Annotated in this window: 95 protein-coding genes, 1 tRNA gene, 1 pseudogene and 1 riboswitch (1 of these 98 only partly in view); of the genes and pseudogenes, 54 read left to right on the top strand and 43 right to left on the bottom strand. The window is 67.5% G+C overall.

Features of this window, described 5'->3' with window-relative positions:
* Positions 1-47 precede the first annotated feature (47 nt).
* The 5 genes from ABUE11_RS12925 to dnaG all read right to left on the bottom strand — a co-directional run bounded on the left by ABUE11_RS12925 (position 48) and on the right by dnaG (position 6,284).
* Positions 48-419 carry an MliC family protein gene (locus ABUE11_RS12925; RefSeq protein WP_367065652.1) on the bottom strand — a complete coding sequence of 124 codons (372 nt, stop codon included), beginning with the start codon at positions 417-419 and terminating at the stop codon, positions 48-50.
* A gap of 119 nt (positions 420-538) precedes the next feature.
* Positions 539-913: a hypothetical protein gene (locus ABUE11_RS12920; RefSeq protein WP_367065651.1), complete on the bottom strand. Its 375-nt coding sequence runs from the start codon at positions 911-913 to the stop codon at positions 539-541.
* A gap of 6 nt (positions 914-919) precedes the next feature.
* Complete coding sequence (locus tag ABUE11_RS12915; RefSeq protein WP_367065650.1) at positions 920-1,399, bottom strand: hypothetical protein; 480 nt, start codon at positions 1,397-1,399, stop codon at positions 920-922.
* 200 nt (positions 1,400-1,599) lie between these two features.
* Positions 1,600-3,996 (bottom strand): RNA polymerase sigma factor RpoD, encoded by a 2,397-nt coding sequence (rpoD, locus tag ABUE11_RS12910; protein WP_367065649.1) that lies wholly within the window; start codon positions 3,994-3,996, stop codon positions 1,600-1,602.
* A gap of 320 nt (positions 3,997-4,316) precedes the next feature.
* Positions 4,317-6,284: a DNA primase gene (gene dnaG / locus ABUE11_RS12905; protein WP_367065648.1), complete on the bottom strand. Its 1,968-nt coding sequence runs from the start codon at positions 6,282-6,284 to the stop codon at positions 4,317-4,319.
* 104 nt (positions 6,285-6,388) lie between these two features.
* Between dnaG and ABUE11_RS12900 the strand changes: the two genes are divergently transcribed.
* Entirely contained in the window at positions 6,389-8,035 is a 1,647-nt protein-coding gene (locus ABUE11_RS12900) for an acyl-CoA synthetase (RefSeq protein ID WP_367065647.1), read from the top strand.
* Positions 8,036-8,091: 56 nt separating this feature from the next.
* On the opposite strand, the gene ABUE11_RS12895 is transcribed toward ABUE11_RS12900, so the two are convergent.
* The 4 genes from ABUE11_RS12895 to modA all read right to left on the bottom strand — a co-directional run bounded on the left by ABUE11_RS12895 (position 8,092) and on the right by modA (position 12,370).
* Positions 8,092-9,642: a phospholipase D family protein gene (locus ABUE11_RS12895; RefSeq protein WP_367065646.1), complete on the bottom strand. Its 1,551-nt coding sequence runs from the start codon at positions 9,640-9,642 to the stop codon at positions 8,092-8,094.
* A gap of 115 nt (positions 9,643-9,757) precedes the next feature.
* The gene (gene modC, locus ABUE11_RS12890) at positions 9,758-10,843 is read right to left on the bottom strand and encodes a molybdenum ABC transporter ATP-binding protein (RefSeq protein ID WP_367065645.1); all 1,086 of its coding nucleotides are present in this window, start codon (positions 10,841-10,843) and stop codon (positions 9,758-9,760) included.
* Positions 10,840-11,523, bottom strand: a complete 684-nt coding sequence (gene modB, locus ABUE11_RS12885; RefSeq protein WP_367065644.1) for a molybdate ABC transporter permease subunit — start codon at positions 11,521-11,523, stop codon at positions 10,840-10,842. The genes modC and modB overlap by 4 nt, the downstream gene beginning before the upstream one ends.
* A 91-nt stretch (positions 11,524-11,614) precedes the next feature.
* Positions 11,615-12,370 (bottom strand): molybdate ABC transporter substrate-binding protein, encoded by a 756-nt coding sequence (gene modA / locus ABUE11_RS12880; protein WP_367065643.1) that lies wholly within the window; start codon positions 12,368-12,370, stop codon positions 11,615-11,617.
* A 333-nt stretch (positions 12,371-12,703) separates the two neighbouring features.
* Here modA and ABUE11_RS12875 point away from each other — a divergent pair, with 333 nt between their 5' ends.
* From ABUE11_RS12875 to ABUE11_RS12850, 6 genes are all read left to right on the top strand, one after another.
* Complete coding sequence (locus ABUE11_RS12875) at positions 12,704-13,474, top strand: ABC transporter ATP-binding protein (protein WP_367065642.1); 771 nt, start codon at positions 12,704-12,706, stop codon at positions 13,472-13,474.
* A 168-nt stretch (positions 13,475-13,642) separates the two neighbouring features.
* Positions 13,643-14,356, top strand: a complete 714-nt coding sequence (locus ABUE11_RS12870; protein WP_367065641.1) for an ABC transporter ATP-binding protein — start codon at positions 13,643-13,645, stop codon at positions 14,354-14,356.
* A gap of 55 nt (positions 14,357-14,411) precedes the next feature.
* Positions 14,412-15,614 carry an ABC transporter substrate-binding protein gene (locus tag ABUE11_RS12865; RefSeq protein WP_367065639.1) on the top strand — a complete coding sequence of 401 codons (1,203 nt, stop codon included), beginning with the start codon at positions 14,412-14,414 and terminating at the stop codon, positions 15,612-15,614.
* 80 nt (positions 15,615-15,694) lie between these two features.
* Positions 15,695-16,891, top strand: a complete 1,197-nt coding sequence (locus tag ABUE11_RS12860) for an ABC transporter substrate-binding protein (RefSeq protein ID WP_367065638.1) — start codon at positions 15,695-15,697, stop codon at positions 16,889-16,891.
* Between the two features lie 48 nt (positions 16,892-16,939).
* Positions 16,940-17,824: a branched-chain amino acid ABC transporter permease gene (locus tag ABUE11_RS12855; RefSeq protein ID WP_367065637.1), complete on the top strand. Its 885-nt coding sequence runs from the start codon at positions 16,940-16,942 to the stop codon at positions 17,822-17,824.
* 18 nt (positions 17,825-17,842) lie between these two features.
* A complete protein-coding gene (locus ABUE11_RS12850; RefSeq protein WP_367065636.1) occupies positions 17,843-18,844 on the top strand; it encodes a branched-chain amino acid ABC transporter permease in 1,002 nt (333 codons plus the stop codon).
* Positions 18,845-19,062: 218 nt separating this feature from the next.
* Here ABUE11_RS12850 and ABUE11_RS12845 read toward each other — a convergent pair whose 3' ends face one another.
* Genes ABUE11_RS12845 through ABUE11_RS12835 form a run of 3 tightly spaced genes read right to left on the bottom strand, consistent with a single transcriptional unit; the run spans position 19,063 to position 23,873 of the window.
* Positions 19,063-20,169, bottom strand: coding sequence for a carotenoid 1,2-hydratase (locus ABUE11_RS12845; protein WP_367065635.1), 1,107 nt, complete (start codon positions 20,167-20,169; stop codon positions 19,063-19,065).
* Positions 20,166-21,245: a PLP-dependent cysteine synthase family protein gene (locus tag ABUE11_RS12840; RefSeq protein WP_367065634.1), complete on the bottom strand. Its 1,080-nt coding sequence runs from the start codon at positions 21,243-21,245 to the stop codon at positions 20,166-20,168. The genes ABUE11_RS12845 and ABUE11_RS12840 overlap by 4 nt, the downstream gene beginning before the upstream one ends.
* Before the next feature lie 18 nt (positions 21,246-21,263).
* Positions 21,264-23,873: an FtsX-like permease family protein gene (locus tag ABUE11_RS12835; RefSeq protein WP_367065633.1), complete on the bottom strand. Its 2,610-nt coding sequence runs from the start codon at positions 23,871-23,873 to the stop codon at positions 21,264-21,266.
* A 170-nt stretch (positions 23,874-24,043) separates the two neighbouring features.
* Between ABUE11_RS12835 and ABUE11_RS12830 the strand changes: the two genes are divergently transcribed.
* A complete protein-coding gene (locus tag ABUE11_RS12830) occupies positions 24,044-24,472 on the top strand; it encodes an Hsp20/alpha crystallin family protein (protein WP_367065632.1) in 429 nt (142 codons plus the stop codon).
* A gap of 71 nt (positions 24,473-24,543) precedes the next feature.
* Here the strand turns inward: ABUE11_RS12830 and ABUE11_RS12825 are convergent, their stop codons facing one another.
* Complete coding sequence (locus tag ABUE11_RS12825) at positions 24,544-25,830, bottom strand: MFS transporter (RefSeq protein WP_367065631.1); 1,287 nt, start codon at positions 25,828-25,830, stop codon at positions 24,544-24,546.
* Positions 25,831-25,915: 85 nt separating this feature from the next.
* Here ABUE11_RS12825 and ABUE11_RS12820 point away from each other — a divergent pair, with 85 nt between their 5' ends.
* Positions 25,916-26,740, top strand: coding sequence for an undecaprenyl-diphosphate phosphatase (locus ABUE11_RS12820; protein WP_367065629.1), 825 nt, complete (start codon positions 25,916-25,918; stop codon positions 26,738-26,740).
* Between the two features lie 6 nt (positions 26,741-26,746).
* On the opposite strand, the gene ABUE11_RS12815 is transcribed toward ABUE11_RS12820, so the two are convergent.
* On the bottom strand, positions 26,747-27,559 hold the full coding sequence (locus tag ABUE11_RS12815) for an alpha/beta hydrolase (RefSeq protein WP_367065628.1): 813 nt from the start codon (positions 27,557-27,559) through the stop codon (positions 26,747-26,749).
* A 148-nt stretch (positions 27,560-27,707) separates the two neighbouring features.
* On the opposite strand from ABUE11_RS12815, the pseudogene ABUE11_RS12810 reads away from it, so the two are divergent.
* From ABUE11_RS12810 to ABUE11_RS12795, 4 genes and pseudogenes are all read left to right on the top strand, one after another.
* A pseudogene (locus ABUE11_RS12810) lies at positions 27,708-28,823 on the top strand (efflux RND transporter periplasmic adaptor subunit); the annotation flags it as partial.
* A gap of 84 nt (positions 28,824-28,907) precedes the next feature.
* Positions 28,908-32,030: a multidrug efflux RND transporter permease subunit gene (locus tag ABUE11_RS12805; RefSeq protein WP_367065627.1), complete on the top strand. Its 3,123-nt coding sequence runs from the start codon at positions 28,908-28,910 to the stop codon at positions 32,028-32,030.
* A gap of 732 nt (positions 32,031-32,762) precedes the next feature.
* Positions 32,763-35,891, top strand: coding sequence for an efflux RND transporter permease subunit (locus ABUE11_RS12800; RefSeq protein ID WP_367065626.1), 3,129 nt, complete (start codon positions 32,763-32,765; stop codon positions 35,889-35,891).
* Complete coding sequence (locus tag ABUE11_RS12795) at positions 35,888-37,327, top strand: efflux transporter outer membrane subunit (protein ID WP_367065625.1); 1,440 nt, start codon at positions 35,888-35,890, stop codon at positions 37,325-37,327. The genes ABUE11_RS12800 and ABUE11_RS12795 overlap by 4 nt, the downstream gene beginning before the upstream one ends.
* 295 nt (positions 37,328-37,622) lie before the next feature.
* On the opposite strand, the gene mutS is transcribed toward ABUE11_RS12795, so the two are convergent.
* Positions 37,623-40,238 (bottom strand): DNA mismatch repair protein MutS, encoded by a 2,616-nt coding sequence (gene mutS / locus ABUE11_RS12790; protein WP_367065624.1) that lies wholly within the window; start codon positions 40,236-40,238, stop codon positions 37,623-37,625.
* A gap of 197 nt (positions 40,239-40,435) precedes the next feature.
* On the opposite strand from mutS, the gene ABUE11_RS12785 reads away from it, so the two are divergent.
* Positions 40,436-40,511 (top strand) — tRNA-Thr (locus ABUE11_RS12785).
* Positions 40,512-40,682: 171 nt separating this feature from the next.
* Here ABUE11_RS12785 and ABUE11_RS12780 read toward each other — a convergent pair.
* The 4 genes from ABUE11_RS12780 to ABUE11_RS12765 all read right to left on the bottom strand — a co-directional run bounded on the left by ABUE11_RS12780 (position 40,683) and on the right by ABUE11_RS12765 (position 46,566).
* A complete protein-coding gene (locus ABUE11_RS12780) occupies positions 40,683-41,690 on the bottom strand; it encodes a class 1 fructose-bisphosphatase (protein WP_367065622.1) in 1,008 nt (335 codons plus the stop codon).
* Positions 41,691-41,707: 17 nt separating this feature from the next.
* The gene (pepN, locus tag ABUE11_RS12775) at positions 41,708-44,419 is read right to left on the bottom strand and encodes an aminopeptidase N (protein ID WP_367065621.1); all 2,712 of its coding nucleotides are present in this window, start codon (positions 44,417-44,419) and stop codon (positions 41,708-41,710) included.
* Between the two features lie 23 nt (positions 44,420-44,442).
* A protein-coding gene (prfB, locus tag ABUE11_RS12770) for a peptide chain release factor 2 (RefSeq protein WP_367065620.1) occupies positions 44,443-45,547 on the bottom strand; the annotation gives its coding sequence in 2 pieces (ribosomal slippage) (positions 44,443-45,465 and positions 45,467-45,547; 1,104 coding nt in all).
* Between the two features lie 92 nt (positions 45,548-45,639).
* Complete coding sequence (locus tag ABUE11_RS12765; protein WP_367065618.1) at positions 45,640-46,566, bottom strand: alpha/beta hydrolase; 927 nt, start codon at positions 46,564-46,566, stop codon at positions 45,640-45,642.
* Positions 46,567-46,681: 115 nt separating this feature from the next.
* Between ABUE11_RS12765 and ABUE11_RS12760 the strand changes: the two genes are divergently transcribed.
* The 5 genes from ABUE11_RS12760 (at position 46,682) to ybaK (ending at position 52,701) form a co-directional block, all read left to right on the top strand.
* Complete coding sequence (locus ABUE11_RS12760; RefSeq protein ID WP_367065617.1) at positions 46,682-48,007, top strand: extracellular solute-binding protein; 1,326 nt, start codon at positions 46,682-46,684, stop codon at positions 48,005-48,007.
* A 186-nt stretch (positions 48,008-48,193) separates the two neighbouring features.
* The gene (locus tag ABUE11_RS12755) at positions 48,194-49,918 is read left to right on the top strand and encodes an iron ABC transporter permease (RefSeq protein ID WP_367065616.1); all 1,725 of its coding nucleotides are present in this window, start codon (positions 48,194-48,196) and stop codon (positions 49,916-49,918) included.
* 3 nt (positions 49,919-49,921) lie between these two features.
* Positions 49,922-51,007: an ABC transporter ATP-binding protein gene (locus ABUE11_RS12750; RefSeq protein WP_367065615.1), complete on the top strand. Its 1,086-nt coding sequence runs from the start codon at positions 49,922-49,924 to the stop codon at positions 51,005-51,007.
* Between the two features lie 66 nt (positions 51,008-51,073).
* Positions 51,074-52,135 carry an aldo/keto reductase gene (locus ABUE11_RS12745; protein WP_367065614.1) on the top strand — a complete coding sequence of 354 codons (1,062 nt, stop codon included), beginning with the start codon at positions 51,074-51,076 and terminating at the stop codon, positions 52,133-52,135.
* A gap of 65 nt (positions 52,136-52,200) precedes the next feature.
* On the top strand, positions 52,201-52,701 hold the full coding sequence (gene ybaK, locus ABUE11_RS12740; protein ID WP_367065612.1) for a Cys-tRNA(Pro) deacylase: 501 nt from the start codon (positions 52,201-52,203) through the stop codon (positions 52,699-52,701).
* Between the two features lie 48 nt (positions 52,702-52,749).
* Here ybaK and ABUE11_RS12735 read toward each other — a convergent pair whose 3' ends face one another.
* From ABUE11_RS12735 to ABUE11_RS12715, 5 genes are all read right to left on the bottom strand, one after another.
* A complete protein-coding gene (locus ABUE11_RS12735) occupies positions 52,750-53,571 on the bottom strand; it encodes a type IV pili methyl-accepting chemotaxis transducer N-terminal domain-containing protein (RefSeq protein WP_367065611.1) in 822 nt (273 codons plus the stop codon).
* A 115-nt stretch (positions 53,572-53,686) separates the two neighbouring features.
* Positions 53,687-55,390 (bottom strand): long-chain fatty acid--CoA ligase, encoded by a 1,704-nt coding sequence (locus ABUE11_RS12730; RefSeq protein WP_367065610.1) that lies wholly within the window; start codon positions 55,388-55,390, stop codon positions 53,687-53,689.
* A gap of 3 nt (positions 55,391-55,393) precedes the next feature.
* Complete coding sequence (locus ABUE11_RS12725) at positions 55,394-56,626, bottom strand: acyl-CoA dehydrogenase family protein (RefSeq protein ID WP_367065609.1); 1,233 nt, start codon at positions 56,624-56,626, stop codon at positions 55,394-55,396.
* Positions 56,627-56,660: 34 nt separating this feature from the next.
* Positions 56,661-57,839, bottom strand: a complete 1,179-nt coding sequence (locus ABUE11_RS12720) for an acetyl-CoA C-acyltransferase (RefSeq protein WP_367065607.1) — start codon at positions 57,837-57,839, stop codon at positions 56,661-56,663.
* Positions 57,840-57,883: 44 nt separating this feature from the next.
* Positions 57,884-59,980, bottom strand: a complete 2,097-nt coding sequence (locus ABUE11_RS12715; RefSeq protein ID WP_367065606.1) for a 3-hydroxyacyl-CoA dehydrogenase NAD-binding domain-containing protein — start codon at positions 59,978-59,980, stop codon at positions 57,884-57,886.
* A gap of 544 nt (positions 59,981-60,524) precedes the next feature.
* Here ABUE11_RS12715 and ABUE11_RS12710 point away from each other — a divergent pair.
* The 5 genes from ABUE11_RS12710 to ABUE11_RS12690 all read left to right on the top strand — a co-directional run bounded on the left by ABUE11_RS12710 (position 60,525) and on the right by ABUE11_RS12690 (position 66,169).
* Positions 60,525-61,193, top strand: a complete 669-nt coding sequence (locus ABUE11_RS12710) for a GntR family transcriptional regulator (RefSeq protein WP_367065605.1) — start codon at positions 60,525-60,527, stop codon at positions 61,191-61,193.
* Positions 61,190-62,635, top strand: coding sequence for a malonyl-CoA decarboxylase (locus tag ABUE11_RS12705; RefSeq protein WP_367065604.1), 1,446 nt, complete (start codon positions 61,190-61,192; stop codon positions 62,633-62,635). Before ABUE11_RS12710 ends, ABUE11_RS12705 begins: the two co-directional genes overlap by 4 nt.
* Before the next feature lie 52 nt (positions 62,636-62,687).
* Positions 62,688-63,710 (top strand): tripartite tricarboxylate transporter substrate binding protein, encoded by a 1,023-nt coding sequence (locus ABUE11_RS12700; RefSeq protein WP_367065603.1) that lies wholly within the window; start codon positions 62,688-62,690, stop codon positions 63,708-63,710.
* Between the two features lie 63 nt (positions 63,711-63,773).
* On the top strand, positions 63,774-64,589 hold the full coding sequence (locus ABUE11_RS12695) for an enoyl-CoA hydratase/isomerase family protein (RefSeq protein ID WP_367065602.1): 816 nt from the start codon (positions 63,774-63,776) through the stop codon (positions 64,587-64,589).
* Positions 64,590-64,609: 20 nt separating this feature from the next.
* Complete coding sequence (locus ABUE11_RS12690) at positions 64,610-66,169, top strand: malonyl-CoA synthase (protein WP_367065601.1); 1,560 nt, start codon at positions 64,610-64,612, stop codon at positions 66,167-66,169.
* A 99-nt stretch (positions 66,170-66,268) separates the two neighbouring features.
* Here the strand turns inward: ABUE11_RS12690 and ABUE11_RS12685 are convergent, their stop codons facing one another.
* Complete coding sequence (locus tag ABUE11_RS12685; protein WP_367065600.1) at positions 66,269-66,712, bottom strand: universal stress protein; 444 nt, start codon at positions 66,710-66,712, stop codon at positions 66,269-66,271.
* 111 nt (positions 66,713-66,823) lie between these two features.
* On the opposite strand from ABUE11_RS12685, the gene ABUE11_RS12680 reads away from it, so the two are divergent.
* The 9 genes from ABUE11_RS12680 (at position 66,824) to ABUE11_RS12640 (ending at position 74,851) form a co-directional block, all read left to right on the top strand.
* Positions 66,824-69,214, top strand: a complete 2,391-nt coding sequence (locus tag ABUE11_RS12680) for a cation-translocating P-type ATPase (RefSeq protein ID WP_367065598.1) — start codon at positions 66,824-66,826, stop codon at positions 69,212-69,214.
* A gap of 2 nt (positions 69,215-69,216) precedes the next feature.
* On the top strand, positions 69,217-69,354 hold the full coding sequence (gene ccoS / locus ABUE11_RS12675; protein WP_367068815.1) for a cbb3-type cytochrome oxidase assembly protein CcoS: 138 nt from the start codon (positions 69,217-69,219) through the stop codon (positions 69,352-69,354).
* Positions 69,355-69,418: 64 nt separating this feature from the next.
* Complete coding sequence (ccoN, locus tag ABUE11_RS12670; protein WP_367065596.1) at positions 69,419-70,858, top strand: cytochrome-c oxidase, cbb3-type subunit I; 1,440 nt, start codon at positions 69,419-69,421, stop codon at positions 70,856-70,858.
* Positions 70,859-70,876: 18 nt separating this feature from the next.
* The gene (ccoO, locus tag ABUE11_RS12665; protein WP_367065595.1) at positions 70,877-71,509 is read left to right on the top strand and encodes a cytochrome-c oxidase, cbb3-type subunit II; all 633 of its coding nucleotides are present in this window, start codon (positions 70,877-70,879) and stop codon (positions 71,507-71,509) included.
* Between the two features lie 12 nt (positions 71,510-71,521).
* The gene (locus ABUE11_RS12660) at positions 71,522-71,662 is read left to right on the top strand and encodes a cbb3-type cytochrome c oxidase subunit 3 (protein WP_367065593.1); all 141 of its coding nucleotides are present in this window, start codon (positions 71,522-71,524) and stop codon (positions 71,660-71,662) included.
* 29 nt (positions 71,663-71,691) lie between these two features.
* On the top strand, positions 71,692-72,606 hold the full coding sequence (ccoP, locus tag ABUE11_RS12655; RefSeq protein ID WP_367065592.1) for a cytochrome-c oxidase, cbb3-type subunit III: 915 nt from the start codon (positions 71,692-71,694) through the stop codon (positions 72,604-72,606).
* A gap of 83 nt (positions 72,607-72,689) precedes the next feature.
* Positions 72,690-74,132 carry a cytochrome c oxidase accessory protein CcoG gene (ccoG, locus tag ABUE11_RS12650; protein ID WP_367065591.1) on the top strand — a complete coding sequence of 481 codons (1,443 nt, stop codon included), beginning with the start codon at positions 72,690-72,692 and terminating at the stop codon, positions 74,130-74,132.
* A 61-nt stretch (positions 74,133-74,193) separates the two neighbouring features.
* Positions 74,194-74,472, top strand: coding sequence for a FixH family protein (locus ABUE11_RS12645; protein ID WP_367065589.1), 279 nt, complete (start codon positions 74,194-74,196; stop codon positions 74,470-74,472).
* A 91-nt stretch (positions 74,473-74,563) separates the two neighbouring features.
* Complete coding sequence (locus tag ABUE11_RS12640) at positions 74,564-74,851, top strand: hypothetical protein (protein ID WP_367065588.1); 288 nt, start codon at positions 74,564-74,566, stop codon at positions 74,849-74,851.
* Positions 74,852-74,899: 48 nt separating this feature from the next.
* On the opposite strand, the gene fnr is transcribed toward ABUE11_RS12640, so the two are convergent.
* The gene (gene fnr, locus ABUE11_RS12635) at positions 74,900-75,640 is read right to left on the bottom strand and encodes a fumarate/nitrate reduction transcriptional regulator Fnr (RefSeq protein ID WP_367068814.1); all 741 of its coding nucleotides are present in this window, start codon (positions 75,638-75,640) and stop codon (positions 74,900-74,902) included.
* 171 nt (positions 75,641-75,811) lie between these two features.
* On the opposite strand from fnr, the gene hemN reads away from it, so the two are divergent.
* From hemN to ABUE11_RS12615, 4 genes are all read left to right on the top strand, one after another.
* Positions 75,812-77,194: an oxygen-independent coproporphyrinogen III oxidase gene (hemN, locus tag ABUE11_RS12630; RefSeq protein WP_367065586.1), complete on the top strand. Its 1,383-nt coding sequence runs from the start codon at positions 75,812-75,814 to the stop codon at positions 77,192-77,194.
* A 3-nt stretch (positions 77,195-77,197) separates the two neighbouring features.
* Positions 77,198-77,923 (top strand): sulfite exporter TauE/SafE family protein, encoded by a 726-nt coding sequence (locus tag ABUE11_RS12625; protein ID WP_367065585.1) that lies wholly within the window; start codon positions 77,198-77,200, stop codon positions 77,921-77,923.
* A 96-nt stretch (positions 77,924-78,019) separates the two neighbouring features.
* Positions 78,020-79,348 carry an HD domain-containing phosphohydrolase gene (locus tag ABUE11_RS12620; protein ID WP_367065584.1) on the top strand — a complete coding sequence of 443 codons (1,329 nt, stop codon included), beginning with the start codon at positions 78,020-78,022 and terminating at the stop codon, positions 79,346-79,348.
* Positions 79,341-81,833, top strand: coding sequence for an EAL domain-containing protein (locus ABUE11_RS12615; protein WP_367065583.1), 2,493 nt, complete (start codon positions 79,341-79,343; stop codon positions 81,831-81,833). Before ABUE11_RS12620 ends, ABUE11_RS12615 begins: the two co-directional genes overlap by 8 nt.
* A gap of 266 nt (positions 81,834-82,099) precedes the next feature.
* Here ABUE11_RS12615 and ABUE11_RS12610 read toward each other — a convergent pair whose 3' ends face one another.
* Positions 82,100-82,462, bottom strand: a complete 363-nt coding sequence (locus ABUE11_RS12610) for a cell division protein ZapA (protein WP_367065582.1) — start codon at positions 82,460-82,462, stop codon at positions 82,100-82,102.
* Positions 82,459-82,680 carry a DUF904 domain-containing protein gene (locus ABUE11_RS12605; RefSeq protein ID WP_367065580.1) on the bottom strand — a complete coding sequence of 74 codons (222 nt, stop codon included), beginning with the start codon at positions 82,678-82,680 and terminating at the stop codon, positions 82,459-82,461. The genes ABUE11_RS12610 and ABUE11_RS12605 overlap by 4 nt, the downstream gene beginning before the upstream one ends.
* Before the next feature lie 35 nt (positions 82,681-82,715).
* Positions 82,716-82,966, top strand: a riboswitch (cobalamin riboswitch).
* Between the two features lie 82 nt (positions 82,967-83,048).
* Between ABUE11_RS12605 and ABUE11_RS12600 the strand changes: the two genes are divergently transcribed.
* From ABUE11_RS12600 to plsY, 9 genes are all read left to right on the top strand, one after another.
* Positions 83,049-84,929 carry a TonB-dependent receptor gene (locus ABUE11_RS12600; protein ID WP_367065578.1) on the top strand — a complete coding sequence of 627 codons (1,881 nt, stop codon included), beginning with the start codon at positions 83,049-83,051 and terminating at the stop codon, positions 84,927-84,929.
* Positions 84,930-84,937: 8 nt separating this feature from the next.
* On the top strand, positions 84,938-86,260 hold the full coding sequence (locus tag ABUE11_RS12595) for a cobyrinate a,c-diamide synthase (RefSeq protein WP_367065577.1): 1,323 nt from the start codon (positions 84,938-84,940) through the stop codon (positions 86,258-86,260).
* Positions 86,257-86,904 (top strand): bifunctional adenosylcobinamide kinase/adenosylcobinamide-phosphate guanylyltransferase, encoded by a 648-nt coding sequence (locus tag ABUE11_RS12590; protein WP_367065575.1) that lies wholly within the window; start codon positions 86,257-86,259, stop codon positions 86,902-86,904. The genes ABUE11_RS12595 and ABUE11_RS12590 overlap by 4 nt, the downstream gene beginning before the upstream one ends.
* Positions 86,901-87,803, top strand: a complete 903-nt coding sequence (locus ABUE11_RS12585) for a helical backbone metal receptor (protein ID WP_367065574.1) — start codon at positions 86,901-86,903, stop codon at positions 87,801-87,803. Before ABUE11_RS12590 ends, ABUE11_RS12585 begins: the two co-directional genes overlap by 4 nt.
* The gene (locus ABUE11_RS12580; RefSeq protein ID WP_367065573.1) at positions 87,800-88,939 is read left to right on the top strand and encodes an iron ABC transporter permease; all 1,140 of its coding nucleotides are present in this window, start codon (positions 87,800-87,802) and stop codon (positions 88,937-88,939) included. Before ABUE11_RS12585 ends, ABUE11_RS12580 begins: the two co-directional genes overlap by 4 nt.
* Positions 88,940-89,013: 74 nt before the next feature.
* Positions 89,014-89,721, top strand: coding sequence for an ABC transporter ATP-binding protein (locus ABUE11_RS12575; protein ID WP_367065572.1), 708 nt, complete (start codon positions 89,014-89,016; stop codon positions 89,719-89,721).
* Between the two features lie 13 nt (positions 89,722-89,734).
* Positions 89,735-90,304, top strand: a complete 570-nt coding sequence (gene cobO, locus ABUE11_RS12570; protein ID WP_367065571.1) for a cob(I)yrinic acid a,c-diamide adenosyltransferase — start codon at positions 89,735-89,737, stop codon at positions 90,302-90,304.
* Positions 90,305-90,634: 330 nt separating this feature from the next.
* A complete protein-coding gene (locus ABUE11_RS12565) occupies positions 90,635-91,147 on the top strand; it encodes a methylated-DNA--[protein]-cysteine S-methyltransferase (RefSeq protein WP_367065570.1) in 513 nt (170 codons plus the stop codon).
* Between the two features lie 153 nt (positions 91,148-91,300).
* The gene (plsY, locus tag ABUE11_RS12560; RefSeq protein WP_367065569.1) at positions 91,301-91,933 is read left to right on the top strand and encodes a glycerol-3-phosphate 1-O-acyltransferase PlsY; all 633 of its coding nucleotides are present in this window, start codon (positions 91,301-91,303) and stop codon (positions 91,931-91,933) included.
* A gap of 12 nt (positions 91,934-91,945) precedes the next feature.
* Here the strand turns inward: plsY and ABUE11_RS12555 are convergent, their stop codons facing one another.
* From ABUE11_RS12555 to ABUE11_RS12545, 3 genes are read right to left on the bottom strand one after another with little or no spacing between them, the layout of a single operon-like run.
* Positions 91,946-92,938 (bottom strand): HD domain-containing phosphohydrolase, encoded by a 993-nt coding sequence (locus ABUE11_RS12555; protein WP_367065567.1) that lies wholly within the window; start codon positions 92,936-92,938, stop codon positions 91,946-91,948.
* A gap of 25 nt (positions 92,939-92,963) precedes the next feature.
* Positions 92,964-93,638 carry a retropepsin-like aspartic protease gene (locus ABUE11_RS12550; protein WP_367065566.1) on the bottom strand — a complete coding sequence of 225 codons (675 nt, stop codon included), beginning with the start codon at positions 93,636-93,638 and terminating at the stop codon, positions 92,964-92,966.
* Positions 93,638-94,123 (bottom strand): YajQ family cyclic di-GMP-binding protein, encoded by a 486-nt coding sequence (locus ABUE11_RS12545; RefSeq protein ID WP_367065565.1) that lies wholly within the window; start codon positions 94,121-94,123, stop codon positions 93,638-93,640. Before ABUE11_RS12545 ends, ABUE11_RS12550 begins: the two co-directional genes overlap by 1 nt.
* Before the next feature lie 67 nt (positions 94,124-94,190).
* On the opposite strand from ABUE11_RS12545, the gene murB reads away from it, so the two are divergent.
* Entirely contained in the window at positions 94,191-95,279 is a 1,089-nt protein-coding gene (gene murB, locus ABUE11_RS12540; protein WP_367065564.1) for a UDP-N-acetylmuramate dehydrogenase, read from the top strand.
* A 15-nt stretch (positions 95,280-95,294) separates the two neighbouring features.
* On the opposite strand, the gene ABUE11_RS12535 is transcribed toward murB, so the two are convergent.
* The 3 genes from ABUE11_RS12535 to ABUE11_RS12525 form a co-directional block, all read right to left on the bottom strand.
* A complete protein-coding gene (locus ABUE11_RS12535) occupies positions 95,295-96,098 on the bottom strand; it encodes an META and DUF4377 domain-containing protein (RefSeq protein WP_367065563.1) in 804 nt (267 codons plus the stop codon).
* 61 nt (positions 96,099-96,159) lie between these two features.
* A complete protein-coding gene (locus ABUE11_RS12530; RefSeq protein WP_367065562.1) occupies positions 96,160-96,699 on the bottom strand; it encodes a DUF924 family protein in 540 nt (179 codons plus the stop codon).
* A 22-nt stretch (positions 96,700-96,721) separates the two neighbouring features.
* The gene (locus tag ABUE11_RS12525; protein WP_367065560.1) at positions 96,722-98,521 is read right to left on the bottom strand and encodes a glutamine--tRNA ligase/YqeY domain fusion protein; all 1,800 of its coding nucleotides are present in this window, start codon (positions 98,519-98,521) and stop codon (positions 96,722-96,724) included.
* 195 nt (positions 98,522-98,716) lie between these two features.
* Between ABUE11_RS12525 and ABUE11_RS12520 the strand changes: the two genes are divergently transcribed.
* The 4 genes from ABUE11_RS12520 (at position 98,717) to arfB (ending at position 100,967) form a co-directional block, all read left to right on the top strand.
* Positions 98,717-99,061 carry a hypothetical protein gene (locus ABUE11_RS12520; RefSeq protein ID WP_367065559.1) on the top strand — a complete coding sequence of 115 codons (345 nt, stop codon included), beginning with the start codon at positions 98,717-98,719 and terminating at the stop codon, positions 99,059-99,061.
* Positions 99,062-99,202: 141 nt separating this feature from the next.
* Positions 99,203-99,649 carry a type II 3-dehydroquinate dehydratase gene (gene aroQ / locus ABUE11_RS12515; protein WP_367065558.1) on the top strand — a complete coding sequence of 149 codons (447 nt, stop codon included), beginning with the start codon at positions 99,203-99,205 and terminating at the stop codon, positions 99,647-99,649.
* A complete protein-coding gene (locus ABUE11_RS12510; protein ID WP_367065557.1) occupies positions 99,643-100,539 on the top strand; it encodes an alpha/beta hydrolase in 897 nt (298 codons plus the stop codon). The genes aroQ and ABUE11_RS12510 overlap by 7 nt, the downstream gene beginning before the upstream one ends.
* A gap of 5 nt (positions 100,540-100,544) precedes the next feature.
* Positions 100,545-100,967 carry an alternative ribosome rescue aminoacyl-tRNA hydrolase ArfB gene (gene arfB / locus ABUE11_RS12505; RefSeq protein WP_367065556.1) on the top strand — a complete coding sequence of 141 codons (423 nt, stop codon included), beginning with the start codon at positions 100,545-100,547 and terminating at the stop codon, positions 100,965-100,967.
* A 404-nt stretch (positions 100,968-101,371) separates the two neighbouring features.
* Here the strand turns inward: arfB and ABUE11_RS12500 are convergent, their stop codons facing one another.
* The gene (locus ABUE11_RS12500; protein WP_367065555.1) at positions 101,372-101,839 is read right to left on the bottom strand and encodes an Lrp/AsnC family transcriptional regulator; all 468 of its coding nucleotides are present in this window, start codon (positions 101,837-101,839) and stop codon (positions 101,372-101,374) included.
* Between the two features lie 102 nt (positions 101,840-101,941).
* On the opposite strand from ABUE11_RS12500, the gene mdeB reads away from it, so the two are divergent.
* Both mdeB and ABUE11_RS12490 read left to right on the top strand, forming a co-directional pair.
* Positions 101,942-104,569 (top strand): alpha-ketoglutarate dehydrogenase, encoded by a 2,628-nt coding sequence (gene mdeB / locus ABUE11_RS12495; RefSeq protein WP_367065554.1) that lies wholly within the window; start codon positions 101,942-101,944, stop codon positions 104,567-104,569.
* Between the two features lie 138 nt (positions 104,570-104,707).
* The gene (locus tag ABUE11_RS12490) at positions 104,708-105,856 is read left to right on the top strand and encodes an acyltransferase family protein (RefSeq protein WP_367065553.1); all 1,149 of its coding nucleotides are present in this window, start codon (positions 104,708-104,710) and stop codon (positions 105,854-105,856) included.
* A 72-nt stretch (positions 105,857-105,928) separates the two neighbouring features.
* Here ABUE11_RS12490 and rnk read toward each other — a convergent pair whose 3' ends face one another.
* A complete protein-coding gene (gene rnk, locus ABUE11_RS12485; protein ID WP_367065552.1) occupies positions 105,929-106,342 on the bottom strand; it encodes a nucleoside diphosphate kinase regulator in 414 nt (137 codons plus the stop codon).
* A gap of 268 nt (positions 106,343-106,610) precedes the next feature.
* Here rnk and ABUE11_RS12480 point away from each other — a divergent pair, with 268 nt between their 5' ends.
* Complete coding sequence (locus ABUE11_RS12480; RefSeq protein ID WP_367065550.1) at positions 106,611-107,747, top strand: PA0069 family radical SAM protein; 1,137 nt, start codon at positions 106,611-106,613, stop codon at positions 107,745-107,747.
* Here the strand turns inward: ABUE11_RS12480 and fghA are convergent.
* The 7 genes from fghA to gltA form a co-directional block, all read right to left on the bottom strand.
* A complete protein-coding gene (gene fghA / locus ABUE11_RS12475; RefSeq protein WP_367065549.1) occupies positions 107,744-108,610 on the bottom strand; it encodes an S-formylglutathione hydrolase in 867 nt (288 codons plus the stop codon). The genes ABUE11_RS12480 and fghA overlap by 4 nt on opposite strands.
* Before the next feature lie 188 nt (positions 108,611-108,798).
* Entirely contained in the window at positions 108,799-109,914 is a 1,116-nt protein-coding gene (locus ABUE11_RS12470) for an S-(hydroxymethyl)glutathione dehydrogenase/class III alcohol dehydrogenase (RefSeq protein ID WP_367065548.1), read from the bottom strand.
* 44 nt (positions 109,915-109,958) lie between these two features.
* On the bottom strand, positions 109,959-110,705 hold the full coding sequence (locus ABUE11_RS12465; protein ID WP_367065547.1) for an amino acid ABC transporter ATP-binding protein: 747 nt from the start codon (positions 110,703-110,705) through the stop codon (positions 109,959-109,961).
* The gene (locus tag ABUE11_RS12460) at positions 110,702-111,415 is read right to left on the bottom strand and encodes an amino acid ABC transporter permease (RefSeq protein WP_367065546.1); all 714 of its coding nucleotides are present in this window, start codon (positions 111,413-111,415) and stop codon (positions 110,702-110,704) included. Before ABUE11_RS12460 ends, ABUE11_RS12465 begins: the two co-directional genes overlap by 4 nt.
* Positions 111,416-111,424: 9 nt before the next feature.
* Positions 111,425-112,120: an amino acid ABC transporter permease gene (locus ABUE11_RS12455; RefSeq protein WP_367065545.1), complete on the bottom strand. Its 696-nt coding sequence runs from the start codon at positions 112,118-112,120 to the stop codon at positions 111,425-111,427.
* Positions 112,121-112,345: 225 nt separating this feature from the next.
* Positions 112,346-113,173: a transporter substrate-binding domain-containing protein gene (locus ABUE11_RS12450; protein WP_367065544.1), complete on the bottom strand. Its 828-nt coding sequence runs from the start codon at positions 113,171-113,173 to the stop codon at positions 112,346-112,348.
* A 234-nt stretch (positions 113,174-113,407) separates the two neighbouring features.
* On the bottom strand, positions 113,408-113,919 hold the final stretch of the coding sequence (gene gltA, locus ABUE11_RS12445) for a citrate synthase (protein WP_367065543.1). 784 nt of this gene lie beyond the right edge of the window; 512 of the gene's 1,296 nt are visible here — the last part of the coding sequence; its start codon lies off the right edge, out of view; the stop codon is at positions 113,408-113,410.

The following is a 113,919-nucleotide window of genomic DNA, read 5'->3' as shown; positions in this document are numbered from 1 at the left end:
AAAGACTCAAAACACTCACCGGCAGCGCCAGCGCAGGGCGCCGCCCGTCACAGGCCCGTGCACAGCTCCAGAGAATCGCCCGATGTGCCATCCGCGTTGTGGCGCAACAGCGTTCCCTGCGCGCCCGCGCCGGCGCCCTTGGTCCACCATTCCAGGCCACCCCCCACGTAGCGCGAACCGCTGCCCGACACCGCGATCCGCATCGCGTATGTCGTGCCGCGGTAGCGCACGACCGCCCGGTCGGTGTCGGGATAGGTCACGTCAATGGCTTGCCCGCTGTCGCACCGGAAGGAGTACGCCGTGGGCGCGGTGGCTGCGGCCACGGGTGGTTGCTGAGCCCCCGTGCCCGGGGTCGATGAGGCGCAGGCCGCCAGCAGCATCGCCGGGGCCAGGAGGGTGGAAAGTGCGGTCAGTCGCATGCTTCGATTGCCTTGAATGGGGCCACCATCACTGATGGCGGCGTGGTGAATGAAATGGGCTTGGCGGCATGGGCCTGGCGGTGGTTCTGTGGCTGTGCCCAGGGCGGTCGGGTGGGGCATCAGCAGTCGATCCCCACATCCCTGGCCCGGCGGTAGGCAAAGCCGGCGATCAGGAAGGATGCAAGGCCAAACAGCAGCAGAAACCACTCGGGCTTGCCCGTGCGCAGCCAGACATAGGCGCCAAAGGCGCTGAACAGGGTACCAAACAGCAGCCAAGCCGCCGCGCCCGCAGGAAATCTTCTGCGGGCCACGCCGATGCCATAGATTTTCTTGCCGCGCTGGTTCATCTCGTGCACATCGGCGGCTTCCCTCGCGCATGCGGGGGAGCAGGCGATGGCGAACCCTGCATCCACCGCGCAGTCGCGGCACACGGCCCTGCCGCAGGTCTTGCAGACGCCGACCGAACAGGCGCCGGGATGGGTGAAGCATTCCATGGCACGTCACTCCTGCCGGGGCGGCGCCGGGCGGCGCTTGAGCACCACGACGCCCGATGCCGTTGCCGGCCAAAGCTGCACATGGTAGCTGTCGTCGCCCTCCAGCCCGTCGCAAGACAGCGAGTCCAGCCCCGCATAGCCGACGCGAACGCGATAGGTGCCGGGCGCTACCGCGATGCGCGGCGCATCAGGCAGATAGTCGGTGCAGCCCGCGACCACGATGTGGCCCGAGTCGGCAGCGAGCGAGCAGTCCACCACCTGGTCAAAGCCCGCGAGGTCGGGCAGGGGGGCGCTGTCCAGCACCTCCACCGTCACGCGCACGTCCATGTTGCGGGCCGTGCCCACGCCCACCACGCCGGGCGCCACGGCAAGCATGCGGTCGGAGGCCTCGTCGGTCCAGGCCGTGGCGAGGTCGCCCTGTGCGGCCTCGTCCCGCAGGTGGAACTGGTGGTAGTCGGCAAACAGCGTGAACTCGTGGCATGGCATACGGTGCAGCTCCTCGACGGGCGGTATCTTGAGTTGATACCCGTCGACCTGTTGAGTGTGATCGAAGTTCCGCCGGTGTGCAGGCTCACCGCCTCAACGCTTCAACGCCTTGCGGTCTCCGACAGCCCGCGGCGCACAAAAAAGCCCGCCCTTGCCGCGCGAGCAGGGGCGGGCCGGTGCGCGGTGACGCGCTGCGCCGCTTACAGCGAGTCGATGAAGCTGCGCAGCTTGTCGCTGCGACTCGGGTGCTTGAGCTTGCGCAGGGCCTTGGCCTCGATCTGACGGATGCGTTCGCGCGTGACGTCGAACTGCTTGCCGACTTCTTCGAGCGTGTGGTCGCTGGTCATCTCGATGCCGAAGCGCATGCGCAGCACCTTGGCCTCGCGCGGGGTCAGGCCGTCGAGGATGTCCTTGACCACGTCGCGCAGGCCGGCCTGCATGGCGGCGTCAACGGGCGCGGTGTTGTTCTGGTCCTCGATGAAGTCGCCCAGGTGGCTGTCGTCGTCGTCGCCGATGGGGGTTTCCATCGAGATCGGTTCCTTGGCGATCTTCATGATCTTGCGGATCTTGTCCTCGGGGATCTCCATCTTCTCGGCCAGGATGGACGCATCGGGCTCGAAGCCGAACTCCTGCAGGTGCTGGCGCGAGATGCGGTTCATCTTGTTGATGGTCTCGATCATGTGCACCGGGATGCGGATGGTGCGCGCCTGGTCGGCGATCGAGCGCGTGATGGCCTGACGGATCCACCAGGTGGCATAGGTCGAGAACTTGTAGCCGCGGCGGTATTCGAACTTGTCCACGGCCTTCATGAGGCCGATGTTGCCCTCCTGGATCAGGTCCAGGAACTGCAGGCCGCGGTTGGTGTACTTCTTGGCGATGGAAATCACCAGGCGCAGGTTGGCCTCGATCATTTCCTTCTTGGCGTCACGCGAACTGGCCTCTCCCTCGTTCATGCGCTTGTTGATGGCCTTGAGCTCCGACAGCGGCACGACCACGCGCGACTGCAGGTCGATCAGATGCTGCTGCAGTTCCTGGATGGGCGGGATGTTGCGCTGCATCACGCCGCTCCAGGGCTTGCCGGCGGCGACCTGCTTCTCGACCCAGCTGCGGTCGAGCAGGTGGGGCGGGAACTCCTTGATGAAGGTTTCCTGCGGCATGCCGCACTTGTCCACGATGATGCGGCGCAGCTCGCGCTCCTTCTTGCGCACGTCGTCCACCTGGGCGCGCACCATGTCGCAGAGCTTTTCGATGGTCTTGGCCGTGAAGCGGATGGTCATCAGCTTGGCCGAGATCTCGTGCTGCACCTTCATGTACGAGGGGCTGCCATAGCCTTCCCTGTCGTAGATCTTGTGCATCTTCTCGAACAGGGCGCGCAGCTCATCAAAGCGCTCCAGCGCCTCGGTCTTGAGCTTTTCCAGCAGGCGCGTCATGGCCTTGGAGCCGCCCTTGCCGTCGTCGTCGTCCTCTTCGTCGTATTCGTCAAAGTCTTCCTCGGCCACGTAGTCATCGGCCTCGTCGGGGTCGGCAAAGCCGTCCACCACGGTGTTGATGACGACCTTGCCCTCGCGGATCTCCTCGCCCATGTTGAGGATCTCGGCAATCGTCGCGGGCGATGCGCTGATGGCTTCCATCATGTCCATCAGACCGCCCTCGATGCGCTTGGCGATCTCGATCTCGCCCTCGCGCGTGAGCAGCTCCACTGTGCCCATCTCGCGCATGTACATGCGCACGGGGTCGGTCGTGCGGCCGAATTCGCTGTCCACGGTGGACAGGGCCGCCTCGGCCTCTTCCTCGGCCTCCTCGACGGTGGTGGCCGTGGGCGTGACGTTGTTCTGGAACAGCGTCTCGGCGTCGGGCGTGGTCTCGTACACCGCCACGCCCATGTCGCTGAGCATGGAGACGACGACTTCCAGCGTCTCGGCGTCCACCAGCTTGTCGGGCAGGTGGTCGGAGATCTCGACCTGCGTGAGGTAGCCGCGCGTCTTGCCCAGGGTGATCAGCTTCTTGAGCTGTGCACGGCGCTTGGCCATGTCCTCTTCGGAGAGCACGGTCTCGTCGAGGCCGAACTCCTTCATCAAGGCCCGCTCCTTGGCCTTGCTGATCTTCATGCGCAGGGGCTTGGCCTTTTCGACGGGGGCGTCGGCGCTGGCCTCGGCCTCCGGCTCGGGTTCGCCCTCGAGGTCGGCTTCGATGTCGGACAGGTCGGCGTCGTCGTCCAGGCCCTCTTCCTTGGCCTTGGGCTTGCGGCCGCGCTTGGCGGCAGCCTTCTTGGCGGGCGCCTTGGCGCTGGCGGACTCACCGTCGGCGGCCTTGGGCTTGCGGCCGGGCTTTTTCTTGGGCGCTTCGGCCGAGGCTTCGGCGTCGGCTGCCGCCGCGGCCTTGCTGGCACGCGCGGGCTTTTTCTTCAACAGTTCGTCGGCGGCTTTTTCAAGCTCGGCAGAGGTCTTGGGTGTGGGCACGGTCTTGACTTTCGCTGCGGCCTCGGCGGTCTTGGCGGGCGCCTTGGCTGCTTTCACGGTGGTGGTGGCTGCGGTCGCGGCCTTTGCGGCGCTGCCAGGGGCGGACTTGGGCGACTTCGCGGACTTTTGATCGGGCATGGGCAACCTCAATGTCAAAAACGGACACACAAAGAAAACTCAAGCGCCGTGGGCAGCGCGCACTGGCATGGCGATGGCCGGAGCCTTCGCGATGTGAGGGGCAGACCCTCGGGGCAAGATGTCTGGGCGATCATTTGGTGTGCAGTCCTTGCGGTGAGGGGAGGCGGTTGTGCGCTGTTGTCACGGTTGCCTGGGTCCGGAGGTGCTGCTGTCGCTCTTGCCGACAAACCGCATATTATAACGATTTGTCAAATTTCAAGAGCTGGCTTCCCTGACGCTGCCCATGGTCCGGGCCAGGGTTGGCCAGGGGTGGCCCGGGGTCAGACGGCCGATGCGCCGCCACCCTGGCCGGCTTCCAGGGCGCGGCGACGTTCCTGCAGCAGGCGGTACTGCTCCAGTGCCGCGGGGTCGTGGGCCGCGGCCGCGATGAGGACGTTCTGCTGCTGCTTGATGGCGTCGACCAGCATGCGGTTGAGCAGGCCGCGCAGCTCTGCGCGCAACTCGGCCTCGTCGCCCTCGGTCTGGGCGTGCGATCCGGTCATGACGCGCTCGGCCAGCGGCTGGCAGTCGTGGCCGGTCAGGGCCTCGCGCAGCACGGCCCAGGGTTGGGGGCCATGCTCGTGCAGCTGGCCCTCCAGCCATGTGAACAGCGGGCCATGCGGGGCGGGCTGGGCGCTCAGGGCAGCGTGATCCTCGTGCGACAGGTCTTCCATGAATGCCATGTGCGACAGCAGCAGGCGCGCCGCATGGTCGCTGCGGCCGGCCACGGGCATGCGCGGCAGCGGCGGCTGGGGCGGTCTTGCGTCCTCGCGGCGCCAGCGTCCACCGCGGCCCTTGCGGTCGCCCTTCCAGTCACTGCCCTTGCGCCAGGCGCGCGCGGCAGGGGCCGGGTCCGCGCCGGGCGGCCAGGCGTCGGGCGGCTCCATGGGCCAGGGCGGTTCGTCGCCCGTGGCGGGTGGCGCGGCCCGCGCCGCCTGGCCATGCGCCGCACCGGCCTGCGCCCACAGTGCGGCAAGGTCGGGTGTGGACAGCTGACCCAGCTCGGCCAGCTCGGTGAGCAACTGGCGCGCGAGGGCACCGTCGGGCAGCGCGGCCCACAGCGGCTGGGCGTTGGCCAGCATGTGGGCGCGGCCTTCGGCCGTCCCGAGGTCGCAGCCCTCGCGCGCGGCCTCCAGCAGAAAGCGCGACAGCGGCATGGCGTCGCCCACATGGCGCGCGAACGCATCGGGGCCGTAGGCGCGGATGAAGCTGTCGGGGTCATGCTCGGGCGGCAGAAACAGAAACTTCACGCTGCGCGTGTCGCTCGCGTAGGGCAGGGCGCCCTCGAGCGCCTTGCGCGCCGCGCGCCGGCCGGCCGCGTCGCCGTCGAAGCCGAACACCACCTGGTCGGTGAAGCGAAACAGCTTGTGCACATGCTCGCTCGTGCAGGCCGTACCCAGCGTGGCCACGGCGTTCGGAAAGCCGAGCTGGGCGAGGGCGACCACGTCCATATAGCCCTCGGTGACGAGCACATAGCCCTGCTCGCGGATGGCGCCGCGCGCCTCGAACAGGCCGTAGAGCTCGCGCCCCTTGTGGAATACGGGCGTCTCGGGCGAGTTGAGGTACTTGGGCTTGTCGTCACCGAGCACGCGTCCGCCAAAGCCTATGCATTCGCCCTTGACGTTGCGGATCGGGAACATCACGCGATCGCGGAAGCGGTCGTAACGCTTGCCGTCCTCGGCGTTGACGATGACCAGGCCGCTTTCCTCGAGCAGCGGGCTGTCGTACTCGGGAAACACGCTGGCCAGGCCGCGCCAGCCCTCGGGCGCGTAGCCCAGGCCGTAGCGCGCGGCCACCTGGCCCGACACGCCCCGGCCCTTGAAATACTGGATGGCGCGCGGCGATTCGCGCAGGTGGCGGCGCCAGGCCTCGCCGGCCTTCTCGAGCACCTCGGTCAGCGTGGCCTGCTTCTGGCGCTGGGCCGCGGCGCGCTCGCGCTCCTGGGGCGAGACATCGTCCTGCGGCACCTGCAGACCTGCCTGCTGGGCGAGGTCTTGCACGGCCTCGACAAAGCCCATGCCCGCATGGTCCATGAGAAAGCCGATGGCGTTGCCGTTCTTGCCGCAGCCAAAGCAGTGGAAGAACTGCTTGGACGGGCTGACGCTGAACGAGGGGGATTTTTCGCCGTGAAACGGGCACAGCCCCATGAAGTTGGCGCCGCTCTTCTTGAGCTGCACGTAGCGCCCGACCACATCGACGACATCGACGCGCGCGAGCAGCTCCTGGATGAACGACTGGGGAATGGACACGGGGGCGATTTTCTCTCAGCGCGATCAGCCTGGCGTCAGCCCGGTTTGCTGTAATAGCGTGTTTTCGTCATTTCTTGAACCGACCCAGAAGCAAGGAATCAGCCGTGACCAGCATCTACGACCAGAACCTTCCCAAGAACGAAGCCAACCATGCCCCCCTGTCGCCGCTGTCCTTCATCGAGCGCACGGCCGAGGTCTATCCCGAGCGTCTGGCCATCGTGCATGGTGACCTGCGTCAGACCTGGAGCCAGACCTACGAGCGCTGCCGCCGCCTGGCCAGCAGCCTGCGCCGCGCTGGCATTGGCAAGAACGACACCGTGGCCGTGATGCTGCCCAACACCCCGCCCATGGTGGAGGCGCATTTCGGCGTGCCCATGGCCGGCGCCGTGCTCAACACGCTGAACACGCGGCTGGACCCGGAGACCGTCGCCTTCATGCTCGACCACGGCGAGGCCAAGGCCGCCATCGTCGACCCCGAGTTCGCCCCCGTGATGGCCAAGGCGCTGGCGCTGCGCAAGTCCAAGACACCTATCTTGCTCATCGATGTGGAAGACGCGCTCTACGGCGCGGCCGCCGAGCGCCTGGGCGCGCAGACCTACGAGGAGTTCCTGGCCGCGGGCGACCCGCAGTTCGCCTGGGAGCTGCCCGGCGACGAGTGGGATGCCATCGCCCTCAACTACACGAGCGGCACCACGGGCAACCCCAAGGGCGTCGTCTACCACCACCGCGGTGCGGCCATCAACGCCATCAGCAACGTGCTCGAGTGGGACATGCCCAAGCACAGCGTCTACCTGTGGACGCTGCCCATGTTCCATTGCAACGGCTGGTGCTTCCCCTGGACGGTGGCGGCGCGCGCGGGCGTCAACGTCTGCCTGCGCCGCGTGGAGGCGCAGGCCATCTTCGACGCCATCCGCACGCATGGCGTCACGCATTACTGCAGCGCGCCCATCGTCCATGGCCTGCTGGTGAACGCGCCGGCCGCCATGAAGGAGGGCGTGCCCGCCGGCGTCAAGGCCATGGTTGCCGGCGCCGCGCCACCGGCCTCGATGATCGAGGGCATGGAAAAGCTCGGCTTTGACCTGACCCATGTCTACGGCCTGACCGAGGTCTACGGCCCGGCCACGGTGTGCGCCAAGCATGACGCCTGGAACGACGTGGACATCGGCGAGCGCGCGCGCCTGAACGCACGCCAGGGCGTGCGCTACCACCTGCAGCGCGCGGCCATGGTGCTGGACCCCGAAACCATGCAGCCCGTGCCGCACGACGGCGAGACCATGGGCGAGATCATGTTCCGCGGCAACATCGCCATGAAGGGCTATCTGAAGAACCCGCAGGCCACCGAGGAGGCCTTCCGCGGCGGCTGGTTCCACAGCGGCGACCTGGCCGTGCAGTACCCCGACGGCTACATCAAGATCAAGGACCGCAGCAAGGACATCATCATCTCGGGCGGCGAGAACATTTCCTCGATCGAGGTTGAGGACGTGCTCTACCGCCACCCGGACGTGCTGGCCGCCGCCGTCGTGGCCCGCCCTGACCCCAAGTGGGGCGAGACGCCCTGCGCCTTCGTTGAGCTCAAGGCCGGCGCGCAGACCACGGTGGAGGACATCGTCGCGCACTGCAAGAAGCATCTGGCCGGCTTCAAGGTGCCGCGCGCCGTGGTGTTCGGCGAGCTGCCCAAGACCAGCACGGGCAAGATCCAGAAGTTCGAGCTGCGCCGCCAGGCCGGGTCGGCCGCTGCGATCGATGTCTGATTACTACTGAAAACATAGCTGCCAGCGCTTGATGGACAAGCACTGGAGGCTGTTTTCTATAGCAGCCACTCGATGGGCAGCAGCATCAAGAGCCACACCAGGGTGCGGCTCCACCAGCTCGTGTGGGGCTCGGTGTCGTAGACCGGCGCCGCGCCGCCCACGCCGCCCTGCCACTGCAGTGCGCCCTGGCTGTCCAGGCGCACGCGGTAGGACCGTTGCGGAATCTGCGTGTCGAACGCCTGCGCCGCCTGCTGCGCCAGCGCCGGGCTGTCGATCAGAAAGCCGAGCTCGGTGTTGAACAGCGCCGAGCGCGGATCGAAATTGAGCGAGCCGATGAATACCCGTTCGCCATCGACGGCGAAGGTCTTGGCATGCAGGCTCGAGCCCGAGCTGCCCAGGCGCTGTGACAGCGGCAGGCTCTTGTCCTCGGGGACCAGGCTGCGCATCTCGTAGAGCGTGACGCCCTCGGCCAGCAGCTGTTTGCGGTATTTGGCGTAGCCCGCGTGCACGGCGGGCACGTCGGTCGCCTCGAAGGCATTGGTCAGCACGCGCACGCGCACGCCGGCGCGGCTCAGCCGTGCAAAGGCCTCCACGCCGGCCGGCATGGGCACGAAATAGGGCGAGACCAGATCCACGCTCTGCCGGGGCTGGCCCAGCGCGGTATCGAGCCGTGGCAGCAGCAGATCGGCGCGCTGCGCCCGGCCCAGGGCCTTGGCCGGGTCGTCGCTGAGCAGTCGCACCCGCGCCCAGAGCAGCGGCAGCGTCTGGTCGAGCAGTTGGCGGGCAAACTCGCTGTGCGCGATGGCGCGCGCGTAGTCCTGGGCGCCGGCCGATTGCAGCAGGGCCAGGGCCTGCGCGGCCAGTTCCGCTCGGGCGCCTGCGTCGACCGCGGGCAGGATGCGCTCGGCCGGGTAGGCGCTGGCGCTGGCCCAGTAGCGGTCGAAGTCCGCGGACATGTCCTGCACCACGGGGCCGACGGCCAGCACGTCGAGGTCGGCAAACAGCACGCCCGCCGTGGCGCCGAAGTACTCGTCGCCCACGTTGCGCCCGCCGACGATGCTGGCCTGGTTGTCCGCCGTGAAGGACTTGTTGTGCATGCGCCGGTTGGCGCGGCGCAGGTCCGCCAGGTAGCCCAGCATCTTGGGGCGGCGCAGCGTGAAGGGGTTGAACAGCCGCACCTCGATGCGCGGGTGGCTGTTGACGGCCGCCAACGGCCCGTCGAGCCCCGCCGTGCCCAGATCATCGAGCAGCAGGCGCACGCGCACGCCGCGATCGGCGGCGGCCACGAGCTCGCCGAGCAACAGGGTGCCAGTGATGTCGCCGCGCCAGATGTAGTACTGCACGTCCAGCGTGCGCTCGGCCGCGCGCGCCAGCAGCACGCGGGCGGCGAAGGCGTCGTGCGGATGACCCAGGGTATGGATGCCGCTCTCGCCCGGATGGTCCGCCTGCATCGGGCCGATCGCGCGCCCCAGCTGCGTGGCCTGGGCCGTGGGCAGATCCAGCGCCGCGGACGCGCTGCGCCCGGCCAGCGGCGGCAGGCTGCAGCCCGCCAGCAGTCCCGCGGCGAGCAGCAGCGGCAGGTGGCGGCAAATGGCGAGGGTCTTCATCGGTGCAAGGGCGGATGGGTTGCAGCAGGGGCCGGGAGGGCGGAGGAGGGGGCATACGATAGCCGAAACCCGGCATGTTCCCGGGCTCGGATAGTCGGTGCGCTGGGGCGCAATGTCAGTCGACCAGCGCCACGCCCTTGACCTGGGCGTACACGCTGTCGCCCACGGCCAGCGCCAGTGCCTGGCAGGAGCGGCGCGTGATGCGCGCGAGCAGCCGCGTGCCGGCCACGTCCAGGGCCACGAGCATCTGGCCGGGGCCGTCGTCCGTCAGCTCGGTGATGCGTGCGGGCAGCAGGTTCAGGATGCTGCTGTCGGGCGCGCGCGTGCGCGCCAGGCTCACGTCGCGCGCGGGCACGCGCAGGCGCACGGGCTCGCCCACCGCGCGGGCCGTGCCCGTGGCCAGCTGGATCTGCCCGCCCGCTATGCCGACGGTGAGCAGCGCATCGGCCGCGTCATAGGCCAGGACGCGGCCCTGGACCAGCGCGGCGGCCGCGTCCTGGTGCGCCAGCGGCAGATCCAGCCGCGCCATGAGCTCGGCCGTCGGGCCCTGGGCCGTGACGCGCCCGCCCTGCAGCAGCACCAGGTGCGTGGCCAGGCGCGCAACCTCGTCGCTCGAATGCGTCACGTAGAGGATGGGTATGGCGAGCTCGCGCTGCAGCCGCTCCAGGTAGGGCAGTACCTCGGACTTGCGCGCGGCGTCCAGCGCGGCCAGGGGCTCGTCCATGAGCAGCACGCGCGGGCTGGTGGCCAGCGCCCGTGCGATCGCCACGCGTTGGCGCTCGCCGCCCGAGAGCGTGTGGGGCTGGCGCTGCAGCAGTGCGCCCAGGCCCAGCAGCTCCACGGCGTGGTCCAGCGGCACCTGGCGGCTGGCCGACGGCAGGCGGCGCAGGCCGTATTCCATGTTGCGCCGCACGTTCAGGTGGGCGAACAGGCTGGCCTCCTGGAACACGTAGCCGAGCCGGCGCCGGTGCGTGGGCAGCCAGTGGCCGCCGGCGTCGTCCTGCCAGAGATCGCCGTTGACGCGCACGCTGCCCTGGGCGCGTTCGAGCCCCGCGAGCGCGCGCAGGCAGCTCGTCTTGCCGCAGCCCGAGGGACCGAACAGCGCGGTCACGCCGCTGCCGGGCAGTTGCAGGTCGACGTCCAGCGTGAAGTCGGGCCGCTCGAGGCGCAGTCGTGCGTCGATGCCCGGGGTGTCGCTCATCGCGCCCCCTTGGGCTGCAGCCAGTGCAGCAGCATGAGCACGATGAAGGCGAACAGCACCATGCCGCCGGCGAGCCAGTGGGCCTGGGCGTACTCCATGGCCTCGACATGGTCGTAGATCTGCACCGACACCACGCGCGTCGCGCCGGGGATGTTGCCGCCGAGCATGAGCACCACGCCGAACTCGCCCACGGTGTGGGCGAAGCTCAGGATGGCGGCGGTGATGAAGCCCGGGCGCGCGAGCGGCAGGGCCACGGTGAAGAAGCGGTCGAGCGGGCCCGCGCCCAGCGTGGCCGCCACCTCCAGCGGGCGCCGGCCCAGGGCCTCGAAGGCGCGCTGCAGCGGCTGCACGGCAAAGGGCAGCGAATACACGACCGAGCCCACGACCAGGCCGGCAAAGGTGAACGGCAGACGCGCCAGGCCCAGCGCCTCGGTCAGATGACCGATGGGGCCATGGGGCCCCATGAGCACCAGCAGGTAAAAGCCGATCACCGTGGGCGGCAGCACCAGCGGCAGCGCCACCACCGCGCCCACGGGGCCGCGCCAGCGCGAACGCGTGTGCGCGAGCCACCAGGCCAGCGGCGTGCACAGGGCCAGCAGCAGCACGGTGGTGATGCCGGCGAGCTCGAGCGTCAGCCTGATCGCGGCCCAGTCTTCGGGGTTCAGCAGCGGAGGGTTCAATGCTATTGAAAAAAGAGCTTTTCGCGCTTGTTGGTCGGCATTTGCGCCGTCAAATCATGCCAGACTGACCGCCATTCAAGCGCGAGGCACTTCAAAAAGCATAGCCGTAGGAGCGGATGATGGCGCGCGCCTTGTCGCCGCGCAGGTATTGCATGAGGGCGGCCGCGGCGGCATTGTCCTGTGCGGGCTTGAGCACGATGGCGTCCTGGCGAATCGCCTCATGCATGGTGGAGGGCACCATCCAGGCCGAGCCCTCGCGCAGCTTGCCGTCCTCCATCACCTGCGACAGCGCCACAAAGCCCAGCGGCGCATTGCCCGAGGCGACGAACTGATAGGTCTGGGCGATGTTCTCGCCCTGTACCACGCGCGGCTGCACCTGGGCCGTCAGGCCCAGCTTTTCCAGGGTCTGCATGGCGGCCACGCCATAGGGGGCGAGCTTGGGATTGGCGATGGCGATGTGCTTCCAGTCGCTCTTGTTCAGCACCTTGCCTTCGGCGTCCACATAGCCGGCCTGCTTGCTCCACAGCACCAGCTGGCCGATGGCGTAGGTAAAGCGCGTGGCGCCATCGCCCAGGCCTTCCCGGGCGATCTTTTCGGGCGTGCTGTCGTCGGCGGCCAGCAGCACGCCAAACGGTGCGCCGTTGGCAATCTGCGCATAGAACTTGCCCGTGGCGCCGAACGAAAGCGTGGCCTTGTGGCCCGTGTCCTGCTCGAAGGCCGCGGCTATCTTTTGCATGGGCGCGGTGAAGTTGGCCGCCACAGCCACCGAGACCTCGGCGCCCTGGGCCGCGGAGGCGGCCAGCAGCGTCAGCGCCAGAATGTTCCTGCCAGAAAGAAAGCCTCGCATGGGGTGCAACCTCGCTATTCAAAAATGGAATAGCGGTGAGTATAGCCAGCGATTGCCGCTGGGCAGGCCGGTGGGCCGTCATGGCGCCGAGGGCTTCATGCAATGGCCGGGCAGGGCCGTGTGCGTGCTGTCGGCGGGCGGTGAATCGGCCGTCGTGCTCGCCATCGCATAGCACGAAATGGCGGTGCTTCGGGCTTGCACGCGTTCGTTAGGCGTTTGTACGTAGGCATTTGTCCCGTTCATGCGAGGAATTTCCGCCACATATGATGCGCCGCAACATGTAATAGGAGCAAAGTCGCGTCGTGCATTCAGCGTGCGGCGCGGCTGGTGGCAATGAGCGACGTGATACTGAAAACATCCCACCTCACGAAAGAGTTCAAGGGCTTTACCGCCGTGAGCGACGTGAATCTGAGTGTGCAGCGCGGCTCCATCCACGCGCTCATTGGACCCAATGGCGCCGGCAAGACGACCTGCTTCAATCTGCTCACCAAGTTTCTCGTGCCGACCTCGGGCACGATCCATTTCAACGGGCACGACATCACCAACGAACAGCCCGCGCAGATCGCGCGCCGTGGCGTGATCCGCTCGTTCCAGATCTCGGCCGTGTTCCCGCATCTCACGCTGCTGGAGAACGTGCGCCTGGGCCTGCAGCGCAGGCTCGGCACCTCGTTTCACTTCTGGCGCAGCAAGAGCTCTCTCAACCAGCTCAACGACCGCGCACGCGCGCTGCTGGCCGAGGTGGGGCTCGAGGAGCTGGCCGACGAGGTGACGGTGAACCTGCCCTACGGCCGCAAGCGTGCTCTGGAGATCGCCACCACGCTGGCCATGGAGCCCGAGCTCATGCTGCTCGACGAGCCCACGCAGGGCATGGGCCACGAGGACGTGGACCGCGTCACGCAGCTCATCAAGAAGGTGTCGGCAGGCCGCACCATTCTGATGGTCGAGCACAACATGAAGGTCATCTCCACGATCGCCGACCGCATCACGGTGCTGCAACGCGGCGCCGTGCTCGCCGAAGGCAGCTACGAAGAAGTCTCGAACAACCCGCAAGTGATGGAAGCCTATATGGGCACGACCGACGGCGAACTGCAGGGGGCGCATTAAATGAACAACCCCCTGAGCGGCTGCGCCGCTTCCCCCTTCTCTCGCGCTGCGCGCGGGAAGGGGGACGACGCCAGCGCGGCGGGGCGGCCCTTGCGCGGCGTCTGCTGGCCAGGGCGGCGCCGGTTTTTGGCGGCGTGGACGTCGCAAAGTGGTATGGAGAAGTATTGAATGGCGAATACGCCCGCATTGGAAATCAAGGGCCTGCAGGCCTGGTATGGCGAGTCGCATGTGCTGCATGGCGTGGACATGGTGGTGCAGCCCGGTGAGGTGGTGACGCTCTTGGGCCGCAATGGCGCGGGCCGCACCTCGACGCTGCGCGCCATCATGGGGCTGACGGGCGCGCGCAAGGGCTCGATCAAGGTCTATGGCACCGAGACCATTGACCTGCCCACGCACCGCATCGCCCACCTGGGCCTGGGTTACTGCCCCGAGGAGCGCGGCATTTTTTCGAGCCTGTCGTGCGAAGAGAACCTGATGTTGCCGCCCACGCTCAAGACGGGGCAGGCGGGCATGTCGGTCGAAGAGATCTACGCCATGTTCCCCAATCTGGCCGAGCGCAAGAACAGCCAGGGTACGCGCCTGTCGGGCGGCGAGCAGCAGATGCTGGCCGTGGCGCGCATCCTGCGCACGGGCGCCAAGCTGCTGCTGCTCGACGAGATTTCCGAGGGTCTGGCGCCGGTCATCGTGCAGGCGCTCGCGCGCATGATCACCACGCTGCGCGCCAAGGGCTACACCGTGGTCATGGTCGAGCAGAACTTCCGCTTTGCCGCGCCACTGGCCGACCGCTTCTACGTCATGGAACACGGCCGCATCGCCCTGCGCTTCGAGGCCGCCGAGCTCCAGGCCAAGATGCCCGTGCTCAACCAACTGCTGGGCGTGTGAGTCTGCACAGACCAGCGCTTTGTCGATTTCTGACCACCGAGAGAAGGAGAGATACATGAACCGAAAACTCAAGACCCTGGTTGCCGTGCTCGGTGCCGCAGGCATGTCCCTGGCCGCCATGCAGGCCCAGGCGCAGGACAAGGTCAAGATCGGCTTTCTGACCGACATGTCCAGCCTCTATGCGGACGTGGATGGCAAGAATGGCGCGCTTGCCATTCAGATGGCCATCGATGACTTCGGCGGCAAGGTGCTGGGCAAGCCCGTGGAACTGCTCTCGGCCGACCACCAGAACAAGGCCGACATCGCCGCGAGCAAGGCACGCGAGTGGATCGACACCCAGGGCCTGACCATGCTGTTCGGCGGCACCAACTCCGGCACGGCCCTGGCCATGGCCAAGATTGCCGACGAGAAGAAGCGCGTCTTCATGGTCAACGGCGCTGGCTCCTCGGCGCTGACGAACGAGCAGTGCACGCCCTACACCGTGCACTACGCCTACGACACCACGGCGCTGGCCAAGGGCACGGGCGGCGCGGTCGTCAAGCAGGGCGGCAAGACTTGGTTCTTCCTGACGGCCGACTACGCCTTCGGGATGGCCCTGGAGGCCGACACCGCCAAGGTGGTCAAGGAAAACGGTGGTCAGGTGCTGGGCAGCGTGAGACACCCGCTCAACGCCTCGGACTTCTCGTCCTTCCTGTTGCAGGCGCAGAACTCCAAGGCGCAGATCCTCGGCCTGGCCAATGCCGGTGGCGACACCATCAACGCCATCAAGGCCGCCAAGGAATTCGGCATCAACAAGACCATGAAGATGGCCGGCCTGCTGGTGTTCATCACCGACGTCCACAGCCTGGGCCTGAAGAACACCGAGGGCCTGCTGCTGACCACCAGCTGGGACTGGAACCTGAACGACAAATCGCGCGAGTTCGGCAAGAAGTTCTTTGCCAAGACCAAGCGCATGCCCACCGACATCCATGCCGCCAACTACTCGGCGACCATGAACTACCTCAAGGCCGTGCAGGCCGCGGGCACCACCGATGCCGACAAGGTCATGGCCAAGCTCAAGTCCACGCCCATCGACGATTTCTACGCCAAGGGCGTGATCCGTCCCGATGGCCGCTTCGCGCACGACATGTACCTGATGCAGGTGAAGTCGCCCAAGGAGTCGCAGCAGCCCTGGGACTACTACAAGGTCGTGGCCCAGCTGCCGGCCGACCAGGTGTGGACCACCAAGACCGAGAGCAAGTGCGCCCTGTGGAAGTAAGCTGATCCGTTGGGCCCGGCGCATGTCCGGGCCCGTATGGACTGCATCGACAAACCAAGCCCACAAACAGGAGACAACAGATGAACGGAAAACTCGTGACATTGGCCATGGCGCTGGGCGCCGCCGGATTCATGGCAACGCCTGTGCACGCGCAGGACAAGGTCAAGATCGGCTACATCTCGGACATGTCCAGCCTGTACGCCGACCTCGAAGGCAAGGGCGGCGCCACGGCCATTCAGATGGCCATTGACGACTTTGGCGGCAAGGTGCTGGGCAAGCCCATCGAGCTGCTCACCGTGGACCACCAGAACAAGGCCGACATCGCCGCGAGCAAGGCGCGCGAGTGGATAGACACCGAGAACCTGACCATGATCTTCAGCGGTACCAACTCGGGTACCGCGCTGGCGCTGGCCAAGGTGGCGAACGAGAAGAAGCGCGTCATGATCAACAACGGCGCGGCGTCCTCGGCCCTCACCAACGACCAGTGCACGCCCTACACCGTGCACTATGCGTATGACACGGTTGCCCTGTCCAAGGGCCTGGCAGCGGCCATGGTCGAGGGCGGTGACAAGACCTGGTTCTTTCTGACGGCCGACTATGCCTTCGGCCACGCCATGGAGGCCGACGCATCCAAGGTCGTCAAGGACAAGGGCGGCACCGTCGTGAATGCGGTGCGTCACCCGCTCAACGCGTCGGACTTCTCGTCCTTCCTGCTGCAGGCGCAGAACTCCAAGGCTCAGGTGCTGGCGCTCGCCAACGCCGGTGGCGACACCATCAACTCCATCAAGGCGGCCAAGGAGTTCGGTATCGGCAAGACCATGAAGGTCGCGCCCATGCTGGTGTTCTACAGCGATGTGCACAGCCTGGGCCTGAAGAACACCGAAGGCATGCAGTTCGTGACCAGCTGGTACTGGGACATGGATGACGCGTCGCGCAAGTTTGCCGACAAGTACATGGCCAAGACCAAGCGCAGGCCCACCGAGATCCAGGCGGCCGACTACTCTGCCACCATGAACTACCTCAAGGCCGTGCAGGCCGCGGGCACCACCGATGCCGACAAGGTGATGGAGACCTGGCGCGGCATGAAGATGGACGACTTCTTCGCCAAGGGTCAGATCCGCCCCGACGGCCGTTACGTGCATGACATGTACCTGGTCCAGGTCAAGGCGCCCAAGGAGTCCAAGGGCACCTGGGACTATTACAAGATCGTCAAGAAGCTGCCAGGCGACGAGGTGTTCACCACCAAGGCCGAGAGCAAGTGCGCGCTGTGGAAGTAATGGCGCGCTGACTGCTGACAACCCCACCACCCGTAGCGTTCAGTTCAAATGGAAATCTTTGGTGTCTCAATGCCGGCCATGCTGAGCCAGCTCCTGCTGGGGCTGGTCAATGGCTCGTTCTACGCGATCCTCAGTCTGGGTCTGGCCGTGATCTTCGGCCTGCTCAACGTGATCAATTTCGCGCATGGCGCTTTGTTCATGCTGGGGGCGCTGATCACCTGGATGGCCATGAACTACTTCGAGGTCAACTACTGGGTGATGCTGATCGCATCGCCGCTGGTGGTGGGTGTCGTGGGGGTGGTCATAGAACGGCTCTTCCTGCGCTGGATCTACAAGCTTGACCACCTCTATGGCCTGCTGCTCACGCTGGGCCTGACGATGATCATCGAGGGCGTGTTCCGCTCCATCTACGGCGTATCGGGCCTGGGCTATGACACGCCCGAACTCCTCGAGGGCGCGACCAACCTGGGCTTCATGATCCTGCCCAACTACCGTGCGTGGGTGGTGGTCGCATCCATCGTGGTGTGCATTGCCACCTGGTATGTGATCGAGCGGACCAAGCTCGGGGCCTACCTGCGCGCGGGCACCGAGAACCCGCGCCTGGTCGAGGCCTTTGGCGTCAACGTGCCGGTCATGATCACGCTGACCTATGCCTTCGGCGCCGCGCTGGCGGCCTTTGCCGGCGTGCTGGCGGCGCCCGTGTACCAGGTGACGCCGCTCATGGGCCAGAACCTCATCATCGTGGTGTTCGCCGTGGTGGTGATCGGCGGCATGGGCTCCATCATGGGGTCCATCCTCACCGGCCTGGGCCTGGGCGTGATCGAAGGCTTCACCAAGGTCTTCTACCCCGAGGCGTCTTCCACCGTGGTGTTCGTCATCATGGCCATTGTTTTGCTCATCCGCCCCGCCGGCCTGTTCGGCAAGGAAAAGTAAGCCGCAGGGGTGATACACATGAACGTCAAGAAATTCGCACCCATCGGTTACGGCCTGCTGCTGCTGGGCTTGATCATTGCGCCCTTTGCGGGCGCCTATCCGGTGTTCGTGATGAAGCTGCTGTGCTTCGCGCTGTTCGCCTCCGCCTTCAACCTGCTGCTGGGTTATACGGGGCTGCTGTCCTTCGGCCACGCGGCCTTTCTGGGTGGCGCGGCCTATGTGACGGGCCATGCGGTCAAGGTCTGGGGGGCCACGCCCGAGCTGGGTCTGCTGATCGGCACGTTGTCGGGCGCGGTGCTGGGGCTGGTGATGGGCTGGTTCACCATCCGCCGCCAGGGCATCTACGCCACCATGATCACGCTGGCACTGGCGCAGATGCTGTTCTTTGCCGCATTGCAAATGCCCTTCACGGGTGGCGAGGATGGCCTGCAGGGCGTGCCGCGCGGCAAGCTGTTCGGTGTTCTCGATCTGCAAAGCGACATGACCATGTACTACGTGACGCTGGTCATCGTGGTCGCGGCATTCCTGCTCATCGTGCGCACCATCCATTCGCCCTTTGGCCAGGTGCTGCGCGGCATCAAGGAAAACGAGCCGCGCGCCACCTCGCTGGGCTACGACACCAACCGCTTCAAGCTGCTGGCCTTCGTGATCTCGGCGGCCATCGCGGGCCTGGCGGGTTCGCTCAAGACCCTGGTGCTGGGCTTTGCCACGCTGAGCGACGTGCACTGGAGCGCTTCGGGTCACGTGGTGCTGATGACGCTGGTCGGCGGCATGGGCACCTTGAGCGGCCCGCTGGTCGGTGCCGCCGTGGTGGTGGCGCTGGAGAACAAGATCGGTGACCTGGGCACCTTCCTCGCCGGGCTCACGTCCGTCGACTGGTTCAACACCCTGGGCGAGTCGGTGACCATCGTCACGGGCCTGATCTTCGTGATCTGTGTGCTGGCCTTCCGGCGCGGCATCATGGGCGAGATCATTGCGTGGCTGGAGCGCCGTGGCGCGGGAAGCGGCGGATCGCATTGACCTCGCATTGACCTTGCTTCGATCCACGGGTGCATGGGCAGACCATGCACCGCCCAACGGCCATGCCCTGCATGGCCGTTTGGTTTTGTAGCGCACGAGAGCAGAAACGGCACGTCATTTCCGTGAGGCCGGGAATCCAGACGGCGTCACGGGGCAGTCCATGACAACAGGTCACGGGGCTGTATCCCGGCCTTCCCGGGGATGGCGCCCGTGCGGCATCACCCCAGCCGCAGACGCTGTGCGTAGCCCGTCATCTCCAGATAGCCGCGCCCGACCTCGCGCCCCGCCGCATCGCGCAGCAGGCTCAGGCCCTCCCAGTAGATCGCGCCCGTGGAGCCGCGGCTGTCGAGCTCCTGCGCGTCGAGCAGCGCCTGCACGCCAAAACTGCCCGCGGGCGTGTCCACGCGCCATTGCACGGGGTAGAGCGTGCCACTCGTCGGGCTTTGCCAGTGGCGCTGCGGCGTGAAGCGCACCCGCCCTGGCTCGAACGACTGGGCCCTGGCCTCGCCCGCGCGCCGCCATGAGCCGCCTGCCCACAGCGCGCTGCCATCGGCGCGGCGCAGTTGAAAGGCGGTGAGCGCGCTGCCATCGGCGAGGTTCATGCCTATCCAGTCCCAGCCCACGGCGTCGGGCGCCATCAGGGCCTCGCTCCATTCGTGGTCCATCCAGGCGCGACTGGCCGGCCCCGCGGTCACGCGCATGGTGCGGCCGCCCAGCGCGATGCTGCCGCTCACGGCCAGCTGCGGCTGGCTGTAGTAGTAGCTGGCCTGGCCTGGATCGGGCCCCTTGCGCGACAGGCCGTCGGCGCCCTGCAGCAGCACGGGCTGGGTGCTGGCGCAGTCCAGTTTCAGCGCAAAGCCGTCGGCCTGGGCGCGGATCTGGTAACGGCTCGCACCCGGGGCCGGGGCGTCCTGGCGCCGCAGCGACCAGCCGCGCAGGCCAATGTCGCAATCGCCCTCCAGCGCCTGGGCAATGCCGAAGCCCGCGCGCGCGATGCGCTGGTCGTGCAGCTGGCGCGCGCCGTCCACATCGGTCAGCGCCGCATGGGCAAAGATGAGCTGGCGCGCCGCGAACGCCGACCTCAGGCCCTGGGCGGCGTCGACGCGCGAGCGGAAAAACGTGATCTGAAAGCCAAAGCTGCGCCCCTCGGCCAGCGCCTGGCCGGTGATGTACCACCACTCGGTGCGCAGCCCGGGGTGGCTGCCATGGTCCTGCGGAAAGACCAGGGTGCGCGCCGGCAGGGCCAATGCGCGGCCGGGCAGGGCGCCCAGCGCGCCGACCGTGCCCGTGGCGCCCAGGGCCAGCAGCGCGCGCCGGGCAATCACGCCAGCAGCGCCTGCAGCCGCTGCTCTGCCGCACCGCAGTCGCCCATGGTGCGCTCCACCCAGGCCGCATCGTGGTAGGTGGGCAGGTAGCGCTCGCCCGCGTCGCACAGCAGCGAGAGGATGGAGCCCTGCTCGCCGCGCGCACGCATCTCCTGCGCAAGCGTCAGCATGGCGACGAAGTTCGTGCCCGTGGACGGGCCCACGCGCCGGCCCAGCAGCGCAGACAGCAGCCGCATGGCGGCGATGGAGTCCTGATCCTGAATTTCTTCCATGCGATCGACCAGGCTGCGGATGAAGCTCGGCTCCACACGCGGCCGACCAATGCCCTCGATGCGCGAGCCCGGCGCCGTGAGCGTCGCGTCGCCCGTGCGGTGGTAGGCACCGAACACCGAGCCGGCCGGGTCGGCCACGCAGACCCCGGTGGCGTGGCGCTGGTAGCGCACATAGCGGCCTATGGTGGCACTGGTGCCGCCCGTCCCGGCGCCGACCACGATCCAGCGCGGGATAGGGTGGCGCTCGCGCCGCATCTGCGTGAACATGCTCTCGGCGATGTTGTTGTTGCCGCGCCAGTCCGTCGCACGCTCGGCGTAGGTGAACTGGTCCATGTAATGGCCGCCCGTGTCCTGCGCGATGGCGCGCGCCGCGTCGTAGACCTCGCCCGCGCTGTCCACGAAGTGGCAGCGCCCGCCGTAGAACTCGATGAGTGCGATCTTCTCGGCCGAGGTGCTGCGCGGCATCACGGCCACGAAGGGCAGGCACAGCAGGCGCGCGAAATAGGCCTCGCTCACGGCCGTGGAGCCGCTCGAGGCCTCGACGATGGTCGAGCCCTCGCGCACCCAGCCGTTGCACAGCGCGTACAGAAACAGCGAGCGCGCGAGGCGATGCTTGAGGCTGCCCGTGGGGTGGGTGGATTCGTCCTTGAGGTAGAGGTCTATGCCGGCCGCCTGGAAGGCCGGCAGCGGCAGCGGAATCAAATGCGTGTCGGCGCTGCGCTGGTAGTCGGCCTCGATGCGGTCTATGGCCTGGTGCAGCCAGGCGCTGCTGTTGTGTGGAGTGAGGTGGTTGCGGGTCGGCATGGGGCGCATTGTGCCCCTCTACCAGTCTTCCTTGACGGCCAGAATGGCGTCCTGCGCCGCTGCCATGCGGCCCGCGATCCAGGCCGTTGCCGTGCCCACGGCCACCACCGCCGTGGCCAGCGCGGCCAGGCGCGGCCAGGGCAGGGACATGTCCATGGTCCAGTGAAAGCTCTGCGGGTTGACCACATGCACCAGCACAGTGGCCACGGCCAGGCCCAGCAGCAGGCCGGCGAGCGCGCCCACGGCCGTCCAGGCTGCGCCCTCGGCCGCGACCACGGTCAATATTTGGCGCCGCGTCAGGCCCAGATGGGCGAGCAGGCCGAACTCCTTGCGCCGCGCCAGCACCTGGGCGCTGAAGCTCGCCGCCACGCCGAACAGGCCGATGGCAATGGCCACGGCCTGCAGCCAGTAGGTGACGGCAAAGCTGCGGTCGAAGATGGCGAGCGACCGGGCGCGTATGGCCTCGGCCGAGGTGAGTTCGAGCGTGGCGGCCGCCGCATCGCCCAGGCTCGCGCGTGCCTGGGCCAGCAGCGGCTCGCGCAGCTGGGCGGCGGTTGCGCCCGCCGCGGGCCACAGCGCGATGTCGCTGGCGCGTGCGTCGCCCGTCAACCGCGCGAAGTCCTCACTGTCCATGGTGACCGCGCCATGCTGGCGCACATAGTCGCGCCACACGCCTGCTACGAAAAACGTAGCTGACAGCGCCCGTCCGCCGGGCGCTGGAGCCCCAAAAGCCTTTGAAAACTCCGACCAGTCCCCACCCGGGGCCACGCCATAGAGCTGCACCACGGCCTCGCTCACGTACAGGCCCACGCGCCCCGGCGGCACGGGCAGGGCGGGCGCCGTCAGTGGCAATGCCTGGGCCGGGTCGGCGCCCAGGGGGCGCGCCAGCAGCGTGAGCGCCGGCCGATCGGGCGCGAGCTGCAGGCTGCTGGTGCGCATGGCCTGCACGCGGGCTATGCCCGGCAGCTGCGCGAGCCGGGCGGCAAAGTCGGGCGGAAAGACGGCGGCCTCGTCCCCGCTGATGCCGCCGGCGCCGCCCGCTGCGCGCAGGTACAGCGGCGCGGGCAGCACGCTGTCGAGCCACTGGACCAGCGAGTCGCGAAAGCTGCTCACCATCACCGTGAGCGCCACGGCCAGGCTGAGCGCGGCAACCACGCCGCCCACGGCCACGGCGGCGCTCTGGCGCATGCGGCGCGCGCGCTCCAGCGCCAGCAGGGCCAGGGCGTTGCCCGCCGCCAGCGGCAGCACGCGCGTGACCAGCGCCTGCACCAGCGGTGGCAGCAGCGCCATGCCGCCCACGAGCAGCAGGCCCACCGCCACATAGGCGGCAACAGGAATGCCGTTTACGGGTGGAACGCCCGCCAGTAAAGCGGCAGCAGCTATCAAAACAATACCAATCCAGGCGTGACTGGCGGCTCCGCCCTGGCTGCCCAGCCCCTTGAGGGTTTGTGCCGGCGGCAGCCGCTGCGCATGGCGTGCGGGCCACCAGCCACCGGCGAGCGCCGCGGCCAGACCGAGCAGCGCGTAGAGCAGGGCGGCGCCCGGGCTCCATTGCAGCGTGGGCTGCACGCCCGCAAAGTAGCCCCCGCCCAGGTCGCCGCCCAGCAGCTGCAGTGCCAGCGCGGCCAGGGCCGTGCCCAGCGCCACCCCTACCACGCTGCCCACGAGGCCCAGCGCGCAGGATTCGAGCAGCACCAGCGCCAGCCGCTCGCGCGGCGTGGCGCCCAGCACGGCCAGCAGCGCCAGCTGCGGCGCGCGCTGCGCGACGCTGAGCGCCAGCACCGAATACACGAGGAAGGCACCCGTGAACAGCGCCACGAGCGCCAGGACCGTGAGGTTGACGCGGTAGGCGCGCGACAGGCTGTCCACGCGCTGCAGGGCATCCTGCGGCTCGGCAAACTGCACGCCCTCGGGCCAGTCGGGCAGGGCGGTCAGCGCGGCCTGCAGCTGTTCGCGCGTGTGGCCCGGGCGCAGGCGCAGGTCCAGACGCGTGAGCTGGCCCGCGCGGCCCCAGAGGTCCTGCGCCGCGCCGATGTCCATGACCGCCAGCGGCGGGCCATTGGCGGCCACCGTGCCGGCCACGCGCACGCTGTGCGTCGCCAGGCCCGCGCGCAGCGTGAGCGGCGGTGTGTCGGCGGTGATGGTCAGCAGCCCGAGCGCCTGCTGCGCGGCCGGGTTCAGGAACACCGTGGCCGGTGCCAGCATGTCCAGGCGTTCGGCGCCCTCGCGCAGGCGCGGGGCCAGGTCCGGCGCCATGTCGGGCAGCAGCAGCATGTCCGCGCCCAGCAGGCGCAGGGCCACGCCCGGCTGCGAGGCGTCGGAGGTCTTTGTGGTGGCGCGCACAGACAGCTCGAGCCAGGGGCTCGCGAGCTCCACTTGCGGCTGGGCCGCGACCAGGCCGTAGAGCGATTCGGGCAGCGCGCCGCGTGCCGCGCGCAGCTCCAGGTCGGGCCGGCCCTGCACCGATCGCACGGCCTGGCTGAACTCGGCCAGCGCCGAGGCATTGATCACATGCACGGCAAAGCCCAGCGCCACGCCCAGCATCACGGCGGCCACGGCGGCCGTGCTGCGCCAGGGATGGCGGCGCAGCGCGGTCCAGGAGAAAGTGCGGAGCAGGGCGGGCAGCATGCGCCGATTGTGCTGCGGCATGCCGCCATGCGCCGGGTTTGCGCCATGTCAATCCCTGGGCTGCGATGGCTCTTGAACCACGGGGGCATGGGCCTATATAGGTTGCAACAGGCAAGCTTGACCTGCCTGGCCCCCCTGAAAACGGTTCACATCAACGAAGGAGTTTGACCATGAGTTCACTGATCACGCGCGGTAGCCTGTTCGACGATTTCTTCAAGGATTTCGCGCCCGGTTTCTACGTGCGCCCGCTGCATGGCGACGCGCTGCCCGAGGCATCGCAGATCAAGATCGACGTGAAGGAGGATGACGCCGCCTACACCGTGCATGCCGAGGTGCCGGGCGTGCCCAAGGAGGACATCAACGTCTCCATCGACGGCAATGTGGTCAGCCTGCGCGCCGAGGTGCGCCAGCACGACCAGAAGAAAGAGGGCGAGAAGGTGCTGCGCAGCGAGCGCTACTACGGCTCCGTGGCGCGCAGCTTCCAGCTGCCCGTGGAGGTCGATGCCGCCCAGGCCAAGGCTCGCTATGACAACGGCGTGCTGGTGCTCTCGCTGCCCAAGAAGCAGGGCAACAAGACGCAGCGACTGGCGATCGAGTAAGGGCGCACCAGCATCGCCTTGGGGATGCGGCCACGGCCCGCATCCCCTTCACGGCGCAGCCGTGGCCGGCGTCATGACATGGACGCTTCGCATCGGGCCATGTCGCGCGGCGGCTGCGGCAGCAGGCCAAACCCCAGGGCCGCGAGCGCGAGCAGCGCCGCAATGCCCGCCATCACGGCCGCGAACGGATCGCTCAGGGCAGCGTCCATGGCCAGCAGCGCGATCAGTCCCGTGACCCACTGCATGGCGGCCACGCCGAGAAACATGGCCATGGTGAACACCGCCATGGCACGGCCCGTGAGGGCCGCCGGATAGGCGGCGCGCACATCCGCATACTGCAGCACGATGAAGCCCGACAGCAGGCCGATGAGCAGCATGCAGACCACGTCCAGCCATGCCGAGTTCCACAGGGCCATGGCGCCGAAGTGCAAGGCCAGCAGCAGGGTGCAGGCGACGATCCAGCGCCGCCGCGTCACCGGCCCCGGGTCCAGGCGGCCGAACACCATGGGCCCGACCAGGGCCACCACCGACAGCGCCAGCGCCACGTTGCCGCTTTGCACCAGCGAAAAGCCATGGCGCTCGATCAGCATGGGACCGAGCCACAGCCCGCGCAGCGAGATCAGAGCCGCATAGCTGACCGCGCCGAGCACGACGATGCCCCAGGTGTGCGGCAGCAGGAACAGCGCGGCAAAGCGCTGCACGGCCTCGCGCACCGATTCGCGCGGTGCATCGCTCGCGGCGGTGGTGGCCGGCTCATGCACGCTGCGCCATATCCAAAGCCATGCCAGCAGGGCCAGCAGCGCGAGCACGGCAAAGCCCATGCGCCATGACGACTGCTCGACCACCCAGGCCAGCGGCGTGCCCGTGAACAGCATGCCCAGCGTGCCCAGCGCCATGGCCATGCCCGACATGGCGGCAAAGCGCTGGGCCGGGAAATGTCGCGCGATGAACACCGTGCACACCAGAAAGGCCGGCGCGCAGCCCACGCCGATCAGCGCCTGCCCCAGCACCAAGAGGCCAAAGCCCGGCGCCATGGCCGACAGCAGCGCGCCCGCGATGCACAGCGGAAACGCCACCAGGATGGTGCGACGCACGCCGTACAGGTCTATGCCTATGCCCATGAACAACTGCATGGCGCCAAAGGTGAAGTGAAAAGTGGCAGCAAACAGCCCCAGCGCCTGGGGCGAGAGCCCGAAGTCCGCCTGCAGCGGCGCGGCCAGGATGGCAGCGACGGTGCGAAAGGCCGAACTCAGCGCAAACCCCGAGGTCAGCGCCACCAGCATCAGCAGGGCCAGGCGGGGCGACATGGGGTCATGGGTGGCGGGGGGAGAGAACGGGCTGTGGCTGGTGTTGGGCATGGGTGGCAAGCCTACACCGGGCGCGGCACTCGCGTGCCACCGCGCAAACGATAATGCGCGGTTTGTTTGTTGTCAGGACTATTGCGTGGACACTCTCTTGCTGCTCAAGGCCGCCATCATGGGCGTGGTCGAAGGGCTGACCGAATTTCTTCCCATCTCCTCCACGGGCCACCTGATCCTGGCGGGGTCACTGCTGGGTTTTGACGACGCCAAGGCCAAGGTGTTCGACATCGCGATCCAGACGGGCGCGATCTTCGCGGTGATCCTGGTGTACTGGCAGAAGATCCGCGCCACGCTGGTTGCTCTGCCCAGCCAGCGCCAGGCGCAGCGCTTTGCGCTCAATGTGCTGATCGGCTTCTTCCCGGCCGTGCTGCTGGGCCTGCTGCTGGGCAAGGCCATCAAGGCGCATCTGTTCACGCCCACGGTGGTGGCGTCCACCTTCATCATCGGCGGCTTCATCATCCTGTGGGCGGAGCGGCGCCAGCAGGGCACGGTGCGCATCCAGTCGGTTGACGACATGGGCCCAGTCGATGCCTTGAAGGTCGGTCTCGTGCAATGCCTGGCCATGATCCCGGGCACGAGCCGAAGCGGCGCCACCATCATCGGCGGCATGCTGTTGGGCCTGTCGCGCAAGGCGGCGACGGACTATTCCTTCTTCCTGGCCATTCCCACGCTGATCGGCGCGGGCGCCTACAGCCTGTACAAGGAGCGCGCTCTGCTGTCTGCAGATGATGTGCCCCTGTTCGCCGTGGGCCTGGTGTTCTCGTTCATCAGCGCCTGGCTGTGCGTGCGCTGGCTGCTGCGCTACATCAGCACACACAGCTTCACGCCGTTTGCCTATTACCGCATCGTGTTCGGGCTGGTGGTGCTGGCCACGGCCTGGACGGGCATGGTGACCTGGGCCGAGTGACGGGCATCAGGCGGTGAGCCGCTCCAGGTTGAGCAGCGCCGCCTCGATCGCCGCGGCCGTCGCCAGGGGCTGCTCCATGGGAAACAAATGGCTGCCGTCGAGCATCATCACGCGCCCCTGGGTGATGCGCCGCGTCATGGCCATGCCCACATGGCGCATCTCCACCGAGTCGCGCCCGCCGATGAAGGCCGCCGGGCAGCGCAGCGGGTGTGCCTGCAGCAGCCGCCCCAGGTTGTGCGGCAGGGTGTTGTAGATCTGGGTCTCGACGGCGCGGTCAAAGCGCAGCACGCGCCTGCCGTCCTGATCCTCCAGGCCATGGGTCACATAGTCGCGCAACACGCGCGCGTCCCAGCGCGCAAACGCCTTCTTGCGCCGGAAATGCTCCAGCGCCTCCTCCGTGCTGTCCCAGCTGTTTCTGCGCGCGCGGCTGATGCGCCCGGGCGACACCGCGCCCACCACCTGTGCCTGCTTGGCCATGCTCAGGGCGCCGGCGCGCCAGCCGCCGATCAGCGGTGAGTCGATGAGCAGCACGCCGCGCGCGAGCTCGGGGTGGCGCGCGGCCGCCATCACGCTCAGGAATCCGCCGAGTGAATGGCCCACGAGGAAGGCCTGCTCGCCCGTGCGCTGCTGCTCCTCGGCGGCGAAGTCCGCCAGTTGCTGCACCAGATGCGGCCAGTTGTTGGAGACGGGGTAGCGCGCGTCGTGGCCGAAGCGCTCCACGGCGCCAAGCGTGAAGCCGCGCTCGCGCAGCGCGTCGAACAGCACGCGGTAGGTGCCGGCGGGAAAGCTGTTGGCGTGGGAAAAGATGATGCGTGCCATGGCGTCGATCTTCTCATGGGCCCGAACCCTTTCGCGCCCGCCATGGCGGCGCGGGCCGCTATCATCTTTGGTCTCTGAACTGGAGAAGCCCCCCGTGTCTACCCCCAAGCGTTTCCCAGCCCCTCATGGATTGTCCTGCGCGGGGCGCATGCGTGTGGGGGCGGCGCTGGCCGTTGTGGCCGTGGCCCTGCTGGCGCTGGGTGGCGCATGGTGGTTTCAGGCACGCGAGAAGGCCGGGCAAGAGCTGGGCCAGGGCGCGCAAGGGCCGTCCGCGCAGCCCGTGTCGGTGGGGCGCGTGGAGCGGCGCGACATGCGCGTGCTCGTCGGCGCCATAGGCACGCTGCAATCGCGCGCCACGGCCGTGGTGCGTGCCAAGGTCAGCGGCGAGCTCAAGGCCCTGCATTTCAAGGAGGGCGACGAGGTGCGCGCCGGCCAGCTGCTGGCCGAGATCGACCCGCGCGGCTACCAGGCCACGTTCGACCAGACGCGCGGCACGCTGCTGCGCGACCAGGCCCTGCTCAGAAACGCGCGGCTCGACCTGCAGCGCTATCAAGAGCTGCTGGCGCAGGACTCGATCGCGAGCCAGCAGGTGGACACCCAGGCGGCCCTGGTGCGCCAGTACGAGGGCACGGTGGCGGCCGACCAGGCGCAGGTGGACGCCGCGCGCCTGCAGCTGTCCTACACGCGCATCGTCGCGCCCATCGCCGGGCGCCTGGGCCTGCGCCAGGCCGACCTGGGCAATGTGGTCAACCCCGGCGACGCCAACGGCATCGTCACCATCACCCAGCTGCGCCCCATCGACGCCGTGTTTGCCGTGCCCCAGGCGCAGCTGGCCCGCATCCGCGAGCGCCAGGCACGGGGCACGGAGCTGCCCGTGGAGCTCTGGGACCGCGAGCAGACCCGCATCCTGGCGCGCGGGCGCCTGGGCGCGCTGGATAACGCAATCGACCCCACGACCGACACGCTCAAGGTCAAGGCCGCGTTTGCCAATGCCGATGGCCAGCTGTTTCCCAACCAGTTCGTCAACGTGCGGCTGCAGGTGGATCTGCTGCCCGCCGTGCTCACCGTGCCCACGGCGGCCGTGCAGAACGGCTATGTCTACCTGGTGCAGGACGACGACACGGTGACGCAGCGGCGCCTGCGCGTGGGCGTGGTCGATGGCGAGCGCGTGAGCGTGGAGGGCGACCTGCCCGAGGGCGCGCGCGTCGTCACCGACGGGCTGGACCGCCTGCGCGAGGGCGCCAAGGTGCTGGTCATAGACGCGCAGGCGACGCCGGCCCCCGCGGCCGCAAGGCCCGCCGGCGCGCGCTGAGGGCGACGGCGCGCCGACATCGAACGCCGCGAAGCCATGAACCTGTCGCGCCTCTTCATCCTGCGCCCGGTCGCCACCTCGCTCTTGATGGTGGCGATTCTGATCGCGGGCCTGCTGGCCTGGCGGCTGCTGCCGGTCTCGGCCCTGCCCGAGGTGGACTACCCCACGATCCAGGTGACCACGCTCTACCCCGGCGCCAGCCCCGATGTGATGACCTCCAGCGTCACCGCGCCGCTCGAGCGCCAGCTCGGCCAGATGCCGGGGCTGGCGCAGATGTCCTCGACGAGCTCGGGCGGGGCCTCGGTGATCACGCTGCGCTTTGCGCTCGACATGCCGCTCGACGTGGCCGAGCAGCAGGTGCAGGCGGCCATCAACGCCGGGGCCAACCTGCTGCCGTCCGACCTGCCCATGCCGCCGCTCTACAGCAAGGTGAACCCGGCGGACGCGCCCATTCTCACGCTGGCCATCACCTCGCCCAGCCTGCCGGTGATACGCGTCAACGACCTGGTGGAGAACCGCCTCGCGCCCAGGCTCTCGCAGGTCCAGGGCGTGGGCCTGGTGGCGATCGCCGGCGGGCGCCGGCCGGCCGTGCGCATACAGGCCAATCCGCAGGCGCTGGCCTCGGTGGGGTTGGCGCTGGAGGATCTGCGCGGCGCCATCGCCGCGGCCAACGTCAGGCAGCCCAAGGGCGGCTTCGACGGGCCGCTGCGCGCCACCACCATCGATGCCAACGACCAGCTGCAGTCGGCGCAGGAATACCGCGACCTGATCGTCGCCTATCGCGCCGGCCGCCCGGTGCGCCTGGCGGACGTGGCCGACACCGTGGACGACGCCGAGAACACGCGCCTCGCTGCCTGGGCCGGCATGCCCGGCCAGGGCGCCAAGGCCGGCGTGATCCTCAACATCAAGCGCCAGCCCGGCGCCAACGTGATCGCCACCGTGGACCGCGTCAAGGCGCTGCTGCCCCAGCTGCAGGAGACCCTGCCCGCGGGGCTGGACGTGCAGGTGCTCACGGACCGCACGGTCACCATACGCGCCTCGGTGCGCGACATGCAGGCCGAGCTGCTGCTGGCCGTGGCCCTGGTGGTGGCGGTGATCTTCGTGTTCCTCAGGAGCGGCACGGCCACGCTGATCCCCAGCCTGGCGGTGCCGCTGTCGCTCATCGGCAGCTTTGGCGTGATGTATCTGGCGGGCTTTTCGATCAACAACCTGACGCTGATGGCGCTCACCATCGCCACCGGCTTCGTGGTCGATGACGCCATCGTGATGATCGAGAATATTGCCCGCTATGTGGAGCAGGGCGAGGCGCCGCTGGCGGCGGCGCTCAAGGGCGCCCAGCAAATCGGCTTCACCATCATCTCGCTGACCATCTCGCTGATCGCGGTGCTGATTCCGCTCCTGTTCATGGGCGACGTGGTGGGGCGGCTGTTCCACGAGTTCGCCATCACCATGGCGGTGGCGATACTGATCTCGGCCGTGATCTCGCTGACCTTCACGCCCATGCTGTGCGCGCGCCTGCTGCGCCGCACGCCCGAGGACGGGCACGGCCGCCTCTACCGGGCCACGGGGCGCTTCTGGGAGCGCACCATTGCGCTCTATGGCCGGGCGCTGGCCGTGGTGCTCGCGCACAGGGCATGGGTGTGGGCCGCGTTCCTGGCCACGCTGGCGCTCACGGTGCTGCTCTATGTGGTGCTGCCCAAGGGCTTTTTCCCGGTGCAGGACACGGGCACGCTACAGGCCACCACGGTGGCCGACCAGGGCATTTCGTTTGCCGCCATGGCCGAGCGCCAGCGGCAGATGGCCGAGCGCATCCTGCGCGACCCGGCGGTCAAGAGCGTGTCCTCGTTCATCGGCGTCGATGGCAGCAACACCACGCTCAACACCGGGCGCATGCAGATCGACCTCAAGCCCCATGGCGAGCGCGACGCCCTGGCCGTGGTGCTGCGCCGCCTGAGCGACGACACGGCCCGCCTGCCCGGCATGCAGCTGTACCTGCAGCCGGTGCAGGACCTGACCATAGAGGACCGCGTGGCGCGCACGCAGTACCAGCTGTTGCTGTCCTCGCCCGACGCCGCGCAGCTCGCCAGGAGCGGCCAGGCGTTGCTGGCGCGGCTGCGCGCCGCGCCGGGGCTGCTGGACGTGGCTGGCGACCAGCAGGACCAGGGCCGCCAGGCCTATGTGCAGATCGACCGCGCCCAGGCCAGCCGCCTGGGCGTGAGCGTGGCGGCCATAGACCAGGCGCTCTACAACGCCTTCGGCCAGCGGCTCATCTCCACCATCTTCACGCAGTCCAACCAGTACCGCGTGGTGCTGGAGGTGGCGCCGCAGTTCCGCCTCGGGCCCGAGGCGCTGGCCGCCATCTACGTGCCGTCCACGGCCGGCGTGCCGGTGCCGCTGTCGTCACTCGCCCGCGTCGAGGAGCGCAGCATGGCTCTGGCCGTGCACCATGTGGGCCAGCTGCCGGCGAGCACGATCTCGTTCAACACCGCGCCGGGCGTGTCGCTGGGAGAGGCCGTCAAGGCCATCGAGGCGGCGCGCGATGCGCTGCGGGCAGAGGGGCAGATGCCGATCTCGGTGGACATGGAGTTCCAGGGCGCGGCGCTGGCCTTTCAGGCATCGCTCACCAACACGCTGCTGCTCATCCTGGCCGCGGTGGTGACGATGTACATCGTGCTCGGCGTGCTCTACGAGAGCACCATCCACCCGGTCACCATCCTGTCCACGCTGCCGTCGGCGGGGGTGGGGGCGCTGCTGGCGCTGTGGCTGGCGGGGCTGGAGATCGACATCATCGCCGTCATCGGCATCGTGCTCTTGATCGGCATCGTGAAGAAGAACGCCATCATGATGATCGACTTCGCACTCGATGCGCAGCGCAAGGACGGCCTGCCCGCGCAGGAGGCGATCTTCCAGGCCTGCCTGCTGCGCTTTCGGCCCATCCTCATGACCACGCTGGCGGCGCTGCTGGGTGCCCTTCCGCTGATGCTGGGCCAGGGCGTGGGCAGCGAGCTGCGCCACCCGCTGGGCGTGACCATGGTCGGCGGGCTGATCCTGAGCCAGCTGCTCACGCTGTTCACCACGCCGGTGATTTATCTGACCTTTGAGGGGTGGGCGCAGCGGTGGCGTGGGCGTGGTTTGGGGGCTGGGGTGAAAAATGCCTGAAGCCGGTTGTGGGTGGGCGTGGGTAGCTACTCTTTTTGAGGTGGCTGGCCGGGATGTGCGCCCGGCGGCGCACTCACTTTCTTTTGCTTCGCCAAAAGAAAGTAAGCAAAGAAAAGGCGACCCTGCTGTCCGTGTCCCTTCGCTTCGCTACGGGCAACCTGCGGTGCTCGCGCATGGGGTGTGCCGCATAACTCACTGCGCGCCCGCGGCGCTCCGTTCAAACAAATGCGGCAAGTCAGACCACGAAGCATGGGCGCTTCGACGCCCATGCACACCCCATGCGCTGCGCTCCTCGGCACGGCCAGAAGGGAACCCGCGACACGGGCCATCGCTGCGCTCGGCCCCGCGGGGCGTAGGCGCTCTGCGCCGCGCAATACCAGGCCGAGCGCAGCGATGGCCCGACTCGGGCTGTTCACCCCCCTTGGGCTGCGCCTGTGGCGGGGCGCTTGCGGGGTGGCATGCGCGTCGGAGCGCGCATGCTTCGTGGTCTGACTTGCCGCGGTTGTCTGAGCGGAGCGCGTCAGCGCGCAGCGAGTTCTGCGGCACACCCCGCAAGTGCCCCGGCACAGGTTTGCCCCGTAGCGCAGCGAAGGGGTCGCAGACTTGGGGTCGCCTTTTCTTTGCTTACTTTCTTTTGGCGAAGCAAAAGAAAGTGAGTGCGCCGCCGGGCGCATATCCCGGCCGACAACGCACAAACTCACAGCCAAGGCACAAAACCGAAGGGGCAACAACATGAGCCCCTCCACCCCCTTCATCCACCGCCCCATAGGCACGATGCTGCTCACCCTCGGCCTGGTGCTGGCCGGCGTGGTGTCGTTCTTTCTGCTGCCCGTGGCGCCGCTGCCGCAGGTGGACTACCCGACCATTTCCGTCACCGCCAACCTGCCTGGCGCCAGCCCCGACACCATGGCCGCCACGGTGGCCACGCCGCTCGAGCGCTCGCTCGGCGCGATTGCCGGCGTCAACGAGATCACCTCGCGCTCCACGCTGGGCAGTACGCGCATCACGCTGCAGTTCGACCTCTCGCGCAGCGTGGACGGCGCGGCGCGCGACGTGCAGGCCGCGCTCAACGCGGCGCGCACGCTGCTGCCCACGGGCATGCCCAGCAACCCCACCTACCGCAAGATCAACCCGGCGGACGCGCCCATCATGATCCTGGCGCTCACGTCGGACAGCCTCACGCGCGGCCAGATGTATGACGCGGCCTCCACCGTGCTCGCGCAAAAGCTCTCCCAGGTCGAGGGCGTGGGCCAGGCGGCCGTGAGCGGCGGCGCGCTGCCCGCGGTGCGTGTGGAACTGGACCCGCTGCGCCTGGCGGCCAACGGCATCGCGCTCGAGCAGGTGCGCCAGGCGATCACGGCCAACAACGCCAACCGCCCGCTGGGCGCCGTCGAGCGCGAGGACCATTACTGGCAGATCGCCGCCAACGACCAGGCGCGCACGGCCGCCGAGTACGCGCCGCTGGTGCTGCGCTGGAACAACGGCCAGGCCGTGCGCCTGTCGGACGTCGCCGAGGTGCTCGACTCCGTGCAGGACGTGCGCAACTACGGCGTCGCCAACGGCCAGCCGGCCATCCTGCTGCAGGTGTTCAAGCAACCCGGCGCCAACATCCTCGAGGCCGTGGACAAGGTGCGCGCGCTGCTGCCGCAGCTCAAGGCATCGATCCCCGCGGCCATCGACCTGACCGTGGTGTCCGACCGCACGCCCACGCTGCGTGCCTCGGTGCAGGAGGTCGAGCGCGCGCTGCTCATCGCCGTGGCGCTGGTGATCCTGGTGGTGTTTTTGTTCCTGCGCAACGGGCGCGCGGCGCTCGTGCCGGCCGTGGCCGTGCCGGCGTCGCTGGCCGGCACCTTCGGCGTGATGTACCTGGCGGGCTACACGCTGGACAACCTCTCGCTGATGGCGCTCACCGTGGCCACGGGGTTTGTGGTGGACGACGCCATCGTGGTGCTCGAGAACATCCTGCGCCACATGGAGCGCGGCAAGAGCGCGCTGCAGGCGGCGCTCGAGGGCGCGCGCGAGATCGGCTTCACCGTGGTCTCCATGAGCCTGTCGCTCGTCGCCGTGTTCGTGCCGATTCTGTTCATGGGCGGCATCGTCGGGCGCTTCTTTCGCGAGTTCGCCGTGGTCATGTCGGCCGCCATCCTGGTCTCCATGGTGGTGTCGCTCACCACCACGCCCATGATGTGCGCCCACCTGCTGCGCACGGCGCCCGCGCCGCGGCCCGGCCCCTGGGCGCGCGTGGCCGCCTGGCTGGGCCGGCTCGAGCGCGCCAGCCAGCGCGCCTACCGCCGCAGCCTGGCCTGGGGGCTGCGCCACCAGCCGCTGGTGCTGCTGGCGCTGGCCGGCGTGGTGGCGCTCAACGTGCATCTGTACCGCAGCATCGACAAGGGCTTCATGCCCGAGCAGGACACGGGCCGCATCATGGGCTTCATCCGCGCGGACCAGGCCAGCTCCTACCAGGCGATGGAGCAGCGCATCAAGCGCTTTCTGGCCATCGTGCAGCAGGACCCCGCGGTGGAGTACGTCACAGGCTACACGGGGGGCTGGCAGATCAACGCGGCGAGCATGTTCATGACGCTCAAGCCGCTCTCCGAGCGCAAGGCCTCGTCCGACGAGGTGATACAGCGCCTGCGCGACAAGCTCAAGGACGAGCCGGGCGCGCGCCTGTTCATGATGAAGCAGTCGGACGTGCGCATCGGCGGGCGCCAGAGCATGGCCTCGTTCGACTACACGCTGCAGGCCGACGGCGTGGAGGAACTGCGCCAGTGGGAGCCGCGCATACGCCGGGCCATGAGCCAGCTGCCCGAGCTCGAGGACGTGAACAGCGACGTGCAGGACTTTGGCGAGCAGACCACGCTGGTGCTCGACCGCGACGCGATCAAGCGCCTGGGCCTGTCCGTGGCGCAGGTGGACGCCACGCTGAACGACGCCTTCGGCCAGCGCCAGGTGGGCGTGATCTACAACCCGCTGAACCAGTACCGCGTGGTCATGGAGGCCGCGCCGCGCTTTCTGCAAAGCCCCGAGACGCTGCGCGGCTTCTTCTTCGTGAACGCGAGCGGCGAGCCCGTGCCGCTCACGGCGTTCGCGCGCATCACCACCAGCAACACGCCGCTGGCCGTGAACCACCAGGCCGGCACGCCCGCCAGCACCATCAGCTACGGCCTGGCCCAGGGCGTGTCGCTGTCGCAGGCCAACGACGCCATACGCGCCGCCGTGGCGCAACTGGGCGTGCCGGTGTCGGTGCGCGGCAGCTTCAGCGGCACGGCCGGGGCGTTTCAGCAGTCGCTGGCGGGTCAGCCGCTTCTGATCCTCGCGGCCATCGTGAGCATCTACCTGGTGCTGGGCATGCTCTACGAAGACCTGGTGCACCCGATGACCATCCTGTCTACGCTGCCCTCGGCCGGCGTGGGTGCGCTGCTCGCGCTGATGCTGTTCAGGACCGAGTTCTCGCTCATCGCCTTCATCGGCGTGATCCTGCTCATAGGCATCGTGAAGAAGAACGCCATCATGATGATCGACTTCGCGCTCGCTCGCGAAAAGGCCGGCCATGCCACGCCCGCCCAGGCCATCTACCGCGCCTGCGACCTGCGCCTGCGCCCCATCCTCATGACCAGCCTGGCCGCCATCATGGGTGCGCTGCCGCTGGCCCTGGGCCAGGGCATAGGGGCCGAGCTGCGCCGGCCGCTGGGCATTGCCATCGTCGGTGGGCTGCTGGTGAGCCAGCTGCTCACGCTCTACACCACGCCCGTGGTCTATGTGCAGCTCGACCGCCTGCGCCGGCGCCTGCGCGCGGGCGGCGGGCATCTCTGGACAATCATGGTCAAAAAGGCCACCAGCGCAGACGGGACAAGCGCATGAAGCTATCAAAACTGATGTTTGTTGGGGCAGCTCTGGCGCTGGCCGGCTGCGCCAGCGCGCCGCCCCACGAGCCGCCGGCCATGGACCTGCCCGCGGGCTTCAAACAGGCCACGGCCCAGGCCGCGGCCCAGGGCATATGGCAGCCGGTGCCGCAGCCGGTGCAGCCTGCTGCGGCCGGCGCCGTGGTCGTTGGCGCCTCGTGGTGGACGCTGTTTGGCGACGCCACGCTCGACCGCCTGCAGCAGCGGGCCGAGGCCGGCAACCCCGGCATCGCCCAGGCCGTGGCGCGCTGGCGCGCGGCCCAGGCCGCGCTCGCGGGCAGCCGTGCGGGCCTGTCGCCCACGCTGGGTGTGGGCGCCAGCGCCCAGCGCGCGCGCAGCGGCGCCGCGGGGAGCGGAGCCATTACCAGCACCAGCGACCAGATCGGCCTGAACGCAAGCTGGGAGCTGGACCTGTGGGGGCGCCTGTCCGCCGCGGTGGACGCCGCCAGCGCCGACGCCCAGGCCAGCGCCGCCGACCTGGCGGCCGCGCGCCTGTCGCTGCAGGCGCAGCTCGCCCAGAGCTACTTCGCGCTGCGCACGGCCGAGGCCCAGCAGCGGCTGCTGCAGGAAACTCTGGCGGCCTACGAGCAGAGCTGGCAGCTCACACGCAACCGCCAGCGCGCCGGCGTCGCATCGAGCGCCGACGTGGCCCAGGCCGAGGCCCAGTACAAGAGCGCCCAGGCCCAGTGGCTGGAGGCGGGCGCCACGCGCGCGCAGCAGGAGCATGCGCTCGCGGCCCTGATCGGCGTGGCGCCCGCGGCCCTGGACCTGCCGGCGACGGGCGCGCTGCCCGCGCCGCCGCTGGTGCCGGCCGAGCTGCCCGCGCGCCTCTTGCAGCGCCGCCCCGACATCGCCGCCGCCCAGCTGCGCGTGGCCGCCGCCAACGCCGATCTGGGCGTGGCCCGCGCGGCCTACTTCCCGGCGCTCACGCTGTCGGCGGCGGCGGGCTACCGCGGCACGCAGCTCGCGGGCCTGATCAGCGCGCCGCATTTGTTCTGGTCGCTGGGCCCGGCGCTGGCCGCCACGCTGATCGACGGCGGCGCGCGCGCGGCGGCCGTGGATTCGGCACGCGCCGCGCTCGATCTGGCGACGGCCGGCTACCGCCAGAGCGTGCTCACGGCGCTGCAGGAGGTCGAGGACAACCTCGTCGCCGCAAGCACCCTGGCCGAGCAGCAGCAGGTGCAGGCCGAGGCCCTGGCCGCCGCGCAAAAGGCGCTGGTTGTCATCAACAACCAGTACAAGGCCGGCACCGTGGGCTACCTCAACGTGCTCACGGCGCAGACCGCGGTGATGAGCGCCCAGAGCGGCCTGATCGGCGTGAAGAACCGCCGCCTGCTGGCGACCAGCACGCTGCTCAAGAACCTGGCGGGGGGCTGGGATGGGGGCGAGGTGTGATGCAGAACCGGCGCAGGTCGTGAAGGCTGTTGATGTGCATGACCACGGCATGCAGGTTCGTCATCCGCGCCAAGGCGGGGACCCAGGGGCATTGCGGCGGCTCGGCCATGGGCGCCGAGGGGGCTCGTCATCCCCGCGAAGGCGGGGATCCAGGTCTTCCGAACCACGCATTGGTGGCCGCCATGGATCCCCGCATTCGCGGGGATGACGGCGGGGTGTCTGTCAATGGGCTTAGCTACTTAAACAATAGCTGTAAGCGCCCAATGGACGGGCGCTGGTGGGCGGTTGAACTACATCACTGTGGTGCCAGCCGCTTGAGCTGGTAGAGCGCATCGAGCGCCTCGCGCGGGGAGAGCTGGTCGGGGTTGAGCTGCGCCAGCGCAGCCTCCACGGCGCTCACCGCCCGCACCTCGGGCGCGGGCGGCGGAGCGAACAGGTCCACCTGCAGCTCGTCCTCGCCGGCGCGCTCCTCGAGCGCCGCCAGGGTGTGGCGCGCGTGGTGGAGCACGGCGGCGGGCACGCCGGCGAGCTTGGCCACCTGGATGCCGTAGCTGCGGCTGGCCGGGCCGGGCTGGATCTCGTGCAGGAACACGATGTCGTGCCCAGCCTCGGTGGCGCCCACATGCACGTTCACGGCGTGCGCGTGGCGTGCGGCGAGCTCGGTGAGCTCGAAGTAATGCGTGGCGAACAGCGTGAAGGCGCGCGTCTTGTCGTGCAGGTGCGTGGCGATGCCGCTGGCCAGGGCCAGGCCGTCGAAGGTGCTGGTGCCGCGGCCGATCTCGTCCATCAGCACCAGGCTGTGCGGCGTTGCGCCGTGCAGGATTTGCGCGGCCTCGGTCATCTCCAGCATGAAGGTGGACTGGGCGTTGGCCAGGTCGTCGGCCGCGCCTATGCGCGTGTGGATGGCGTCGATGGGCCCCAGGCGGCAGCTCGCAGCCGGCACGTGGCTGCCCATGCTGGCCAGCAGAACGATCAGCGCCACCTGGCGCATATAGGTCGATTTGCCGCCCATGTTGGGGCCGGTGATGATCTGCATGCGCTGGTTGGCGTTTAGGCGCGTGTGGTTGGGGATGAACGCGCCGGCGGATGTCTCGGCCAGCCGCGCCTGCACCACCGGGTGGCGCCCGGCCTCTATCTCTATGCAGGGGTGCTCGACGAACTGTGGCGCGCACCAGTCGAGGGTGAGTGCACGCTCGGCCAGGCAACAGAGGACGTCGAGCTGGGCCAGCGCCTGGGCCAGGCGCGTGAGCTGCGGCACATGGGGCTGGAGCCGGTCGAGCAGCTGCTCGTACAGCCATTTCTCGCGCGCCAGGCCCCGCTCCTGGGCCGACAGGGCCTTGTCCTCAAACGACTTTAGTTCGGGCGTGATGAAGCGCTCGGCGTTCTTCAGCGTCTGGCGCCGGCGGTAGTCGTCGGGCACCTTGTCCACATGGCTGCTCGTGACCTCGATGTAGAAGCCATGCACCTTGTTGAACTGCACGCGCAGATTGGGGATGCCGGTGCGTGCCTTCTCGCGCGTCTCCAGGTCGAGCAGAAAGTCGTCGCAGTTGTTCTGTATCGCGCGCAGCTCGTCGAGCTCGGCGTCGAACCCCGGGGCGATCACGCCGCCGTCGCGCACCAGGGCGGCGGGCTCCTCCAGCAGCGCGGTGCGCAGCAGCTCGGTCGCCTCCTGGGGCGGTTGCAGCGCGCTGAAGATTTGAGCCAAATAGGGCTCCGGCACTTGACTGTTCTGCGCAAGAAGCTCTGCTTTTTGTAGTGTCTTGCCGAGAGCCACGAGCTCGCGCGGGCGCACCTGGCGCAGTGCGATGCGCGCAGTGATGCGCTCCACGTCGCTCACGCCCTTCAGCGCCTCGCGCAGCAGCTGCCACGGCCCCTGGCCGCTGCCGGCGCCGCGCAGGGCGGCCGTGGCGGCCAGGCGCTGGCGTGCCTCGCTGCGATCGCGCCGCGGCTCGAGCAGCCAGCTGCGCAGCAGGCGGCTGCCCATGCCGGTCATGCAGGTGTCGAGCAGCGACAGCAGCGTGGGCCCGTCCTCGCCGCGCAGCGTCTTGACGAGCTCCAGGTTGCGCCGCGTGGCCAGCGGCAGGTGGATGAGCGCATCGCTTTTCTGCACGCGCACGCTGTGCACGTGGGTGAGCGCGCGGCCCTGGGTGTGCTCGGCGTATTGCAGCAGCGCCGCGGCCGCGGCGTGGGCGTCGGTCAGTCCCTCAGCGTTCCAGGCCTGAAGGCTCGCCGCGCCCAGGTGTTCGAGCAGCTTGCGCTCGCCCAGGGCGCCGTCGAACTGCCAGTCGGGCCGCAGGCTCATGGGGCAGGTGAACGCGCCGCCCTGGCGCAGCTGCTGAAGCTGCTCCTCGAAGCGCTGCGTGATGCCGGCGCTGTAGATCAGCTCGCTGGGCGCGATGCGCGCGAGCCAGCCGCCGAGCTCGTCGAGCGCACATTCGGCCAGCTGCACCACGCCCTGGGTCACGGCCAGCCAGGCCAGGCCGCAGCGCGCGCGCTTGCCCTGGTGTACGGCCAGCAGCACGGATTCGCTCTTGTCGGACAGCAGCTCGCTGTCGGTGAGCGTGCCGGGCGTGACCACGCGCACCACCTTGCGCTCCACCGGCCCCTTGGCCGCACCCACCTCGCCCACCTGCTCGGCAATGGCCACCGACTCGCCCAGCCGTATCAGCCGGCCCAGGTAATTCTCCAGCGCATGAAACGGCACGCCGGCCATGGTCACGGGCTGGCCGGCCGACTGACCGCGCTGCGTGAGCGTGATGTCCAAGAGCCGCGCGGCCTTCTCGGCGTCGGCGTAGAACAGCTCGTAGAAGTCGCCCATGCGGTAGAGCAGCAGCGTGTCGGGGTGCTGGGCCTTGAGGGCTAGGTATTGCGCCATCATCGGCGTGTGCGCGGATAGGTCGGGTGGCGTCATGTGCATTCGGGGCAGGGGATCTCTGCCGTGCGTGATCGATCAGGGGCTTGAAACAGGGGTGTGATTGTCCCCGGCTTGCGCATGGGCCACGGACTCGTGGGACAAACAGTTCTTGGGGCTGCCCTCATCGAAAATTGTGGATGAATGAAAAATTGCGCTAGAATGCAAGGCTTCGCGCAACACGATTTTGTGCGAACGCCGGTGTAGCTCAGTCGGTAGAGCAGCTCATTCGTAATGAGAAGGTCGGGTGTTCGATTCATCTCACCGGCACCAGGACAGCAAAGAAAACCCCGCTATTGTTCAGATAGCGGGGTTTTTCTTTTGGCCGCTTGCGCCGGCTGTTTGCAGGCGCCCGACAAAAAACAGGCCGTGGAAGCCACGGCCTGTTCCTGTTCTTCTGTGTCGGGGAACGCCGCCGGATGGTGCCGGCGGCATGGCTGCGCCTCAGGCTTCGTTGTGGTAGCTCGTCACGCGCTCGACCTCGTTCTTCGAGCCGAGGATGACGCTTACGCGTTCATGCAACTGGGTGGGCTGGATGTCCAGGATGCGTTGTTTGCCGTTGGTGGCCATGCCGCCGGCCTGTTCGACCAGCCAGCCCATGGGGTTGGCCTCGTACATCAGGCGCAGCTTGCCGGGCTTGTTGGGTTCGCGCTTGTCCCAGGGGTACATGAAGACGCCGCCGCGGCACAGGATGCGGTGCACGTCGGCGACCATGCTGGCGATCCATCGCATGTTGAAGTCCTTGCCGCGCGGGCCTTCCTTGCCGGCCAGGCATTCGTCGATGTAGCGGCGCACGGGCGCGTCCCAGTGGCGCATGTTGCTCATGTTGATGGCGAATTCCTTGGTGTCCTCGGGGATGCGCACGTTCTCGCGGATGAGCACGAAGGAGCCTTGCTCGCGGTCCAGCGTGAACATGGCCACGCCGTCGCCCACGGTGAGCACCAGCGTGGTCTGCGGGCCGTAGATGCAGTAGCCGGCGGCGACCTGCTGGTGGCCGGGCTGCAGGAAGTCGGTGACCGTGACGCCGTGGTGGTCGTCGGGCTTTTTCACCACGCTGAAGATGGTGCCGATGCTCACGTTCACGTCGATGTTGGAGGAGCCGTCGAGCGGGTCGAACATCAAGAGGTACTCGCCCTGCGGGTAGCGGTTGGGCACGACGTAGATGCCTTCCATCTCCTCGCTGGCCATGGCGGCGAGGTGGCCGCCCCATTCATTGGCCTCGATGAGCGTCTCGTTGGCGATGATGTCGAGCTTCTTTTGCACCTCGCCCTGCACGTTCTCGCTGCCGGCCGTGCCCATGACGTCGCCGAGCTCGCCCTTGTTCACGGCCAGGGCGATGCGCTTGCAGGCGCGGGCCACGACTTCGAGCAGCAGGCGCAGCTGCGGCGGGATGCGGCCGTGGTCGCGCTGCTGCTCCACCAGGTAGCGGGTGAAGGAAATGCGGTTGTTCATGCGGTTTCTCCGGGGTATCAAACGGTGGCGAGTGCGCGCGTGACGACCTCGCGCACGTCGTTGGACAGGTCGGCCTTGGCGGCCACGCGTGCAATGGCCTCGTGCGCGGCCGTGCGGTAGGGCTCGGCCAGGCGGCTCCAGCGGTCGAGCGCGCGCGCCAGGCGGGCGGCGACCTGGGGGTTGATGGCGTCGAGCGCCAGCACCTGGTCGGCCCAGAACACGTAACCCGCGGCATCCTGGCGATGGAAGGCGCCGGGGTTGGCGCTGCAGTAGCTGAAGATGACGCTGCGTGCGCGGTTGGGGTTCTTGATCTGGAAGTCCGCGTGCTTCATCAGGGCCTTGACGGCGGGCAGGATGTTGCCGCCGCGGTCGGTGCTGCCGGCCTGCAGGGCAAACCATTTGTCCAGCACCAGCGCGTCGTCCTTGAACAGGGCGTGAAAGCGTGCCAGCGCGGGCGCGGCGAGCTCATGGCCGCTCGTGACCAGGGCGGACAGCGCGTTGAAGCGGTCGGTCATGTTGCCCGCATCCTTGAAGCGCTGATAGGTCTTGCCGGGCCAGAGGGTGTCGCCGCTGGTCCGCGCCGCCAGGCACAGCATGGTCAGCGCCAGGCCCGCGAGCGCGCGGCGGCCGCTGCTCACGGCGTCGGCGCGGTAGGCGCCGCTGGCATGGTGCTCTTCCCAGGCCCAGGCCCAGTCGGCATGCAGCTGCACGGCCAGTTGCTGGCGCAGCGCCTCGCGCACGGCGTGCACGCGCTGCGGGTCCACCACGGGCAGTTGCTCGGCGATGTAGGCCTCGGAGGGCAGCGTCAGCACCAGCTCCTTGAAGGCGGCATCGAGCTGCGGGTGACGCAGCACGTCGCGCATGGCCTGCACCAGGGCGGGGGGCAGGAGGTTTTGGTCGATTTGGCCTCCAGCGCCCACCAGCAAAGCGTCATCAGCTATTGCATTGGTAGCAATGCGCAGCATCAGGCGCTGGCCGGCCTCCCAGCGGTTGAAGGCGTCGGTGTCGTGTGCGAGCAGCGTCAGCAGCTCGGCGTCGCTGTAGTCGCAGTCGAGGATGACCGGCGCGCTGAAGCCGCGCAGGAGCGAGGGCACGGGCTGGCTGTCGACGTTGACGAATTGCAGCGTGAGGCTGGGCTCGGTCAGCACCACGGTGCGCTCGGCGGCGCCGGCCGTGGCCTCACCGTCGAGCTGCAGGGGCAGGGCGCGGCCATCGGCGCCCAGCAGGCCCAGGGCCACGGGGATGACGAAGGGCTGCTTGTCGCTCTGGCCGGGCGTGGCGGCGCAGCTTTGCGACAGCGTGAGCGTGTAGCGGCGCGCCTGGGCGTCGTACTGGCCGACGGCCTGCACATGGGGCGTGCCGGCCTGGCTGTACCAGCGCTTGAACTGCTCGAGGTGCTGGGCCAGCGGGCTGCCGGGATTTGCGTCGGCGATCGCCTGGGCGAAGTCGTCGCAGGTGACTGCCTGGCCGTCATGGCGCTCGAAATACAGCTTCATGCCGCGCGCGAAGCCCTCGCGCCCCACGAGGTTGTGCTGCATGCGCACGACCTCGGCACCCTTTTCATAGATGGTGACGGTGTAGAAGTTGTTGATCTCGACGTAGCTGTCCGGGCGCACGGGGTGGGCCATGGGGCCGGCGTCCTCGGGGAACTGCGCCGTGCGCAGAACGCGCACGTCCTCGATGCGCCTGACGGCGCGCGCCGATGGCGAGCCCGCCATGTCCTGGCTGAACTCCTGGTCACGAAAGACCGTGAGGCCTTCCTTGAGCGAGAGCTGGAACCAGTCGCGGCAGGTGACGCGGTTGCCCGTCCAGTTGTGAAAGTACTCGTGGCCGACGACGGATTCGATGTTGGCGAAGTCCACATCGGTGGCCGTCGCCTCGCTGGCCAGCACGTACTTGGTGTTGAAGATGTTCAGGCCCTTGTTCTCCATCGCGCCCATGTTGAAGTCGCTCGTGGCGACGATCATGAAGCGCTCCAGGTCGAGCGAGAGGCCAAAGCGCGCCTCGTCCCAGGCGATGGAAGCCATGAGCGAGTTCATCGCGTGCTCGGTTTTGCCCAGGTCGCCCTGGCGCACCCAGACCTGCAGCAGGTGCGGCTTGCCGGCGCGGCTGATGATCTGCTGCTCGCGCGCGACGAGCTTGCCGGCGACGAGCGCGAACAGGTAGCTGGGCTTCTTGTGCGGGTCCTGCCAGCGGGCGAAGTGGCGGCCGTCCTCCAGGTCGCCAGACTCGACCAGGTTGCCGTTGGAGAGCAGCACTGGGTACTGCGCCTTGTCGGCGCGCAGCAGCACCTGGAAGCTCGCCATGACGTCGGGCCGGTCCAGGAAGTAGGTGATGCGCCGGAAGCCCTCGGCCTCGCACTGCGTGAAGAAGGTGCCCTGGCTCACGTACAGGCCCGAGAGCTGGGTGTTCTTGATCGGGGCGCAGGTGGTGAAGATCTCCAGCGCGAAGGGCTCGTTGCCCTCGGGCAGGTTCTCCAGCACCAGCTCGCCTTCCTCGATCTTGAACGAGGTGCCCGCGCCGTTGACCAGCACGCGCGCCAGATTCAGCTCCTCGCCATGCAGGCGCAGGCTCTGCGGCGCCACGGCCGGGTTGCGGCGCACCTGCATCCTGTTGAGCGCCCTGGTCTTGGCCGGGTCCAGGTCGAACGTCAGGTCCACGCTGTCGATCCAGAACGCGGGTGCGGCGTAGTCCAGGCGCTGTATGGCCTTGGCTTGTCCTTCTTTCATCGTGCTTGTCCCTTGTGTTGTCGTTACAGGCCCTGCTTGAGCGAGGCCTCGATGAACGCATCGAGGTCGCCGTCGAGCACCTTCTGCGTGGCCGAGATTTCGACGTTGGTGCGCAGGTCCTTGATGCGGCTGTTGTCCAGCACGTAGCTGCGGATCTGGTGACCCCAGCCCACGTCGGTCTTGGTTTCTTCGAGCGCCTGCTGCGCCTCCATGCGCTTGCTCATCTCCAGCTCATAGAGCTTGGAGCGCAGGCGCTGCCAGGCCACGTCGCGGTTGCTGTGCTGGCTGCGACCGTCCTGGCATTGCACGACGATGCCCGTCGGGATGTGCGTCAGGCGCACGGCCGAGTCGGTCTTGTTGATGTGCTGGCCGCCCGCGCCCGATGCGCGGTAGGTGTCGGTGCGCACGTCGGCGGGGTTGATGTCGATCTGGATCGAGTCGTCGATCTCGGGGTAGACGAACAGCGAGGCAAAGCTGGTGTGGCGCCCGCCCGAGCTGTCGAAGGGCGATTTGCGCACCAGGCGGTGCACGCCCGTCTCGGTGCGCAGCAGGCCGTAGGCGTATTCGCCCTCGATGTGGATGGTGGCGCTCTTGATGCCCGCCACGTCGCCCGGGGTTTCCTCGTCCACCGTGGCCTTGAAGCCCTTGCGCTCGGCGTACTTGAGGTACTGGCGCAGCAGCATGCTGGCCCAGTCGCAGGCCTCGGTGCCGCCGGCGCCGGCCTGGATGTCGATGTAGCAGTTGAGCGGATCGGCCTCGCGCCCGAACATGCGGCGGAACTCCAGCTCCTCGATGAGCGGGCGCAGCTTGGCGGTCTCGGCCTCGATGGTCAGCAGGCCGGCCTCGTCCTCCTCGTCGCGGCTCATCTCATAGAGCTCGGCGTTGTCGGCGAGCTCGGTGCCGAGCTTCTGCAGCGTCAGCACCACAGCGTCGAGGGACTTCTTTTCCTTGCCCAGCTCCTGGGCCTTCTTGGGGTCGTTCCAGACGGCGGGATCCTCTAGTGCCGCGTTGACCGTGCGCAGGCGTTCGTACTTGGCATCGTAGTCAAAGATACCTCCGTAACTCTTGCGTGCGGTTCGCGAGGTCTTCGAGGGTGCTGCCGATCTGGTTGATGTGTTCTGCGTCCATGGCGTGTGTCCTGTGCGGTGTCTTCAAAGATAACCGGCGATTTTCTCATGGCGCGCAGCTTCGGGCGCGATGGCGGTCGCGCGCCAGGGCGGCTACCGGGCAGAGGTCACGAAATCCTCGATCAGCGCCGCCACGGCCTGCGGTTGGTCATGGTGCAGCATGTGGCCCGCGTCCTGCACCACGGCCGTGCGGCAGTCCCGCACATGGGCCAGGCGCTGCAGGTAGTCCTGCAGGCTGTAGCGCTGCTTGTACCACTGGCCCAGACTGTCGTCTGCGGCATGCACGGACAGCACCGGGGCGGTGATGGCCGCATACAGCGCCAGGGCCTCATCCACGCGGTAGAGCAGGGGGTTGACGATCTTGTGCGCGGCATCGCCCAGGATGTGCCAGCGCCCCTGTGCGTCCCGCTCGGCCCAGTGGCGCGCCAGCCAGAGGGCCTTGTCGGGCGCCAGGCGCGGGTTGGTCTTCATGAGGCGTTTGGCCACGCCGTCGGCGCTGTCGTAGGGTTTGAGGTCCTTCTCGCCGCGCTCGAAGGCGCGGATCTCGTCCATCCATTGCGCGAGGCGCCCCGGCGCCTGCGCGGGCTGCGTCGCGGGCATGCCAAAGCCCTCCAGGTTCACCAGGCGGCGGATGCGCGCCGGCCGTGCGCCCGCATACATCATGACCACGTTGCCGCCCATGCTGTGGCCGACGAGGTCCACGGGGCGCTCGCCCGCATAGTGGTCGAGCAGCTGGTCCAGATCGGCCAGGTAGTCCACGAACGGGTAGCCGTCCGAGGGCGAGTCCAGCCGCGAATGGCCAAAGCCGCGCCAATCCGGCGCAATGATGAGTCGCCCCGCGGCAAAGGCCTCGGTGAACGCGTCCACAACGAACTGCCAGGACGCGCCCACGTCCATCCAGCCGTGCAGCAGCACCAGCGGCGGGAGCGCGGAAGGCGCGTCCCCCCACAGGCGCACGTGATAGCGCAGCGTGCGGATGGGCAGGGTTTCGGTGCGGGCGGTGCGTTGTGCTTTGTACATGGTGGGATTATTTCCGCTTCGGCATTTGCCTGCGGGCGCCAGCGCAAACCATGATTGGCAGGCGCTGCGTCCGGGCGATACAGTGCCTGCCCATATCCATGACGAGGAGACAGCCATGCAGCGCAGCATTCGTGTCGTGGCCCTGGCGGCGGGTCTGTGGGCAGTGACCCAGACCGCGGCGGCCGGAACGGTAACGGTGATCACCTCCTTTCCGAAGGAGCTGACCACGGCCTATCAGAAGGCCTTCGAGGCGGCACACCCGGGCATCAAGATCGAGATACTGAACAAGAACACCACGGCCGCGGTCGCCTATATCCGCGAGCTGCCCGAGGGCCAGCGCCCCGACGTCATGTGGGCCAGCGCGCCCGACGCCTTCGAGGTGCTCGCCAGCTACAAGCTGCTGCAGAGCGCGCCCGAGGTGGTGAACAAGAGTGCGCCGGCCAAGATCGGCAACTACCCGCTCAACGACCCCAAGGGCATGTACTACGGCCAGGCGCTGGCGGGCTACGGCATCGAGTGGAACACGCGCTACCTCAAGGCGCACAAGCTCACGCCCCCGAAGGAGTGGAGCGACCTGGTGCGCCCAGAGTACTTCGGCCATATCGCCATCTCGTCACCCTCGCGCTCGGGCACGACCCAGCTCACGGTGGAGACCATTTTGCAGGGCGAGGGCTGGGACAAGGGCTGGACGCAGCTCTTGCAGATCATGGGCAACGCCGCCGCCGTCACCGACCGCAGCTTTGCCGTACCCGACGGCGTGAACAACGGCCAGTACGGCATAGGCATCGTGATCGACTTTCTTGCGCTGGCGGGCAAGTACTCGGGCTATCCCGTGGACTTCACCTACCCGAGCATGACGGCCGTGGTGCCGGCCAATATCGCCTTGGTCGCGGGTGCCAGAAACGCCGGCGAGGCCAAGCAGTTCATGGCCTTCACCATGTCCGTGCCCGGCCAGCAGCTCCTGTTCGACCCCAAGATAGGGCGCCTGCCCATGCTGCCGTATTCCATGCTCAAGCCCCCGGCCGGCTACCCCGTGCCGCAGGACATCGCCAAGCGCGCCAAGGTGCAGTTCAACTCCGAGCTGTCGGGCCAGCGCTATCCCGTGGTGATCAGCCTGTTCGACCAGATGGTGACCTTTCGCCTCAAGGAGCTGCAGGCCGCGACCAAGGCCATCCACGAGGCCACGGCCGCCCTCAAGGCCAGGCCCAACGCGCGTGGCAACGAGCTGCTGGCGCAGGCGCGCAGCCTGGCCTACACCTCGCTCGTGGGCGCGGACAACGTGAAGAACCCCGAGTTCCTGGAGCTGTTTCGCAAGAGCCGGCGTGACGTGGCCGTGTCCAAGCAGCTCACGGGCATGGAGCAGCTGTGGTCGGAGAAGGCGCGCGCCAACTACGAGCGTGCCAGGCAGCTGGCCGACGAGGCGCGCGGCCTCGCCAAGTAAACCGAAGGCTCAAGCAGCGATATCTGTTGATTGCACGCAATGCCTGCAAAACCCATCGTCATCCCCGCGAACGCGGGGATCCACAGCGGTGACGAAGCAATGACCTGGGTGGTGCCTGGATCCCCGCGTTCGCGGGGATGACAGGGGGCAAAAGGTACTGCTGCGCTGCTTGAGTCAAGGATAGGTATGCCCGCAATCACCCTGCAGTCCGGCACCCGCCGGGCCCTTGCCCACGCCGGCCCCGGGCCCTGGATCGCCTTTGGCCTGATCCTGGCCTTTCTGCTGTGCCTGCTCGTGCTGCCCGTGGGCACGGTGATCTACACCGCCTTCGTCACCGAGGGCGGCGCGCTCACCCTGGGGCATTTCGGCAACTTCTTCGGCCAGCTCGTGTTTCGCGAGTCCTTCTTCAACAGCCTGTGGGTGGCGCTGGCCAGCACCTTCTTCGCCAGCGTCATCGCCGTGCCGCTGGCTTATCTCACGGTGCGCTTCGAGTTCCGCGGCGCGCTCCTGATACAGACCCTGGGCGTGCTGCCGCTCGTCATGCCGCCCTTCGTGGGGGCGGTTGCGCTGCAGCTGATCTTTGGCCGCAGCGGCTCGGTCAACCTGCTGCTGGGCGACTGGTTCGACATCACCATTCCCATCATGGATGGCCTGGTGGGCGTGACCTTCGTCGAGAGCATCCACTACTTCCCGTTCATCCTGCTCAACCTCGTGGCGGCCATGTGCAACATCGATGGCGCCATGGAGGAGTCGGCGCTGAACCTGGGCGCGCGCGGCTGGCGGCTGTTTCGGCGCGTGATCTTTCCGCTCGCCATGCCGGGCTATCTGGCCGGCGCGGCCCTGGTGTTCGTCAAGGTGTTCGACGACCTGGGAACGCCGCTGGTCATGGGCGTGACCAATATGCTCGCGCCCCAGGCCTATCTGCGCATCACCTCGGTGGGGGTGGACGATCCGCTCGGCTATGTGATCAGCGTGATCATGGTGGGCTTCTCCATCCTGGCGCTGTGGCTGGCCGCGCGCGTGATGAAGGGGCGCGACTACGCCACGCTGCAAAAGGGCGGCGGCGCGCTGCACAAGCGGCGCCTGTCGGCCTGGGAGGCAGTGCTCGCCTATGGCTGGATATTGCTGGTGCTGCTCGTCGTGCTGGCGCCGCACGCGGGCATTCTGTTGATGTCGTTCGCCCAGGTGTGGAGCTACTCGGTGCTGCCCGACGCCTACACGCTGGCGCATTACGCCACCGTGTTTGGCGACGCCGGCCACATGATGGGCAACACGCTCTTGTACTGCCTGCTGGCCGCGGGGCTGGACGTGGTGCTGGGCACGGCCATCGCCTACCTGATCCTGCGCACGCGCCTGCCGGTGCGCCAGTGGCTCGACTGGCTGGCATCGGCCGCGCTGGCCATTCCGGGCCTGGTGCTGGCGATTGGCTATCTGCGCCTGTTCAAGGGCGTCACGCTGCCCGGCAGCGACCGGCTGCTGGTGCAGACCTGGGTGCTGATCATGCTGGCCTACGCCGTGCGGCGCTTGCCGTACGCGCTGCGCTCGTGCATGGCGGCGCTGCAGCAGGTGCATGTGTCGCTCGAGGAGGCGGCGCAAAGCCTGGGCGCGTCGCGCCTGTCCACGCTGCGGCGCGTGGTCGTGCCGCTGATGGCGGGCGGCATTCTGGCGGGCTTCGTCACCAGCTTCATCACCGCGGCCGTGGAGCTGTCGGCCACGCTGGTGCTGGTGTCCACCGAAAGCCAGGCGCCGATGAGCCTGGGCATTTACCTCTACATGCAAAGCATCGCCGGGCGCGGGCCGGGCGCAGCCCTGGGGGTGCTGGCCGTGCTCGTCGTGGGCCTGGGTACCTATTTTTCGCACCGTTTCGTCGAGCGCTCGCGCGCCACCGTGCAATCCACCGTCAAGGCATGAGCCATGCAACAGGCCTCCCTCGAATGCCGACACATCAGCCTCGCCTACGGCGCCACGCCCGTGCTGCGCGAAATCAACCTGGCGATAGAGCCGGGCGAGTTCTTCGCGCTGCTCGGCCCCTCGGGCTCGGGCAAGTCCACGCTGCTGCGCCTGATCGCGGGCTTCAACCAGCACCAGAGCGGCGCGCTGCTCGTCGATGGCAAGGACATCTCGGGCGTGCCGCCGCACCTGCGAAACATTGGCATGGTGTTCCAGAACTACGCGCTGTGGCCGCACATGACGGTCTGGGACAACGTGGCCTTTGGCCTCGTGGAGCGGCGCGAGAGCCGCGATGCGATACGCCGCAAGGTGGGCGCGGTGCTCGAGCTTGTAGGCCTGCAGGACTATGGGCGGCGCCGCCCGGCGCAACTGTCGGGCGGCCAGCAGCAGCGCGTGGCGCTCGCGCGCACCATCGTCATCGAGCCGCGGCTGCTGCTGCTCGATGAGCCCCTGTCCAACCTAGACAAGAACTTGCGCGTGCAGATGCGCGAGGAGCTCAAAAACCTGCAGCGCACGCTGGGCCTGACCACCGTCTTCGTCACCCATGACCAGGAGGAGGCCATGACGACGGCCGACCGCATGGCGGTGCTGGACCAGGGCGTGCTGCAGCAGGTAGGTACGGCCGCCGGGCTGTATGACTACCCACAGAACCGCTTCGTGGCCGGCTTTGTCGGTACGGCCAATCTGCTCGAGGGCGAGGTCACGGCGGTTGCCGGCGAGACGCTGGAGTTTCACGCGCGCGGTCTGGGCCCGCTCACGCTGGCGCGGCCGGCCACCGCGCCGTCCCTGGGCGCCGCGGCGCTGGCCTTCAGGCCGCACCAGGTCAGCCTCTGCGCGCAGGGAGAGCAGGGTGACGCCGCGCGCCTGTGGCTCGACGGCCAGGTGGAGAGCGCGGAGTTTCTCGGCGAGTTCTCGCGCTACCGCGTGCGCGTGGGCGATCTGGCGCTGATCAGCGATCAGCCGCATTGCGCGGGCGATACGCTGTACTCGCCCGGCACGCGCGTGCGCCTGGGGCTGGACCCGGCGCAGCTGCGCTGCCTGCAGCGTTGAACCCCGCTGCTGCGCGGGCCGGGGCAAATCCGTACACTGCGGCGCTTCGATCAGGAAGGCCTGCACATGAACACCATCCCCCTGGGCCGCAGCGAGCTGCGCGTCACCCCCATCTGCCTGGGCACCATGACCTTTGGCGAACAGGTGAGCGAGGCTGACGCCCACGCCATCCTCGACCGCGCCGTGGAGCGCGGCGTGAACTTCATCGACACGGCCGAGATGTATGCCGTGCCCGCGCGCGAGGCCACCTATGGCGCGACCGAGTCCATCATCGGCCGCTGGCTTACGAGCCGCCGTGGCATGCGCGATCGCATCGTGCTCGCCAGCAAGGTGGCCGGCCCGTCGCGCGGCATGCCGTGGATACGCGCGGGGCAGGGCATGACGGCGGCCGACATCGTCGCCTCGTGCGAGGCCAGCCTGCGCCGCCTGCAGACCGAGGCGATCGACCTCTACCAGATCCATTGGCCCGAGCGCCATGCGCCCATGTTCGGCCAGCTCTACTACGACCCGGCCCATGAAACATCGCAGACGCCCATCCATGAGCAGCTCGAGGCCCTGGCCGGCCTGGTGCGTGCGGGCAAGGTGCGCTACATCGGCCTGTCCAACGAGACGCCTTACGGCGTGCATGAGTTCGTGCACCTGGCCGAGCAGCATGGCCTGCCGCGCGTGGTGAGCGTGCAGAACCCGTATTGCCTGGTCAACCGCAGCTGGGACAACGCCATGGACGAGAGCTGCCACCGCCTTGGCGTGTCGCTGCTGGCCTATTCGCCGCTGGGCTTCGGCCTGCTCACGGGCAAGTACGACAGCCATGCGCCGCACGAGCCCGGCGCGCCACAGGGCGCACGCATCGCCCGCTACGAGTCGGTGCAAAAGCAGCGCTGGGGCCGGCCCGAGGCATTGGCCGCCGCGCGCCGCTACAACCAGCTCGCGCGCGACCATGGCCTGACGCCCGTGCAGCTGGCGCTGGCGTTTTGCTACCAGAGCTGGCGCGTGGCCAGCACCATCATCGGCGTGACCAGCCTGGCGCAGCTCGACGAAAACCTGGACGCCTGGGACACGCGCCTCACGCCCGAGCTGCTGGCCGAGATTGACCGCATCCGCTGGGAGCTGCGCGACCCGGGGCAGTGATTTGAGATGAAAAATGCCTGTGACGCCCGTCCATAAAGCGCAGGCAGCTATTGTTTTTGAGACCTATGGCCAAGAAAGACAAGACCGCCCATGTGAGCGAAACCCCCGCCACGCAGCTGCTGCGCGCGCATGGCGTGGCGTTCACCGAACACCCCTATGACTACGTGGAGCATGGCGGCTCGGCCGAATCGGCGCGCCAGCTGGGGCTGGATGAGCACATGGTGGTCAAGACCCTGGTGATGCAGGACCAGGATGCCAGGCCCCTCATCGTGCTCATGCACGGTGACCGCAAGGTGTCGACCAAGAACCTGGCGCGCCAGATCGGAGCCAAGAGCGTCGAACCCTGCAGGCCCGAGGTGGCCAACCGCCACAGCGGCTATCTGGTGGGCGGCACCTCGCCGTTCGGCACGCGCAGGCAGATGCCGGTGTACATCGAGGAAAGCATTCTTGAGCTGCCGCGCATCGCCATCAACGGCGGGCGGCGCGGCTATCTGGTGCAGCTCGACCCGCAGGTCTGCGTGCAGTTGCTCGCCGCCCGGCCGGTGCAGTGCGCATTGGATGCCTGAGCTGCATCCTAATCGGGGGCAGTGCGGCCGGCGGCCGGGTGCTGTCCGCTAGACGGGCCTGCCCTGCGCCTGGGCCACGAGCAGCGCCACGAGTTCCTCCGTCGCGGCGAGCACCTGCTCGCTGCCTGCGGCCACGCGCTCGGCGTGGGTGCGCATGTCGGTCGGATCCTTGCTGGCAAACAGGGCCTGCTGGTAGGGCTCCCAGACCTGGCGGGTCTTAGCGGCCGCGGCCTGGGCCGCGGACGAGACATGGCGTGAGGTTTCGAACTGGCCGAGCACGGTCGTGAAATGCGCTCGGCTCAGGTGCATCTCCATGTCGGCCGGGGCCTCGAACAGCCCCCAGCAGCGGTAGAAGAAGAACTTGGCCATGCGCTGGGACAGCATGCGCTGGCGGCCGGCCAGGCCAATCAGGTGCTCGAGCTGGTTGCTCGTCCCGTTGGAGTAGGACACCGTGAGGTAGTGGGCCGCGCTCTGCAGGGTTTCGTTGGCGTCGTAGAGGGCCACCGCACCCGTGCGGCTGGGTTCGTCGGCCAGCAGCGCCTTCAGCTGCACCCAGAGTGTCTGCAGCTGTGGCAGACCGGCCTGTACGGCGGGATTGGGCTGAAAGGTCCGCAGGGCCGCCAGATGCGCGTCGCAGCTCCTGATGGAATCCTGCAGCTGCGCGCGCGCGCTGTCCGTGGCGATGGCCTGGCCCCATTGCAGGTAGGCCTTGGTGCAGCGCTGCGACAGCATGCGCATGCGCCCGGCCAGGTCGATGGCACCGGGTGTGTCCAGCAGCCGGGGCGGTGCCGCCTGGGGGAGGGCCGGCGTGGGAAGCACCGCCAGCGCCGCACTGCCGAGCAGACCCGCACAAAACTGGAACCGGTCCATGACAACCTCCCGCTTGTTGTAGGAGGAGGTCGCCACCGGTCGATCCGTCCGGCCGCCGGCGCCACCCCTTCCCGGGTGCAATGGCGGCCAGTATAGGGGGCGCGCGGGGGCGTTGTCAGCAATTGCTGGTGAGTGCTTCCTGTTCTTGCAAGGCGCGCCACTGCAGCTTTCCGGTTCCGGACTTGGGCAGTCTTTCGACGAAGGACACGAGGCGCGGGCTCTTGTAGGCGGCCATGTGTCCATGGGCCCAGTCGATGATGTCCTGGGCGCTCACCTGGCCCTTGAAGGCCTCGCGCAGCACGACCACGGCCTTCACGGTCTCGCCGCGGCGATCGTCGCGCGCGGCGATCACGCAGACCTCCTGGATTGCCGGGTGGGCGTACATCAGGGCCTCGACCTCGGCGGGCCAGACCTTGAAGCCCGAGGCGTTGATCATGCGCTTGAGGCGGTCGACCATGTAGAAGTAGCCGTCCTCGTCGGTGCGCGCCAGGTCGCCCGTGCGCAGAAAGCGCTTGCCGTCGAGCGTCACGAATGCCTGCTGCGTGGCCTCGGGCTGGCCCCAGTAGCCTTGCATGAGCTGCGGGCCGTGCACGATGATCTCGCCGACCTCGCCGGGGGGCAGCTCGGCCAGGGTGACGGGGTCGACCACGCGCGCGTCCACGTCGAAGATGGGGATGCCCAGGCATTGCTTTCTGGGCCGCTCGGGCGGGTTGACATGGGTGGCGGCCATGGTCTCGGACATGCCATAGCCCTCGATGTAGTCGATGGCGCACAGCTCCTTGAGCCGGCCGGCCACGGCCTCGGGCATGGCGGCGCCGCCGCCGCTCAGGCGCCGGATGCTCGACAGGTCGTACTCGGCCAGGCGCGGGTTGGACAGCAGGTCGACCACCATGGTCACGATCATCTGCGTGCCCGTGACGCGGTAGCGCCCAATCAGCTGGGCGGCGGCGTCGCGGTCCCAGCGCGGCAGCAGCACGATGGTCGAGCCCGTGTACAGCGGCCCGTTCATGCCGCCCTGCATGCCCGTGACATGGAACAGCGGCAGCACCGACAGCGACACCCCGTCCGGCGGCGAGCCCAGCCACAGCGAGCCCGAGACGGCGTTGTACATGACGCTGCGATGCGTGTGCATGCAGCCCTTGGGGTGGCCCGTCGTGCCCGAGGTGTAGGGCATGACGGCCAGGTCGTCGGGGCCGGCCTCGATCGGGCCGGGGCGCAGGCCCGCGGCCAGCGCGTTGGCCCAGGCCATGGCGCCGGGCTCGTCCAGTGGCTGGCGCGGCTCGCTCACGAACGGCGGCACGGGCAGGTCGGTCGGCGTCGTGAGGTAGTCGCTGTACGTGGCCACCACGGCATGGCGCAGGCCCGGGGCCTGCGCGTCGTCGCGGGCCGCGGCCAGGCCCTCGCGCAGCAGAGGGCGCACCTGGGCGAACAGGTCCTGCGGCGCCACTATGGTGCGCGCGCCGGCGTCCATCACGTAGTGGCGCAGTTCCTCGCCCAGGTTCATGGGGTTGACGGGCACCACCACGGCATCGGCGCGCAGGATGGCGTAGTAGCCAATCACGAACTGCGGGCTGTTCTGCAGGTACAGCAGCACGCGGTCGCCCTTGCGCACGCCGCACACCTGCTGCAGATGGGCGGCCAGGCGCTCGGTTTCCTGCTGCAGCCGGGCGTAGTGGATGACGGTGTCGTAGAACACCAGCGCCGCCTTGTCCGGGTAGCGCATGGCCGAGACCTCGATGTTGCGGTACAGGTGCGTGGCGGGCACCGTCATGTGGCGTGGCAGCAGGCGCGGCCAATGGGCAAGGTGGCGCTCGGTCATGGGTCAGCGCTTGCGCAGGCTCATGTGGCGGGCCAACTCCATCTTGCCGATCTGGTTGCGGTGCACCTCGTCGGGGCCGTCGGCAAAGCGCAGCGTGCGTGCCTGGGCGTAGGCCGCGGCCAGCGGGAAGTCGTCCGAGACGCCGGCGCCGCCATGCGCCTGCATGGCCCAGTCGATCACCTGGCAGGCCATGCTCGGGGCGGCGACCTTGATCATGGCGATCTCCTTCTGCGCGACCTTGTTGCCTACGGTGTCCATCATGTAGGCGGCGTTGAGCACCAGAAAGCGCGCCTGGTCAATCAGGATGCGTGCGTTGGCGATGCGCTCGCGCGTCACGCCCTGGTCTGCCAGCGGACGGTGGAAGGCCACGCGGTCGAGCGCGCGCCTGCACATGAGCTCGAGCGCGCGCTCGGCCACGCCGATCAGGCGCATGCAGTGGTGTATGCGCCCTGGGCCGAGGCGCCCCTGGGCGATCTCGAAGCCCCGGCCCTCGCCCAGCAGCACGTTGGCCACGGGCACGCGCACGTTGTCGAAGCTCACCTCACCATGGCCATGGGGCGCATGGTCGTAGCCAAAGACGGGCAGGGCGCGCTCGAGTTTCACGCCCGGCGTGTTCATGGGTACAAGGATCATGGACTGCTGGTTGTGCAGGCTGGCGTTGTCCGGATCGGTCTTGCCCATGAAGATCAGGATCTCGCAGCGCGGGTCGGGCGCGCCCGAGGTCCACCACTTGCGGCCGTTGATCACGTATTCGTCGCCCACGCGCTCGATGCGGGCCTCGATGTTGGTCGCGTCGGAAGAGGCCACGGCGGGCTCCGTCATGGCAAAGCCCGAGCGTATCCTGCCCTCGAGCAGCGGCAGCAGCCAGCGCTGCTGCTGCTCTGGGGTGCCGTAGCGCACCAGCACCTCCATGTTGCCGGTGTCGGGGGCGGAGCAGTTGAAGGCCTCGGGTGCGACATGGGAGCGGCCCATGATCTCGCACAGCGGGGCGTACTCGAGGTTGGTCAGGCCCGCGCCGTATTGCGATTCGGGCAGGAACAGGTTCCACAGGCCGGCGGCCCGGGCCTTGGCCTTGAGCTCCTCCATCACGCGTGTGGGTTGCCAGGCGTTGCCTGCCCGGCGGTTGGCCTCGACCTCGGCGTGGTAGACGCTCTCGGCGGGGTAGATGTGCTCGTCCATGAAGGCCGTCAGGCGCTTCTGCAGTTCGACGACCTTGGGGGAATAGGCGAAGTCCATGGGGTGGGTCCTTGTCAGAAAACGGGCCGGGGAATCAGCACACCTCGAACAGACCGGCCGCGCCCTGGCCGCCGCCAATGCACATGGTGATCACCACGTACCGGACGCCGCGGCGCCTGCCCTCGATGAGCGCGTGGCCCGTCAGGCGCGCGCCCGACACGCCATAGGGGTGACCCACGGCAATCGCGCCGCCGTTGACGTTCAGGCGCTCGTCGGGGATGCCGAGCCGGTCGCGGCAGTACAGCACCTGCACGGCAAAGGCCTCGTTGAGCTCCCACAGGCCGATGTCGTCGACCTTCAGCCCCGCCTTGGCCAGCAGCTTGGGCACGGCGAACACCGGGCCAATGCCCATCTCGTCGGGCTCGCAGCCGGCGACGGCAAAGCCGCGGAAGATGCCCAGCGGCTGCAGGCCGCGCGCCTCGGCCAGGCGCCTGTCCATGACCACGCAGGCCGAGGAGCCGTCGGAGAACTGGCTCGCGTTGCCCGCCGTGACCACGCCACCGGGCAGGGCGGCGCGGATCTTCTGCACGGCCTCCAGCGTGGTGTCGGGGCGTATGCCCTCGTCGGCGGCAATCGTCACCTCCCTGGTGGTGATGCGGCCCGTGGACTTGTCGGCCACGCCCATGGTCGTTGTCATGGGCACGATCTCGTCGTTGAACAGGCCTGCGGCCTGGGCCGCGGCGGCGCGCTGCTGGCTGCGCACGCCATACTCGTCCTGGGCCTGCTTGCTGATGCCGTAGCGCTGGGCCACCTGCTCGGCGGTCTGCAGCATGTTCCAGTAGATCTCGGGCTTGTGCTGCACCAGCCAGGGGTCCATGCGCATGTGGCGGTTGGCCTCGTTCTGCACGCAGGAGATGCTCTCCACGCCGCCGGCCACGTAGATCTCGCCTTCGCCCGCGATGATGCGCTGCGCCGCCAGGGCAATGGTCTGCAGGCCCGAGGAGCAGAACCGGTTGACGGTCATGCCCGCGGTGGTCACGGGCAGGCCCGCGCGCAGCGCGATCTGGCGCGCCACGTTGCCGCCGGTCGTGCCCTCGCCGAAGGTGCCGCCGATGATGACGTCCTCGACCTCGGCCGGGTCGATGCCCGCGCGCGCCACGGCATGCTGCACGGCATGGGCGCCCAGCGTGGCTCCGTAGGTCATGTTGAAGGCGCCCTTCCAGCTCTTGGCCAGGCCGGTGCGGGCGGTGGAGACGATCACTGCTTCAGTCATTGTGTGTGTCCTGTATGTGTCCTGTATGCGGATGCGGGGCGCGGTCAGTTGAAGCTCTTGCATTCCTCGGCCAGGCGCACGAGCAGCGGCGCGGGCTGCCACGATGGGTCGGCGCCGGGCTCGGCGGCAAAGCGGCGCAGGCTGCGCACCACCTGCGGCAGGCCCACGATGTCGGCGTAGAGCATGGGGCCGCCGCGGTGCAGCGGAAAGCCGTAGCCGTTGAGGTAGACGAGATCGATGTCCGAGGCGCGCGCGGCAATGCCTTCCTCCAGGATGCGCGCGCCCTCGTTGACCAGCGCGAAGATGCAGCGCTCGACGATTTCCTCGTCACCGATCTTGCGCGCGGTGATGCCGTGCGCGGCGCGGTACTCGGCGATCAGCTGCTCGGTCACGCTGTCGGGGATGGGGTTGCGGTTGCCGGCCTCGTAGCGGTACCAGCCGGCGCCGGTCTTCTGGCCGAAGCGTCCGGCCTCGCAAAGCCTGTCGGCCACGATGGGCTCCATGGGCTTGCCGGCCTCGGCGGCCTTGCGCTTGCGCGTGGCCCAGCCGATGTCCAGGCCGGCCAGGTCGCCCATGCGAAACGGCCCCATGGCCAGGCCGAAGCGCTGCAGCGCGCCGTCGATCTGCTGGGGCAGGGCACCGGCGTTGATCAGCTCCTGCGCGGCATTGCCATAGCGCGCGAGCATGCGGTTGCCGATGAAGCCGTCGCACACGCCCGAGACCACGGCCACCTTCCGGATCTTCTTGGCCAGCGCCAGGCAGGTGGCCAGCACGTCGGGTGCGGTCTGCGCGCCGCGCACCACCTCGAGCAGGCGCATCACGTTGGCCGGGCTGAAGAAATGCAGGCCGATCACATCCTGCGGGCGCTGCGTGAAGCCGGCAATGCGGTCGATGTCGAGGTAGGAGGTGTTGGACGCGAGGATGGCGCCGGGCCTGGCCACGCCGTCGAGCTGGCGGAACACGGCCTCCTTGACGGCCATCTCCTCGAACACGGCCTCGATCACCAGATCCGCATCGGCCAGGGCCGCGTAGTCCAGCGTGGGCGTGATCAGGGCCATGCGCTGCTCCACCTGCTCGGGCGTGAGCTTGCCCTTCTTCATGGAGTTCTCGTAGTTTCTGCGGATGGTGGCCAGGCCGCGGTCGAGCGCCTCCTGCCTGGTCTCCAGCAGCGCCACGGGGATGCCGGCGTTCAGGAAGTTCATGGTGATGCCGCCGCCCATGGTGCCCGCGCCGATCACGCCCACGCGGGCAATGGGCCGCAGCGCGGTGCCCTCGGGCAGGCCGGGCACCTTGGCGGCGGCACGCTCGCCCTGGAACACATGGCGCAGCGCGCGCGACTCGGGCGTGAGCATGAGCGCCTGGAACAGCCGGCGCTCGGTCTGCAGGCCCTCGTCAAACGGCTTGAGCGCGGCGGCCACGGCCTCCACGCACTGCAGCGGCGCCGGGAAGGGCTTGCTGACCGCGGCCACGGTGTTGCGCGCAAATTGCAGAAAGGCCTCGGCATCGGGCTGCTTGACCTTGAGGTCGCGCGCGCGCGGCAGGCTCTCGCCGCGCGCGACCACCTGCTGGGCGAAGGCGATCGCGCCCTCGACCAGATCACCCTCGACCAGAGCCTGCACCAGCGGCGTGCCGTCAAAGGCCTTGGCGGGTGCGCTCTGGCCCGAGACGATCATGTTCAGCGCGGCCTCCAGCCCGATCAGGCGCGGCAGGCGCTGCGTGCCGCCGGCGCCCGGCAGCAGGCCGAGCTTGACTTCCGGCAGGCCGAGCGAGGCATCGGCCTTGGCCACGCGGTAGTGGCAGCCCAGGGCCAGCTCCAGCCCGCCGCCCAGGCACACGCCGGCGATCGCAGCCACCACGGGCTTGGGGCTGTCGTCGAGCGCGCGGATCACGCTGGGCAGCGTGGGCTCCATGGTCGCCCGGGGCGTGCCGAACTCGCGCACGTCGGCGCCGCCGCTGAAGGCGCGATCGCTGCCGGTGAGCACGATGGCCTGCACCTGTGGGTCGGCCAGCGCCCGGTCCAGCGCGGCGACGATGCCGCAGCGCAGCGCATGGCCCAGGCCGTTGACGGGCGGGCTGTCCAGTGTCACCACGGCCACGGGGCCATGTGTTGCATAGATGATCGGGGAGGGGGTAGTGCTCATGAGCGGGCTGTGGCTAGGGTTGGGAAGGCAATGGCTCGGCGGCGCAGAACCATCGAGCGGCCATGCTAAGGAGCGGCCGCGGCGCTGGCTGTCACCTATGAAACTCATGACAGCAGCCGGCCGGGCCCTGCATGCGGGCAAGGCGCAAGGCCCCGTCGCATGTGGTCAGCCCCGCACACTTGCGAGAAGGCCGAGTCAGCGCATCCCCGACGCAACGCCCGGGGCAAGGCGATTTCGCCGTTCATCGTGCCGAGGTGGCGCGGCAATGACGGCGCCCCAGCCCGTGCCCGCATTGGCGATGTCTGACTCCCCGGCCTGTGGCGCGGCCGCAGTCCCACCACGCAGTGCTGCGGCCACCAGGCCGGCCGCATGGACGGGTGGTTTGGCGCACCGCACCAGACCCCGGCATAGGTGCAAGCCCCGATCGCCATGGCATGGCACGGTTTTCATAATTACCAAAAATTATGCGTAATCATGTCGCCGTCAGGGCTCGCCGCGGCTGCCATGGTTCCCCTTGCTGGATCCATTCCTGCTGACCCCAGCCATGCGCTCCGTTGCCGATTCCTTGCACCGTCAGGCCGCCGAAGGCCTGCGCGAGCTGATCTTCGCCGGTGAGCTGGCGCCGGGCAGCTTCCTCGACGAGGCCGCGCTGTGCGAGCGCCTGACGGTGTCGCGCACGCCGCTGCGCGAGGCGCTCAAGGTGCTGGTGGCCGAGGGCATGTTGCGCCATGAGCCGCGCCGCGGCTGCTTTGTGGCCGAGATCACGGAGCGCGACGTGGAGCAGATCTTCCCGGTCATTGCGCTGCTCGAAGGGCGCGCCGCCTACGAGGCCACGGGCCGCGCCGGCCCGGCAGACCTGGCCGCGCTCGAGGTGCTGCACGAGCGCCTGCGCGCACATGCCGAGGCGGGCCGCATCACCGCCTACTACGAGGCCAACCACGCCATCCACGAGGCCTTCATCACCCTGGCCGACAACCGCTGGCTCGCCCAGGTGATTGGCGACCTGCGCAGAATCCTGCGCCTGGCCCGGCACCAGACCCTGCATGTGCCCGGCAGGCTGCAGCAAAGCCTGGCCGAGCATCTGCAGGTGTTCGCGGCGATCAAGCGGGGCGACGCCGCCGCTGCCGAGCAGGCCATGCGCCACCATCTGTTTGCGCAGCGCGATGCACTGCGTGAACTGACCCGCAACCCACCGTCCCGGATCGCACCATGAACACCACATCGACCTGGATCTCGCGCAGCGTGGACCGGCTGCGCTCGGCTGGCAAGGGCAAGGGCGGGGGCGGGGGCGAGGGCGCCGCCCAGCCGCCGCAGCCCGCGCGCAGCACGCATGAGCGCCTTGAGGCCACGCTGCGCCGCGGCAGCGAGGCGCTGTCGCCGCGCGCGCTGCGCCAGCTGCTCGCGCAGTTGCAGGAGGTGGTCGCACCGCGCGTGAGCGAGATCGAGGGCGGGCGCCGCGCACAGGCCATTGCCGCCTGGTATGGCGGCGCCGAACCCGGGGAGCGGCGCGACCTGTGGCAGCTCATGGTCGAGCAGTTCGCCCCCGACGTCGCGCACATCAGAAACGCCCACGAGCGCTACGAGGCCGCCAAGGGCACGGCCGACGAGCCCCAGGCCGAGGCCCATCTGCGTCGTGCGCTGGCGTCGCCGCGCACGCGGCTGCTGCAGCGCTTTGCGGCCTTCCCCGAGGGCATGCGCTTTCTGGTCGATCTGCGCGCCGAGCTGCTGCGCGAGCTCAAGGGCGACAAGCGTCTGCTGCCGCTGGAGACCGAGCTCGAGCAGCTGTTCTCGACCTGGTTCGACGTGGCCTTTCTTGAATTGAAGCGCCTGTCGTGGGACTCGCCGGCCTCGCTGATCGAAAAGCTCATCAAGTACGAGGCCGTGCACGACATCCGCAGCTGGGCCGACCTCAAGAACCGCCTGGACAGCGACCGGCGCTGCTACGGCTTCTTCCATCCACGCCTGCCCAATGAGCCGCTGATCTTCGTGGAGGTGGCGCTGACGGGCGAGATCTCGGCCAGCATCACGCCACTGCTCGATGAATCGGCCGAGGCCGTGGACATCCAGCGCGCGACCACGGCCATCTTCTATTCGATCAGCAGCACGCAGGATGGGCTGCGCGGCGTGAGCTTTGGCGACTCGCTCATCAAGCATGTGGCCGAGACGCTGATGGCGGAGTTTCCGCGCCTGCGCCAGTTTGCGACGCTGTCGCCCATACCGGGCTTTCGTGGCTGGCTGGCCAAGCATGGCGCCACGCAGCTCGAGCGCCTGGACGAGCGGCAGAGGACCGAGCTGGCGCGTGCGCTGGGCATGGAGCTGCCGCAGATCGGTCATGTGCTGGCCGCAGCCGACAAGGCGCTGGAGCTGGCGCCGAAGTCGCCCGTACGCCAGTTCGTGCTGCAATGCGCGGCAAGGTATCTGGGGCGCGAGCTGCAGGACGGCAAGCCGCTCGATCCCGTGGCGCGCTTCCACCTGGGCAACGGCGCACGCGTGGAGCGGCTGAACTGGGCCGGCGACCCCTCCGCCAAGGGGCTGAAGCAATCCTTCGGCCTGATGGTCAACTACCTCTACGACTTGAAGCGCATCGACAAGCACCGCAGCCTGCTGGCGCAAGGGCGCGTGCCGGTGTCGGGCGACGTCGAGAGCCTTTTGTAAAACCCGACACACCTGTTCATTCACCCCAAGCAAAACCATAGGAGGCAAAACAATGCACAAGAACATGGACACCACCCGCATCCAGTCCACCCTGGGCCGGCGCGACCTGTTGCGCGCCGCCGGCGCGGCCGGACTGGCGCTGGGCGCGGGTGGTGCCTGGGCCCAGGCTGCGGGCCCATGGCCTGCCAAGCCCGTGAACCTGATCGTGCCCTTCCCGGCGGGCGGCGGTACCGATGCATTCGCGCGCCCGCTGGCCGCGCAGTTCGCCAAGACCACGGGCAAGACGCTGGTGGTGGACAACCGTGGCGGCGCCGGCGGCACCGTCGGCGCGAGCGCCGCGTCCAAGGCGCCGGCCGACGGCTACCACCTGTTCATGGGCGGCGTGCACCATGTGATCGCGCCCTCGATGTACCCCAAGCTCGACTACGACATCGAAAAGGACTTCGTTGCGCTGGCGCTCCTGGCCAGCGTGCCCCAGGTGGTGGTGGTCAACCCGCGCAACGTCAAGGTGGCCGACATCCGCGAGTTCCTGACCCTGGTGAAGTCCAGCCCCGGCAAGTTCAACTACGGCTCGGCCGGCGCGGGCAGCTCGCACCATCTGGCCGGCGAGCTGTTCAAGATCCAGACCGGCAGCTTCATCACCCACATTCCGTACCGCGGCGCGGGCCCGGCGCTGCAGGACCTGATAGCGGGCAATGTGGACATGATGTTCGACGGCCTGGGCTCGTCTGCCGCGCACATCAAGGCCGGGCGCATCAAGGCGCTGATGGTCTCGGGCAGCCGGCGCAACCCGGCCTTCCCCGACGTGCCCTGCGCGGCCGAGGTGGGCCTGCCGGACTACACCGTCTCCACCTGGTACGGCCTGTGGACGCCCAAGGGCACGCCCGCCGACGTGCAGGCGCGCATCGTCGAGGAGGTGCGCAAGCTCGGCCAGAGCGATGACATCAAGAATATCTGGGCCGGCAATGGCGCAGAATTCGGCCAGCTGTCCCAGGCCGATTTCGGCAAGATGGTGGGCAGCGAGGTCCGGCGCTGGGCCCAGGTCGTCAAGGCCTCGGGCGCGCGGCTGGAGTGATGGTGCCGAGCCACCGCGCCGCACCGTCTGCGGCCCGTGGCCTGATTGAGAGAGTGTTTTTGCATGACAGCTGAAGTAGTCGCGGCCCCGGCCGTGGGAGAGGCCGGCGCACGCGGCGTGCTGCGCGTGACGCTGCGCCACGACGGGCGCCTGAACGCCATGTCACGCGCCATGTGGCGCCAGTTGCGCTCCGTGTTTGAGAGCATTCAGCGCAGGACTGACGTGCGCTGCGTGCTCATCGAAGGGGCAGGGCAGGCGTTCTGCGCGGGGGGCGACATCTCCGAGTACCCGTCGTTTCGCTTCGACGCCGCGCAGCTGCGCGAATTCCACGAGGGCGAGGTCTGGGGTGGTCTCGCGGCCATGCTGGCCTGCGACGTGCCCATCGTCGCGCGCATCGCCGGCGCCTGCATGGGCGCGGGCGTGGAGATCGCGAGCTGCTGCGACATCCGCATCGCCGAGCAGGGCGCGCGCTTCGGTGCGCCGATCGCCAAGCTTGGCTTTCCGATGGCGCCGCGCGAGGCGGCCCTGGTGGCCGCGGCCGTGGGCGACGTCACCGCGCGCCAGATGCTGCTGGAGGCCGCCACCTTCGGCGCACAGGAGATGGCCGGGCGCGGCTTTCTGAGCCGCGTCGTCGCCGCGGATGCGCTCGAGGCCGAGGCCATGGCCAGCGCGCTGCGCATCGCCACGCTGGCCCCGGCCGCGGCGCGCATGAACAAGCAGACGCTGCGCGCGGTCTTGATGCAAAAAATGGCTCTAACTCCCGCCAGTCAAGCGCAAGCAGCTATTGATACGATAGCTGACCCGTACGCCTATGCCGACAGCGCCGAGCACCGCGAGGGCATCACCGCCTTCCTGGCCAAGCGCGCCCCCGTTTTTTGATGCATTGGGACTTGAACACCATGAGCACCACCGACCAGAACCTGTTTGCCGCATTGCGCGCAGCCTTCCCCGCGGACCTGGACCAGATCGCCGTCGAGGCCAGCACGGCAGACGGCCAGCCGCTCCTCTACACCTGGCGCGACCTGGACCGCGCCAGCGCCCGCATCGCCAACCTGCTGGCCTCGCTGAACCTGGCCGAGGGCAGCCGCATCGCCGTGCAGGTGGAAAAGTCCGTCGAGGCCATGCTGCTGTACCTGGCCACGCTGCGCGCGGGCTATGTGTTTCTGCCGCTCAACACCGCCTACCAGAGCGCCGAGATCGAATACTTCATCGCCAACGCCGAGCCCGCGGTGGTCGTCTGCACGCCGGGCAACTTTGGCTGGGTGTCGAAGATTGCCTTCACCGCGGGTACGCAGCATGTGTTCACGCTGGGCGACGACCGCACGGGCAGCCTGCTCGAGCGCGCCACGCATTTCGGCGACGAGCATGCCTGCGTGCCGCGCCGTGCCGACGACTTCGCCGCCATCCTCTACACCAGCGGCACCACGGGCCGCAGCAAGGGCGCCATGCTCTCGCACGGCAACCTGCTGTCCAACGCGCTCGTGCTCAAGGACTACTGGGGCTGGCGGCCTGGGGACGTGCTGATCCACGCGCTGCCCATCTTTCACGTGCATGGCCTGTTCGTGGCCATCCATGCGGCCCTGCTCAACGGCAGCAAGATGATCTGGCTCGCGAAGTTCGAGCCCAAGTCAGCCATCGCCGCCATGGCGCGCGCCACGGTGTTCATGGGCGTGCCCACGCTGTACGTGCGCATGCTGGCCGAGAAGTCCCTCACGCGCGAGGCCGCTGGCCACATGCGGCTGTTCATCTCGGGCTCGGCGCCGCTGCTCATCGAGACCTTCAAGGAATGGCAGGAGCGCACGGGCCACACCATCCTGGAGCGCTACGGCATGAGCGAGACCATCATGCTCACCAGCAACCCCTACGCGGCCGACGCACGCCATGGCGGGCAGGCAGAGCGCCGCGGCGCCACCGTGGGCTTCCCGCTGCCGGGCGTGGGCCTGCGCGTGGTGAACGACGCGGGTGCGCCGCTGGCCGTGGGCGAGATCGGCAACATCCAGGTGCGCGGCCCCAATGTGTTCCAGGGCTACTGGCGCATGCCCGAGAAGACCGCCGAGGAGTTCACGCCGGACGGCTGGTTCAAGACCGGCGATGTGGGCCGGCAGGACGAGCGCGGCTACGTGAGCATCGTCGGCCGCAGCAAGGACCTGATCATCAGCGGCGGCTACAACGTCTACCCGGCCGAGATCGAGGGCTACATCAACGAGATGCCGGGCGTGGCCGAGAGCGCGCTCGTCGGTGTGCCGCACCCGGACTTCGGCGAGGTGGGCGTGGCGGTGGTCATCCCCAGGCCGGGCGCGCAGCTTGACGGCGAGGCCATCATCGCCCAGCTCAAGAGCCAGCTGGCCAACTTCAAGATCCCCAAGCGCTGCTTCATCGCCACCGAGCTGCCGCGCAACACCATGGGCAAGGTGCAGAAGAACCTGCTGCGCGAGCAGCACAAGGGGTTGTTTGCCTGAATGCGCCGGCGTGCTCGCACAAAAAAGGCGGCCACGGCCGCCTTTCTGCTTCTGGTTTGATAGCTGCTTGCGCTTGCTGCAAAAGCGCTGAGCGCCGATTTACCTCAATACCAGCACCGGGATGTGCGAATGCGTCAGCACATGCTGCGTCTCGCTGCCGAGCAGCAGGCGCTTGAGGCCCTTGCGGCCATGCGAGGCCATGACGATGAGGTCGCAGTTGTGCTTCTTGGCGGCGGAGATCACGGCCTCGGCGATCAGGTCGGACTTGGTCACCACGGCCTTGACGGTCACGCCCTCCTTGGCGCCGCGCGTCTTGACCTTGTTCACGAGTTCCTGGGCCGCATCGCTCCACTGCTTCTCGATGCGCTTGATGTCAGCGGTGTCCACGGGCAGGTTGCCGTCGAAGTAACTGCGCGGATAGCGGGGCACCACCTTGAGTGCAACCACCGATGCGCCCGTCAGGCCCGCCAGAGAAAGGCCGCTCTCCACGGCCGCTTCCGACAGGGGCGATCCATCCGTGGCGATCAGTATGCGTTTGTACATGAGTTGCTCCTAATATTTGGTTGATACCGCAGTCCAGCATAGATGAGTCCTCGGCCCTTGCCTGGATGCGCAAGCGGGATGTTACCCCGCCATAGGGATAATCCTAGACCTATGTCAAACGAACCCGCCGGCTTGTTGGCAGCCACAGAGCCTGAGGCTGCATCGGATCCCACCACGTTGCTCGACGATCCGCAGGAATGGTCCGCCTTTGGGCGGCCCTGCGGCGTGCAGGCGGCCGGCGCTGCTGCCACGGATACCACCTGGGAGTCGCACCTGGTGCTGGAGGGCATGCACTGTGCGGCCTGCGCGCTGACGATCGAGGAGGCGCTGCGCCGCGTGCCCGGCGTGAGCGATGTCGATGTGAGTGCGGCCACGCACCGCGCGCGCGTGGTGTGGAACCCGGCGCAGGTCCGGCCCTCGCAGTGGATGCGGGCCGTGCGCAAGGCGGGCTATCGGCCATTGCCCGCGCTGGATGCGCTGGCGCGCGACCAGCGTCAGCGCGAGAGCCGTCGTGCCCTGTGGCGCTGGCTGGTGGCCGGCTTTTGCATGATGCAGGTCATGATGTACGCATGGCCGGCCTACCAGGCCATGCCCGGAGACCTGAGCACGGAGATGGAGCAGCTGCTGCGCTGGGCGTCGTGGGTCATCAGCCTGCCCGTGGTGCTGTTTGCCTGTGGGCCGTTTTTCTCCAGTGCGCTGCGAGACATACGTCTGCGCAGGGTCAGCATGGACCTGCCCGTGGCGCTGGGCATGCTGATCACCTTTGTGGTGAGCATGCTGGGCACTTTCGATCCCACGGGGCCGTTCGGTCGCGAGGTGTATTACGACTCGCTGACCATGTTCGTCTTCTTTCTGCTCACGGGCCGCTGGCTGGAGCTGCGTCTGCGCGACCGCACGGCGGGGGCGCTGGAGGCCGTGATGAACCGCCTGCCCGACAGCGTGGAGCGCCGCGCGGCCGATGGCGGCTATGAGCGCGTGGCAACGCGCCGATTGCAGCCGGGCGATGTGATAAGGGTGTTGCCGGGCGAGGTCTTCCCGGCCGATGGGCGCGTGCTCGGCGGCACGACCCAGGCCGACGAGGCCTTGTTGACGGGCGAGTCCACGCCCGTGGACAAGAGCCCCGGCGATGCCGTCACGGCTGGCAGCTACAACCTGCGGGCGGCGGTGGAGGTGAGCGTCGAGGTGCTCGGTGACCAGACCCGGTTTGGTCAGATCGTGGCGCTCATGGAGAACGCTTCTCTGCAGAAGCCGCGGCTGGCACAGCTCGCTGACCGGGTGGCGCGTCCCTTTCTGGTCGCGGTGCTGCTCGCGGCGGCACTGGCGGCCGCCTGGTGGTGGCCCAAGGATCCGAGCCACGCGCTGATGGTGGCAGTGGCCGTGTTGGTCGTCACCTGCCCCTGCGCGCTGTCGCTCGCCACCCCGGTGGCCATGCTCACCGCGGCCGGGACCCTGGCGCGTCGCGGCGCGCTGGTGCGCAATCTGCAGGCGCTCGAGGCGTTGTCGCATGTGGACACCGTGGTGTTCGACAAGACGGGGACCCTGACGCGCGACCGGTTGGAGTTGACGGACATCCATGTGACGCCAGAGGGCGCGTTGACCACGGCACAGGCGCTGGGGCTGGCCGCGATGCTGGCGCGCCACTCGTTGCACCCGGTCTCACGTGCGTTGGTTCAGGCTGCAGACGATCAGGCCTTGCGGCGCACCGATGCATGGCAGGTGGACGGCGTCGAAGAGCTGACGGGCGCCGGCCTTCAGGCACGCGCGCGGCACGCGGGCTCGCAGGGGGACATGATCCTGCGCCTGGGTTCCGGTCGTCATGCGCGCGTGCAGGGGGACGATGGTGCGCAACGGGTGGTGCTGTCGATGGAGCGGGCGGGCCAGGTCATCGAGCTTGCACGGTTTGGCTTCAGCGAAGAGCTGCGCCCCGAGGCCACCGTCGTCGTCCAGCAGTTGCGTGAGGCGGGTGTCGCCGTGGAACTGCTGTCTGGCGATCACGCCGCAGCGGTGCAGCGCGTGGCCGCGCGTATCGGGATAGAGGCTGCGCGCGGAGGCTGCTCGCCGCAGGACAAGCTGCAGCACCTGCAAGCGCTTCAGGCCCAAGGCCGGCATGTCGCGATGGTGGGCGATGGCCTCAACGATGGGCCGGTGTTGGCGGGCGCCCACGCTTCGTTTGCGTTTGGCAAGTCTGTTGCGTTGGCGCAAGCCCGTTCTGACGTCGTTGTTTTGGGGGACAATCTCACCCTCGTGGGAGAAACCCTGGTTCTTTCACGGCGAACCATGCATGTCGTGCGGCAGAACCTGTTGTGGGCCGCAATTTACAACGCCGTCGGCGTTCCACTGGCCATTGCGGGCTATATGCCGGCATGGCTGGCAGGCCTGGGCATGGCGCTCAGTTCGCTGCTGGTGGTGTTGAACGCTGCGCGTCTGGCGCGTGCTGCGTCCGGCCCGGATATGGGTGCCAAGTCACCGCTTGGCGCGCCAGGACCAATGAAGGTGACGTGACCATGGATGTCTTGTATTTGCTGATTCCTCTTTCGGTCGGACTCGTGCTGTTTGTGCTCGCAGGCCTGTGGTGGGCCGTGTATCGAGGGCAGTTTGAAAACGTCGATCAAGAAGGGGAGCGCATTCTGCGGAATGATTGACATTGGTCAATTACCCCAATGCGAATCGGGTTGAAACTTTTTCTGCTTATCAATGAGGTAACCGATGGAGTCATCACAAACAAAAGTTGCGCACTACGACGATACCGTAGTGCGGCAGTTTTCAATCATGGCGGTTGTCTGGGGGGTGATTGGCATGCTGGTCGGCGTGTTCATCGCCGCCCAGCTGACATGGCCTGAGCTGAATTTTGGTATCCCATGGCTGAGCTATGGCCGTCTGCGTCCGCTGCACACCAATGCGGTGATCTTCGCCTTCGGTGGCTGTGGTCTGTTTGCCACCAGCTACTACGTGGTGCAGCGCACCTGCCAGACCAAGCTGTTCGGCGGGCCACTGATCCCTTTCACCTTCTGGGGCTGGCAGCTTGCGATCGTGGCGGCAGTCATCACCCTGCCGCTGGGCTACAACCAGAGCAAGGAATACGCTGAGCTGGAATGGCCCATCGACATCCTGATTGCGCTCGTCTGGGTGTCCTATGCCATCGTGTTCTTCGGCACGATCGGCAAGCGCAAGGTCAAGCACATCTATGTCGCCAACTGGTTCTTTGGCGCCTTCATTCTGGCGATCGCCCTGCTGCACATCGTCAACAACATCTCGATCCCTGCAGGTTTCCTCAAGAGCTACTCCGCATACGCGGGCGTGCAGGATGCCATGGTGCAGTGGTGGTATGGCCACAACGCCGTGGGCTTCTTCCTCACGACGGGCTTCCTGGGCATGATGTACTACTACATCCCCAAGCAGGCAGGCCGCCCGGTGTACAGCTACCGCCTGTCCATCGTTCACTTCTGGGCGCTGATCTTCACCTACATGTGGGCCGGCCCCCACCACCTGCACTACACGGCCCTGCCGGACTGGACACAGTCGGTGGGCATGGTGTTCTCGCTGATTCTTCTGGCTCCGAGCTGGGGCGGCATGATCAACGGCATCATGACCCTGTCGGGTGCCTGGCACAAGCTGCGTGACGACCCCATCCTGCGCTTCCTGATCGTGTCCCTGTCGTTCTACGGCATGTCCACGTTCGAAGGTCCGATGATGTCCATCAAGACCGTCAACGCACTGTCGCACTACACGGACTGGACCGTCGGTCACGTGCACTCCGGCGCCCTGGGCTGGGTGGGCCTGGTGACCATGGGTTCGCTGTACTACATGATCCCGCGACTGTTCGGGCGTGAGAAGATGCACTCCGTCAAGGCCATCGAGCTTCACTTCTGGCTGGCCACCATCGGCATCGTGCTCTACATCGCTGCGATGTGGATTGCCGGTGTGATGCAAGGTCTGATGTGGCGTGCGGTCAACCCCGATGGCACCCTGACCTATACCTTTGTCGAGAGTGTCAAGGCGACCTATCCGTTCTACGCGATCCGCTTCCTGGGTGGCGTGCTGTTCCTGAGCGGCATGTGCATCATGGCCTGGAATACCTGGATGACCGCCATCTCGGGCCGCTCCGTCAAGGTCGCCATCCCGGCCGTCAATCCGACTCACGCCTGAGGTCTGAGGAATTTGTAGATGTCCAATACACACAATCAAAAGAGTTCGGGCTTCACCCACGAGAAAGTTGAAACCAGCAACTTCCTCATGATCGTCCTGATCCTCATCGTGATCGCGATGGGCGGTCTGGTGGAAATCGTTCCCCTGTTCTTCCAGAAGTCGACGACCGAAGCGGTGCAGGGCCTCAAGCCCTATACGGCGCTGCAGCTGGCCGGGCGTGATGTCTATCAGCGCGAAGGTTGCTACAACTGTCATTCGCAGATGATTCGCCCGTTCCGTGCAGAGACCCTGCGCTATGGCCATTACTCCGTGGCGGGTGAGTTCGTCTACGACCACCCGTTCCAGTGGGGTTCCAAGCGCACCGGCCCGGATCTGCATCGCGTCGGCGGCAAGTACAGCGACGAATGGCATCGCATTCACCTGATCAATCCGCGCGATGTGGTGCCGGAGTCGAACATGCCCGCCTATCCGTGGCTGGAGAAGAACCAGGTAGATGCGGCCAGCATGCCTACGCACATGCGCGCACTGCGCCGCGTTGGCGTGCCCTACACCGATGAGGAGATCGCCGGCGCGGAGGAATCCGTCAAGGGCAAGTCCGAGATGGAGGCCGTCATTGCCTATCTGCAGGTGCTTGGCACTGCAGTGAAGTAAAGGGAGCCGGATATGGACGTCACCACCATGCGCATTGTGGTCACGCTGGCTTCGCTGGCGTGCTTTGTGGGCATCTGGTACTGGGCCTTCATGGCTCGCAACCGTGCCCGGTTCGAAGAGGCGGCCCAGCTGCCCTTCGCCAATGACGATTGATTGCTCCAACCGATACCAAGAGATAACCCATGAGCGATTTCACCAGTAACTTCTGGTCTATTTATGTGGCCGGGATCACGCTTGCCGGAATCATCGGCTGCGCCCTGCTGCTGTGGCTGACTTCTCGCAAGAAGGTCGAATCGGCAGCAGACAACACGACAGGCCATGTCTGGGACGAGGACTTGAAGGAAATGAACAACCCCATGCCGCGTTGGTGGATGTGGTTGTTTGTCATCACCATCGTGTTTGCGTTTGCCTATTTGGCTGCCTACCCGGGCCTTGGTACGTTCAAGGGACAGTTGGGCTGGACACAGTTGGGAGAATACCAAGCCGAGGTTGACAAGGCCAACGCGGAACTCAAGCCGCTCTATGCGCGCTTTGATGGCATGAAAACCGAGGAAATAGCAGCCGACCCCGCGGCCATGGCGATTGGCGAGCGCCTGTTCATGAACAATTGCGCGCAGTGCCATGGCTCGGACGCGCGCGGCAGCAAGAGCTTCCCGAACCTCAGCGACGGTGATTGGCTTCACGGGGGCACTCCGGACGACATCCGCAAGACCATCCACGATGGCCGCGTGGGTGTGATGCCTCCCATGGCTGCTGCCGTGGGCTCGGCGGACGATGTGCGCAATCTGGCGCACTATGTCCTGAGCCTGTCGGGTAGCCCGCACGACTCGCTGAAGGCATCGCTTGGCAAGTCCAAGTTTGCTGCCTGTGCGGCGTGCCATGGCATGGACGGCAAGGGCAATACTGCGCTGGGAGCCCCCAACCTCACTGATGACATTTGGCTGCACGGTTGGGGTGAAGCGGCGATTGTCGCTATGATCAACAACGGCAAGACCAATGAGATGCCGGCTCAGTCAGGGAAGCTGACGGATCAGCAGATCAATGTGTTGGCAGCATATGTCTGGGGCTTGTCCAACAAACCCGACGCGGCTAAATAATATTACTGATATGAGCCGGGCCCCCTCGTGGGGCGCCGGCTTTTTTATTGTGCAAGACATTCTTGCAACAAGAGATTTCCACGATGAATCCAGGCCAGGGAAAGCCCCGCAAGGTGATACCGATCGCGCCTAACAAGGCCGAGACGTCCAAGGGCGAATCTGTGTCCCTGTACGAGGCACAGAAGAAGGTCTATCCGCGATCCATCAGCGGCATTTTTGCGCGATGGCGCTGGGTCATGGTCTATGTGACCCAGCTGATTTTTTATTGCTTGCCTTGGTTCCAGTGGGGCGAGCGGCAGATGGTGCTTTTCGATCTGGGTGCGCGCCGCTTCTATATTTTCGGCCTGGTTCTCTACCCTCAGGATTTCATCTATCTGACGGGGCTGTTGATCATATCTGCCTTGGCCTTGTTCTTGTTTACCGCGGTGGCTGGGCGGCTCTGGTGTGGGTTCTCCTGCCCGCAAACCGTCTATACAGAGATATTCATGTGGATTGAGCACAAGATCGAGGGTGATCGCAGTGCTCGGATACGCCTGGACAATGGACCATGGAATTTTGAGAAGATCTGGAAGAAGACCCTCAAGCAGGTCATATGGGTGACTGTTGCCTTCTGGACAGGTTTTACCTTTGTCGGTTACTTCGTCCCGATTCGTGAACTGGGCGGCGAGCTGCTTGCGTTGCATGGGACCTGGCAGCTTTTCTGGGTTTTCTTCTATGGTTTGGCTACCTATGGAAATGCGGGCTATCTGCGTGAGCAGGTTTGCAAGTATATGTGTCCCTATGCGCGATTCCAGAGCGCAATGTTTGACCGCGACACCCTGATCGTCACCTACGATCCCGAGCGTGGCGAGCCGCGTGGGCCTCGCGTGAAGACCGTGGATCACAAGGCCAAGGGCTTGGGTGATTGCATTGACTGTTCCTTGTGTGTTCAGGTGTGTCCGACGGGTATTGATATCCGCAACGGCCTTCAGTATGAGTGTATTGGTTGCGGTCTGTGTGTGGATGCATGCAATACCGTGATGGACAAGATGCAATATCCGCGTGGGTTGATTCGGTTTTCAACACAGAATGGTGTGAAAAACCACTGGACTCAGGCGGAGATATTCAAGAGGGTGCTTAGGCCGCGCGTGCTTTTCTACACCACCATACTGCTGGCGCTTTGTATTGGAATGATGGCGAGCTTGGTCGTTCGCACTCCATTGAAGGTGGATGTGGTGCGGGATCGTGCTGCCTTGTCCCGTATTGTCGCTGGCGGCAAGTTGGAGAATATCTATCGTTTGCAAATCATGAATGCCACCGAGGGCGTTCAGCGCTATACCATTGCGGCACGCGGCCTTGAGGGTCTGGAGGTCGTGTCCGATGGGGATGTCGAAATAGGCCCTGCGGAGTCGCGCTGGGTCGTCGTGCGCTTGCAGATTCCTTATGGTTCGGCGGCGCCGGGTTCGCATCCGGTGTATTTCGATATTCGAGAGCAGGGTGGCCAGGCCGGGGTTGCGGAGAAGTCGGTGTTCCTTGTTCCTCGTTAGCAAGGGAGCAGTGCTGTTCTTATGTTTGTTGGGCCTTCATTGGGTCGCGGAGTTTGATGTCATGACCACAACTACACCAGAGACCAATCTGTCGGCAAAGCAGCCATGGTGGAGATATGGCCATGTCTGGTTGATCATCGCCGGGCCAGTAATTGTGGTAATTGCAGGCTTCGTGACGCTTTGGCTTGCACTTGCTCAGCCTGACCCACTATTGTCTGAAGACTATTATCAAAGAGGTCTGAATATCAACGAGACCCTGAAGAGCCAGGACGCAAGCATGACACCTGCCATCAAGGGTAGAAATCATGCGGCTACGCCGGCGGAAGACCAGCCTCGCTGACGCAGCGAGCTGGCCGGCCTAGGGGGAAACGGGAAGACACGGGTTGCACATCTGATGCTAGGCTTTCGCAGGTCAATCTGGAGGTGCTTCTATGTGGGTGCAGCGACTGATGTGGATTGCCTGGCCGGCATTCCTGATGGCCGGCGTTCTCGAGATGCTGGTGTTTGCCTTTGTTGATCCTGCCGCGCTGCAATGGTCTGACGAGCCAACCCGGCTCTCGCGAGAGGCTGTCTATACGGTCGCATTCTTTGCATTTTGGGTGATCATCATGATCTCGGGCGCACTCACAACGCTGCTTGCCGCTTCTCCGTTCGAGTTCAATGGCTCCCCTTCATCGCGCAGGACTGGGCGCGATGGTGATTCGAACTACGCCTCCTGATCCACCAGTTTGCTTTGAGTGTGGGGGGCAGGTGAAGCCCGGAACTGGCTAGTGCCCAGACTGCTGATTGTTCACGATTCGCTTCAAGGCTTCTGTATTCACAATGCGAACGTGACGTTGCTTGACTTCGACAATTCCGTCTTCGACGAACTTGGAGAAGGTGCGGCTCACCGTCTCCAGCTTGAGGCCCAGGTAACTTCCAATCTCCTCGCGGGTCATGCGCAGCACCAGTTCCGACTGTGAGAATCCCCGCGCGTGAAGACGCTGCACCAGGTTCAGCAGAAAGGCTGCAAGCCGTTCTTCCGCACGCATGCTTCCGAGCAGAAGCATGACGCCATGTTCCCGCACAATCTCCCGGCTCATGATCTTGTGGACATGGGTCTGCAATGCGGTGAATTCGCGCGACAGCTCCTCGATGCGTTCAAATGGCATCACGCAAACCTCGGCATCTTCGAGGGCCACGGCATCGCAGGTGTGTCGATCGTTGACGATTCCGTCGAGGCCTATGATCTCACCTGCCATCTGAAAGCCGGTGACTTGGTCGCGTCCGTCCTCGGTGGCCACGCAGGTCTTGAAGAATCCGGTGCGTATGGCAAAGAGAGACGTGAAGGGCTCGCCATTGCGAAAGAGCGTGCCCCCGCGTTTGACCTTGCGGCGCACCGCGACGATATCGTCGATGCGCTTGAGCTGCTGCTCGTCCAGCCCTACAGGCATGCACAACTCGCGCAAGTTGCAGTTCGAGCAGGCTACTTTGATGGACTGAGGAGTGTGCATGGATATCCGGTTCATGATGCGAGCCTGCCCCTGGCCACTGTGGAAGCGGGTTGCATCGCAACTTGTTGGAAGACTTTGATCTAAGGCTGCATTGTCGTCCATTGGACATTGCGGATGCTTGATCGACGTCAAGGACGCTGACCAGACTGTACGGCACAGTGCGCTCGAACCGCAAGGAATCCCTTCATGACTGTCGTTACAACTGAGCTTCTGCGTCGCTTTGACGTTCCGGGGCCGCGTTACACCTCCTATCCCACTGCAGATCGCTTTGTGGAGGCATTTGGAGAGAAAGAGTACATCCTTGCACTGGCACAGCGCCGTGTCGGGTCCGTGGCCAAGGCCATGCCGCTGTCCCTGTATGTACACATCCCGTTTTGCGAGTCCCTTTGCTACTACTGTGCATGTAACAAAATCATCACCAAGCATCCCGAGCGTGCCGAGGTGTACCTACGGTACTTGAGCCGTGAGATCGATTTGCATACCGCGCACTGCGGCATCGGCCAACATGTGAGCCAGCTGCATTTTGGAGGTGGAACGCCGACGTTCCTGTCCGACGATGGTTTGCGGGAATTGATGGGCATGCTCAAGCGGAGCTTCGTGTTCGTGCCTGGGGGGGAGTACTCCATCGAAGTGGATCCCCGTACGGTGGATGAGCAGCGACTGGCACTCCTGGCGGAACTGGGCTTCAACAGACTCAGCTTCGGCGTGCAGGACTTTGATCCCGAAGTGCAGAAGGCTGTGCATCGGATACAGCCTGCCGGGAAGGTGTTTGGTCTGGTCGAGAGTGCGCGCAAGCTGGGCTTTGAATCAGTCAACGTGGACTTGATCTACGGCTTGCCCAGGCAAACGCCCGAGTCATTCGACCGTACCTTGGAGCAGGTCGCCCAACTGCGTCCTGATCGCATTGCGCTCTATGCCTATGCCCATCTGCCTGAACGCTTCAAGGCGCAGCGACGGATCATCACTTCAGAACTGCCGATGGCATCCGCCAAGGTGTCCATGTTGGCGCGCTCCATAGATGCGTTCATGAACGCCGGTTACGTCTATGTGGGCATGGACCATTTCGCGTTGCCCGACGATGCGCTCGCTGTGGCCAAGCGTCAGGGGCGGTTGCATCGCAACTTCCAAGGCTACAGCACGCAGCCCGATTGCGATCTGATCGGCCTTGGTGTGTCGGCCATTGGTCGGGTGGGCGCAACCTACAGTCAGAACGCGAAGACGCTTGATGAGTATTACGACGCAATCAACCATGGCCACCTGCCGGTCGTGCGTGGCCTGGCGTTGACCAAGGATGATCTGGTGCGGCGCGCGGCCATCATGGCCCTCATGTGTCAGGGGGAGTTGCTTTTCGAGCCGTTTGAACAGTCTTGGCTCATTGATTTCCGGCGCTATTTTGAGGCCGAGCTGCGACAACTCGAGGAGATGGAGCAGCAGGGACTTGTTGTCGTTTCGCCTGAGGGCGTCACTGTCACCACGATGGGCTGGTTCTTCGTGCGGGGTGTCGCAATGGTGTTCGACAAGTATTTGCAGGCAGATCGGAACCGAGCGCGGTTTTCACGCATCATCTGAGCCATGCTATTGGCTCTGGCCTCGACGGCTTTCTTGATGGGGGTGACAGGTGGGCCGCACTGCCTTGTCATGTGTGCTGCACCTTGCGCGGCATTGACATGCGGCGGTGTCGTCGCAGGCAAAGGGCATTCGCAGGCAACGAGGCCAACACCGCGCGGCGCCACGTTTCGACGCATGGCAGGCTTTCACATGGGGCGACTTGCGGGTTACGGCGCAGCAGGTGCTGCGGTAGCCCTTGCGATGGACCGATTGGCGTGGTTGAGTCAGAGTAGCGCAGCCCTGCGCCCCGTGTGGACATTGTTTCACGTGCTGGTTCTGGGCTGGGGGCTGCTGATGATGCTTCAGGCAAGGCAGCCCGCCTGGCTGGAGAATGCTGGTCGTTCGGTGTGGGTACGCGTGCGTGCGCTCGCGTTGCGTCCGGGGGGGCTCTTTACCATCGGCATGGCCTGGGCACTGCTGCCTTGTGGTCTGCTGTATACCGCCTTGCTGACCGCCGCACTCAGCGGTAGCGTGGCGCGCGGGGCATTGTGCATGGTGCTCTTTGGTGTCGGAAGTGCCATATGGTTGATTGCCGGCCCCTTGGCATGGCAGCGGGCGAGAGCGCGCATGCAGCGCATCGTCAGTTCCATGGCGACCAGGCTGGCTGGGCTGGTGCTCTTTGCTATGGGGAGCATTGCATTGTGGATGGACGTGGTGCACGGTCAGCCCGCACCCTGGTGTTTGCCTTGATTGCCCGATACAAGTGTTGAATATTTGCATCATAGGGCTTACGTAACAAACATGTGACTCATGTAACTGTGATAATGGTTCACACGCAATGCGCAGATGCGGTTTGGCATCTGCGCACACACCGAGAACCGTGCAACAGTGAGTCAGTCAATCCTTATCAGTGTCGATGCGCTACGGGTGGGCATGTACATCCAGCTCGAGGGAGGGTGGATCAACCATCCCTTTCCGATGAGCAGCTTCAGGATCTCGTCGCCGAAGCAGATACATGTACTCCGAAAGATTGGCATGAAGACCGTGCGCTATCTTCCGGCCAAAAGCCTCGTCACCACATCCGCCCTGGATCGGTTCGCACGAAGCAGTCCCGCGCCGCTGGAGTACATCGTTGACAAGGCCAGCACGATTGCGCAGCCTTCCGAAGCGGCGGATGAAGACCTGATACGCCAGTACCTGGCAACGCAGGAACGCTGTCAGCAACGCTTCGTGGACTCTGCGGGCGCGTATTGCGCTATCGCTGTCGATGTACGTGAGGCGCCGCAGCAGGCGCGCATGCAAGCCGAGGCTCTGATTGACGTTTGTGTCAACGATCTTCTGACGCAGGGCCCATGTGCCGTGCACCTGTTGGCCGGCGCGGTCGACCGGCACTCTGCCGCTCACGTGGTCAACGTCATGGTTCTGGCTCTGCTGCTCGGGCAAGCACTGGGTCTCAAGGCACCGGAACTCCATGGTTTGGGGATTTCGGCCTTGCTTCATGACCTGGGCAAGGTGGAGTTGCCTGAACATATCGCCGAGCCGGGCGCAATGCTCAGCCCCGACGACATGCACCGGTATCGCGAACATGTAGGACTGTCCGTGGCGCTCGGCCAGCGAATGGGGCTTCCGAGTGATGTGCTCATTGCCATTGCGCAGCATCATGAAATGGCTGACGGCAGTGGATTTCCATTGCACCTGATTGCGGACGACATGAGCCTCTGGGGGCAGATCCTGGCCCTGGTCAATCGCTATGACCGCCTGTGCAATCCGTTGCACGGAGAGCCGGCCATGACGCCACATGAGGCCGTGGCCAGTCTCTACGCGTTGCGGCGAGAATGCTTTGATGTCGCAGTGCTGGCCGCGTTCGTGCGCATGATGGGTGTGTACCCGCCTGGAACACTGGTGCAGCTTGTCGATGACAGCTTTGCACTGGTGGTGAACGCAGATCCCAGCCATCCACTGCGTCCCAACGTCATTTCGTATCGGGCCGATTCCGCGCATGGAGAGGTTCAGTTGCTGAGACTCGCACATCGCCCGGACCTTGGGATCTTGCGCAGCGTGAAACCGGCGCAGCTGCCGCGTGAGGTGCTGGACCATTTGCTGCCGCAGCCGCGCATTTGCTACTACTTCGAGCGTGCGCAGGATTCGGTGGAGCGGGGGAGGCGTCGTGAGTAACGCAGGTGGGCAGCCATTCGAGGCCATCTGGAATGGGCTGAGTCTTGCCGCCTGGTTGGTGGATGCGACGACGCTTCAGATCCTGCAGGCGAACGATGCCGCGGGGCAGTTGGTGGGCAGACGCAGTGCCGACATGCGAGGCATGCTCGTTCTTGAGCTGGCGGCCACCCCGGAGGATCAGATTTTCTGGAGCCAGTCAGGTGCGGACATTGCGGCGGGCATCCATTCGCACAGCTGGGTGCGCAATCTGCGCAGCGGGGCGCTGGTGCCGGTGGATCGTCGCGTCATCGCCATTGACGCACCCGCCTCACCGCATGCCACCCAGTGCCTGCTGGTGACCATGCAGGATCGGTCGGAGCAGGAAGCGTCGCGCCTGGAACTGGAGGCATTGCTTTCCGAGTTGCGCGCTACGCTCGATTCGTCGGTCGATGGCGTGCTGACCTGCGACCTGCAGGGGCACCTGCGGGCCTTCAATCAGCGCCTGGCACAGATATGGCAGCTGCCACACGAATTGCTGTTGAAGCGCGATGACGCTGCGATTTGGGCGTACATGCAAAGCCAGGCGCTGGATTCGGAGTTCTTCCGTGCGCGACTGGCAGCGATTGCGCACGAACCCGCTTGCGAGACGGCAGATGTTCTGCGATTGCGCAACGGCACCATCGTGGAGCAGCGCTCCAGGCCGCAACTTGTCCAGGGGCGTCCCGCAGGTCGTGTGTATGCCTATCGCGACATCACTGCGCAGCACATGGCTGAAGCCGATCTGAGGCTGGCAGCGAGGGTGTTCGAGTCGAGCCTGGACGCCATCTTCATCGCGGACAAGCATGGTGTGATCACACGCATCAATGCCGCATGTGCTCAACTGCTGGGGGCGTCGGCGGAGCATGCGGTGGGACAGCCTGTGACCAGTCTCTTTGCATCGGCGCAACGTCAGAGCGACCTCCTGCCCGAGGTGCATCGCGCGTGGTTGCATCAAGGTCATTGGGGAGGGGAGCTGCCCCTGCGCCGGGGTGATGGCCTCCATTGCAGCGTGCACCTGTCCTGGGTGGCTCTTAGAGATGACGACGGAGGCACGCAGCAAAGCATAGGCTTCATGCGTGACCTGACGCAGCAACTGGCAGCCAAGCAGCGCATAGAGGAGCTTGCGTACAGCGACACACTCACCGGCCTGCCCAATGGACGGCTCTTGTCCAAGAGGGTCGGCGCCGCCATCGAGGCCTCGCGCGCCAGCGGTGACGGATTCGCAATTCTTTTTCTGGATCTCGATCGCTTCAAGATCGTCAATGACTCGCTGGGACACGCCTTCGGCGACCGCGTGCTCAAACTGGTGTCCGAGCGCCTTCTGCATTGCTTGCGTCAATCGGACATGCTGTGCCGCCTCGGTGGCGATGAGTTCGTGATCTACCTGCACGGTGCCGATACGGAGGTTGCCGAGGCGGTGGCGCGGCGCATGATCGATGAAATGCAGTCACCCTTTGTGCTCGATGGGATGGCGTTCTCCATTCAATGCAGCATTGGCCTGTCCATGTTCCCGCAGGACGGTGACTCGCTCGATGAGCTCATCAAGCAGGCCGATACTGCCATGTATCAGGTCAAGGAACGTGGGCGCGGCAGCTACGGTTTCTATCGGCCACAGATGAATGCCAATCTGCTGTCGCGCATGAAGATGGAGCATGCCATGCGCCAGGCGCTGGGGCAGGGGCATATGACGGTGCATTTCCAGCCTCAGGTGGACATGAACGCCGGAACCATTGTTGGTGTGGAGGCGTTGGCCCGGTGGACGGATCCGGAATTGGGTGTCGTATCGCCGGGCGTGTTCATCCCGCTCGCGGAGGAGTCCGGCTTCATTGTCACTCTGGGCGCCTGGGTGATGGAGCAGGCGATCAAGGAGGCGGCCTACTGGCATGACCGCGGCACCTCGCTGCTGATGTCCGTGAATGTCTCCGCGCTGGAGTTCCGGCAGGTCGGTTTTGTGGAGCGCGTTGCGACATTGCTCAGTCGATATGGCTTGCCGGCGCAGCAGCTGGAATTGGAACTCACCGAAAGCGTACTGCTGCACGATGCAAAGGAGATGGAGCAGGTGCTTGCGGCATTGACCGGCATGGGACTCCGCCTTGCCATCGACGATTTTGGTACGGGCTATTCCAGCCTGGCCTATCTGAAGAAGCTGGCCATTCACAGGCTCAAGATCGACAGAACCTTCGTATGCGGCCTGCCGGCCGACGAAGGCGACTGTGCCATTGTCCAGGCCGTTGTCAGCATGGGCCGCGCCCTCGGAATCGAGGTGGTTGCCGAGGGAGTGGAAACACAGGCGCAGCGCCAGTTGCTGCAGGACATGGGGTGTGAGCACTACCAGGGCTACCTGTGCGCGCCGGCCTTGCCGGCCGCTGAACTGCGCAGCCGCGCGGCGGAATTCTCCAAGCTGCCTGCGAAGCCCAAGCGCCCGGTCGTGAGGCCCGTTTGCCGGTCGCGTGCAACCAAGCATTGACGGCGAAGGCGAGGCGCCGACGCGGGCTCAAAAATCAGAGGTGTCTGCGAAAGCTACCGGACCGGCATCCTGAACCGGGGGTTCAGGTGGGCGAGGGCAACCAGGCGTTGGGTTCATCTGACGCGAGATGATCACGCTCACCAGGCAATGTACCAAGCCCGAGCTCGTTGAGCATTGGTTCAAGGAAATATAAAGCCCGGCAGCATCGCAGACGGCTCCATTGTAATTGCTGCGAACAGCCTCTGCCGCCTGCCGGCATGGCCTGGTTACAGCGGGCTGGTGTCTTCGCCGAGAGCCTCGTCGAGGCGCAGAAGCAGCTGTTGCACGCGCGCGTCCTGTTCAGCCGGCAATGCCGAGTCGGGGGCATCGGCAGCGTCGGCCGCCTCGGGCATTGCAGGCCTTTGACTGGCAGCGGCCAGGTCGGCGGCTTCGCGGTCTGCGATCTCGAACGCCAGGTTGAGGGCCGCCAGCACGGCGATGCGTTCACGCGCGCGCACCTTGCCGGCGTCGCGAATGCGGGTCATGGCCGTGTCCACGCGTTCCACCGCCTCGAGCAGGCGTGATTCCTGGCCCTCGGGGCAGGCCAGCAGGTAGCTTTGCTGCAGGATCTGAACCTCGAGCTGCTTCATGGCGCGTCCTTGGTCGGATTGTTTTCGGGCAGGCGTTCGAGCAGCGCATCGATTCTCGAGCGCGCCGCACCGAGACGGGATTTGAGCGAGTCGCGCTCCTGGGTCAGCGTGGCCACCTGCTCGGCCAGCAGGGCGTTGGTGCGCTCCAGTTCGGCGTGGCGCAGCAGCAGGCGCTCGACGCGCTGCGCAATCAGATCGATGGGGTGGGGTGTGGCCATAGAACCGCGCATTGTAGGGTGACAGTGGGTTTACCCGTAAAATCGATGTCGTTGGTGCTCGCTGCCGTGGTTCACGCGGCCGCAGTTCAACGGGAAGCAGGGAGGGGCCTTCGCCACGAAGCACACCCCCAGCCTGCGCTGCCCCCGCAACGGTCAGCGGATGAGCCGTCCTGTCTCGGCTCCGCTTTCACATTCTCATGCCACTGGGTGCCTTGAACAAGTGCCTGGGAAGGCCGTGAAAGCTGTCCCGCCAGCCCGGATACCGGCCAACAAGGTGGTTTCGCCAGCCCTTTTGCCAGGGCGGTGTGACCGTGATGCCCAGGTGCCGACGGGGAGGTCGGCTGTGGCGATATTCCCGTTTTTCCCACATGAAGAAGATCCGTTCGTCCAAAGTGCGCAGCACCGCACTGGCCACCCATGTGCGCGTGACCGCGCTGACCCTGGCGCTGGGCGCCGCCTGGCCGGTCATGGCCCAGACCCTGGTGGCGCAGGCCGCCACCGAGCAGCAACTGCGCGAGACCGTGGTAACCGCCACGCGCGTGGCCCAGCCGCTGTCTGACCTGGTGTCCGACGTCTCCATCGTCGACCGCGAAACCATCGAGGCCAGCGGCGCCACCGGCGTCATCGACGTGATCGCGCGCCTGCCCGGCGTGCAGATCTCGCGCAACGGTGGCCAGGGCAGCAGCGGCAGCGTCTACCTGCGCGGAGCCGAGTCGCGCTTCACGGCCGTGTATCTCGATGGCGTGCGCCTGGACTCCCAGTCCACGGGCGGCGTGGTCTGGGAGCAGATTCCGCTGTCGCAGATCGACCGCATCGAGGTCGTGCGCGGCCCTGCGGCCGCCGTCTACGGCTCCGACGCCATTGGCGGCGTGATCCAGTTGTTTACCAAGAAGGGTGAGGGCGCCCCTGCACCGTACGTGGGCGTGGGCCTGGGCAACCAGGGCACGCGCACCGTGCAGGCCGGCGTGAGCGGCGGCAGCGGCATGGTGGACTATTCGCTCGGCCTGTCGCACGAGCGCGCCGATGGCTTCAGCACGCGCGTGGGCGCGGCCTACAACCCGGACGACGACGGCTATCGCCGCAGCACGGCCAATGCAAAGGTGGGCCTGCAGATCAACAAGACCCACCGCATCGAGGGCACATTGCTGGCCAGCAATCTCAACTCGCAGTACGACGGCAGCCTGACCGCCGACGACCGCAACCACCACCAGCTGCGCACTGGTGGCCTGGCTTGGCTGGCCCAGTGGAGCGATGTGTACAAGACGCGAGTGCAGGTCACGCAGTCGGACAGCAAGTACAGCACCACGCCCAACTTCTACATGACCGAGACCACGCTGCGCAACTACCTGCTGCAGAACGAGTGGCGCCTGGGTGCCCACCTGTTCACCGCGGCGCTGGAGCGTCGTGAGGACGAGCTGCACAACCCTGCCACGGCCTTCGTGGGAGACCTCCAACGTGACCGCTCGCAGAACGCCCTGGCTCTGGGCTATGGGCTGAACCAGGGTGCGCACGCGCTGCAGGCCAACCTGCGCTATGACGACGACAGCGAGTTCGGCGGCAAGGGCACGGGCAGCCTGTCCTATGGCTACGCGATCACGCCGCAGTGGCGCATCACGGCCGCGGGCGGCACGTCGTTCCGCGCGCCCACGCTCTACCAGCGCTTCAGCGAGTACGGTGCGCCCGGCCTGCAGCCCGAGAAGGGCCGCAACATCGAGATCGGCACGCGCTGGAGCCAGGGCGCGAGCAGCGTGGGCCTGGTGGCCTACCGCAACCGCGTGACCAACCTCATCAACTTCGGCGCCGCTGGCAGCTGCGCATCGGCCTTTGGCTGCTACGAAAACGTGGGCCGCGCCGAATACAAGGGCGTGACGCTGTCGGCCACGCACCGCATCGCCGGCGTGTCGCTGCATGGCTCCATGGACTGGCAGAACCCGCGTGACCTGGACAGCGGCAGGCAGCTCGCGCGCCGCGCCAAGCGCTACGCCACGCTGGGCGCCGACACCATGGTTGCGGGCTGGACGCTGGGCGCCGAGCTCTACGCCTCGGCACGCCGCTACGACAACGCCGCCAACACCAACGTGCTCGGCGGTTACACCACGGTCAACCTCTACACCTCCAAGCGTCTGGGCCGCGACGTGACGCTGCTCGCACGCGTGGACAACCTCGCCGACAGGGACTACCAGACCGCACGCACCTACGCCACGGGTGGGCGCACGGTTTATGTCGGTCTGAAGTGGGCGCCGCGTTAAGGTCCGCCATGCACCGCTGCCCCGCCTTGATCACCGCCGCCTGCGCCTCCGGCCAGGGCAAGACCACCGTTACCGCGGCGCTTGCGCGCCTGCACGCCCGGCAGGGCCGGCGCGTGCGCGTGTTCAAGTGCGGGCCGGACTATCTGGACCCCTACTGGCACCAGCTCGCCAGCGGCGCGCCCGTGCAGCAGCTCGACCTGTGGATGACGGGCGCCGAGGACTGCGCCGCGCGCCTGTACGCCGCGGCGGGCGATGCCGACCTGCTGCTCATCGAGGGCGTGATGGGCCTATTCGACGGCGCGGACAGCGTGGCCGACCTGGCCGCGCGCTTTGGTGTGCCGGTGCTCGCCGTCGTCGATGCCTGGGCCATGGGCGGTACGCTGGGCGCCATTGCGCATGGCCTCAAGACCTTCCGTCCCGGCCTGCCCTGGGCGGGGGTGTTGGCCAACCGCGTGGCCGGCGCGCACCACGCGCAGCTGCTGAAGGATGGTCTGCGCGACGGCGCGGACTGGCTGGGCGCGCTGCCGCGCCTGGCGGGCGAGGGCGGCGGGCCGCTCCTGCCCGAGCGCCATCTGGGCCTGGTGGCCGCGCACGAGCTGCCCGACGCCATTGCGCGCCTGGACGCCGCGGCCGACGCGCTCGCCGCCACGCCGCTCGGCCAGATGGACGCGAGGGCGCTCGAGCGCTTTGCCGTGGACTTCGCGCCGCAGCCCGAGGCCGCCGTGCCGCCGCTGCTGGCCGGGCGCACCGTGGCCGTGGCGCGCGATGCGGCCTTTGCCTTCATCTACCCGGCCAACCTACGGACGCTGACGGCGCTCGGCGCGCGCCTGGCGTTCTTCTCGCCGCTCGCGGGCGAGCGCCTGCCCGACTGCGATGCACTGTGGCTGCCCGGGGGCTACCCGGAGCTGCACGCCGAGCGGCTGGCCGACAACCGCGGCCTGCAGCAGGACCTGCACGCCCACGCGGCCGCGGGCAAGCCCATCTGGGCCGAGTGCGGCGGCATGATGGCGCTGGCCGAGACCATCGACCTGCCGGACGGCCGCCGGCTGCCCCTGTGGGGCCTGCTGCCCGGGCGCGTCACGCAGCAGCAGCGCCTGGCGGGCCTGGGCCCGCAGCAACTGACCCTGCCCCAGGGCGTGTTGCGCGGCCACACCTTTCACTATTCGCGCTTCGACAGTCCCGCGCCCGTGGCCACGCGCACGGCGCGGCGCGGGCAGGCCGTGACGCCCGATGCGGGCGAGGCCGTCTACCGCCAGGGCAGCCTGCGGGCCAGCTACTTCCACGCCTGGTTTGCGTCCAGCCCGGCGGCCACCGCGAGTCTGTTCCTATGACCCCCATTGCCCGCAGCGAGCTCATCCTGGGCGGCCAGAAGAGCGGCAAGTCGCGCCGCGCCGAGATGCTCGCGCGCGAGTGGCTCGCGCAATCGCCCGCGCACCGCGCCGTGCTCATCGCCACGGGCCAGGCCTGGGACGATGAGATGCGCCAGCGCATCGCGCGCCACCAGCGCGAGCGTGCCGAGCGCGTGCCCGGCATGCTGACGCTGGAAGAGCCGCGCGACCTGGCTGGCGTGCTCGCGCGCGTGAGCAGCCCGCAGGCGCTGGTGGTGGTTGACTGCCTGACGTTGTGGCTTACCAACTGGCTCATGCCGGCCGCGCAGGATGTGCACCCTCTCCCCCCGGGAGAGGGCAGGGGTGAGGGCAGGCCCACCATCGCTGGGCGTACGGAATATGAGCCCAATCGGCCTCCAGCGCCCGACTGGCAAGCGCAGGCAGCTCTATTTTTGGAAGCAATCCGCCAGTCCAGCGGGCCCGTCGTGCTCGTGGGCAACGAGATCGGCCTCGGCGTCATCCCCCTGGGGCGCGAGGTGCGCGCCTTTGTCGATGCACTGGGCGGCCTCAACCAACAGGTGGCCGCCGCCTGCGAGCGCGTCACACTCATGGCCGCGGGCCTGCCCCTGACATTGAAAACGCCATGAAGCCCACACCCGTCAAACGCATCCTCCTCGTCGTCGCCGTGCTGCTCGCGCTGCTGCTGCTCATGTGGGGTACGGCGCAGGCCCAGGGCGTGCAGGTCACCGACGACCGCGGCCGCCGGGTGGAGCTGCCGCGCGCACCCCAGCGCATCGTGAGTCTGCTGCCCTCGCTGGCTGAGACGGTATGCGCGCTCGACGCCTGCGCGCGCCTGGTCGGCGTGGACCGCTACACCAACTGGCCCGACAGCGTGAAGCAGTTGCCCAAGGTGGGCGGCGGGCTGGATCCGAACATCGAGGCCGTCGTCGCGCTGCGCCCGGACGTGGTGCTCATGGGCACCTCCTCGCGTGCGGCCGACCGTCTGGTGGCGCTGGGCATTCCCGTGGTGGCGCTCGAGCCCAAGACCCATGCCGACGTGCGGCGTGTGATGGGCAAGATCGGCCAGCTGCTGGCCGTGGCCGATGCCGATCGCGTCTGGCGCGCCATCGATGCGGGCGTGTCCGCCGCCGCCCAGTCCCTGCCGCCCACCGCGCGCGGCCAGCGCGTGTACTTCGAGGTCAGCCCCGGGCCCTTTGGCGCGGGCGAGGCCTCGTTCATCGGCGAGACGCTCACGCGCCTGGGGGCGCGCAACATCCTGCCCGCGCGGCTCGGGCCCTTCCCCAAGCTCAACCCCGAATATGTGGTGCGTGCCGACCCGGACCTGATCATGGTTGGCGCCCGCAGCGCCCAGGGACTGCTCGCGCGCCCCGGCTGGGACCGGCTGCGCGCGCTGCGCCAGGGCCGGCTGTGCCAGTTCACGGCCGAGCAGTCCGACGTGCTGATCCGCCCCGGCCCCCGCATGGCCGAGGCCGCGCGCCTCATGGCCGCCTGCCTGCAGGGCAAGGCCCCCGGAGTCGCGCAATGAAGAAAAATGGGGTCAGATTCCAATTGGGCGACGGCGCTCGCTCAGAACCGGCCGAGTCGCAAGCCGAAAATTGGAGTCTGACCCCAATAAATGCGCGCTGGCTCGGCCTGGGCCTGGCGCTGCTGGGCCTGGTGCTGGTGCTGCTGGGGCTGGCCGTGGGCAGCACCGGGCTGGAGAGCCTGCGCCCGCTCTGGGCGGGCGAGGGCGACGAGGCCGCCATGGCGCGCCAGATCGTCTGGGACATCCGCCTGCCGCGCACCCTGGGCGCCTGGGCCGCGGGTGCGCTGCTGGGCCTGGCCGGGGCCGTGGCCCAGGGGCTGTTTCGCAATCCGCTGGCCGACCCGTACCTGCTGGGCAGCGCCTCGGGCGCGTCGCTGGGCGTGGCCGCGGCGCTGGCGCTGATGGGCGGCGCGGGCGGCATGCTGGGCGCATCGAGCGCCGTGGCCGTGGTGTCGGTCTATTCGGGCCACTGGCTGGTGCGCCTGGGGCTCACGGGGGCGGCGTTTGTGGGCGCCGTCGCGGCCGTGCTGCTCACCCTGGTGCTGGCGCGCGGCGTGCAGCACACGCTGCGTCTGCTGCTGGCCGGCGTGGTGGTGGGCGTGGTGCTGGGGGCCTGCACCTCGCTCATCCTGCTGCTCTCGCCCGATTCGCTGCAGGCCATGCAGGGCTTTCTGCTCGGCTCCACGGGCTTTGTCGGCTGGACGGCCTGCGTGCTGCTGCTCGCCGTCTGGCTGCCCTGTCTTGCCGCGGCCTGGGGGCTGTCGCGCGCGCTCGACGCGCTGGCCCTGGGCGAGGCCACGGCGCACAGCCTGGGCCTGCCGCTGGCGCCGCTGCGCGCGGCCCTGGTGGCGGTGCTGGCCCTGGCCACGGGCACGGCGGTGGCGCAGACCGGGCTGATCGCCTTTGTCGGCCTGGCCGCGCCTCACCTGGTGCGCGCGGCCGTCAGCGTGCCCCATGGCCGGCTGATGGGGCTGGCCAGCCTGATGGGCGGCGCTCTGCTGGCGGGGGCCGACCTGCTGGCGCGCGGCCTGCTGGCGCCGCAGGAGCTGCCCGTGGGCGTGCTCACCGCCGTGCTCGGCGGCGGCTATCTGCTGTGGCTGATGCACCGGCGCACGGCACCCGGGGGGCTGCTGTGAGCACTGCACAAAACATAGCTGTCAGCGCCCACCAGATAAGCGCTGGAGCCGGAAAAGACTGTGTATTGCAGGGCATGAGCCTGCAGATCACCGCGGGCCGCTGGACCAGCATCGTTGGCCCCAACGGCGCGGGCAAGTCCACGCTGCTGCGCGCCCTGGCCGGGCTGCTGCCCACGCGCGGCGGCCATGTGGAGCTGCTCGGGCGCGCGCTGCACGCCTGGCCGCGGCGCGAGCGCGCGCGCCAGCTCGCCTGGCTGGGCCAGAACGAGGCCGCCGGCGACGACCTCACGGTGTACGACGTGGCCATGCTCGGCCGCCTGCCGCACCAGGGCTGGATGCAGCCCGCCAGCCGCCAGGATCATGCGGCCGTGGAGCAGGCGCTGCGCGCCACCCAGGCCTGGGACTGGCGCGCGCGTGCGCTGGGCCAGCTCTCGGGCGGCGAGCGCCAGCGCGTGCTGCTGGCGCGCGCGCTGGCCGTGCAGGCCCAGGTGCTGCTCATGGACGAGCCGCTGGCCAATCTCGATCCGCCGCACCAGGCCGACTGGCTGCGCCTGGTGCGCGCGCTGGTCGCGCGCGGCCACACCGTGGTCAGCGTGCTGCACGAAATCTCCCTGGCGCTGCATGCCGACGACATGCTCATCATCGACCGCGGGCAGCTGCGCCACCAGGGCGCGGCGGGCGACCAAGCCACGCACCGCGCGCTCGAGCGCGTGTTCGACGACCGCATCGCCATCCACCATGTGGCGGGCCAGTGGCTGGCCCTGCCGCGCATCCACGTTTGAAGGACAGCCCTCCATGCAGATAGAAACCCCACCCGCCGACAAGCCCTACGACAAGCCCGAGGGCGAGCGTCGCGGCCTGGTCATCGTCAACACCGGCGACGGCAAGGGCAAGAGCACGGCCGCCTTCGGCCTGGCGTTCCGCGCCACGGGCCGCGGCAAGCCGGTCAAGGTGTTCCAGTTCATGAAGGTGCCCAGCGCCCGCTTTGGCGAGCACCGCCTCGCCGATCAGGTGGGCCTGCCCGTCGAGGGCCTGGGCGATGGCTTCAGCTGGAAGTCCAAGGACCTCGAGCAGTCCGCACAGCTCGCGCGCGACGGCTGGGCCAAGGCGCGCGCGGCCATTCTCTCGGGCGACTACTTCCTCGTCGTGCTCGACGAGGTGACCTACCCGCTGATCTACGGCTGGCTGCCGCTGCAGGAGGTGCTCGACACCCTGGCCGCGCGCCCGAGGGACGTGCATGTCTGCCTCACGGGCCGCCGCTGCCCCGAGGAAATCATCGCCGTGGCCGACACCGTGACCGAGATGAAGCTCATCAAGCATGCCTTCCAGGCCGGCGTGCCCGCGCAGCGCGGGATTGAAGACTAGGCAAGACCAGGCCACCGCCATCCCCGCGCAGGCGGGGATCGGCCCGCTGCCGCCGGTACACCACAGAGGATCACCCCGTCATCCCCGCGCAAGCGGGGATCCACAGCCGCCCTGACGGGGCCGCTTGGATCGCACCTGGATCCCCGCCTGCGCGGGGATGACGGGCGCTGCGGACATGCATGCGGCGACCGGGCAAGCCATCTTCCTCCACGGCGTAGCGCTTTTGTTTTCATAGCTGTTCGCGCTTTGTGGGTAAGGGGTAGGGGCATTTTCTCCATGAATCAGCAGGCCTAGAATGGGGCGCATCCGCCGCCATTCAGGATCCGCGCCATGCCTCTGCTGTACTGCCACCTGCCCACGCCGCTGGGCGAGATGCTGGCCATCGCCAGCGAGCGCGGCCTGTGCCTCTTGGAGTTCGTCGGCCAGCAGGGCGTGGCGCGCGAGCAGGCCCAGGTCGAGGCCGCGCGCGGTGGCCCCGCGCGCGCGGGCATGAATGCCATCCTGGAGCAGACACGCACCGAGCTGGCCGAGTATTTCGCGGGTCGGCGCCGCTCCTTCGACGTGCCGCTGGACCTGGTCGGCACGCCGTTTCAGAACGCCGCCTGGCAGGCGCTGCGCGCCATCCCCTATGGCCAGACGCGCAGCTACGCCGACCAGGCGCGCGCCATCGACCGCCCCAGGGCCACGCGTGCCGTGGCCGCGGCCAACGGGCAGAACAAGGTGTCCATCATCGTGCCCTGCCACCGCGTGATCGGTAGCGACGGCAGCCTCACGGGCTTTGGCGGCGGCCTGCCGCGCAAGCGGGCGCTGCTGGCGCTGGAGGGTGGGGGTGCGTTGTTCTAGCGCGCCGTCGGCCGCGTGCCGCGTGGCGCGAGGCGTTTCGACAGGCTCAAGGGCATGGGGCCCGTGTACACGCTGGCACAATCGCAGGCTGCCGCGGCGCCGTCCTGCACGCAGGCAGCGCATGCCCCCCTGAGTCGCGAAGGATTCCTCCAATTGAATGCCCTATTCCCACTGGTCGCCACCGTGGCCGCCTATCTGCTCGGTTCGCTGTCGTTCGCCGTCATCGTCAGTCGCGTCATGGGTCTGTCCGACCCGCGCACCTATGGCAGCAAGAACCCCGGTGCCACCAATGTGCTGCGCTCGGGCTCCAAGGCCGCAGCGGCCGTGACGCTGCTGTTCGACGCGCTCAAGGGCTGGCTGCCGGTGGTGCTGGTGCGCTGGTTCGGCGCGCCCTATGGGCTGGAGGAGGGCACGCAGGCGCTCGTGGGGCTGGCCGCGTTTGCGGGCCACCTGTGGCCGGTGTTCTTCCGTTTTCAGGGCGGCAAGGGCGTGGCCACGGCGCTCGGTGTGCTGCTGGGCGTGAGTGGCTGGCTGGGCCTGGCCACGTTGCTGACCTGGATCATCATCGCCTTCTTCTTTCGCTATTCGTCGCTGGCCTCGCTGGTGGCGGCGGTGTTTGCGCCGTTCTTCTACCTGCTGGGCAGCGGCGTGGCCTGGTACAGCGACGCGCGCATCGGCGTGGCCATGGCCGTCATGGCCGTGCTGCTGGCCTGGCGCCACAGGGCCAACATCGAGCGGCTGATCCAGGGCAAGGAGTCGCGCCTGGGCTCCGGGAAGAAGGGCTGAGCCGGCGCTGAATCAGCCCGCCACCGTGTCGCTGCGGTGCGCGGCAAACAGGCCCAGGCGCACCATGGCGCGCTGGGGCAGGTCCACCGTGACGGCCGAGCGCGCGAGCGCCGACTGTATGCGCGGCTGGCCGCGCAGCGTGTGGTAGAGCCGGGGCTCGGGCAGGGCCTGCCCCCTGGCGTCGAGCACGCTGGCGACGAGCGGAAGCGCGGGTTGCTCGCTGCGGCGCAGCACGACGGCCGTCTCGGCGTTGTCCAGCCGCACCAGCGTGCCCGGCGGGCACAGCCCCACCGTGTGCACCAGGGCCTGGCTGACTTCGTCACCGAATTCCGAATCGTGCCCGGCCATCGCGCGCACCGAATCCGTGGCGCTGCGGCCCTCGCGGGACTTGCGCGGGCTGATCATGGCGGCGTAGCGGTCTATCGTGCTCAGGATGCGCGCCAGACGCTCGGGTGCGGGCAGCTGCGCGAGCCGGGCAGAGTCAGTCGAGGGGCGGTGATGCAATGCCACGACCTCGAGCCACAGCTCGTCGCTGATGTGCAGGTCTTCGAGCAGATCCTGGCCGACCTGCGGGTGCCGGTCCACCGCGGCGCGCTGCTCGGGTGTGAGCGGCTCGCGCTGCTGGGCCAGCTCGTCCTGCAGCGCCGTCATGCCGATGTTCATGGTGAAGGCCGCGCGCACCAGACTGTCGCGCTCATGCATGGGCAGCTGCAGCTGCTGCGCGAGGATGTGGCAGAGCGTGGCGCACACCAGTGCGTGCGCGGCGCTGTAGCCCACCGTCGAGGTGCTCGCGAGCTGGAACATCAGGTACAGGGCGGCGTCGATGTCGTGCGCAACGAGGTCCTGCAGCCAGTGGTCGCATTGGCGCAGCTTGGGCCCGAAGTCCCGCACGCAGCGCGGGCGCGCCAGCAGGATGGCGAGCGCGGACTCCAGATCCGACCACTGGCCTATCAGGTCCTCGTACTCGCTGTCGGCCGACTCGATGTGGGGGCTGTGCGCAGACATGGTGCAGGTTCGTGGCCGAGGCCGGTCAGCGGCGCTTGTGCAGCACCATCTCGTTGCCGTTGCGCTGCATGTCGAAGGCGCCCAGAAAGCTGTTGCCCAGCAGCACATAGGGCATGGCCTCGGCCGTGACGATGGCGTCCACGCGGCGCAGCTCCACGTCGCCCACGCGCACCGAGTCGAGCCGCAGGCGCCAGCCCTGGGCGATGCCGTTGGCCGTGCTCATGCGCACGGGCTGGCCCTGCTCGAACTTCAGGCCCATGCGCTCGGCCTCGGGCCGGCCTATGGCCACGGTGGAGGCGCCGGTGTCCACCATGAACTGCGTGCTGCGGCCGTTGATCTGGCCCGCGCTCACGAAGTGGCCTCGGGCATCGGCCTTCATGACCACGCGCTGGCCGTCGCTGCCGTTGCCGCCCACGCTGACCGGGGCCTCGCCCAGGCGCAGCGTGCGCCGGCCACCGGCGCTGTCGACCACGGCCTCGTCGCGGCCCACGGAGACCACCTGCACGCCCTGGTGCGACTCGCCCGGCGCCACGGCGCGCGGCGCGCCGCCGTTGACGACGAGCAGCGCCTTGCCGCCGAGCATGCCCGCGAGCGCCACATCCTGTGCGTGCGCGGCCGTGACCGCCAGCAGCGCGGCGGCCAGCAGCGGGCCGGCCGCCAGCGCGGGCCGGCGTCGCGAGTGCTCGAGCGTGCGGGACATCAGTCGCGGAAGTTGTCGAAGGCGAGCGGCAGGTCGGCCATGTCCTTGCGGATCAGCGCCATGGCGGCCTGCAGGTCGTCGCGCTTGGCGCCCGTGACGCGCACCTTGTCCTCCTGGATGGCGGCCTGCAGCTTGAGCTTGCTCTCCTTGATGAGCTTCTGGATCTTCTTGGCGTTCTCGCTGTCGATGCCGTTCTTGACCTTGACGACCTGCTTGAGCTTGTCGCCGCCGATCTTCTGTGCCTTCTGCACATCGAGGAAGCGCACATCGACGTTGCGCTTGGTGAGCTTGTTGCGCAGGATGTCCTCGACCTGCTGGAGCTGGAAGTCGGCGTCGCCGAACAGCGTGATCTCCTTGTCCTTGAGCTCGATGGCGGCGGACGTGCCCTTGAAGTCGAAACGCGTGCCGATCTCCTTGGCCGTGTTCTCCACGGCGTTCTTCACTTCGACGAAGTTGGCTTCACAAACGGTATCAAAAGACGGCATGGCATCACTCTCTGGCAAACCTGGGGCAAACCCGCACCGGGCGGACGCCGGTGCGACAATCCGGGAGATGTTAGTCGAGAAAAACGTTCCCCTGCAGGCCTGCAACAGCTTCGGCATCGCCGCGCGCGCCCATACCCTGGTGCGTGTGCGCAGCGCCCGGGATGTGCACGACCTGCTCGCCGACCATCGCCTGGCGCGCCAGCCGCTGTTCGTGCTTGGCGGGGGCAGCAACATTGTGCTCACGGGAGATGTCAAACCCGTGGTGCTGAAGATGGAGATCAAGGGCCGGCGCCTGCTCGAGGAAACCGACAAGGCCTGGATCGTCGAGGCCGGTGCGGGCGAGATCTGGCACGACACCGTGGCCTGGACCCTGGCCCAGGGCTGGCCCGGCCTGGAGAACCTGGCGCTGATCCCGGGCACCGTGGGCGCGGCGCCGGTGCAGAACATCGGCGCCTATGGCGTGGAGCTGCAGGACCGCTTTCACTCCCTCGTCGCCATCGACCTGGCGACGGGCCAGCCCTTCACGCTCAACGCCGCGCAATGCGCTTTTGGCTACCGTGACTCGGTGTTCAAGCATGCCGCGCCGCTGGCCGAGCAGGAGGGCTCGGGCCTGCCGGGCCATTGGGGGCGTGGCATGGGGCTGGCCGGGCGCGCGGTGATCACCCATGTGCGCTTTCTGCTGCGCAAGGACTGGCGTCCCGAGCTCGGCTATCTGGACCTCGAGCGCAGGCGCGCGGAGGCCGGCGTGGCCGAGCCCACGGCGCGGCAGATCTTCGACTGGGTGTGCGAGATTCGCCGCGCCAAGCTGCCCGACCCGGCCATGATCGGCAACGCCGGCAGCTTCTTCAAGAACCCCACGGTGACACCTGAGCAGTGCCGGGACATCATCGCGCGCGAGCCAAAAATAGTGCACTACCCCATGGCCGACGGCAGCATCAAGCTGGCCGCGGGCTGGCTCATCGACGCCTGCGGCTGGAAGGGCAAGACCGTGGGCCGCGCGGGCGTCTATGACAAGCAGGCGCTGGTGCTGGTCAACCGCGGCACGCCCGAGGACAGCGTGACCGGCGGCGAGGTCATGACCCTGGCGCGCGCCATACAGACCAGCGTGTACGAGCGCTTCGGCATCCGGCTCGAGCCAGAGCCGGTAGTGGTGTAACCCGGATTTGGACGCCTACTTGGCGCGCTCGCTCTCGACCACCATGTCCAGCACATAGGCGTAGCTCGATGCGTCGGCCGGCGCGTTGGCGCGCTTGAAGCGGTTGATGCGCAGCACGTTGCGCACGCCGGGTTCATGCTGGTAGCCCTCGATCTCGCCATAGAACGGCTGCCATTCGCCCACATGGCTCTTGACGCCGTTGTCCGCATAGCGGATCTCGCGCACGCGCAGGCACTGGTGGTTGGGAATCAGGCCATGGCTGCAGGCCTGGCGCTGCGGCGCGACCTCCAGGAAGATGCGCTCGGCCGGTCCGCCGTACTGGGTCTGCGGCGTGGGCTGGCCCGTCAGATCCCAGCGCGTGCCGTCGGCAAACCACAGCTGCAGCCGTGGCGTGCTGCCGGCATGCAGCTGGTGGCGCTTCATGGTCGGCAGCAGCTGGCCCACGCGGTCCTCAAGCTCCATCAGCGCCCGGTCGGCGCAGGCACGCTTGGTGGACATGGGCGCGGTCAGCTGTATGTCGTTGCCCTGCGTGCCAAAGCCCGCGCTCAGCTGGTTGCACAGGTGGCGCACGCTGATGCGCTGATCCTCGAAGTGCAGCTGCAGCGGTGCGTGGCCGGCCAGCAGCCAGCGCGCATCGGGCCGGCCCTGGGCGTCGAAGGCGGCCGTCAGGTTCCAGTCATGGGAGGCGAGGTCGGGGGCCTGGTGCTGTGCGGCGCTGGTCATGGGGGCCTGCGGCTGGGATGGGGCGCTGGTGCAGGCGCCCATGAAGGCGGCCAGGGCCAGGGCGGAGACGATGTGCAAGTGATGTGAATGCTTCATGGCGGTGTTGGAGGGCCGGTGGTGCGGAAGGTTCATGCGACGCGGCCGTGCTCGCGGCCTCTCAGAAAGAGGAGCCGGGCTGCTGCAGAAATGCGAGCTCTTCGTCGCTGGACTGGCGGCCCAGGATGGCGTTGCGGTGCGGATAGCGGCCAAAGCGCTCGATGATGGCCTGATGGCGCTGCGCGAACGGCAGGTTGGCCTCCAGCCCCGGCTCGGCGAACAGCCGCAGCGCCTCAGCCTGCACCAGAGGTGATTCGCTGTGCATGTACGGCATGTAGGCAAAGGCGCGCTGCGTGGCGGGCAGCGTGCGCGCCTGGCCGCTTGCGACCAGCTCCTGCGCCAGCAGCAGCGCCATGCCGTCCTGCGCAAAGGCCCGGGGCGTGTCGCGGAAAACGTTGCGCGAGAACTGGTCCAGCACCAGGATCTCCGCCAGCCGTCCCAGGGCATTGGTGCGCCAGCCCCACAGCTCGCCACGCGCCGCGGCCTCCAGCGTGGCGCCAAAGCGCTCGGCGATGGCGGCGTCGAGCCGCGCATCCTTGGCGAAATGCTGCGCGGGTGTGAGTTCGTCGAACCAGAACTGCAGTACGGTGTCGGCTGTCATCGGTCAATGGCGTCAATGGCGCTTACTTGCCCCAGCTGTCCTTGAGCCCCGTGATGCGGTTGAACACGGGCTTGGCCGGCGCATGGTCCTTGCGGTCGGCGACGAAGTAGCCGAAGCGCTCGAACTGGAACCTGTCCTCGGCCTGGGCCGTGGCGAGCGAGGGTTCGACATAGGCCGTCACCACCTTGAGGCTGCCCGGGTTGAGCAGCGCCAGGAAGTCCTTGCCGCCCGCATCGGGCTGGGCGTCGGTGAACAGGCGGTCGTACAGGCGCACCTCGGCGCTGATGCCGTCGGCCACGCCCACCCAGGTGATGGCGGCCTTGACCTTGACGCTGTCGGCGCCGGGTGTGCCGCTCTTGGTGTCGGGTACCACGGTGGCCAGCACCTGGGTGATGTTGCCGTCGGCGTCCTTCTCGCAGCCCGTGCACTCGATGACGTAGCCGCCCTTGAGCCGCACCTTGTTGCCTGGGAACAGGCGCTTGTAGCCCTTGGGCGGCACCTCCTCGAAGTCCTCGCGCTCTATCCAGACCTCGCGTCCCAGGGTGAAGCGGCGCTCGGGTGCGCCCTGCTCGCCATGGGGCAGGGCGGGCAGGCTGCAGGGCTCGAGGTGGTCGGCACTGCCGAACACCTCGGCCCAGTTGGTCAGAACGAGCCTGATGGGGTCGAGTACCACCATGGCGCGGTGGGCCTTGGGCTCGAGGTCCTCGCGCAGGCAGCCCTCGAGCGTGCTGTAGTCGATCCAGCTGTAGTCCTTGGTCACGCCGATGCGCTCGCAGAAGGCCTGGATGGAGGCGGGCGTGTAGCCGCGCCGGCGCAGGCCGACGATGGTGGGCATGCGCGGGTCGTCCCAGCCGCTGACGATGCCGCTGTCCACCAGATGCTTGAGCTTGCGCTTGCTCGTGACCACGTAGGTCAGGTTCAGGCGTGCGAACTCGTACTGGCGCGGGTGCGGTTTGGCGATCAGGCCGCCCTCGGCCAGGCGGTCGAGCAGCCAGTCGTAGAACGGGCGCTGGTCCTCGAACTCCAGCGTGCAGATGCTGTGGGTGATGCACTCGAGCGCGTCCTCGACCGGGTGCGCAAACGTGTACATCGGATAGATGCACCACTGGTTGCCGGTGTTGTGGTGCTCGGCGCGCTTGATGCGGTAGATGGCCGGGTCGCGCAGGTTGATGTTGGGCGACGCCATGTCGATCTTCGCGCGCAGCACGGCCGCGCCGTCGGCCAGCTTGCCGTCACGCATCTCGCGAAAGCGCGCCAGGTTTTCGGCCGGGGTGCGGCCGCGGAAGGGACTGTCCACGCCGGGCTTGCCGAAGTCGCCGCGGTTGGCGCGCATCTCCTCGGCCGTCTGCTCGTCCACATAGGCGTGACCGGCCTCGATGAGGTACTCGGCCGCGCGGTACATGAAGTCGAAGTAGTTGCTCGCGTAGTACAGGTTCTCGTGGCCGTCCGGATCCTTCCAGTCAAAGCCCAGCCAGTGCACGGCGTCGATGATGCCGTCCACGTATTCCTGGTCTTCCTTCTCGGGGTTGGTGTCGTCGAAGCGCAGGTGGCACACGCCGCCGTAGTCGCGCGCCAGGCCGAAGTTCAGGCAGATGCTCTTGGCGTGGCCCACGTGCAGGTAGCCGTTGGGCTCTGGCGGAAAGCGCGTGCGGATCCTTGCCGGGTCCAGCGCGCCCGCGCCCTGGTGGGCGGCGTCGCCGGGGCTGCCGGCCCAGCGGTTCTGGGCATGGGTGCCCTGGGCCAGATCGGCCTCGATGATCTGGCGCAGGAAGTTGCTGGGCTTGGGGGCGTTGGTGGTGTCGTTGTGGGCTGGGGTGCTCATCCCGCAATTCTAGGCCGGGCGCTCAGGGTTCACCCTGCAGTGGCGGCAACGTTCGGAAACAACAAAAATGCCCGCGCATGCCATCCTTTTGCGGGCCTCGTGCGTTGTGGCTTGGAAAATCGAATGGTTTCGCTGCGGTTCAGGGGTGTCCAGCACAAGGCAGACAGGCCCTGCAGTCAAAGGAGAAGAATCTATATGTTCCAACGTCGCTCTTGGTTTGCCACCATCGCATCGGCCGCAGCTGCCCTGGCCCTGATGGTGGGTGCCGGCACGGCGCAGGCACGCAGTGATGTGTACTGGTCCGTCGGTGTGGGTGGCCCCGGTGTGGTGGTGGGTGTGGGCAATGCGCCGGGGTATTACGCCCCGCCCCCGCCCGTGTACTACGCGCCGCCCCCGGTGGTGTACCAGCCGCCGCGCCCGGTGTACTACGCGCCGCCCGCCGTGGTGTATCCGCCGCCGCGCTACTTCGGCCACCGGCACCACCATCATCATCGCCACCATCATCACCGTCGCCATCATCGCCACGACCACGACGATTGATGTGGACGCGGCTCGCGCAGAGTGAGAAACGGGCGGCCCTGCGGGGCCGCTTTTTGTTGCCGGGGCGGCACGCATAATGCAAGCGTTGCGGGGCCGCCGCCTTGGCGGGGCATGCCGCAGTCCCATTGCCAAACCCATCACATGACCAAAACCGTTTACGTCCTCAACGGCCCCAATCTCAACCTGCTGGGCACGCGCGAGCCCCAGGTCTATGGCTCCCAGACCCTGGCCGACGTGGAGAACCTCTGCGCCGCGGCCTGTGCGCGCCATGGCCTGACGCTGGTGTTTCGCCAGAGCAACCACGAGGGCGCGCTGGTGGACTGGATTCACGAGGCCGGCCGGCTGCATGCCGAGGGCCAGCTCGCCGGCGTGGTGCTCAATGCCGCGGCCTACACGCACACCAGCGTGGCGCTGCTCGATGCCGTCAAGGGCACGGGCGTGCCCCTGGTGGAGCTGCACATCAGCAATGTCCATGCGCGCGAGGCCTTCCGCCACCACTCCTACCTGGCCGCGGCCGCGCGTGCCGTGATGTGCGGCTTTGGCGTGCAGGGCTACGCGCTCGCCATCGACGGGCTGGCGCAATGGTGACGGCGCCGCCGCCGGCCACGCTGCCCGTGCCGGCCCAGGTGCTGGGCCTGCAGCGGCAGGCCCGGCGCGAGGCCACGCCCTGCGGTGCGGGCGATCTCGTCTGGCATGTCTGGGGCGCGCCGCGCGGTGACCAGCCGCCGCTGGTGCTGCTGCATGGCGGCAGCGGCAGCTGGACGCATTGGGTGCGCAACATCGAAGGCCTTGTCGCCGCGGGCCGCGAGCTGTGGATTCCCGACCTGCCGGGCTTTGGCGACTCGGCATCGCCCGCGGCGGGCGGGGATGCCGACGCGCTGGTCGAGCCCCTGGCCCAGGGGCTGCTCGCGCTGTTCGGCGCGCGCGCCTGCGACCTGGTGGGTTTTTCGTTCGGCGGGCTCACGGCCGGGCTGCTGCTCGCGGCCCATCCCGAGCTTGCGCGCCAGCTGGTGCTGGTGGGCGCGCCCGCCATGGGCGTGGTGCCGCAGCGGCAGTTCGCGCTCAAGGCCTGGCGCCACCTGCCCGAGGCCGGGCAGCTCGCCGCGCACCGCTACAACCTCGCGGCGCTGATGTTCCGCGACGCGGCCCAGATCGACGCGCACGACGGTCTGGCGCTGGGCCTGCATGTGCAGAACGTGCTGCGCGACCGCATGCCACGCCGGCGCCTGGCGCACACCGATGCACTGGCGCGCGCGCTGCCGCGGGTCGGCTGCCCGGTGCACGCCATCTATGGCCGCGCCGATGCGCTCTACAAGGAGTGGATAGTCGCGCTCGAGGGCGCCTACGCTGCGGCCGCGCCGGACTTTCGCGGCATGACGCTGATCGAGGACACGGGCCACTGGGTGCAGTTCGAGCGCCCCGAGGCCTTTGAGCAGGCGCTGCTGGCCGCGCTGCGGGCCGGCGCCTCTGCCGGTTGAGGGCCATGGTCACCGACCGGCACACCGCGCTGCGGGTCGACCCGGCCGAGGTCGAGTGGAGCGCCATGCGCGCCCAGGGCGCGGGCGGGCAGAACGTCAACAAGGTGGCCAGCGCCGTGCACCTGCGCTTCGACATCGCCGCATCGTCCCTGCCCGAGGACGTGAAGCAGCGCCTCTTGGCCCTGCGCGACGGGCGCATCACGCAGCAGGGCGTGCTGGTCATCAAGGCCCAGCAATACCGCACCCAGGAGGCCAACCGCCTGGACGCGCTCGCGCGCCTGCAGGCCCTGGTCGACAGCGTCGCCCGACCGCCGCGTGTGCGCCGCGCCACGCGGCCCACGCTGGGCTCCGAGCGGCGCCGGCGCGAGGCCAAGAGCAGGCGCTCGGCCCTCAAGGCGCAGCGCGGCCGGGCGGGTGTGCAGGACTGAAGTTGGATAGGGCAAACGGCTCAAGTGGTGAATTGGGGTGAAGGGGGGGGCTGCCGTCATCCCCGCGAACGCGGGGATCCAGGAGCCACTAGGCGTGCCGCTTTGCCAGAGCAGTGGATCCCCGCCTGCGCGGGGATGACGGGGGGCAGGGAGTTGGAATCAAAAACGCCGTCAGCCATTTCAGGACAAGCGCGAGCAGCTATGGATGGAGGAGCGAATGCGGCCACTCCGTCATCCCCGCGAACGCGGGGATCCAGGTGTCAGTGGGGCCCGCTTTGCCGTCGCTGTGGATCCCCGCTTACGCGGGGATGACGGGGGGCAGGGAGTCGGAATCAAAAACGCCGTCAGCCGTTTCAGGACAAGCGCGAGCAGCTATGGATGAAGGAGCGCACACTGCCCCACCGCTACGCCTGTGGCAGCGGCAGCGCGGTCTTGTAGCGCACCTGCTTGAGCGTGAAGCTGGTGCGAATCTTCTCGATGCCGGCGATCGGCGTGAGCTGCTCGAGGATGAAGCGCTCGAGCGCCGCGATGTCGGGCAGCACGACGCGGATCAGGTAGTCGCTGTCGCCGGTCATGAGGTAGCACTCCATGACCTGCTCGTGCTCGGCAATGCGCTGCTCGAAGGCGGCCAGGGCCTCGCGGCTCTGGCTCTTGAGGCTGATGTTGATGAATACGTTCAGCCCCAGCCCCAGCGCCGTCGGGTCGGCCAGCGCCACATAGCGGCTGATGATGCCCGCGCCCTCGAGCGCCTTGACGCGCGCCAGGCAGGGCGAGGGCGACAGGTGCACGCGCCGAGCCAGCTCCACGTTGGACAGCGAGCCATCGGCCTGCAGTTCGGCCAGGATGCGCAGATCGGTGGTGTCAAGCTTCATATGCTGCAAAAGTGATGAAAAGAAGCATATTGTGCTGTGCGATGGGCGCCCCGCACCGAAAACAGTACCCTGTGTGGCGGGTTCAGGCATACAGTGACGCTCATGAATGCCCCATTGCCTTTCTCTTCCTTGAGCTGCATCGCGGACACCGATCCGCAGGAAACCGCCGAATGGCGCGACGCCTTCGCCGCGCTGCTGGCCAGCGCAGGCCCCGAGCGCGCCCGTTTCATGCTTGACGAGCTCGCGCGCGCGGCGCGCGCCGCCCAGGTGGGCTGGCAGCCCGAGCTCAACACCCCGGCCGTCAACACCATTGCCGCACAGGCTCAGCCCGTGTTCCCCGGTGACCTGGCCGTGGAGGAGCGCCTGGCCAGCCTGATGCGCTGGAACGCGCTGGCCATGGTGGTGCGCGCCAACCAGGCCTATGGCGAGCTCGGCGGCCATATCGCGAGCTACGCGAGCGCGGCCGATCTGTTCGAGGTCGGCTTCAACCATTTCTTCCACGCGCGCGAGGGATTGGCGCCGGGCCAGCACCGCGGCGACCTGGTGTTCTTTCAGCCGCACAGCGCGCCCGGTGTCTATGCGCGCGCGTTCCTCGAGGGCCGGCTGTCCGAGCAGGACCTGCTGCATTTCCGCCAGGAGATCAGCGCGCCCCAGGCGGGCGCGCGCGGCCTGTGCAGCTACCCCCACCCCTGGTCCATGCCGGACTTCTGGCAGTTCCCCACGGGCTCCATGGGCATTGGGCCCATCAGCAGCATCTACCACGCGCGCTTCATGCACTTTCTGACCGACCGTGGCCTGCTCGACTGCAAGGGCCGCAAGGTCTGGGGCGTGTTCGGTGACGGCGAGATGGACGAGCCCGAGAGCACCAGCGCCCTCACGCTCGCCGCGCGCGAGGGGCTGGACAACCTGGTCTGGGTGGTCAACTGCAACCTGCAGCGGCTCGATGGCCCGGTGCGCGGCAACGGCCGCATCGTCGATGAACTGGAGCGCCTGTTCACGGGCAGCGGCTGGAACGTCATCAAGCTGCTGTGGGGCAGCGACTGGGACGGCCTGTTTGCGCGCGACCTCACGGGCACGCTGGTGCGCACCCTGGGCGAGACCGTCGATGGCCAGATGCAGACCTTTGCCGCCAAGGACGGGCGCTTCAACCGCGACAACTTCTTCGGCCAGAGCTCCGAGCTGCAGCAACTGGCCCAGGGCATGACGGACGAGCAGATCGACCGCCTCAAGCGCGGCGGCCATGACCTCGTGAAGATCTACGCCGCCTACCAGGCGGCCGCCGCGCACCGCGGCCAGCCCACGGTGATCCTGGCGCACACCAAGAAGGGCTACGGCATGGGCACGGCCGGCCAGGGCAAGATGACCACGCACAGCCAGAAGAAGCTCGATGACCAGGAGCTCATCGCGTTTCGCAACCGCTTCCACCTGCCGCTGACCGACGCGCAGGCCGTGGCCCTGGAGTTCCTCAGGCCCGCGGACGACAGCGCCGAGATGCAATACCTGCAGGCGCGGCGCCAGGCCCTGGGCGGCTATCTGCCGCGGCGCGAATCGACCTGCGAGGCCCTGGCCGTGCCGCCCTTGGCGAGCTACGCGCAGTTCGCCCTGGCGCCCCAGGCCAAGGAGATGAGCACCACCATGGCCTTTGTGCGCATGCTCGGCAGCCTGCTCAAGGACGCCACCCTGGGCCCGCGCATCGTGCCCATCGTCGCCGACGAGGCGCGCACCTTCGGCATGGCCAATCTGTTCAAGCAGGTGGGCATCTACAGCAACGTGGGCCAGCGCTACGCGCCCGAGGACATAGGCTCCATCCTCTCGTACCGCGAGGCGCGCGACGGCCAGATCCTTGAGGAGGGCATCAGCGAGGCCGGCGCCATCGCCAGCTGGACGGCCGCGGCGACGAGCTACAGCGTGCACGGCCTGGCCATGCTGCCGTTCTACATCTACTACTCGATGTTCGGCTTCCAGCGCGTGGGCGACGCCATCTGGGCCGCGGCCGACCAGCGCGCGCGCGGCTTTCTGCTGGGCGCGACCAGCGGGCGCACCACGCTGGGCGGCGAGGGCCTGCAGCACCAGGACGGCAGCAGCCACCTGATGGCCGCCGCGATTCCCAACTGCAAGGCGTACGACCCGGCCTTTGCGGGTGAGATGGCCGTCATCGTCGATGCCGGCATGCGCGAGATGCTCACCGAGCAGCGCGATGTCTTCTACTACATCACGCTCATGAACGAGAACTACGCCCAGGCCGACCTGCCCGAGGCCGCGCATGAGGGCGTGCTGCGTGGATGCTATTTGTTCAATAGCTCCCCGCGCTTGATAGACGGGCGTGAGAGCCAGATTTCATCTGAAAGGCACGTCACCCTGCTGGGCTCGGGCGCCATCCTGACCGAGGTGCTCAAGGCCGCAGAGCGGCTGGCCGCGGACGGCATCACGGCCCATGTGGTCAGCGTGACGAGCTGGAGCGAGCTCGCGCGCGATGGCCAGGCCTGCGAGGACAGCGGCGCCACGCCCTGGCTGGCCCAGGTGCTCGCGGCCACGCAGGGCCCCATCGTCGCCGCCACCGACTATGTGCGCGCCGTGCCCGAGTCCGTGCGCGCCTACATCCCCGAGGGCCGGCGCTTGCGCACGCTGGGCACCGACGGCTTTGGCCGCAGTGACACGCGCGCCGCGCTGCGCAGCTTCTTCCGCGTGGACGCGGCGCACATTGCCGAGGCGGCGCAGCGGGCCTTGTGACACTGAACGGGGGCAGAGAATTGCTGGCGCTGGCCGTGGCGCTATGTTTTTTGCTGCCCGTGTGAACCATTGGGGTGGGTCGTGCGTTGAAGGAGTCTGGGTTTTCCCCGGATTCAGTGTTTCGCCCCATCCCCTCCCATGTCCCAACCACAGCGCAGCGCCGTCATCGACAGCGCCAAGGGCCTGGCCTGCATGGCCATCGTTTGGCACCACCTCGCGTTCTATGGGCCCATGTCCGACCTCGTGCGCCAGGACATGCCGGCCCTCATCGACTGGCTCTACGAATACGCACGCATGGCCGTGCAGGTGTTTCTCGTGCTCGGCGGCTTTCTGGCCGCGGCCAGCCTGGCGCCGCGCGGGCATGCGCGCTTCGATGCGCCCTGGATGCGTGTGCTGCGCCGCTATGTGCGCCTGGTCGTGCCCTATGCCGTGGCGCTGGCGCTGGCCATCGTCGTGCAGGCGGCGGTGCGGCCGTGGTTCCACCATGACTCCGTGTCCGCCGAACCCGGACTGTGGCAGCTGCTGGCCCATGCACTGCTGCTGCACGGCGTGATGGGCGAGGAGTCGCTCTCCGCGGGCGTCTGGTATGTGGCCATCGACTTTCAGCTGTTCGCGCTCACGGCGCTGGCGCTCGCGGCGGTCTCCTGGGCCGCGACGGCGCTGCGCGCGCGCTTGGGGCGCCAGATGCTCGCGCGCTGCTGGCCCTGGGCCATGACGGGGGCGCAGCTCATCGTGGCGCTGGGCGTGGCAGCGTCGCTGCTGTACTTCAACCGCGACGCGCGCTGGGACATCTGGGCCGCGTATTTCTTCGGTGCCTACGGCCTGGGCATGCTGGCCTTCTGGGCCGTGCGCTCGCCGCAGGCGCCGGGCGCCTGGGGCTGGACCCTGCTGATCGTGGCGCTGGTGGGGGTGGCGCTGGCCGCGCAGTGGCGCGACCGCATTGCGCTCGCCGGCGTCACGGCGCTGGCCCTGGTGCTGGTCATGCGCCGGCCGGGCACGGCGCGCTGGCAGGGCTGGGCGCCGCTGAACCGGCTCGGGCAGATGTCGTACTCGGTCTTTCTCGTGCACTTCGCAGTCTGCGTGATGGTGAACGCCGTGGTGCATTTCCTCTGGCCGGACTCCGTGCTCGCGGCCGAGATCGGCATGCCGCTGGCCTTCGGTCTGTCGCTGGCCGCGGGCCATGTGCTCTACGAACGCGTGGAGCGCCACGCGCCCGACTGGCAATCGGCGCTCGGTTGGCAGGCCGGCATGGTGGGCGCGGGGCTGCTCACGGCGGCCGTTCTCTGAAGCTGTTCGTGATGGCGCGGGCACAAAAAAGGCAGCCCGCGGGCTGCCTGGCCGTAGCGCGGGGCGCGGGTCTCAGCGATGGAGCTCGCCCGCGTTCTCGGGCTGGTAGTCGATCGCGTCCACGCGCACCGTGGTGACCTTGCCCGTGGCGCTGGGCATCTGCAGCTCGTCGCCCACGGCCAGGCCCAGCAGGGCGATGCCCACGGGGGCGAAGATGGACACCTTGCTGTCGCTGCCGTCCATCTCCTTGGGATAGACCAGGGTCAGCGTGCTGGTCTTGCCGGTCTCCAGCATGGTGAAGCGCACGGTGGAGTTCATGGTCACGACATTGGGCGGCATGTCCTTGGGGTCGAGCACGTCGGCGCGGTCGAGCTCGGCCTCCAGCACGTCGCGGCCGGGGAAGGGCGTCTGGTTCTTCTCCAGCAGGGCCTCGATGCGATCCATGTCCAGCGAGGACAGGACGATGTGGGGTTTGCTCTGCGACATGGTGGGACTCCCTGGACTCAATGGCGTGCCGCGGCCTGCGGCAGCTCTCAAACGGACAAAAGCCCGGGCAACGGGGTTGTCCGGGCCAAGGCATGAAATTCAACAAACACCTGCTTGGTGCGATGCGGCATTGTGCGCTGCAGCACTGCTTTTGCCAAGGGAAGTCATACGCCGCTGCCGTGAATTGCGCGGCGTTTGCCAGAACGCCTGAAATCACTTATGCGTGCAGGGTTTCTCGTGAAGCACTGTTTGTATTTACAGTGTTCTCATGATCGACGATGAAGCTCCTGTATTCCCGCCCGCGCGCCCCATCAAGGGTCGTGGCGCTGCCGAGCGCATGGCACACCGCTTCGCGCGCGATGCGCGCGCGCCCTTTGATGACGGCTGGGGCGGCCCGCAGGCGCAGGAGGGCGCCGAGCCTGCCGAACCCACCGCGCCGCCGCGCACCCGGGTGGTCTGGGAGGACGCGCGCAGCGCGCTGTGCCGCAACGACTCGCCCGACATCTTCTTCGAGCAGTCCGTCAACCCCTACCGCGGCTGCGAGCATGGCTGCGTGTACTGCTATGCGCGGCCCACGCACAGCTATCTGGGCCTGTCGCCGGGGCTGGACTTCGAGACGCACATCATCGCCAAGCGCAACATTGCCGCCCTGCTGCGCGAGGAGCTGGCGCGGCCCGGTCACCGGCCGTCGGTGGTCAACATCGGCTCGGCCACCGACTGCTACCAGCCCGTGGAGCGCGAGCTGCTTTTGACGCGCGGCCTGATCGAGGTGATGCAGGAGGCGCGCCACCCGTTTTCGCTCATTACCAAGAGCAGCGGCGTGGAGCGCGACCTGGACCTGCTCGCTCCGCTCGCACAGGCGCGCCTGGCCGCCGCCTATGTGACCATCACCACGCTGGACGCGCACCTTGCGCGCGTGCTCGAGCCGCGCGCCGCATCGCCCGAGCGGCGGCTGCGCACCATACGCGCGCTGGCCGACGCCGGCGTGCCCGTGGGCGTGAGCGTGGCGCCGCAGATCCCCTTCATCACCGAGGACATGGAGCAGGTGCTGGCCGCCGCGCGCGAGGCGGGCGCCCGGTCGGCCTTCTACACGGTGATCCGCCTGCCGTGGGAGCTCAACGCGCTGATGCGCCAATGGCTTGCGCTGCACTACCCGGAGCGTGCCGAGCGCGTGATCGCGCGCATCCAGGACCTGCATGGCGTGGACGCGCCCGCCCGCGCCGCGGGCAAGAGCTACGACGCCAGCCACGCCAGCCGCATGAAGGGCCAGGGCCTGTGGGCCGACCTGCTGCGCCAGCGCTTCGAGAAGACCTGCGCGCGCCTGGGGCTCAACCGCGAGCGCACGGCGCTGGACCTGACGCAGTTCCGCCCGGCGCTGGCGCGTGGGCAGGGGGTGTTGTTTTAGATCAGCCCCAACTGCTGCGCATGGTGGCGCAGGTGATCGGCCATGAAGCTCTGGATGAAGTAGTAGCCATGGTCATAGCCCGCGTGGCGGCGCAGCGTGAGCGGCTGTCCCGTGGCCGCGCAGGCGGCCTCGAAGGACTCGGGCCGCAGCTGCCCGTCGTGCAGGAATTTGTCCGCCAGCCCCTGGTCGATGAGGATGCCGCCGGGGTAGGGCGCCTGGGTTTGGCCTTGCATGAGCAGCGTGGCATCGTGAGCGGCCCAGGCCTGGCGGTTCGTTCCAAAATAGCCCGTGAAGGCCTTCTCCCCCCAAGGGCAGTCGACCGGATGGGCGATGGGGGCGAAGGCCGACAGGCTCTTGAAGCGGCCCGGGTGGCGCAGCGCCAGCGTGAGCGCGCCATGCCCGCCCATGCTGTGCCCGAAGACGCCGATGCGCGTGCCGTCGATGGGCAGGGCCTGGGTGATGAGCGGCAGCAGCTCCTGCATCAGCCAGCTCTCCATGCGCCAGTGCGTGGCCCAGGGGGCCTGGCTGGCGTCGAGGTAGAAACCCGCGCCCACACCGAAGTCCCAGGCGTCGGACTCGCCCGCCACGCCCGCGCCGCGCGGGCTGGTGTCGGGCGCGATCAGGGCCAGGCCCAGCTCGGCCGCGAGCCGCTGCGCGCCGGCCTTAGTGGGGAAGGTCTCCTCGGTGCAGGTCAGGCCCGCCAGGTAGAGCAGGGCGGGCACCTTCTCGCCCGCGAGCGCCGCGGGTGGCAGAAAGACCGAGAACGCCATCGGCAGGCCGATCTCGCGCGAGGCATGGCGGTAAAAGCGCTGCTCGCCGCCGAAGCAGGCGTGGGAGGACAGCAGTTCCATGGGGATGGTCATTGGGTGGTTCTTCCTCAGGCTGTCAAATCGTCGTCATTCCGGCGAAGGCCGGAATCCAGGAACCTCGCCGCGCCCAAGCCGCATGGATTCCGGCCTTCGCCGGAATGACGGCCATCTGAGGCTCGGGCTGTTTCAGGTTAAATTGCACTGAAACGCCCAGCAGGCAAGCGCGAGCAGCTATTGTTTTTTTAATTGCCGTAGTGCACCACCGAGCGAATCGACTTGCCCTCGTGCATGAGGTCGAAGGCCTGGTTGATGTCGGCCAGGCCCATGGTGTGGGTGACGAAGGGCGCAAGCTGGATGCGGCCGGCCATGGCGTCCTGCACCATGCCGGGCAGTTCGCTGCGGCCCTTGACGCCGCCGAATGCCGTGCCCAGCCAACGCCGGCCCGTGACGAGCTGGAAGGGGCGGGTGGAGATCTCCTGGCCCGCGCCCGCCACGCCGATGATCACGCTCTGGCCCCAGCCGCGGTGCGCGCATTCGAGCGCCGCGCGCATCACATTCACGTTGCCTATGCATTCGAAGGAATGATCGACGCCCCAGCCGGTCATCTCGACGATCACCTGCTGAATCGGCTTGTCGAAGTCCTTGGGGTTGACGCAGTCGGTGGCGCCAAAGGTGCGTGCCAGGTCGAATTTGCCGGGGTTGGTGTCGATGGCGATGATGCGCCCGGCCTGGGCGAGCTTCGCGCCCTGGATGACAGCCAGGCCAATACCGCCCAGACCAAACACCGCGACGGTGTCGCCGGGCTGCACCTTGGCGGTGTTCTTCACGGCGCCCAGGCCCGTGGTTACGCCGCAGCCCAGCAGGCACACCTGCTCGGGGTTGGCCGCGGGGTCAATCTTTGCGAGCGACACCTCGGCCACCACGGTGTATTCGCTGAAAGTGGAGCAGCCCATGTAGTGGTAGACGGGCTGGCCGTTGTAGGAAAAGCGCGTCGTGCCATCGGGCATCACGCCCTTGCCCTGGGTGGCGCGCACGGCCACGCAGAGGTTGGTCTTGCCGCTCTTGCAGAACAGGCATTCGCCGCATTCTGCCGTGTACAGCGGGATCACATGGTCACCGGGCTTGACGCTGGTCACGCCTTCGCCGCACTCGACGACGATGCCCGCGCCCTCATGCCCGAGCACGGCGGGGAAGATGCCCTCGGGGTCGTCGCCCGAGAGCGTGAAGGCATCGGTGTGGCAGACGCCGGTGTGGGTGATGCGCACCAGCACCTCGCCCTTCTTGGGCGGGGCGACGTCGATCTCGACGATTTGCAGGGGTTCTCCAGCCTTGAAGGCAACGGCGGCGCGGGATTTCATGGCAACTCCTTGAGGGTGATGGCGACGGTGATGGGGGCGGGGTATCAGCTGGCGCTTTTCTCGAACGGCGAGCGGATGTCGGAGAGGAACTTCTGCGTGCGCGGATGTTGCGGGTGGTTGAAGAACTCGTGCGGCGTGGCGCGCTCGAGCACCGCGCCCTGGTCCATGAAGATCACGCGGTCGGCCACCTCGCGCGCAAAGCCCATCTCGTGCGTGACGCAGACCATGGTCATGCCGTCGCGCGCGAGGTCGCGCATGACGAGCAGTACCTCGCCGACCATTTCCGGGTCAAGCGCGCTGGTGGGCTCGTCGAGCAGCATGACCGGGGGCTTGAGCGTGAGCGCGCGCGCAATCGCCACGCGCTGCTGCTGCCCGCCCGAGAGCTGGGCCGGCAGGGCCTGCGCCTTGTGCGCCAGGCCCACGCGTTCGAGCAGGGCCATGGCGCGGTCGCGCGCCTCGGCCTGCGCCATCTTCCTGAGCTGCACCGCGGCCAGCGTGCAGTTGTCCAGCACGGTCAGGTGCGGAAACAGGTTGAACTGCTGGAACACGAAGCCGATGCCGGCGCGCAGCTGGTTCACGTCCAGCTTCGGGTCGTGCACGTCGCGCCCGTCCAGCAGGATCTGGCCGCCCTGGATCTCCTCGAGGCGATTGATGGTGCGGATCAGCGTGGACTTGCCCGAGCCCGAGGGGCCGCAGACCACGACGACTTCGCCGCTGGCGATGGTCTCGGTCACGTCCACCAGCGCGTGGTAGTCGCCGTACCATTTGTTCACGTTGTTCAGTTCGATCATGCTGCAGGCTTGGTTGAAAGGGTGGCACCGCGCCCCTGGCGTGCCAGCCGCCGCTCCAGCCATTGGGCAAGGCGCGAGAGGCCGAAGCAGAGGATGAAGTAGGTCAGGCCCAGGATGCCGAAGACCTCGACCGGTTTGGTGAAGGCCAGGGTGTTGATCTGGTTGGCGATGAAGCTCACCTCGGTCAGGCCGATGATGTAGCCGAGCGAGGTCTCCTTGATGGTGGAGATGAACTGGTTGACCAGCGAGGGCAGCGAGTTGCGCAGCGCCTGCGGCAGCACCACGCAGCGCATGGCCTTGAGGTAGGGCAGGCCGAGCGAGCGCGCGCATTCCATCTGCCCCCTGGGCAGGCCCTGGATGCCGGCGCGCACGATCTCTGCCAGGTAGGCGGCGTCGAACACCACGAGTGCGATCAGCATGGTCCAGAACTGGTTGGTCTTCACCCCCGTGATGCTGGGCAGGAAGAAATAGGCCCAGAACACGACCATCAGGAGCGGAATGCCGCGCACCAGGTAGACGAAGCCCGTGACCGGCAGGCGCAGCCAGGCCCAGGGCGAGACGCGCATCAACCCCAGCGCGAGGCCCAGCGGCAGCGACAGCAGCAGGCCCATGACGGCCAGAATCAGCGTGAGGGCCAGGCCCCCCAGCGGGCCACTCGGGTACTGCCCCACCAGGAAGTACAGCCAGTACTTGTCTATCAGCTCGAGCATGGCGCGGCCCTACATGGTGCGCACCGGATAGCGGTGCTGGAACCAGCTCGCCAGGCCGGTGATGATGAGCGAGACCCCCAGATAGGCCACGCTGGCAAAGGCAAAGGCCTCGAAGCTGCGAAACGACTGGCTCTCCACCTGGCCCACCTGGTACATGAGCTCGGCCGCGCCGATGACGGTGGCAATCGACGTGCCCTTCCAGAGGTTGAGCGTCTGCGAGATCAGCGGCGGCACTGTGAGGCGCAGCGCCTGCGGCAGGATGACGAGGCGCATGGCCTGCAGATAGCTCAGGCCAATGCTGCGCGCCGCTTCCAGCTGCACCGGCGGCACGGCGCGGATGCCGCTGCGTATGTCCTCGGCCATGTAGGCGGCCGTGTACACGCTGATCGCCAGCACCGCGCAGATGGACTCCACGGGCCCTTCGTACAGCGCCTCCTTGAGCGCGGCGGGCAGCATCTCGGGCACGCCGAAGTACCAGAACAGCATGTGCGCCAGCAGCGGAATGCTGCGCACCACCTCCACGTAGCTCGCGCCCAGGGCGCGCAGCCATGCGAACGGCGACAGCCGGAACAGCGCAATCAGCAGGCCGAGCGGCAGCGACAGGCACAGGCCGTAGAACAGGTACTGCAGCGACATCTTGAGGCCCGCCACGAGCATGTCGTGGTACTGGCCCGAGAGCAGCATCTGTGCGTCGAATTGGATCATGGGTCAATGAAAAAGGGCCGCAGGCCCGTTGCTGGGGTGCCCGCGGCCCGAAGCCGAAAAGGCTCAGAGGTTGTGAGTACTTCCCTCGTGCCCGAAAGGCGCGCCACAACGCACCCGATCGAGGCGCAAAACGCAGCCATAGCTCGGGCTATGGCGAGTATTTGCAACGATGAGCGGGGGTGTTTTGGCGTGCAAGGCGGGCATAGGGGAAAAACTCACAGCCTCTCACTCGGTGATCTGGTCGCTTTCCATCTTGAAGCGGCGCGGGCCCATCTTGAGCGCGCTCTTGGCGCCGAAGTACTGCTCGTACAGGGCGTTGGCCTTGCCGCTGGATTCGAGCTCGCGCAGGGTCTCGTCCACCACCTTCTTGAGGCCGGTCTCGCCCTTCTTGATGCCCAGTGCCAGCGATTCGGTGCTGATGCTGGCCGGCAGCAGGCGGTAGTTCTTGCGCTGGTCGCCCATCTCCACCAGGGCGCGCGCCAGGCTCTGGTCCTCGTTGACGAAGGCCACGGCCTTGCCCTGTTGCATGGCCACGAGGGCCTGCGGCGAGGTGTCGAACGAGATCACCGTGACCGTGGGCACGGCCTTCTTGATGTTGACCTCCATCGAACTGCCCTTGGCCGTGGCCACGCGCTTGCCGGCGAGGTCAGGCACGTCCTTGAAGGGGCTCGCCGCCTTGACCATGACCTGCTGGTTGGTCACGAAGGTGGTGACGGAGAAGTCGATCTGCGCCTCGCGCTCCTTGTTGTGCGTGAGCGATGCGGCCAGCAGGTCCACATGGCCCTGCTGCAGCTCCGGGATGCGCGCGGCCAGCGTGATCTGCTTGAACACGGGCTTCACACCGATCTTCTGCGCCACGGCGCGGCCCAGATCGACCTCGTAGCCGACGAGCTCGCGCGTCTTGGGGTCGATGTAGCTCTGCGGCTCGTCCGTGCCGAGCACGCCGACCACGAGCTCGCCCTTGGCCTTGATGTCGGCAAGCTGATCTGCGTGGACTGCGCCGCCCAGCAGCGCGGCAGCGGCGGTGACGGTGGCCAACCAACGAAACTTCATAGAGAGTCCTTCTTGATGCATGGATGGAGTTGTCCGCTGGCTGCGCCGCGCGGCTTGGGCTCTGCAGCCACAGGAACCGGACGACTGTAACAGCGCCGGGGCCGCGCCGCATCCTGCAGATCCGCGTTGGCCCCGTGTTGGCGGTGTGCAGGACCGACAAAAAAGCCCGCAGGCAGGTGTTGCATGCGGGCTTGTGTGGGCAGCACCTGCGCGAAGGCAGGTGCGCGACCGGGCTCAGGGCACGTCGCGGCGCGGCGAACCCGTGAACAGCTGGCGCGGACGGCCGATCTTGTACTCGGGGTCGGCCAGCATCTCGTTGAGCTGGGCGATCCAGCCCACCGTGCGGGCCAGAGCGAAGATGCCGGTGAACAGGCTGACGGGGATACCGATGGCGCGCTGCACGATGCCCGAGTAGAAGTCCACGTTCGGGTAGAGCTTGCGCTGCACGAAGTAGTCGTCCTCGAGGGCGATCTTCTCGACCTGCTTGGCCAGGGCGAACAGCGGGTCCTTTTCCAGGCCCAGCTCGGCCAGCACCTCGTTGCAGGTTTCCTGCATGAGCTTGGCGCGCGGGTCGTAGTTCTTGTAGACCCGGTGGCCAAAGCCCATGAGCTTGACGCCGCTGTTCTTGTCCTTGACCTGCTCCATGAATTCACCCACCTTGGCGATGCCGCCGTTGCGCTGGATGTCTTCGAGCATGTTCAGGCAGGCCTCGTTGGCGCCACCGTGGGCGGGGCCCCACAGGCAGG

Source organism: Oryzisolibacter sp. LB2S (assembly GCF_040732315.1).
GTDB lineage: Bacteria > Pseudomonadota > Gammaproteobacteria > Burkholderiales > Burkholderiaceae_C > Alicycliphilus > Alicycliphilus soli.
This window is presented reverse-complemented; position numbering and strand designations above follow the sequence as displayed.

Bases quoted from the DNA above. Each gene is read 5' to 3' on its own strand.
- ABUE11_RS12925 (WP_367065652.1), bottom strand. From the start codon at position 419: ATGCGACTGACCGCACTTTCCACCCTCCTGGCCCCGGCGATGCTGCTG.
- ABUE11_RS12920 (WP_367065651.1), bottom strand. From the start codon at position 913: ATGGAATGCTTCACCCATCCCGGCGCCTGTTCGGTCGGCGTCTGCAAG.
- ABUE11_RS12915 (WP_367065650.1), bottom strand. From the start codon at position 1,399: ATGCCATGCCACGAGTTCACGCTGTTTGCCGACTACCACCAGTTCCAC.
- rpoD (WP_367065649.1), bottom strand. From the start codon at position 3,996: ATGCCCGATCAAAAGTCCGCGAAGTCGCCCAAGTCCGCCCCTGGCAGC.
- ABUE11_RS12895 (WP_367065646.1), bottom strand. From the start codon at position 9,642: ATGAAGACCCTCGCCATTTGCCGCCACCTGCCGCTGCTGCTCGCCGCG.
- modC (WP_367065645.1), bottom strand. From the start codon at position 10,843: ATGAGCGACACCCCGGGCATCGACGCACGACTGCGCCTCGAGCGGCCC.
- modA (WP_367065643.1), bottom strand. From the start codon at position 12,370: ATGCGAGGCTTTCTTTCTGGCAGGAACATTCTGGCGCTGACGCTGCTG.
- ABUE11_RS12875 (WP_367065642.1), top strand. From the start codon at position 12,704: ATGAGCGACGTGATACTGAAAACATCCCACCTCACGAAAGAGTTCAAG.
- ABUE11_RS12870 (WP_367065641.1), top strand. From the start codon at position 13,643: ATGGCGAATACGCCCGCATTGGAAATCAAGGGCCTGCAGGCCTGGTAT.
- ABUE11_RS12865 (WP_367065639.1), top strand. From the start codon at position 14,412: ATGAACCGAAAACTCAAGACCCTGGTTGCCGTGCTCGGTGCCGCAGGC.
- ABUE11_RS12860 (WP_367065638.1), top strand. From the start codon at position 15,695: ATGAACGGAAAACTCGTGACATTGGCCATGGCGCTGGGCGCCGCCGGA.
- ABUE11_RS12855 (WP_367065637.1), top strand. From the start codon at position 16,940: ATGGAAATCTTTGGTGTCTCAATGCCGGCCATGCTGAGCCAGCTCCTG.
- ABUE11_RS12850 (WP_367065636.1), top strand. From the start codon at position 17,843: ATGAACGTCAAGAAATTCGCACCCATCGGTTACGGCCTGCTGCTGCTG.
- ABUE11_RS12840 (WP_367065634.1), bottom strand. From the start codon at position 21,245: ATGCCGACCCGCAACCACCTCACTCCACACAACAGCAGCGCCTGGCTG.
- ABUE11_RS12835 (WP_367065633.1), bottom strand. From the start codon at position 23,873: ATGCTGCCCGCCCTGCTCCGCACTTTCTCCTGGACCGCGCTGCGCCGC.
- ABUE11_RS12830 (WP_367065632.1), top strand. From the start codon at position 24,044: ATGAGTTCACTGATCACGCGCGGTAGCCTGTTCGACGATTTCTTCAAG.
- ABUE11_RS12825 (WP_367065631.1), bottom strand. From the start codon at position 25,830: ATGCCCAACACCAGCCACAGCCCGTTCTCTCCCCCCGCCACCCATGAC.
- ABUE11_RS12815 (WP_367065628.1), bottom strand. From the start codon at position 27,559: ATGGCACGCATCATCTTTTCCCACGCCAACAGCTTTCCCGCCGGCACC.
- ABUE11_RS12805 (WP_367065627.1), top strand. From the start codon at position 28,908: ATGAACCTGTCGCGCCTCTTCATCCTGCGCCCGGTCGCCACCTCGCTC.
- ABUE11_RS12800 (WP_367065626.1), top strand. From the start codon at position 32,763: ATGAGCCCCTCCACCCCCTTCATCCACCGCCCCATAGGCACGATGCTG.
- ABUE11_RS12795 (WP_367065625.1), top strand. From the start codon at position 35,888: ATGAAGCTATCAAAACTGATGTTTGTTGGGGCAGCTCTGGCGCTGGCC.
- mutS (WP_367065624.1), bottom strand. From the start codon at position 40,238: ATGACGCCACCCGACCTATCCGCGCACACGCCGATGATGGCGCAATAC.
- ABUE11_RS12780 (WP_367065622.1), bottom strand. From the start codon at position 41,690: ATGAACAACCGCATTTCCTTCACCCGCTACCTGGTGGAGCAGCAGCGC.
- pepN (WP_367065621.1), bottom strand. From the start codon at position 44,419: ATGAAAGAAGGACAAGCCAAGGCCATACAGCGCCTGGACTACGCCGCA.
- ABUE11_RS12765 (WP_367065618.1), bottom strand. From the start codon at position 46,566: ATGTACAAAGCACAACGCACCGCCCGCACCGAAACCCTGCCCATCCGC.
- ABUE11_RS12760 (WP_367065617.1), top strand. From the start codon at position 46,682: ATGCAGCGCAGCATTCGTGTCGTGGCCCTGGCGGCGGGTCTGTGGGCA.
- ABUE11_RS12755 (WP_367065616.1), top strand. From the start codon at position 48,194: ATGCCCGCAATCACCCTGCAGTCCGGCACCCGCCGGGCCCTTGCCCAC.
- ABUE11_RS12750 (WP_367065615.1), top strand. From the start codon at position 49,922: ATGCAACAGGCCTCCCTCGAATGCCGACACATCAGCCTCGCCTACGGC.
- ABUE11_RS12745 (WP_367065614.1), top strand. From the start codon at position 51,074: ATGAACACCATCCCCCTGGGCCGCAGCGAGCTGCGCGTCACCCCCATC.
- ybaK (WP_367065612.1), top strand. From the start codon at position 52,201: ATGGCCAAGAAAGACAAGACCGCCCATGTGAGCGAAACCCCCGCCACG.
- ABUE11_RS12735 (WP_367065611.1), bottom strand. From the start codon at position 53,571: ATGGACCGGTTCCAGTTTTGTGCGGGTCTGCTCGGCAGTGCGGCGCTG.
- ABUE11_RS12730 (WP_367065610.1), bottom strand. From the start codon at position 55,390: ATGACCGAGCGCCACCTTGCCCATTGGCCGCGCCTGCTGCCACGCCAC.
- ABUE11_RS12725 (WP_367065609.1), bottom strand. From the start codon at position 56,626: ATGGACTTCGCCTATTCCCCCAAGGTCGTCGAACTGCAGAAGCGCCTG.
- ABUE11_RS12720 (WP_367065607.1), bottom strand. From the start codon at position 57,839: ATGACTGAAGCAGTGATCGTCTCCACCGCCCGCACCGGCCTGGCCAAG.
- ABUE11_RS12715 (WP_367065606.1), bottom strand. From the start codon at position 59,980: ATGAGCACTACCCCCTCCCCGATCATCTATGCAACACATGGCCCCGTG.
- ABUE11_RS12710 (WP_367065605.1), top strand. From the start codon at position 60,525: ATGCGCTCCGTTGCCGATTCCTTGCACCGTCAGGCCGCCGAAGGCCTG.
- ABUE11_RS12705 (WP_367065604.1), top strand. From the start codon at position 61,190: ATGAACACCACATCGACCTGGATCTCGCGCAGCGTGGACCGGCTGCGC.
- ABUE11_RS12700 (WP_367065603.1), top strand. From the start codon at position 62,688: ATGCACAAGAACATGGACACCACCCGCATCCAGTCCACCCTGGGCCGG.
- ABUE11_RS12695 (WP_367065602.1), top strand. From the start codon at position 63,774: ATGACAGCTGAAGTAGTCGCGGCCCCGGCCGTGGGAGAGGCCGGCGCA.
- ABUE11_RS12690 (WP_367065601.1), top strand. From the start codon at position 64,610: ATGAGCACCACCGACCAGAACCTGTTTGCCGCATTGCGCGCAGCCTTC.
- ABUE11_RS12685 (WP_367065600.1), bottom strand. From the start codon at position 66,712: ATGTACAAACGCATACTGATCGCCACGGATGGATCGCCCCTGTCGGAA.
- ABUE11_RS12680 (WP_367065598.1), top strand. From the start codon at position 66,824: ATGTCAAACGAACCCGCCGGCTTGTTGGCAGCCACAGAGCCTGAGGCT.
- ccoS (WP_367068815.1), top strand. From the start codon at position 69,217: ATGGATGTCTTGTATTTGCTGATTCCTCTTTCGGTCGGACTCGTGCTG.
- ccoN (WP_367065596.1), top strand. From the start codon at position 69,419: ATGGAGTCATCACAAACAAAAGTTGCGCACTACGACGATACCGTAGTG.
- ccoO (WP_367065595.1), top strand. From the start codon at position 70,877: ATGTCCAATACACACAATCAAAAGAGTTCGGGCTTCACCCACGAGAAA.
- ABUE11_RS12660 (WP_367065593.1), top strand. From the start codon at position 71,522: ATGGACGTCACCACCATGCGCATTGTGGTCACGCTGGCTTCGCTGGCG.
- ccoP (WP_367065592.1), top strand. From the start codon at position 71,692: ATGAGCGATTTCACCAGTAACTTCTGGTCTATTTATGTGGCCGGGATC.
- ccoG (WP_367065591.1), top strand. From the start codon at position 72,690: ATGAATCCAGGCCAGGGAAAGCCCCGCAAGGTGATACCGATCGCGCCT.
- ABUE11_RS12645 (WP_367065589.1), top strand. From the start codon at position 74,194: ATGACCACAACTACACCAGAGACCAATCTGTCGGCAAAGCAGCCATGG.
- ABUE11_RS12640 (WP_367065588.1), top strand. From the start codon at position 74,564: ATGTGGGTGCAGCGACTGATGTGGATTGCCTGGCCGGCATTCCTGATG.
- fnr (WP_367068814.1), bottom strand. From the start codon at position 75,640: ATGAACCGGATATCCATGCACACTCCTCAGTCCATCAAAGTAGCCTGC.
- hemN (WP_367065586.1), top strand. From the start codon at position 75,812: ATGACTGTCGTTACAACTGAGCTTCTGCGTCGCTTTGACGTTCCGGGG.
- ABUE11_RS12625 (WP_367065585.1), top strand. From the start codon at position 77,198: ATGCTATTGGCTCTGGCCTCGACGGCTTTCTTGATGGGGGTGACAGGT.
- ABUE11_RS12620 (WP_367065584.1), top strand. From the start codon at position 78,020: ATGCGGTTTGGCATCTGCGCACACACCGAGAACCGTGCAACAGTGAGT.
- ABUE11_RS12610 (WP_367065582.1), bottom strand. From the start codon at position 82,462: ATGAAGCAGCTCGAGGTTCAGATCCTGCAGCAAAGCTACCTGCTGGCC.
- ABUE11_RS12605 (WP_367065580.1), bottom strand. From the start codon at position 82,680: ATGGCCACACCCCACCCCATCGATCTGATTGCGCAGCGCGTCGAGCGC.
- ABUE11_RS12600 (WP_367065578.1), top strand. From the start codon at position 83,049: ATGAAGAAGATCCGTTCGTCCAAAGTGCGCAGCACCGCACTGGCCACC.
- ABUE11_RS12595 (WP_367065577.1), top strand. From the start codon at position 84,938: ATGCACCGCTGCCCCGCCTTGATCACCGCCGCCTGCGCCTCCGGCCAG.
- ABUE11_RS12590 (WP_367065575.1), top strand. From the start codon at position 86,257: ATGACCCCCATTGCCCGCAGCGAGCTCATCCTGGGCGGCCAGAAGAGC.
- ABUE11_RS12585 (WP_367065574.1), top strand. From the start codon at position 86,901: ATGAAGCCCACACCCGTCAAACGCATCCTCCTCGTCGTCGCCGTGCTG.
- ABUE11_RS12580 (WP_367065573.1), top strand. From the start codon at position 87,800: ATGAAGAAAAATGGGGTCAGATTCCAATTGGGCGACGGCGCTCGCTCA.
- ABUE11_RS12575 (WP_367065572.1), top strand. From the start codon at position 89,014: ATGAGCCTGCAGATCACCGCGGGCCGCTGGACCAGCATCGTTGGCCCC.
- cobO (WP_367065571.1), top strand. From the start codon at position 89,735: ATGCAGATAGAAACCCCACCCGCCGACAAGCCCTACGACAAGCCCGAG.
- ABUE11_RS12565 (WP_367065570.1), top strand. From the start codon at position 90,635: ATGCCTCTGCTGTACTGCCACCTGCCCACGCCGCTGGGCGAGATGCTG.
- ABUE11_RS12555 (WP_367065567.1), bottom strand. From the start codon at position 92,938: ATGTCTGCGCACAGCCCCCACATCGAGTCGGCCGACAGCGAGTACGAG.
- ABUE11_RS12550 (WP_367065566.1), bottom strand. From the start codon at position 93,638: ATGTCCCGCACGCTCGAGCACTCGCGACGCCGGCCCGCGCTGGCGGCC.
- ABUE11_RS12545 (WP_367065565.1), bottom strand. From the start codon at position 94,123: ATGCCGTCTTTTGATACCGTTTGTGAAGCCAACTTCGTCGAAGTGAAG.
- murB (WP_367065564.1), top strand. From the start codon at position 94,191: ATGTTAGTCGAGAAAAACGTTCCCCTGCAGGCCTGCAACAGCTTCGGC.
- ABUE11_RS12535 (WP_367065563.1), bottom strand. From the start codon at position 96,098: ATGAAGCATTCACATCACTTGCACATCGTCTCCGCCCTGGCCCTGGCC.
- ABUE11_RS12530 (WP_367065562.1), bottom strand. From the start codon at position 96,699: ATGACAGCCGACACCGTACTGCAGTTCTGGTTCGACGAACTCACACCC.
- ABUE11_RS12525 (WP_367065560.1), bottom strand. From the start codon at position 98,521: ATGAGCACCCCAGCCCACAACGACACCACCAACGCCCCCAAGCCCAGC.
- ABUE11_RS12520 (WP_367065559.1), top strand. From the start codon at position 98,717: ATGTTCCAACGTCGCTCTTGGTTTGCCACCATCGCATCGGCCGCAGCT.
- aroQ (WP_367065558.1), top strand. From the start codon at position 99,203: ATGACCAAAACCGTTTACGTCCTCAACGGCCCCAATCTCAACCTGCTG.
- ABUE11_RS12510 (WP_367065557.1), top strand. From the start codon at position 99,643: ATGGTGACGGCGCCGCCGCCGGCCACGCTGCCCGTGCCGGCCCAGGTG.
- arfB (WP_367065556.1), top strand. From the start codon at position 100,545: ATGGTCACCGACCGGCACACCGCGCTGCGGGTCGACCCGGCCGAGGTC.
- ABUE11_RS12500 (WP_367065555.1), bottom strand. From the start codon at position 101,839: ATGAAGCTTGACACCACCGATCTGCGCATCCTGGCCGAACTGCAGGCC.
- mdeB (WP_367065554.1), top strand. From the start codon at position 101,942: ATGAATGCCCCATTGCCTTTCTCTTCCTTGAGCTGCATCGCGGACACC.
- ABUE11_RS12490 (WP_367065553.1), top strand. From the start codon at position 104,708: ATGTCCCAACCACAGCGCAGCGCCGTCATCGACAGCGCCAAGGGCCTG.
- rnk (WP_367065552.1), bottom strand. From the start codon at position 106,342: ATGTCGCAGAGCAAACCCCACATCGTCCTGTCCTCGCTGGACATGGAT.
- ABUE11_RS12480 (WP_367065550.1), top strand. From the start codon at position 106,611: ATGATCGACGATGAAGCTCCTGTATTCCCGCCCGCGCGCCCCATCAAG.
- fghA (WP_367065549.1), bottom strand. From the start codon at position 108,610: ATGACCATCCCCATGGAACTGCTGTCCTCCCACGCCTGCTTCGGCGGC.
- ABUE11_RS12470 (WP_367065548.1), bottom strand. From the start codon at position 109,914: ATGAAATCCCGCGCCGCCGTTGCCTTCAAGGCTGGAGAACCCCTGCAA.
- ABUE11_RS12465 (WP_367065547.1), bottom strand. From the start codon at position 110,705: ATGATCGAACTGAACAACGTGAACAAATGGTACGGCGACTACCACGCG.
- ABUE11_RS12460 (WP_367065546.1), bottom strand. From the start codon at position 111,415: ATGCTCGAGCTGATAGACAAGTACTGGCTGTACTTCCTGGTGGGGCAG.
- ABUE11_RS12455 (WP_367065545.1), bottom strand. From the start codon at position 112,120: ATGATCCAATTCGACGCACAGATGCTGCTCTCGGGCCAGTACCACGAC.
- ABUE11_RS12450 (WP_367065544.1), bottom strand. From the start codon at position 113,173: ATGAAGTTTCGTTGGTTGGCCACCGTCACCGCCGCTGCCGCGCTGCTG.